General features: G+C 69.4%; 114 protein-coding genes, 1 tRNA gene and 1 other RNA gene (1 of these 116 running past the window's edge). 51 read left to right on the top strand and 65 right to left on the bottom strand.

What is annotated here, in order from left to right; all coding sequences use genetic code 11:
- Positions 1–19: 19 nt before the first annotated feature.
- From ACFO0B_RS06485 to ACFO0B_RS06515, 7 genes are all read right to left on the bottom strand, one after another.
- Positions 20–1813: a VWA domain-containing protein gene (locus ACFO0B_RS06485; protein WP_378611390.1), complete on the bottom strand. Its 1794-nt coding sequence runs from the start codon at positions 1811–1813 to the stop codon at positions 20–22.
- 34 nt (positions 1814–1847) lie between these two features.
- A complete protein-coding gene (locus ACFO0B_RS06490; protein WP_378611391.1) occupies positions 1848–3047 on the bottom strand; it encodes an AAA family ATPase in 1200 nt (399 codons plus the stop codon).
- A 722-nt stretch (positions 3048–3769) separates the two neighbouring features.
- The gene (locus ACFO0B_RS06495; RefSeq protein ID WP_378611392.1) at positions 3770–5563 is read right to left on the bottom strand and encodes a BTAD domain-containing putative transcriptional regulator; all 1794 of its coding nucleotides are present in this window, start codon (positions 5561–5563) and stop codon (positions 3770–3772) included.
- Positions 5564–5565: 2 nt separating this feature from the next.
- Positions 5566–6048 carry a hypothetical protein gene (locus ACFO0B_RS06500; protein ID WP_378611393.1) on the bottom strand — a complete coding sequence of 161 codons (483 nt, stop codon included), beginning with the start codon at positions 6046–6048 and terminating at the stop codon, positions 5566–5568.
- Between the two features lie 374 nt (positions 6049–6422).
- Positions 6423–7559 carry a lipase family protein gene (locus tag ACFO0B_RS06505; RefSeq protein WP_378611394.1) on the bottom strand — a complete coding sequence of 379 codons (1137 nt, stop codon included), beginning with the start codon at positions 7557–7559 and terminating at the stop codon, positions 6423–6425.
- Positions 7556–8791, bottom strand: a complete 1236-nt coding sequence (locus ACFO0B_RS06510) for a cutinase family protein (protein WP_378611395.1) — start codon at positions 8789–8791, stop codon at positions 7556–7558. Before ACFO0B_RS06510 ends, ACFO0B_RS06505 begins: the two co-directional genes overlap by 4 nt.
- Positions 8788–9690, bottom strand: coding sequence for a hypothetical protein (locus tag ACFO0B_RS06515; protein WP_378611396.1), 903 nt, complete (start codon positions 9688–9690; stop codon positions 8788–8790). The genes ACFO0B_RS06510 and ACFO0B_RS06515 overlap by 4 nt, the downstream gene beginning before the upstream one ends.
- 718 nt (positions 9691–10408) lie before the next feature.
- On the opposite strand from ACFO0B_RS06515, the gene ACFO0B_RS06520 reads away from it, so the two are divergent.
- The 4 genes from ACFO0B_RS06520 (at position 10409) to ACFO0B_RS06535 (ending at position 14273) form a co-directional block, all read left to right on the top strand.
- On the top strand, positions 10409–11152 hold the full coding sequence (locus ACFO0B_RS06520) for an MmyB family transcriptional regulator (protein ID WP_378611607.1): 744 nt from the start codon (positions 10409–10411) through the stop codon (positions 11150–11152).
- Between the two features lie 184 nt (positions 11153–11336).
- Positions 11337–12125: an SDR family NAD(P)-dependent oxidoreductase gene (locus ACFO0B_RS06525; protein ID WP_378611397.1), complete on the top strand. Its 789-nt coding sequence runs from the start codon at positions 11337–11339 to the stop codon at positions 12123–12125.
- A gap of 58 nt (positions 12126–12183) precedes the next feature.
- On the top strand, positions 12184–13212 hold the full coding sequence (locus ACFO0B_RS06530; RefSeq protein WP_378611398.1) for a GAF domain-containing protein: 1029 nt from the start codon (positions 12184–12186) through the stop codon (positions 13210–13212).
- 308 nt (positions 13213–13520) lie between these two features.
- Complete coding sequence (locus tag ACFO0B_RS06535; protein ID WP_378611399.1) at positions 13521–14273, top strand: MmyB family transcriptional regulator; 753 nt, start codon at positions 13521–13523, stop codon at positions 14271–14273.
- Between the two features lie 80 nt (positions 14274–14353).
- On the opposite strand, the gene ACFO0B_RS06540 is transcribed toward ACFO0B_RS06535, so the two are convergent.
- The 6 genes from ACFO0B_RS06540 to ACFO0B_RS06565 all read right to left on the bottom strand — a co-directional run bounded on the left by ACFO0B_RS06540 (position 14354) and on the right by ACFO0B_RS06565 (position 19055).
- Entirely contained in the window at positions 14354–14653 is a 300-nt protein-coding gene (locus ACFO0B_RS06540) for a hypothetical protein (RefSeq protein WP_378611400.1), read from the bottom strand.
- A 126-nt stretch (positions 14654–14779) separates the two neighbouring features.
- Positions 14780–15352 (bottom strand): hypothetical protein, encoded by a 573-nt coding sequence (locus tag ACFO0B_RS06545; protein WP_378611401.1) that lies wholly within the window; start codon positions 15350–15352, stop codon positions 14780–14782.
- A gap of 70 nt (positions 15353–15422) precedes the next feature.
- Positions 15423–16283 carry an SAM-dependent methyltransferase gene (locus ACFO0B_RS06550; RefSeq protein WP_378611608.1) on the bottom strand — a complete coding sequence of 287 codons (861 nt, stop codon included), beginning with the start codon at positions 16281–16283 and terminating at the stop codon, positions 15423–15425.
- Positions 16284–16297: 14 nt separating this feature from the next.
- On the bottom strand, positions 16298–16624 hold the full coding sequence (locus ACFO0B_RS06555) for a hypothetical protein (RefSeq protein WP_378611402.1): 327 nt from the start codon (positions 16622–16624) through the stop codon (positions 16298–16300).
- Complete coding sequence (locus tag ACFO0B_RS06560; protein ID WP_378611403.1) at positions 16621–17850, bottom strand: cytochrome P450 family protein; 1230 nt, start codon at positions 17848–17850, stop codon at positions 16621–16623. The genes ACFO0B_RS06555 and ACFO0B_RS06560 overlap by 4 nt, the downstream gene beginning before the upstream one ends.
- Positions 17847–19055, bottom strand: coding sequence for a cytochrome P450 (locus tag ACFO0B_RS06565; protein ID WP_378611404.1), 1209 nt, complete (start codon positions 19053–19055; stop codon positions 17847–17849). Before ACFO0B_RS06565 ends, ACFO0B_RS06560 begins: the two co-directional genes overlap by 4 nt.
- Before the next feature lie 397 nt (positions 19056–19452).
- Between ACFO0B_RS06565 and ACFO0B_RS06570 the strand changes: the two genes are divergently transcribed.
- Entirely contained in the window at positions 19453–20736 is a 1284-nt protein-coding gene (locus ACFO0B_RS06570; RefSeq protein ID WP_378611405.1) for a hypothetical protein, read from the top strand.
- Between the two features lie 8 nt (positions 20737–20744).
- A complete protein-coding gene (locus ACFO0B_RS06575) occupies positions 20745–21245 on the top strand; it encodes an SLOG cluster 4 domain-containing protein (RefSeq protein WP_378611406.1) in 501 nt (166 codons plus the stop codon).
- Between the two features lie 10 nt (positions 21246–21255).
- Here the strand turns inward: ACFO0B_RS06575 and ACFO0B_RS06580 are convergent, their stop codons facing one another.
- Positions 21256–21507 (bottom strand): hypothetical protein, encoded by a 252-nt coding sequence (locus tag ACFO0B_RS06580; RefSeq protein ID WP_378611407.1) that lies wholly within the window; start codon positions 21505–21507, stop codon positions 21256–21258.
- On the opposite strand from ACFO0B_RS06580, the gene ACFO0B_RS06585 reads away from it, so the two are divergent.
- From ACFO0B_RS06585 to ACFO0B_RS06605, 5 genes are read left to right on the top strand one after another with little or no spacing between them, the layout of a single operon-like run.
- A complete protein-coding gene (locus ACFO0B_RS06585; RefSeq protein WP_378611408.1) occupies positions 21506–22360 on the top strand; it encodes an aspartyl/asparaginyl beta-hydroxylase domain-containing protein in 855 nt (284 codons plus the stop codon). The two genes, ACFO0B_RS06580 and ACFO0B_RS06585, sit on opposite strands and share 2 nt — an antisense overlap.
- Entirely contained in the window at positions 22357–23223 is an 867-nt protein-coding gene (locus tag ACFO0B_RS06590) for a nucleotidyltransferase domain-containing protein (protein ID WP_378611409.1), read from the top strand. The genes ACFO0B_RS06585 and ACFO0B_RS06590 overlap by 4 nt, the downstream gene beginning before the upstream one ends.
- The gene (locus tag ACFO0B_RS06595; RefSeq protein ID WP_378611410.1) at positions 23223–23786 is read left to right on the top strand and encodes an SLOG cluster 4 domain-containing protein; all 564 of its coding nucleotides are present in this window, start codon (positions 23223–23225) and stop codon (positions 23784–23786) included. The genes ACFO0B_RS06590 and ACFO0B_RS06595 overlap by 1 nt, the downstream gene beginning before the upstream one ends.
- A complete protein-coding gene (pyrE, locus tag ACFO0B_RS06600; protein ID WP_378611411.1) occupies positions 23783–24340 on the top strand; it encodes an orotate phosphoribosyltransferase in 558 nt (185 codons plus the stop codon). The genes ACFO0B_RS06595 and pyrE overlap by 4 nt, the downstream gene beginning before the upstream one ends.
- Positions 24327–24989: an HAD family hydrolase gene (locus ACFO0B_RS06605; protein WP_378611412.1), complete on the top strand. Its 663-nt coding sequence runs from the start codon at positions 24327–24329 to the stop codon at positions 24987–24989. Before pyrE ends, ACFO0B_RS06605 begins: the two co-directional genes overlap by 14 nt.
- A gap of 17 nt (positions 24990–25006) precedes the next feature.
- On the opposite strand, the gene alaS is transcribed toward ACFO0B_RS06605, so the two are convergent.
- The 3 genes from alaS to ACFO0B_RS06620 form a co-directional block, all read right to left on the bottom strand.
- A complete protein-coding gene (alaS, locus tag ACFO0B_RS06610; protein ID WP_378611413.1) occupies positions 25007–27688 on the bottom strand; it encodes an alanine--tRNA ligase in 2682 nt (893 codons plus the stop codon).
- 246 nt (positions 27689–27934) lie between these two features.
- A complete protein-coding gene (locus tag ACFO0B_RS06615; protein WP_378611609.1) occupies positions 27935–28300 on the bottom strand; it encodes a DUF397 domain-containing protein in 366 nt (121 codons plus the stop codon).
- A gap of 2 nt (positions 28301–28302) precedes the next feature.
- The gene (locus tag ACFO0B_RS06620) at positions 28303–29166 is read right to left on the bottom strand and encodes a helix-turn-helix domain-containing protein (RefSeq protein ID WP_378611414.1); all 864 of its coding nucleotides are present in this window, start codon (positions 29164–29166) and stop codon (positions 28303–28305) included.
- A gap of 239 nt (positions 29167–29405) precedes the next feature.
- Between ACFO0B_RS06620 and ACFO0B_RS06625 the strand changes: the two genes are divergently transcribed.
- The 4 genes from ACFO0B_RS06625 to ACFO0B_RS06640 all read left to right on the top strand — a co-directional run bounded on the left by ACFO0B_RS06625 (position 29406) and on the right by ACFO0B_RS06640 (position 30701).
- Positions 29406–29618 (top strand): hypothetical protein, encoded by a 213-nt coding sequence (locus ACFO0B_RS06625; protein ID WP_378611415.1) that lies wholly within the window; start codon positions 29406–29408, stop codon positions 29616–29618.
- Complete coding sequence (locus ACFO0B_RS06630; RefSeq protein WP_378611416.1) at positions 29615–29773, top strand: hypothetical protein; 159 nt, start codon at positions 29615–29617, stop codon at positions 29771–29773. The genes ACFO0B_RS06625 and ACFO0B_RS06630 overlap by 4 nt, the downstream gene beginning before the upstream one ends.
- Complete coding sequence (locus tag ACFO0B_RS06635; RefSeq protein WP_378611417.1) at positions 29770–30243, top strand: hypothetical protein; 474 nt, start codon at positions 29770–29772, stop codon at positions 30241–30243. The genes ACFO0B_RS06630 and ACFO0B_RS06635 overlap by 4 nt, the downstream gene beginning before the upstream one ends.
- A gap of 188 nt (positions 30244–30431) precedes the next feature.
- Complete coding sequence (locus tag ACFO0B_RS06640; protein WP_378611418.1) at positions 30432–30701, top strand: DUF4254 domain-containing protein; 270 nt, start codon at positions 30432–30434, stop codon at positions 30699–30701.
- A gap of 225 nt (positions 30702–30926) precedes the next feature.
- On the opposite strand, the gene ACFO0B_RS06645 is transcribed toward ACFO0B_RS06640, so the two are convergent.
- On the bottom strand, positions 30927–32243 hold the full coding sequence (locus ACFO0B_RS06645) for an NYN domain-containing protein (RefSeq protein ID WP_378611419.1): 1317 nt from the start codon (positions 32241–32243) through the stop codon (positions 30927–30929).
- A gap of 1101 nt (positions 32244–33344) precedes the next feature.
- Between ACFO0B_RS06645 and ACFO0B_RS06650 the strand changes: the two genes are divergently transcribed.
- The 5 genes from ACFO0B_RS06650 to ACFO0B_RS06670 all read left to right on the top strand — a co-directional run bounded on the left by ACFO0B_RS06650 (position 33345) and on the right by ACFO0B_RS06670 (position 42286).
- A complete protein-coding gene (locus ACFO0B_RS06650) occupies positions 33345–34577 on the top strand; it encodes a cysteine desulfurase family protein (protein ID WP_378611420.1) in 1233 nt (410 codons plus the stop codon).
- Between the two features lie 14 nt (positions 34578–34591).
- Positions 34592–35686 carry a DUF4007 family protein gene (locus ACFO0B_RS06655; RefSeq protein ID WP_378611421.1) on the top strand — a complete coding sequence of 365 codons (1095 nt, stop codon included), beginning with the start codon at positions 34592–34594 and terminating at the stop codon, positions 35684–35686.
- Entirely contained in the window at positions 35683–39234 is a 3552-nt protein-coding gene (locus ACFO0B_RS06660; protein ID WP_378611422.1) for a hypothetical protein, read from the top strand. The genes ACFO0B_RS06655 and ACFO0B_RS06660 overlap by 4 nt, the downstream gene beginning before the upstream one ends.
- Positions 39231–40055 carry a phosphoadenosine phosphosulfate reductase domain-containing protein gene (locus ACFO0B_RS06665; protein WP_378611423.1) on the top strand — a complete coding sequence of 275 codons (825 nt, stop codon included), beginning with the start codon at positions 39231–39233 and terminating at the stop codon, positions 40053–40055. The genes ACFO0B_RS06660 and ACFO0B_RS06665 overlap by 4 nt, the downstream gene beginning before the upstream one ends.
- Positions 40056–40966: 911 nt before the next feature.
- Positions 40967–42286, top strand: coding sequence for a DGQHR domain-containing protein (locus tag ACFO0B_RS06670; RefSeq protein WP_378611424.1), 1320 nt, complete (start codon positions 40967–40969; stop codon positions 42284–42286).
- Positions 42287–42874: 588 nt separating this feature from the next.
- Here ACFO0B_RS06670 and ACFO0B_RS06675 read toward each other — a convergent pair.
- Entirely contained in the window at positions 42875–43084 is a 210-nt protein-coding gene (locus ACFO0B_RS06675; RefSeq protein ID WP_378611425.1) for a hypothetical protein, read from the bottom strand.
- Between the two features lie 47 nt (positions 43085–43131).
- Complete coding sequence (locus ACFO0B_RS06680; protein ID WP_378611426.1) at positions 43132–44385, bottom strand: hypothetical protein; 1254 nt, start codon at positions 44383–44385, stop codon at positions 43132–43134.
- Positions 44386–44783: 398 nt separating this feature from the next.
- Here ACFO0B_RS06680 and ACFO0B_RS06685 point away from each other — a divergent pair, with 398 nt between their 5' ends.
- The 3 genes from ACFO0B_RS06685 (at position 44784) to ACFO0B_RS06695 (ending at position 47344) form a co-directional block, all read left to right on the top strand.
- Positions 44784–44990, top strand: a complete 207-nt coding sequence (locus ACFO0B_RS06685; protein WP_378611427.1) for a DUF6011 domain-containing protein — start codon at positions 44784–44786, stop codon at positions 44988–44990.
- Between the two features lie 58 nt (positions 44991–45048).
- The gene (locus ACFO0B_RS06690) at positions 45049–45399 is read left to right on the top strand and encodes a hypothetical protein (RefSeq protein ID WP_378611428.1); all 351 of its coding nucleotides are present in this window, start codon (positions 45049–45051) and stop codon (positions 45397–45399) included.
- A gap of 1324 nt (positions 45400–46723) precedes the next feature.
- On the top strand, positions 46724–47344 hold the full coding sequence (locus ACFO0B_RS06695) for an antitermination regulator (RefSeq protein ID WP_378611429.1): 621 nt from the start codon (positions 46724–46726) through the stop codon (positions 47342–47344).
- Between the two features lie 23 nt (positions 47345–47367).
- On the opposite strand, the gene ACFO0B_RS06700 is transcribed toward ACFO0B_RS06695, so the two are convergent.
- Both ACFO0B_RS06700 and ACFO0B_RS06705 read right to left on the bottom strand, forming a co-directional pair.
- Positions 47368–47574, bottom strand: coding sequence for a sigma-70 family RNA polymerase sigma factor (locus tag ACFO0B_RS06700; RefSeq protein WP_378611430.1), 207 nt, complete (start codon positions 47572–47574; stop codon positions 47368–47370).
- Positions 47534–48211 carry a sigma-70 family RNA polymerase sigma factor gene (locus ACFO0B_RS06705; protein WP_378611431.1) on the bottom strand — a complete coding sequence of 226 codons (678 nt, stop codon included), beginning with the start codon at positions 48209–48211 and terminating at the stop codon, positions 47534–47536. The genes ACFO0B_RS06700 and ACFO0B_RS06705 overlap by 41 nt, the downstream gene beginning before the upstream one ends.
- A 495-nt stretch (positions 48212–48706) precedes the next feature.
- Between ACFO0B_RS06705 and ACFO0B_RS06710 the strand changes: the two genes are divergently transcribed.
- Positions 48707–49099 carry a hypothetical protein gene (locus ACFO0B_RS06710; protein ID WP_378611432.1) on the top strand — a complete coding sequence of 131 codons (393 nt, stop codon included), beginning with the start codon at positions 48707–48709 and terminating at the stop codon, positions 49097–49099.
- Between the two features lie 366 nt (positions 49100–49465).
- Positions 49466–50191, top strand: a complete 726-nt coding sequence (locus ACFO0B_RS06715; protein WP_378611433.1) for a PhoU domain-containing protein — start codon at positions 49466–49468, stop codon at positions 50189–50191.
- A gap of 559 nt (positions 50192–50750) precedes the next feature.
- Here the strand turns inward: ACFO0B_RS06715 and ACFO0B_RS06720 are convergent.
- From ACFO0B_RS06720 to pgm, 4 genes are all read right to left on the bottom strand, one after another.
- Positions 50751–50823, bottom strand: a tRNA-Ala gene (locus ACFO0B_RS06720).
- 89 nt (positions 50824–50912) lie between these two features.
- Entirely contained in the window at positions 50913–51617 is a 705-nt protein-coding gene (locus tag ACFO0B_RS06725) for a DsbA family protein (protein WP_378611610.1), read from the bottom strand.
- Between the two features lie 60 nt (positions 51618–51677).
- Positions 51678–53018 carry an MFS transporter gene (locus ACFO0B_RS06730; RefSeq protein ID WP_378611434.1) on the bottom strand — a complete coding sequence of 447 codons (1341 nt, stop codon included), beginning with the start codon at positions 53016–53018 and terminating at the stop codon, positions 51678–51680.
- On the bottom strand, positions 53011–54648 hold the full coding sequence (gene pgm / locus ACFO0B_RS06735) for a phosphoglucomutase (alpha-D-glucose-1,6-bisphosphate-dependent) (protein ID WP_378611435.1): 1638 nt from the start codon (positions 54646–54648) through the stop codon (positions 53011–53013). Before pgm ends, ACFO0B_RS06730 begins: the two co-directional genes overlap by 8 nt.
- A 429-nt stretch (positions 54649–55077) precedes the next feature.
- On the opposite strand from pgm, the gene ACFO0B_RS06740 reads away from it, so the two are divergent.
- Positions 55078–56346 carry a lipase family protein gene (locus ACFO0B_RS06740; RefSeq protein ID WP_378611436.1) on the top strand — a complete coding sequence of 423 codons (1269 nt, stop codon included), beginning with the start codon at positions 55078–55080 and terminating at the stop codon, positions 56344–56346.
- Between the two features lie 48 nt (positions 56347–56394).
- Here the strand turns inward: ACFO0B_RS06740 and ACFO0B_RS06745 are convergent, their stop codons facing one another.
- Complete coding sequence (locus ACFO0B_RS06745; protein WP_378611437.1) at positions 56395–57888, bottom strand: MFS transporter; 1494 nt, start codon at positions 57886–57888, stop codon at positions 56395–56397.
- Positions 57889–58012: 124 nt separating this feature from the next.
- Between ACFO0B_RS06745 and ACFO0B_RS06750 the strand changes: the two genes are divergently transcribed.
- The gene (locus ACFO0B_RS06750; protein ID WP_378611438.1) at positions 58013–58696 is read left to right on the top strand and encodes a TetR/AcrR family transcriptional regulator; all 684 of its coding nucleotides are present in this window, start codon (positions 58013–58015) and stop codon (positions 58694–58696) included.
- A gap of 60 nt (positions 58697–58756) precedes the next feature.
- Complete coding sequence (locus ACFO0B_RS06755; RefSeq protein ID WP_378611439.1) at positions 58757–60058, top strand: D-arabinono-1,4-lactone oxidase; 1302 nt, start codon at positions 58757–58759, stop codon at positions 60056–60058.
- Here the strand turns inward: ACFO0B_RS06755 and ACFO0B_RS06760 are convergent.
- The 10 genes from ACFO0B_RS06760 to ACFO0B_RS06805 all read right to left on the bottom strand — a co-directional run bounded on the left by ACFO0B_RS06760 (position 60051) and on the right by ACFO0B_RS06805 (position 64941).
- Positions 60051–60779, bottom strand: a complete 729-nt coding sequence (locus tag ACFO0B_RS06760) for an SIR2 family NAD-dependent protein deacylase (RefSeq protein ID WP_378611440.1) — start codon at positions 60777–60779, stop codon at positions 60051–60053. The two genes, ACFO0B_RS06755 and ACFO0B_RS06760, sit on opposite strands and share 8 nt — an antisense overlap.
- A 10-nt stretch (positions 60780–60789) precedes the next feature.
- A complete protein-coding gene (locus ACFO0B_RS06765; RefSeq protein WP_378611442.1) occupies positions 60790–61350 on the bottom strand; it encodes an alkaline shock response membrane anchor protein AmaP in 561 nt (186 codons plus the stop codon).
- A gap of 5 nt (positions 61351–61355) precedes the next feature.
- Positions 61356–61961: a DUF6286 domain-containing protein gene (locus ACFO0B_RS06770; protein ID WP_378611443.1), complete on the bottom strand. Its 606-nt coding sequence runs from the start codon at positions 61959–61961 to the stop codon at positions 61356–61358.
- Positions 61958–62347, bottom strand: coding sequence for an Asp23/Gls24 family envelope stress response protein (locus ACFO0B_RS06775; protein ID WP_378611444.1), 390 nt, complete (start codon positions 62345–62347; stop codon positions 61958–61960). Before ACFO0B_RS06775 ends, ACFO0B_RS06770 begins: the two co-directional genes overlap by 4 nt.
- Complete coding sequence (locus ACFO0B_RS06780) at positions 62344–62532, bottom strand: hypothetical protein (RefSeq protein ID WP_378611445.1); 189 nt, start codon at positions 62530–62532, stop codon at positions 62344–62346. Before ACFO0B_RS06780 ends, ACFO0B_RS06775 begins: the two co-directional genes overlap by 4 nt.
- A gap of 2 nt (positions 62533–62534) precedes the next feature.
- Positions 62535–62963: an Asp23/Gls24 family envelope stress response protein gene (locus ACFO0B_RS06785; RefSeq protein WP_378611611.1), complete on the bottom strand. Its 429-nt coding sequence runs from the start codon at positions 62961–62963 to the stop codon at positions 62535–62537.
- A gap of 124 nt (positions 62964–63087) precedes the next feature.
- The gene (locus ACFO0B_RS06790) at positions 63088–63408 is read right to left on the bottom strand and encodes a hypothetical protein (protein WP_378611446.1); all 321 of its coding nucleotides are present in this window, start codon (positions 63406–63408) and stop codon (positions 63088–63090) included.
- Positions 63405–63773 (bottom strand): Asp23/Gls24 family envelope stress response protein, encoded by a 369-nt coding sequence (locus tag ACFO0B_RS06795; protein ID WP_378611447.1) that lies wholly within the window; start codon positions 63771–63773, stop codon positions 63405–63407. The genes ACFO0B_RS06790 and ACFO0B_RS06795 overlap by 4 nt, the downstream gene beginning before the upstream one ends.
- Positions 63770–64393, bottom strand: a complete 624-nt coding sequence (locus tag ACFO0B_RS06800) for an anti-sigma factor family protein (RefSeq protein WP_378611448.1) — start codon at positions 64391–64393, stop codon at positions 63770–63772. Before ACFO0B_RS06800 ends, ACFO0B_RS06795 begins: the two co-directional genes overlap by 4 nt.
- Complete coding sequence (locus ACFO0B_RS06805) at positions 64384–64941, bottom strand: RNA polymerase sigma factor (protein ID WP_378611449.1); 558 nt, start codon at positions 64939–64941, stop codon at positions 64384–64386. The genes ACFO0B_RS06800 and ACFO0B_RS06805 overlap by 10 nt, the downstream gene beginning before the upstream one ends.
- Positions 64942–65154: 213 nt before the next feature.
- Between ACFO0B_RS06805 and ACFO0B_RS06810 the strand changes: the two genes are divergently transcribed.
- The 3 genes from ACFO0B_RS06810 to ACFO0B_RS06820 all read left to right on the top strand — a co-directional run bounded on the left by ACFO0B_RS06810 (position 65155) and on the right by ACFO0B_RS06820 (position 67100).
- Positions 65155–66066: an oxygenase MpaB family protein gene (locus ACFO0B_RS06810; protein WP_378611450.1), complete on the top strand. Its 912-nt coding sequence runs from the start codon at positions 65155–65157 to the stop codon at positions 66064–66066.
- A gap of 174 nt (positions 66067–66240) precedes the next feature.
- Positions 66241–66654, top strand: a complete 414-nt coding sequence (locus ACFO0B_RS06815; RefSeq protein ID WP_378611451.1) for an arsenate reductase ArsC — start codon at positions 66241–66243, stop codon at positions 66652–66654.
- 50 nt (positions 66655–66704) lie between these two features.
- Positions 66705–67100, top strand: coding sequence for a VOC family protein (locus tag ACFO0B_RS06820; protein WP_378611452.1), 396 nt, complete (start codon positions 66705–66707; stop codon positions 67098–67100).
- A gap of 103 nt (positions 67101–67203) precedes the next feature.
- On the opposite strand, the gene ACFO0B_RS06825 is transcribed toward ACFO0B_RS06820, so the two are convergent.
- A complete protein-coding gene (locus tag ACFO0B_RS06825) occupies positions 67204–67899 on the bottom strand; it encodes a helix-turn-helix domain-containing protein (RefSeq protein ID WP_378611453.1) in 696 nt (231 codons plus the stop codon).
- A gap of 19 nt (positions 67900–67918) precedes the next feature.
- A complete protein-coding gene (locus ACFO0B_RS06830) occupies positions 67919–68410 on the bottom strand; it encodes a hypothetical protein (RefSeq protein ID WP_378611454.1) in 492 nt (163 codons plus the stop codon).
- Positions 68411–68706: 296 nt separating this feature from the next.
- Here ACFO0B_RS06830 and ACFO0B_RS06835 point away from each other — a divergent pair, with 296 nt between their 5' ends.
- Both ACFO0B_RS06835 and ACFO0B_RS06840 read left to right on the top strand, forming a co-directional pair.
- Positions 68707–69159 carry a PRC-barrel domain-containing protein gene (locus ACFO0B_RS06835; protein ID WP_378611455.1) on the top strand — a complete coding sequence of 151 codons (453 nt, stop codon included), beginning with the start codon at positions 68707–68709 and terminating at the stop codon, positions 69157–69159.
- 5 nt (positions 69160–69164) lie between these two features.
- Positions 69165–69365: a hypothetical protein gene (locus tag ACFO0B_RS06840; protein WP_378611456.1), complete on the top strand. Its 201-nt coding sequence runs from the start codon at positions 69165–69167 to the stop codon at positions 69363–69365.
- On the opposite strand, the gene ACFO0B_RS06845 is transcribed toward ACFO0B_RS06840, so the two are convergent.
- Complete coding sequence (locus ACFO0B_RS06845; protein ID WP_378611457.1) at positions 69362–69790, bottom strand: DUF4254 domain-containing protein; 429 nt, start codon at positions 69788–69790, stop codon at positions 69362–69364. The two genes, ACFO0B_RS06840 and ACFO0B_RS06845, sit on opposite strands and share 4 nt — an antisense overlap.
- Positions 69791–69955: 165 nt before the next feature.
- Positions 69956–71263 (bottom strand): glycosyltransferase 87 family protein, encoded by a 1308-nt coding sequence (locus ACFO0B_RS06850; RefSeq protein WP_378611458.1) that lies wholly within the window; start codon positions 71261–71263, stop codon positions 69956–69958.
- Between the two features lie 168 nt (positions 71264–71431).
- Between ACFO0B_RS06850 and ACFO0B_RS06855 the strand changes: the two genes are divergently transcribed.
- Positions 71432–71983: a TerD family protein gene (locus ACFO0B_RS06855; RefSeq protein WP_378611459.1), complete on the top strand. Its 552-nt coding sequence runs from the start codon at positions 71432–71434 to the stop codon at positions 71981–71983.
- A 4-nt stretch (positions 71984–71987) separates the two neighbouring features.
- Here ACFO0B_RS06855 and ACFO0B_RS06860 read toward each other — a convergent pair whose 3' ends face one another.
- The 6 genes from ACFO0B_RS06860 to ACFO0B_RS06885 form a co-directional block, all read right to left on the bottom strand.
- Positions 71988–72254: a hypothetical protein gene (locus ACFO0B_RS06860; RefSeq protein ID WP_378611460.1), complete on the bottom strand. Its 267-nt coding sequence runs from the start codon at positions 72252–72254 to the stop codon at positions 71988–71990.
- A gap of 400 nt (positions 72255–72654) precedes the next feature.
- Positions 72655–73188, bottom strand: a complete 534-nt coding sequence (locus tag ACFO0B_RS06865; protein ID WP_378611461.1) for a hypothetical protein — start codon at positions 73186–73188, stop codon at positions 72655–72657.
- A gap of 113 nt (positions 73189–73301) precedes the next feature.
- On the bottom strand, positions 73302–73829 hold the full coding sequence (locus ACFO0B_RS06870) for a hypothetical protein (RefSeq protein ID WP_378611462.1): 528 nt from the start codon (positions 73827–73829) through the stop codon (positions 73302–73304).
- A 2-nt stretch (positions 73830–73831) separates the two neighbouring features.
- Complete coding sequence (locus ACFO0B_RS06875) at positions 73832–76261, bottom strand: TPR repeat region-containing protein (protein ID WP_378611463.1); 2430 nt, start codon at positions 76259–76261, stop codon at positions 73832–73834.
- On the bottom strand, positions 76261–76569 hold the full coding sequence (locus ACFO0B_RS06880) for a hypothetical protein (protein ID WP_378611464.1): 309 nt from the start codon (positions 76567–76569) through the stop codon (positions 76261–76263). Before ACFO0B_RS06880 ends, ACFO0B_RS06875 begins: the two co-directional genes overlap by 1 nt.
- Before the next feature lie 100 nt (positions 76570–76669).
- Positions 76670–77704: an alpha/beta hydrolase gene (locus ACFO0B_RS06885; protein ID WP_378611465.1), complete on the bottom strand. Its 1035-nt coding sequence runs from the start codon at positions 77702–77704 to the stop codon at positions 76670–76672.
- A gap of 115 nt (positions 77705–77819) precedes the next feature.
- Here ACFO0B_RS06885 and ACFO0B_RS06890 point away from each other — a divergent pair, with 115 nt between their 5' ends.
- Positions 77820–78848 carry a hypothetical protein gene (locus tag ACFO0B_RS06890; protein WP_378611466.1) on the top strand — a complete coding sequence of 343 codons (1029 nt, stop codon included), beginning with the start codon at positions 77820–77822 and terminating at the stop codon, positions 78846–78848.
- On the opposite strand, the gene ACFO0B_RS06895 is transcribed toward ACFO0B_RS06890, so the two are convergent.
- A complete protein-coding gene (locus ACFO0B_RS06895) occupies positions 78845–79636 on the bottom strand; it encodes an SAM-dependent methyltransferase (RefSeq protein WP_378611467.1) in 792 nt (263 codons plus the stop codon). The genes ACFO0B_RS06890 and ACFO0B_RS06895 overlap by 4 nt on opposite strands.
- Positions 79637–79842: 206 nt before the next feature.
- Between ACFO0B_RS06895 and ACFO0B_RS06900 the strand changes: the two genes are divergently transcribed.
- Complete coding sequence (locus ACFO0B_RS06900) at positions 79843–80523, top strand: DUF899 domain-containing protein (RefSeq protein ID WP_378611468.1); 681 nt, start codon at positions 79843–79845, stop codon at positions 80521–80523.
- Here the strand turns inward: ACFO0B_RS06900 and ACFO0B_RS06905 are convergent, their stop codons facing one another.
- The 11 genes from ACFO0B_RS06905 to prfB form a co-directional block, all read right to left on the bottom strand.
- Positions 80524–81603: a hypothetical protein gene (locus ACFO0B_RS06905; RefSeq protein WP_378611469.1), complete on the bottom strand. Its 1080-nt coding sequence runs from the start codon at positions 81601–81603 to the stop codon at positions 80524–80526.
- Between the two features lie 105 nt (positions 81604–81708).
- Positions 81709–82077: a transfer-messenger RNA gene (gene ssrA / locus ACFO0B_RS06910) on the bottom strand.
- A 47-nt stretch (positions 82078–82124) separates the two neighbouring features.
- Positions 82125–82598: an SsrA-binding protein SmpB gene (gene smpB, locus ACFO0B_RS06915; protein ID WP_378611470.1), complete on the bottom strand. Its 474-nt coding sequence runs from the start codon at positions 82596–82598 to the stop codon at positions 82125–82127.
- Positions 82599–82646: 48 nt separating this feature from the next.
- A complete protein-coding gene (locus ACFO0B_RS06920; RefSeq protein WP_378611471.1) occupies positions 82647–82862 on the bottom strand; it encodes a hypothetical protein in 216 nt (71 codons plus the stop codon).
- Positions 82863–82912: 50 nt separating this feature from the next.
- A complete protein-coding gene (locus tag ACFO0B_RS06925) occupies positions 82913–83968 on the bottom strand; it encodes a metallophosphoesterase (RefSeq protein WP_378611472.1) in 1056 nt (351 codons plus the stop codon).
- Positions 83968–85824 (bottom strand): DNA helicase RecQ, encoded by a 1857-nt coding sequence (recQ, locus tag ACFO0B_RS06930; RefSeq protein WP_378611473.1) that lies wholly within the window; start codon positions 85822–85824, stop codon positions 83968–83970. Before recQ ends, ACFO0B_RS06925 begins: the two co-directional genes overlap by 1 nt.
- A gap of 83 nt (positions 85825–85907) precedes the next feature.
- Positions 85908–86813: a permease-like cell division protein FtsX gene (ftsX, locus tag ACFO0B_RS06935; protein WP_378611474.1), complete on the bottom strand. Its 906-nt coding sequence runs from the start codon at positions 86811–86813 to the stop codon at positions 85908–85910.
- Positions 86813–87502, bottom strand: a complete 690-nt coding sequence (ftsE, locus tag ACFO0B_RS06940; RefSeq protein ID WP_378611475.1) for a cell division ATP-binding protein FtsE — start codon at positions 87500–87502, stop codon at positions 86813–86815. The genes ftsX and ftsE overlap by 1 nt, the downstream gene beginning before the upstream one ends.
- Positions 87503–87547: 45 nt before the next feature.
- The gene (locus tag ACFO0B_RS06945) at positions 87548–87703 is read right to left on the bottom strand and encodes a hypothetical protein (RefSeq protein ID WP_378611476.1); all 156 of its coding nucleotides are present in this window, start codon (positions 87701–87703) and stop codon (positions 87548–87550) included.
- Entirely contained in the window at positions 87690–88556 is an 867-nt protein-coding gene (locus ACFO0B_RS06950) for a mechanosensitive ion channel family protein (RefSeq protein ID WP_378611477.1), read from the bottom strand. Before ACFO0B_RS06950 ends, ACFO0B_RS06945 begins: the two co-directional genes overlap by 14 nt.
- Positions 88557–88671: 115 nt before the next feature.
- Entirely contained in the window at positions 88672–89793 is a 1122-nt protein-coding gene (prfB, locus tag ACFO0B_RS06955) for a peptide chain release factor 2 (protein WP_378611478.1), read from the bottom strand.
- Positions 89794–90159: 366 nt separating this feature from the next.
- On the opposite strand from prfB, the gene ACFO0B_RS06960 reads away from it, so the two are divergent.
- Positions 90160–92487 carry a hypothetical protein gene (locus tag ACFO0B_RS06960; protein WP_378611479.1) on the top strand — a complete coding sequence of 776 codons (2328 nt, stop codon included), beginning with the start codon at positions 90160–90162 and terminating at the stop codon, positions 92485–92487.
- 86 nt (positions 92488–92573) lie between these two features.
- Positions 92574–93089: a DUF6301 family protein gene (locus tag ACFO0B_RS06965; protein WP_378611480.1), complete on the top strand. Its 516-nt coding sequence runs from the start codon at positions 92574–92576 to the stop codon at positions 93087–93089.
- A 15-nt stretch (positions 93090–93104) separates the two neighbouring features.
- Here the strand turns inward: ACFO0B_RS06965 and ACFO0B_RS06970 are convergent, their stop codons facing one another.
- Entirely contained in the window at positions 93105–93311 is a 207-nt protein-coding gene (locus tag ACFO0B_RS06970; RefSeq protein ID WP_378611481.1) for an MmyB family transcriptional regulator, read from the bottom strand.
- A gap of 38 nt (positions 93312–93349) precedes the next feature.
- Positions 93350–93802, bottom strand: coding sequence for a helix-turn-helix domain-containing protein (locus ACFO0B_RS06975; protein WP_378611482.1), 453 nt, complete (start codon positions 93800–93802; stop codon positions 93350–93352).
- A 136-nt stretch (positions 93803–93938) separates the two neighbouring features.
- Here ACFO0B_RS06975 and ACFO0B_RS06980 point away from each other — a divergent pair, with 136 nt between their 5' ends.
- Positions 93939–94532 carry an NADPH-dependent FMN reductase gene (locus tag ACFO0B_RS06980; protein WP_378611612.1) on the top strand — a complete coding sequence of 198 codons (594 nt, stop codon included), beginning with the start codon at positions 93939–93941 and terminating at the stop codon, positions 94530–94532.
- Positions 94533–94613: 81 nt separating this feature from the next.
- Here ACFO0B_RS06980 and ACFO0B_RS06985 read toward each other — a convergent pair whose 3' ends face one another.
- Positions 94614–95504, bottom strand: coding sequence for an alpha/beta fold hydrolase (locus tag ACFO0B_RS06985; RefSeq protein WP_378611483.1), 891 nt, complete (start codon positions 95502–95504; stop codon positions 94614–94616).
- An 89-nt stretch (positions 95505–95593) separates the two neighbouring features.
- On the opposite strand from ACFO0B_RS06985, the gene ACFO0B_RS06990 reads away from it, so the two are divergent.
- The 4 genes from ACFO0B_RS06990 to ACFO0B_RS07005 all read left to right on the top strand — a co-directional run bounded on the left by ACFO0B_RS06990 (position 95594) and on the right by ACFO0B_RS07005 (position 100320).
- On the top strand, positions 95594–96253 hold the full coding sequence (locus ACFO0B_RS06990) for a winged helix-turn-helix transcriptional regulator (RefSeq protein WP_378611484.1): 660 nt from the start codon (positions 95594–95596) through the stop codon (positions 96251–96253).
- 443 nt (positions 96254–96696) lie between these two features.
- Entirely contained in the window at positions 96697–97479 is a 783-nt protein-coding gene (gene hisN, locus ACFO0B_RS06995; RefSeq protein WP_378611485.1) for a histidinol-phosphatase, read from the top strand.
- A gap of 186 nt (positions 97480–97665) precedes the next feature.
- Complete coding sequence (locus ACFO0B_RS07000) at positions 97666–99075, top strand: acyl-CoA dehydrogenase family protein (RefSeq protein ID WP_378611486.1); 1410 nt, start codon at positions 97666–97668, stop codon at positions 99073–99075.
- Between the two features lie 24 nt (positions 99076–99099).
- On the top strand, positions 99100–100320 hold the full coding sequence (locus ACFO0B_RS07005; RefSeq protein ID WP_378611487.1) for an acyl-CoA dehydrogenase family protein: 1221 nt from the start codon (positions 99100–99102) through the stop codon (positions 100318–100320).
- Positions 100321–100399: 79 nt separating this feature from the next.
- On the opposite strand, the gene ACFO0B_RS07010 is transcribed toward ACFO0B_RS07005, so the two are convergent.
- Complete coding sequence (locus ACFO0B_RS07010; protein ID WP_378611488.1) at positions 100400–100825, bottom strand: DUF4189 domain-containing protein; 426 nt, start codon at positions 100823–100825, stop codon at positions 100400–100402.
- A gap of 395 nt (positions 100826–101220) precedes the next feature.
- Between ACFO0B_RS07010 and ACFO0B_RS07015 the strand changes: the two genes are divergently transcribed.
- From ACFO0B_RS07015 to ACFO0B_RS07050, 8 genes are all read left to right on the top strand, one after another.
- Positions 101221–101814, top strand: coding sequence for a DUF4352 domain-containing protein (locus tag ACFO0B_RS07015; RefSeq protein WP_378611489.1), 594 nt, complete (start codon positions 101221–101223; stop codon positions 101812–101814).
- Positions 101815–101854: 40 nt separating this feature from the next.
- Complete coding sequence (locus tag ACFO0B_RS07020) at positions 101855–102499, top strand: hypothetical protein (protein WP_378611490.1); 645 nt, start codon at positions 101855–101857, stop codon at positions 102497–102499.
- Positions 102500–102704: 205 nt separating this feature from the next.
- The gene (locus tag ACFO0B_RS07025) at positions 102705–104330 is read left to right on the top strand and encodes an acyl-CoA synthetase (RefSeq protein WP_378611491.1); all 1626 of its coding nucleotides are present in this window, start codon (positions 102705–102707) and stop codon (positions 104328–104330) included.
- A 230-nt stretch (positions 104331–104560) separates the two neighbouring features.
- Positions 104561–106201, top strand: a complete 1641-nt coding sequence (locus ACFO0B_RS07030) for an acyl-CoA synthetase (protein ID WP_378611492.1) — start codon at positions 104561–104563, stop codon at positions 106199–106201.
- A gap of 50 nt (positions 106202–106251) precedes the next feature.
- Entirely contained in the window at positions 106252–107469 is a 1218-nt protein-coding gene (locus ACFO0B_RS07035; RefSeq protein WP_378611493.1) for a TerD family protein, read from the top strand.
- Positions 107470–107560: 91 nt separating this feature from the next.
- Positions 107561–108139, top strand: a complete 579-nt coding sequence (locus ACFO0B_RS07040; RefSeq protein ID WP_378611494.1) for a hypothetical protein — start codon at positions 107561–107563, stop codon at positions 108137–108139.
- A gap of 129 nt (positions 108140–108268) precedes the next feature.
- Positions 108269–109717 carry a PepSY-associated TM helix domain-containing protein gene (locus ACFO0B_RS07045; RefSeq protein WP_378611495.1) on the top strand — a complete coding sequence of 483 codons (1449 nt, stop codon included), beginning with the start codon at positions 108269–108271 and terminating at the stop codon, positions 109715–109717.
- 241 nt (positions 109718–109958) lie between these two features.
- Entirely contained in the window at positions 109959–110438 is a 480-nt protein-coding gene (locus ACFO0B_RS07050) for an SRPBCC family protein (RefSeq protein WP_378611496.1), read from the top strand.
- Positions 110439–110501: 63 nt separating this feature from the next.
- On the opposite strand, the gene ACFO0B_RS07055 is transcribed toward ACFO0B_RS07050, so the two are convergent.
- Positions 110502–110771, bottom strand: coding sequence for a hypothetical protein (locus ACFO0B_RS07055; protein ID WP_378611497.1), 270 nt, complete (start codon positions 110769–110771; stop codon positions 110502–110504).
- Between the two features lie 12 nt (positions 110772–110783).
- Positions 110784–111932, bottom strand: the 3' portion of a protein-coding gene (locus ACFO0B_RS07060; protein ID WP_378611498.1) for a sodium:solute symporter family protein. It continues 543 nt past the right edge of the window; 1149 of the gene's 1692 nt are visible here — the last part of the coding sequence; its start codon lies off the right edge, out of view — the gene reads right to left on this strand; its stop codon occupies positions 110784–110786.

Below are 111932 nucleotides of genomic sequence, written 5' to 3' on the forward strand. Positions count from 1 at the left end.
CGGGGCACCCGGGGGACGGTCAGGCGGCGCGTACAGCGGTGGCGATGGCGCGGCCGATGGCGGCGGCGGTGGTGGCGGGGTCGGTGACCAGGTGCACGGTGACCCCCTCCAGCGGATCCGGGTCCTCGGCTCCGTGCTGGTGCGGTGCCAGCCACAGCACCGCGCACCCGGCCGCGCGCAGGGCGTCGACGCGGCGCTGGGCGTTGTCGCGTTCGCGGCCGGAGTAGAAGCCGTCGGAGATGATGACCAGCAGACGGGTCGCGCCGGGCCGGGCCAGATCGAGGGCACCGTCGAGGGCATTCACAGCGGTATCGATCACGTGCTGGTAGTCCGGGCAGTCGAAGTCGGTGACCTGGCGCGGGGCGGTGCCGGGGTAGGTGATCGGTTTGACCGAGGCCCCGAAGGTGACGGTCGCGGTGTCGGCGGGCATGGCGGCCAGCTCGGCGGCGTGGGCGATGATCCACGCGGCCGAGGCCACCGGGGCGGCGTAGTCGCCCATCGAACTCGACACGTCGCAGGCGATCCCGACGCGCAACGGCGGCACGTCCACGGTCTTGCGGGTGGTGCGGGTGAACGGCTCGGCGGTCGGGATCGCCCCGGCGGCGCGCTGCGCCTCGCGTGCCAGCGCGCCACGCATCCGCAACCGGCCCGGCGGCAGCGCCGAAGTCGTTCTCACCGTGACCCGTTCGCGGGTGGCGGCGTTGTCGAGAGCGCGGGCCAGCACCCGCGCGGCGGTGCGCTCGTCCGGGCGCGGCGAGCGGGTCCTGCGGCGGCTCGCGGTGCGGCCCCGGCTCGATGCGTCACCGAACACTCTGCGCGCCTGCGCTTTCGCCGCCTTCGCCGCGTGTTCGGCGGCCTCGCGTGCGGCGGCGGCGACCTCGGCCGGGTCGGGGTCGGCCGGGGAGGCGGCCGCAGCGTCGCCGACGTTGGTCACCGTGGCCTCGATCGCGGCTCCCAGCACCGAGCCCGGGTCGGGGTCGATGTGGGGCTCGGGGCCGATGAGGTCGAACCATTGCTGGCCGAGTTCGAGCATGGCGGCGGTGTCGGTGTCGGCGACGGTGTGGGCCTCGCGCCAGATGGCGCGCAGCTTGGCGAGGGTGTCGGTGCCGAGGATGGCCTCGATCGCGGTGGCGGCGGGCGCGCACTCGCCCGGCTCGAGGATGCCGCCGTCTTGGCGTGCCAGGATGAGGGCGGCGTTGCGGGCAGCGTGGTAGGGGGTGGCCGGTATCGCGGCGGCGGCGAGTGCGCCGCCGTTGTCCCCGATCACGATCTCGGTGGTGCAGGCGCGCAACCAGTGCCGGTCATCAGGGCGGCGGCTGATGTGGGCGGCCTCGATCCGGGACTCTTCGAGCAGGTAGGCGGCCTCGACCACCTGTGGGTGCGCCACCAGTGGCGGCTTCCACAGCGAATGTGCGGCGTGGGCGCACTCGTGGACCAGCGCGCCCCACACCGCCGGGTAGCGGTTGCGGTCGCTGTTGCGTTCGGGGTGCGCGTCGGCCGGGTCGATCGGCAGGCGGGTGCCGTCGATCTCGATCACCGCGCGGCTCGGGACGAACACCGCCGGGTTCCCGAACGCCGCGCCGGGGGCGATGGACACGGTCAGGTCGTCACGGTCGGCGATCGGCGCGGCCTCGACAGTCATCGCGGCCGACAGGCTCGCCCATCCGCCGGTCACCGGGACCGACGCCGGGGCGGGCGCGACAGGGGCAGCGGGGGCGGTGGTAGCGGTCGGGGCGGGTGCGGCGGTGCCGGTGCCCGGGGCGGCGGGGGCAGCAGGGGCGGCGGGTGGGGTGGTGATCACGTGGCCGGTCATGGCGGCGGGTGCCTTTCGGTGTGGGGCGGGCGGGTCAGAGGCGGGGGCCGAGGGCGAGGGGGGTGTGGCTGCGGCCGGATACGGTTTTCACCACGGCGGCCACCACGTCGCGGTCCTCTTCCGGCGCGGCTCCTACGAGGTTGGCGAAGGCGGTGCCGTGATCGGTGGCGGCGGCGATCTTGGCGAATGCGAGCAGCTCGCGCAGCTGCGGTGCCCACCCGACCTCGCCCTTGTCCTGGCGGGCGGCCAGCTCGCGGGCGACCTTCACCGCGCGCCGGTCGACCCCGAGCTGGGTGGCGAGGTCGTAGTCGCTGCCCACGGCCACCTGGAAGGCGAACCGGGAGGCCAGTGCATCGGACAGGACCGCCCCGTGCACGCCGGGGTTGTGCCCGGCCACCACGAAGAACCCGGGCTCGGCTTTGACCACCTCGCCGCCGTGGGCTTTGATCACGATCTCGCGGCGGCCGTCCATCGCCGGGTACACCACCGAGAGCACGGTCGGCGGGATGAGGGTCGCGTCGTCGATGAACAGCACCCGGCCCTCGCGCATGGCCCGGACCAGCGGCCCGTGCACGAAAACGAAGGTGCCGTCGGGGTTCTGGGTGTACTCGCCCACCAGATCGGCGACCGTGGTGTCCCCGTCGCCCTGCACGGTCAGCAGGTCGCCGTAGGCGGCCTCGATGAGCGAGGTCTTGCCCGTTCCGGGCGGCCCGTACAGCAGCACCGGCACCTCGGCCGTGCGCATGGTTTGCAGCACCTCGACATCGGCGCGCCCGGCCAGCTTGCGCAGGTGGTAGTCCTGCCCGTTCGGACGGGCCACCGTGTTGCCGGTGCGGACCGGGGCCGCCGGGGTGGCAGGCGCGGCCGGGGTGGTGGTCTTCTTCCGGCGGCGGGCCGGTTTCGCCGCCGCGCCGGGGGCCGAGGCCGCCGGGGCGGGCGGCGTCGCGGGAGCCGGGGTGGTGGCGGCCGGTGCGGCGGCGGTGGCGGTGGCAGCGGTGGCGCGGTAGCGGCGGGGGGCGGCCGAGGTGCGCTCGGCGTGCCCGGCGGCGGTCAGCGCCTCGAGGGCGTTACCGACCGCCCCGGAGGACCGGCCCAGCCCGGTGGCGATTTCGCGGGGGGACTGTACGCGGCCCGGGTCGGCGGCCAGCGCAGCGGCGACCATGCGCCGCAATTCCCCGTTCGGCAGACGACCGGCGGCCGGTGCGGCGGTGGCGGTGGCGGGTGTGGTGGGCATGGCAACTCCTGGAAAATCGGCTCCGAATTCCCGCGCCTATTCGGCACAGGTGCGGCGGGGCCGCCATTCGGATTTTTGCGAATTCCCCGGCGAATTCCGGGAACGGCTCGACGCTAGCTCGACCTCGAACAGCCTCACAACCCCGAAAATGCGCGAATTTCCCGGAATTCTTCCGGACAACAGCGAGTCGCGCTGCGCAACCCGAACCAGGAGCACGCACGCCGATGCCTGCGCACGATCACAGGCCACCCAGGGCAAAAAGCGAAGAAAACACATGAAAACGAGAACGAGAACAAGAACAGAGAGGAACGGGCGAACGGAAAAGCAGGACATAGAGTATGGAGAGCAGCACAGATCGGCAGCCAAGCCCCGGCGACGCATGTCTACACTGCTTTGTGTGTAGACAATCCCGGGTGGCATCCACACGGGAAAATGCACCTCTACCTGCGTATATGCCGCCGCAGAGTGGGGGCATTTGATCGCCCCGCGTATTTCTGCACGTATTTCCCCATGCATCTCGCCACGTATCGGACGGAAAGATTTCACGGCAACTCGCAAAATGCGTCGCCCAGAAACTCGAATCGGCTAAAACCGATATTCCACGAAGGGATTCTTCGTCAGAAGACGATGAAGGAGTGCCGACTGCGGGCGAATTACCGCCCCGAATTCAGCTGGCCCCACAGAATATACTACCCGCCATTTCGTATCCCGGGGTGTGCGGTTCAGTTTCTGCCCGGCCTATCCGGGGTCGAGGTGGAATGGGCTCGGTTTTCTCCTCGGCGGAGGCGTTCGAGGAGTTCTCGGGTTTCCCGGCTCGGGGTTTCGCCGATCTCGCGGAGTTTTCGGGTCATGAGTGTGTAGGTGCGGGCGAGGGCGGCGTATTCGCCGAGGCGTGCGTGCTGGCGCAGGATGTCGCGCCAGACGGTCTCGTTGTAGGGGTCGGTGTCGGCGGTCGTCTCGAGCAGTCCGAGGGTGGCGCGGGGGTCGTCCTCGGCGTCGTGGGTGGCCAGCCAGTCCAGGGCGTTGTGGGCGTCGCGGCGGGCGGATTCGCGCAGTGGTTCGACCCAGGAGCCGGTGAGGTCCTCGGCCAGGTCGCTGGTGGCGATGGCGGTGATGGTCCGGCACGCGGCACTGCGGTCGGTGTCGGTGCCCGCGCGGCGGCGCGCGGCGACAGCGGCGAGGAACTGCCAGTAGTCGACACTCACCGCGGTGCCCGACAGGCGGCAGTGCAGCCGGTCATCGCTCAACACCGCCGTGAGCTGACCGCCGGTGGCGGTCGTGATCGAGGCACGCAGCCGCGAGAGGGCATTGCTCAGCGCGGCCGAGCGCTGCGGGGAGTGCGCGCCCCAGATCAGATCAATCACCCGGGATCGGCTCAGCCCCTCCGGATGCAATGCCAGCAAGGCCACGATCTCGCGGCTGCGCGGCTGCAACTGGCCCGTGACCTCCACCGGTTCACTCGACTCGGGCGCGGCCCAGAACACCCTCGTCGCCCCGAACACGAAAACCGACAGGACGGGCGAGCCGACTCCAGCTGGAACGGGGTCCGGGCGGGCCTCCGGCGCCGCAGCGAGGCCGCCCTCGCCAGGCTGGCCGGCGACCTCGGCTTCGCCCGCGAGGACATCCTCGGGGCCGGGCGGGTCCGCGCTGGGCACCGGTGCTTCCACGACCACGGGCTCCGGCGCGGGCGGGCGCGGTGGCGGCGGGGCGATCGAATAGATCGTCGGCTCGGTGTCGTCACGGCGGCGCCGCTGGTCGTGGCGGGGCGCGAGCGGCGGCGCGGAGCGGGGCGGGCGGTGGGCCGCACGCAGCTGCAGCTGAACGGCGGTGGCGATGCACCGAGCGGACGGGAGCAGCTGCGAGGACCGCCGGGTACGGCGGCCTGTCAGTAGCGCTCGGGAACCGGCGCGGGTGACGGGCAGAGTCCCCACGACCGGGACACCGAGGGCGGTGGCGTAGTCGCGGGTGCCGCCGATGAGCACGACGCCCCGGGGGCAGCCGTAGGGGGTGAGGGCACGGATGCGCGCGAGGGCGGGCCCGGGGTCGACGTGCTCGGCGCGCACGACGAACAGGCACCCGTCGGCGGCCTCGATGACCGGGTGCGAGCCCGGCTCGGGCACACCGCAGTCGGCGAGCACACTCGCCCCGAGACCCCGCCAGTCCACCGCCGGATCGGTGAGCAGTTCCGCGGCCGGGACGGCTCGCACGGGGTCGCGGCCCGGCGGGGCGGCCAGCACCGCCTCACCCCCGGGCAGGAACTGCACGTGCTCGGCCAGCAGCTCCGGGGTGACGTTCTGACCGGGGCCGGTTCGCCGGGCCAGGCTCGCCAGTCCCAGATACGGGTCCGCGCCGACCATCTCGGCGAGCTGACCGCCTGCGGGGTCGGCTTCCACGATCAGCGCGGTCTCCGGGCCGGGCCAGGCGTGGGCGAGCGCGACGGTGGTCGTGGTGGTCCCGGCCCGGGGGCTCAGTCCGGCGACCGCGATCAGCAGGGGCGCCTGCGAGCCCGATCTCATGGCTATCCCCGCTTCTGGAAGTTCGAGATCAGCAGCGCTGGGCCGGTATCGGCGGGGCGGGTGTTGATCAGCTGGAGGTAGTCCACGCGCGTGCGGTCCGGGTGCACCTCGGCAATGTGGACGTTCGCGGTGCCCGGTGCGATCGGATCGATGGCCACGCAGTGCCGGGTACCCGGCGGGATGCTGGCGATGCCCGCGGCGAGAGCGTCGGTGGTGATCCCGGTCTCGGGTGCGAGCAGCGGCATCGCCTTCGAGGCGTCGCGGTCGACGAAATAGGCGGCCTCGAACGCCGCGATTACCCCGGCCAGCGTGGCGGGGTCACCGGCGCGGTCGGTGACCACTTCGCCCGAAAGCCCAGCGCACGGCCCCTGTCCCTGCGCCGGGCTGCTCGGGCTCGGCGGTGCGGCGGTGGACTGGACCTGCTGACCGCCGTCATGGCTGCCGCTCGGCGTGACCACCAGGACCCCGGCCAGTACGGCGATCACCGCCCCCAGAACAGCCCAGGCCCCGCGCGGCAACCGATACCGGCCGATGACCCGCCATCGGGACAACCCGCCGGTGACGGCTGTTCCCGAAGCGTCGGCATCGCGCAACGGAGCGAACCAGACCTCCTGCGACGCGGACGATCGAGCGGGCCCATCGACAGCGGGGCCGGAGCCGTCACCGGCGACAACCTGGAGCTCCGGTCGGGCCCGGGGCAGGTCGACCCACACATCGGCGTCGTCATCGGATGGATCGTCGGGATACCTCGTCATTCATCTCGCCTCCTCGGGAAGCGTTGCCGCATAGGTTGATCGACCGCGCCTGCCCGCACCCCGGGGAAGTAGGGTGCGGGCAAGGTTTCCCCCCGGAGAGGGAGTCAAAGGCGGCTCGCGGGCTCGCCGGGCTCGCGCTCGTCGATCGGCCGGCTGGGCCGGGAAGGCCGGTCGCCGATGTCCTCACCGAGGCGGGCGAGGACATCGCGAGTGGCAGAGGCCGCGGTGGCGCGGTGGTCGTCGTGATACTCCCGCCAGTCCACCTGAGTGCCACGTTGGCGGTAGGCGATCAGCGCACGCCGCCCCGCCTGGGCAGGCACGATGACGTCGTCACTGCCGTGATAGAGGTGCAGCGGCACATGCGGCTTGGTGTGAGCGAGAGTCTCGAGCGCCAGCACCCGCCGCCACCAGTGGTCGTTCCACGGGTCCGGGCGACGGCACCAGTAGGCCAGCGGTTGCGGGAACCGCGCCAGCAGCTCGGCCGCGGTGAGGTGCTGAGCCGCCTCGGCGGCGGCCATCCCGTCCTCGGTAAGCACGTGACGCAGCGACAGCGTGCTGTAGGCGCGGGAGAGCCCCACGAGGGCGGCCAGCCCGAGCCCGGCGCTTACGCCCCGGCTGAAGGCCGGTGCCAGTGCCGCCAGGTCGGAGACCACTGCTCCGGCTGCGATGCCGCGCATGTCGAGTTCCGGCGCGTACCAGGGGTGCAGTTCCCCTGCGGCGGCGACTGCGCGCCCGCCGTCGGCGTAGCCCCACGCGACGAATGGCGCGACCGCCGCGCCCAGGTTGGCGTCGCGGTAGATGGCGCGGGCGAGATCGAGCACGACCCGCCCACCGGCCCGTGCGGCGAGGAACGGGTGCGGTCCCCGGCCGGTGACGCCGAGTCCTTCACCGTCGGGTATCGCCACCACCCAGCCGCGCGCCAAGGCCGCTTCGATGGCGGTGATGTCGGGTTCGGTGCCGACCGCCAGCATCTGCGAGGGCGCGCATACTCCGCCGAGTCCGCGAAAGCCGGGGCAGTAGACCAGGATCGCGGTCCGTCCGGGGTCGGCGACCGCCTCGGGCAGCAGCACGATGCCCGAGGCGGCGAAGGTCTCTGAGCGCGAGGTGGTGCTGGTGTAGATGACCTGCCAGGCTCCGGCGGCGTCAGTGAGTTGGGGTACGAAGACCGGGCGGGTGCGCACCATCGTGCCGGGTTGGTAGCCGTCGAGTTCGGGCGGATCGTAGAAGTCGTCGTTGTTCATGGGTGGCTCCCGGCGAGGTCGTGGGCGAGGGCGATGAGCCAGGCGACGCCGCTGGCGAGTTGCCCGGCGGCGGCGTAGCCGGTGTGGCGGGCGATGGCGTCGGAGTAGCGCAGCCAGACCGCCGGATTGCCGACGTCGGCGTTGTCGGCGAGCAGCTGCCCCCAGGCGCCGGAGAGCTGTCCGGCCAGCTTCGGCAGCTGCACTACCGGATCTGCGCCCACCAGGGCGGTGATCTGAGCCCACCGAACCGAGGCCGCGGCGACCTCCTCCGTGCCCGGAGGCGGGGTGCTGGAATCGGCGGCCGCGGTGAGCCGCGCCGCCAGGCTCGCCTGCGGGGCGTAGTCCACTCCGGCCGGTCCCAGGGTGAAGTCCTGGTTCACCACAGTGGTCCAGGCATCGCCCAGCACGCCGGAGAACACGGCCTGGAGCGAGCCCAGCGCGGTGAGCGGGTCGCGTAGATCGGCCTGGGCGGCGACTCCGGCGGCCAGGCGCAGCAGCGCGGCGTGATCGGGTGCCGAGCAGCTCGGGTCACCCTCGGTGCAGATGTCGGCGACCCGGCCGGTCAGCGCCCCGTAGTCCGAGCCGCCCGCGGCGAGCCCGCCGCCGGAGGCCGGAGCGGTGGTGATCTGCACCGCCGCGACCCCCACCCCGGCGGTGCCGGGGGCCGGGTCGGGGCTCACCTGCCCGGGACGCCCCGGGAAGGTCGCCGTCCCGGGAGCGCGATCCGGGTCCGCGTAGAGCGCGACCCCGGCGATCCGCTCGGGCGCGACCGGGCCTTCCCCGGCACCGACAGCGCGGGCGAACTGCGAGACAATCTGCGCGCCTTGGGAATACCCGACCGCGGCGAGGGCGGTGGACGGGCAGGCGGCGGTAACCTCGGCGGCAGCGGCTCCGAGGCCGGCCAACCCGATGGCGACCGACTCGGCATAGGGGACCGGGCCGCCGCCGGTGCCCAGCGCGCCGCCGAACCCGGCGGGGTAGGCGATGTAGATGCGCTGCACCAGATCCGGGACGGCGGCCACTACCGGGGCGAGCAGTGCGCCGAGCATCCCGGTGTCGGCGGTGGGCGATGCCTGCGGGGAGGACTGGCCGGTGCCTTGGACCCCGAGGACCCACAGCGCCGGGCAGCTCACCCCGCTCGGTGGCGGCTGCGCCGACCCCGAGCCGGGTGCGCACAGCACGCTCGCGCTGGCCGCCAGCACCGTGGCGGTGAGCAATCGGATCCGGCTCACGGCTGCCCTACCCCCGCACCGGCCCCGAAGCCCGCGCCCACCGTGCCACCGGCCAGTGCGCCGACGACGGCGGCGGGTACCCCGGCCACGATCGCGCCCGCGACAGCCCCGGCCGCCGCGCCCAGCGCGGTCCCGGCCACCCCGGAGGTGATGGTGCCGATGACCGGCACGGTCACCACCGTGCCCAGTGCGGCACCGGCGATGCCGCCGATCGTGCCTCCGGCCAGCCCGCCCGCGACCGCGCCCGCCGCTGCTGCCGGGGCACCGGCCAGCGCGCCGCCGATCGCGCCACCGGCACCGGCTCCGGCGATCGTGGCACCGGCGACCCGGTCCGAGCGCCCGGCCGGGAGCCCGACCGAGTCCAGGAAGGTCGCGGCCTGGGCCTCGGCGTTGGCGGCGGTGGTGTTGATCGTGTCGCGGATCTCCGGGGGCAGCCACTCCGGGGACGGGGTCTGCCAGTTGCCGACCCGGATGGTGTCCGGCGGGGGCTCGATCGGCGCGACCGGCGGCACCGGCTCCGGGGAATGCAGCTCGACCACCTGCACCGACGGTGCGGGAGCAGGCGAGGGCGCCGGGCGCGGGGCTGGGCCGTTGCGGACCACGGGCGGCTGCTCGGGGTAGACCACCGCGGGCTCCGGCGGCGGCGGCGGAGGCGGGGCGGGAGCGGTGGTGCCGGGCTGGGCCGGGGCGGTCACCCCGGGCTGATCGGCGATCGGGTCCAGCGTCGCCGCGCTCGCCAGCGGACCGGTCAGCATCAGCGCCACCGGTACCGCGCCGAGCACCAGCAGCCGGCCGCCTCGCAGCGGACGCGCGCCGTGCTCGCCGCGGCCGGTGGCTGGCCGGTAGCCGCGCCCCGGGAGCGCGGAGGCGGGCACGAATTGTTTCCCGTTTTCGGGCATGACAAATAACCCCTCGGACGAAGAAGGAAAGAGAAGAACAGAGTCAGCGATGCGCGAGAGTGCGCACGCCGAATTCGGGGTCGCCCGGCTGCCCGACCACAACCGAGCGACCCACCGCAGAATTCCTCGGATCAGCGCGAGATCGCGCCGCCGATCAGAGGAACGACAGCACCAGGCCGATCACCTGGGAGCCCGCCGCCAGCACATTCGAGACCGCCGACGCGGCGACGTCGATCAGCGACAGAATTCCGTACAGATCCACAGTTCGTTCCTTCCGGAGCAGTTTCAGTTGCTCCACCATCACAACCCCGGCATAGGCTCGAACGCTAGAACAACAAGGGGCACAGAAATGGCCGTCCATTTCTATACCCCAAGGGTCACCGATCCTGAGCAGCGACGATGACGAAAAGGGGTCACGATTTGGACGGTCGAGTCGCCGAGATTTAGCGGCCGGGCGGCACCCGGGAGCCGCGCTGGCAGTCCGCAGCCTCCCAAACACCCCCAGGCGGGGTGCCATTGCCGCCGATCTCAGCCTCTGGTAATAATGGCCGGTTGAGCGTAGGGCGCTCGATGAGACTTCCGGGTTTCCCCGAGATGGAAGGCGAAAGGGGCGAACATGACCGGGACTTCCCGAACCACACCCGATTCTCGGTGTGCCAAGCGACCGGGTTATCACCGCAACAAGGTAGAGGTGGAGGTGCCGAATATCGGCCGCTGGATGCGTCAGCTCCGAATTCATTACGGGTGGACGCGCCTACACGCCGCCCAGCGCCTGCATATGAGCGACGCCACCGTCAAACGGATAGAAATCCGCCAGCTCGAAGTCACGGCGGAGGCTCTGGAGAGCATCGTGGTGGGCTTCGACCTCGACCGGGCGCAGGAGCGGTTCACTCGCGAGCTCGCCCAGGCGCCGGTACCCCTGGCACCACTGGCGGAGTTGCGTGAGCGGGCCGCCGCGCCGGAGTGGCGAACCAGCTTCGCTCACCTGGACGACAGCGGGGTGGCGTGCGCGTTCATCGACCCGCTGTGGAACGTGGTAGCGGCCAACGACCGCTTCGCCGAGGCGTTTCCCGGCCTCGGCGATTTCGACGACAACCTGGCGTTGTGGCACTTCCACCCCGGCAAGAAGGACTCGCCCTCGGTCCGGGCCCTGGTTCATCGAGACGACGAGTCCGCGCATTTCACCAAGGCGCTGCGAGCGGCACTGGGACGTCACCGCGCCGATCCCCGTGCCCACGAGCTGCTGCGTCAGCTGCGCGCTTCGGCCGATTTCAGTGCCCGCTGGAAGAGCACCATCACCGTCGCCTACGGCCGGGGCCCCGGCAATCCGGTCCATCTGCGCGACCAGCGCACCGGCGAGCGCTACACGCTGAGCATCCAGCTCGGCAAGGCCATGTGCGAGGACAACGTCCAGTTCTGCACCGCCCTGCGCGACCCCTACACCGGCCCGTCGTCGGCCTGAGCCGCCGCGCCCTCGCCGAGATCGTTGACGCGCCCGCGCCGCGCTGATGCCGTTACGCCACACCAGGTTCGCTGGCGCAGGTCTGCGTAAGCTCGCGGGCATGGGTGGAGTACGGGGTATCAGGGACAATGCTGTCGCGGCGCTGCGGGGGCGGCGGAATTCACCGAAGTTCTTCGCCGAGTCGGTGGTCGCGATCACCGGTGCCGGAGCCGGGATCGGCAGGGCTCTGGCCCTGGAGCTGAGTCGCCGCGGTGCCCGGCTCTCATTGGCCGATATCGATTGCCAGGCGGTCGAGGACACCCGCGCCTTGTGCACGGGGCCTCACGCACCGACGGTGTCGGTCTTCGATGTCGGGGACCGCGCGCAGGTGCAGGCTTACGCCACCGGCACCGTCGAGCACTTCGGCCGCATCGACGCGGTGATCAACAGCGCCGGTGTGCTGCACGTCGGCTCGGTCGCCGACTCACCGCTCACCGATTTCGACGCCGTGCTGCGCACCAACTTCTTCGGCACCGTGCAGGTCACCAAAGCCTTCCTGGCCCAGTTGCTGAGCCAGGGCACCCCGGGCAGGATCGTGACCTTCTCCTCCGCACTCGGGTTGGTCGCCGCGGCCGGCCACGGTCCCTACACCTCGGCCAAGTTCGCCATCCGCGGCTTCACCGAGGCCCTGGGCGCCGACCTGGCAGGCACCGGAATCGCGGCGGTCGGGGTGTACCCCGGAGGCATCCGCACCTCGATCGCCCGCGCCGCGCTGCTCGCTCCCGGCATCGACCGCGAGGCGACGGTGTCGCGTTTTGAAGGCCACGTGGCCCGCACCGACCCCGATCAGGCCGCCCGCATCATCCTGACCGGAGTCGAACGCGGGTCCGCACGGGTGCTGGTGGGAGCCGATGCCCAATTGGCCGAGATCACAGCACGTCTCGCTGGTGCACGCTACGAGCGGCTCATTAAGCTCGCCGGAAAGCTGTCTTGATCAACAGCGTGCCGGACCGAGGGTAGGCCGCTGATCGAACTCTCCGGGGGGAGGGCCTATGGCCGCGAAATGGCTGCTCATCGAAACGTTCGGGGGACGGCACGAGCCCACGGTGATCGCGCTCGGGCACACCCCCAAGAAGTTCGTTCCGTTGGGCAACATCGTCCGCCACCACGTCACCCTGGCCGAGACCCGGCGAGCGATCACCGAACTGACCATCGAGCAGAGCACGATAGACCGGATCTCCGAGGACGGGTCACGCCGCACCATCGCTGTGCCCCTCACGATATCGGCGCCCCGGTTGCACGGGCTCATGGTCTGGTGCGGCCGTCCAGACGAGGAGGTGCCAGCGCGAGATCTCGCCGGGGCTTGGCTGTTCGACCTCACCGAGGACACCAGCCTGCGCAGCGACGACCTCCTCACCGTCTACGGCATCCCGGCCGACCAGCACGCCGAACAGCGCCAGCAATCGATCGCCGGGGTCTACTCCGCCCCCTTGGTCTCCAACCACCGCGACGAGGGCACCGCCCTGGCCCGCATCGTGCGCGCCGAGGACGGCCAGGAAACCCAATCGCTGTGGACCCTGACCCGCCCCGACGGCCAGCAACGCGCCCTGCACTACTCGTGCCGCCAGATGACCAAACCCGGCCCCGACGGCACTCCGCATCACCTGATACGCGGCATCACCCACGACATCGGCCCCGCCACCGACAACCCCACCGCCCCCTCCTCGGACACCCTTGACCACCGCGTCATGGACCGCATCGCCGCCGACGGCAAGCACCACGCCATCGTCAACCCCGCCACCCTGCGGCTGCTGCGCTGGATCGGCCCGCCACTGCCCCGCCTCGCCTGGCAAGCGCTCCCCGGGCAACCTGCCCCCGCCATACACCCCGACGACATCCCCACCGCCCGAGCCGTCCTCGACGGCTCGCCGCACGGCCAGATCCGGATGCGCGCCCTCGACGGCTCCTGGCTCACCCTCGACATCAGCGCGAAACCGATCGACCTCGACCGCTCCACCACAGCCGCCCTGGTCACACTGCGCCCCACCACCGGCCCCGGCAATCCAGCATCGCCCGCCTGATCGCGGGCCGCTCCGCGCTCCGGAACGGCCCCTCGGTCTCGCCGTGTGCGCACCCGGCTGTGATGGCGCGTCAGGCTTTCCACGATCTGCAATATGGCGGTCGCAATATTGCAGACTGCGGTCCGGGTGACTAAAGTCGGCGGCAAACGCTTCCGCTTCCCGCAAGCGGAGTCCTGTCGGCATCGAATGTCATGCCGCTTGAAGCGTCCCCGGAACACCTCACCTGAATGCTAGTTCTACGTGGGGGGTTCTTCGACGTCGAAAGCGAACCCATGACTCCGTCCCCTTCAACCCCTGCAGACGACCCGATGCCGGACCTCTACCGGTGGCTCACCCTGGTCCGCAAACGCCTCGACCTCTCCCAGGAACCCGCTGCCCACGCCGCCGGGATCAGCTCCTCCTACCTGCGCCACATCGAGCGACAACAGATGCGGCCGACACGCAAAGTCCTTGAAGTTCTCATGGCGGTCTACCAGCTCGACCCGCCCCAGAAGCGCCACACCCAGCAGCTGTGGGAGCCCTCCGCCGAGCTGCTGCCCGCCCAGGAACTCCGCCGCCACCTCGACACCCCCGCGATCCGAGAGCACCTCAATCGGCTCGGCCTCCGGCATGTACCCACGGCGTACCTCGACCCGCTGGCCACCGTGCTGCACGGCAACCCCTCATTCCGCCTCGCCTTCCCCGATCTCGGGGAGGCGGACGACAACCTCCCGCTCTGGCTCTTCTCCCCCACCGGCCGGCGAGTCGTCGCGAACTGGGAATACGAAGCTCGCGAATGCGTCACAGCGATGCGCGCGGCACTCGGGCGATACCGCGACACACCGCAAGCGCGACGACTCCTGGAACACCTGCTGACCGACAACGACTTCGAACGGCTCTGGCAGTCCACCCGCCTGGAAGTCAGCTACAGCCGCCACGCCACGACCACGCTGCGTCCCCTCTACCCCGACAGCACCGCGCCGATGCCGCTCAGTTTCCAGATCACCGAGGTCGCCGATCGTGACGACATCCTCGTCGCGACCGGCATCTACGACCGCGTCCCTTTCGGGATTACCGCCTGACCGGAGGCGTCCTCTCGCCATATCGCCAACCTGGGCAATGCAGGCGCCCCTTCGGTCGGACCGGTACGGACAGCGGCCGGTCAGCAGCGAAACTCACGCCGGGCGACCATGCCCTCTGGGGTGATGACGTCGGCGATCAGCGTGACAGCGTTGTCGATCCCGGCGAGGTGATCGGGGCTGGGGGCGATCACGGTGCTCGCGCCCCGCTCGCGCAGAGTGGTCAGCACCAAGGTGGTGGGCATGTAGGTCCCGGGCTCAAGGACCAGGACCGTCTGCAGTTCGACGTCGAGTCCGCGGGCCAGTGTCGTGATCGTCGCCTCGGCACCCGCACGGTCGCTGCTGACCGTCGTGTAGATGACTCCTATTGCCCTGGTGCTCATCGGGTTTGGCTCCTCTCCTTAACTTCGAGTTCGTCGCAACCATGCGGGATGGTCAGGCACCCACGGCGAACGGTCGGTGCTGTCCGGGCCAGTGGGCAACCGATTCGGGGGATCGCCCTGGGCCCCCTACAGCGCGATGTTGCCGGGGCTACAGAACAGCGGCAGGTAGCCCCCGCCGGGCACGTTTTTCCACGCCAGATACACCCAGATGAGCACGGCACTGCCCACACACCCCGCCACCGTTACGCCTACGGTGCGCCCCCGCCCGGGTGTCGCGGTTCGCGCGGCGATCTTGTGGACAAACAGCCACCACACAGTGGCAAGGGTGGTCATCGCGGGCATATGCGCGCAGAAGATGTAGGCCGCCGCGATCAGGCCGCGAGCTAGCACGCAGGCGGCCCAGGATTGAGCCAGCAGCGATCCACCGGTGCAGGCCGTCGCCACACCCGCCAGCACGGAGACCAGCGCCGAGGTCGAGGTGATGCGAGCCCGGGGCCGGGTGATGTCGGCCCTGCGGGTGGCCCTTCGGTGGTCTCGGAGATGCGGGTAGTCACCGGCCTCGAGCCGGTGAGGGCGGTGTCTGCGTCGTCCGGGTCGGCGGGCCGGGGTGCGATGGCGCGGGGAATCCCAGGTCATCATCCGGGCCCCGCCCCACAACAGCAGGCACACCACGAACACGGTGGTCAGGAAGGTGGTCATCGCGGGACCGCTGCCGGAGCGGGAGCGCACCGCGCTCGTCTCCTCGCCAGCGGGGCGGGCGAGCCGGTGTTCATCGGTGCACCTGCGGTATCCGTCCCACGCCCGCGTAGAGCGAGACTCGCGAGTCGAGGCGGTCCGCCAGCGACGCGACGCCCTCGCCGCGGGGCTGTTCCTCGCCGTTGCCGGGCAGCCAGCGGTGCGCGGGCACGATCCCGGGGTCGAGGAGGTCGAGACCGGTGAAGAACGGCGCGACCTCGTCACGAGTACGCAGGTGGACGTCGATGCCGTGCTCGCGGTAGATCTTCACGACCGCAGCGGTACCGGCCTCGTCGAAATCCCCGGTCGCATGCGACAGCCCCAGACACGAGCCCGGGGGGAGCCCCTGCCGCAGAGCGGCCACGATCTCATAAGCCCGCTCGTCTCCGACGAAGTGCAGCACGGCCATCAACGACACCCCTACCGGCCTGGTCAGGTCCAGGGTGTCGGTCAGCGCGGGAGCGGTCAGGATCGAGGCGGAGTCGGTGAGGTCGGCGTCGACGTAGGCGACGCGCCCCTCCGGGGTGCCTACGAGCAGGGCGCGGGCGTGGGCACCCACGATCGGATCGTTGTCGACGTAGACCACCCGCGCGGCCGGAGTCACCTCCTGGACGATCTGGTGCAGGTGCGGCTCGTGCGGGATGCCGCAGCCGACATCGAGGACCTGATCGATCCCGGCCAGGGCGAGGTGGCGAGCGTAGCGGGCCAGAAAGGCGCGGTTCTCCCGCGCGGCGGTCCTGACGTGGGGGAAGGCGGCGATGACCTGCTCGGCGGCGAGCTTGTCGAGGTCGTAGTGGTCCTTGCCGCCCAGGAAGTAGTTGGACACCCGTGCGGTGTGAGCACGGTTGATACCGAGATCAGGTGGACTGTCCACCGAACCGGAGCTCCTATCCATACCTGAGGTCAGTCTCACGAGCCTGGCCTGGGTCCGGTCGGGGCCGCCCACGCCGGTTGCGGGTAGATCGAGGGCTCCCGTTGCGGTGCGAGGTCTATCGGCTGGGCTGCGGCCAGTACTGTGCGGGCGGCTTCCTTGGCCGGGCAATCGATCACGCTGCAGCGTTGGTGGCGCTGCATCAGCTCGAATGCCTCGTCAACGGTCAGCTGGTGGACCGGGGCGGCGTGGAACGCCGTGGCGGAGACCGGCTCGCGGGCGCGGCGTGGCCACCACAGCAGCCCGGCCAACCCCACGACAGGAGCCGCGATCAGCACCGCGAGCGCGGCCTGCGCGGCGCTCACCGAGCCACCGCCGCCGCGTCCGAGGGCGGGTTCAGCCGCACCGGGATGGCGTTGTGGCCGTTGACGATGAGGCTCGGGCGCCGGGCGAGTGCGGCGGGCTCGCCCGTGGAGGTCATCTGGGGGAACCTCGCGAGCAGGGCCGGCAAGGCGATCTCGGCTTCAAGCCGGGCCAGGGGCTCGCCGAGGCAGTAGTGCGGGCCGTGCCCGAAGGCCAGGTGCGCTTTGTTCTCCCGCCCGGGGTCGAACAGCTCGCCGTCGATGTGGACGCCGGGGTCGCGGCCGACAGCGGCGAGGGAGGCCAGGATGATCTCGCCGCGGCTGATCGTGACCTCGCCGAGGTCGATGTCGGTGGTGGCGAACCGGAAGGGCATGTGGATCAGGGGCGGGTTCAACCGGAGGGTCTCTTCGATGACCTCCGGCCAGTCGTGCTGGCCCATGAACAGGTCGATCCGCAGCTGCGGGTCGGCCAGGACCGCCACGATCGCCTGGTCGAGCAGATGAGCGGTGGTCTCATAGCCCGCGGTCACCAACAGCAGCAGCGTGTCGCCGAGCTCCTGCTCGCTGAGCCGGTCACCGTCGTCGGCGCGGGCGGCGATCAGCGCGGTCGCGACGTCGTCGCCGGGATGGGCGCGTTTGTGCGCGAGGGTCTCGGCCAGCACCGCGTACAGCGAGGCGAAATTGGCGGCTGCCTGCTCCGGGGTGAGCGTGGTGTCGAGAATTGCTGCGGTGTGCTCGCACAGGCGCCGGGCGCGCTCGGCGGCCACGCCGAGCAGCTCGCAGATCACCCGGCTGGGGACCTCGTCGGCGAACTGCGCGCGCAGATCCACGCTCACACCGACCGGGGCCGCCGCGAGCTCATCGAGCAGCTCGGCGACGATCGCGGTGATCCGGGGCCGCAGCTCCTCGATCCGTCGGCGGGTGAATGCCGCCGATACCAAGGTCCGCAACCGCCGGTGCTCGGCCCCGTACGCGGTCAGCATGCTGGACACCGCCACCCACGGATACATCACCCACCCCCGAGTGGCCTCGGAATCGAAATCCGGCCAGTGCCTGCGAGCGTCTTTGGAGACCCGGGGATCGGTCATCACCTGCTTGAGCAGCTCACCGTCGGTGATCGCCCACGCCCGCACGCCGCCGGGCAGCACGACGCGCGCCGCTGAACCGGTAGCGCGCAGTTGTGCGAGTTCGGCGGCGAAATCGACTCCGGTCAAGACCAGTTCGGTCACGAGGTGGCTCCTTCGTTGTCGTTCGGCCTGAGCGGGGGCATCGCCAGCTCGCCGATGTCGGCGGCGGGGAACTGGACCTGGAGTTGGGCTAGGGCGCGGTGGAAGGGGCCGGGCCGCCAGATCGGGGTGTGGCCCGGCGCGAGTTCCAGCTCGGGCAGGGCGTCGAGCAGCTGCTCGATCGCGCGGGCGACGATCACTCCCGCGACGGCCTGTGCGGGGCAGGCGTGCGGTCCGGCACCCCAGGACAGATGCGCCCGATTACCCCACCCATCGGCATTCTGGGCACCGGCGGCGGGGTCGCTGTTGGCGGCGGCCATGCTGATCACCACCGGCTGATCAGCGGGCAGCCACACCCCGCCCAGCTGGCGGGGCTGACGCGGATAGGAGATGCAGAAGTTCGGCAACGGGGTGTCCTTGGCGAGCACCTCCTCGATCGCGTCACGGATCGAGAGCCCGCCGCCCACCAGCCCGGCCGCGAAACGCTCATCGCTGAGCATCATCAGCACCGTGTTCGTGATGAGATTGCAGGTCGGTTCGGTTCCCGGCCCCAGCAGCAGCGCGGTCTGATCGACCACCTCCGCATCGCTCAGCCCGGCCGGGTGCTCGACCAGCCGCGACATCATGTCCAGGCCGGGCCGGGCGCGTTTGCCCTGGGCGACTGAGTACAGCGCCGCCCCGAACCGTGCCCCGGCCTGCCCGTCGCCGTCGAGCATGCGGGCCATCTCCAGCCACACCTGCTCGGCCACCTCGGGTTCTATGCCCAGCAGCTCGCACATCACCCGCACCGTCAGCGGGAAGGCATACTCGGCCCGGATCTCGGCGCTACCCCGCTGGCAGAACCGGTGGATCAGCTTCTCGGCGGCCCGGTCCACCGCCCGCTCCACCGCGTACAGGTCCACTCCCGCCAGCGACGCGGTGATCGCCTCCCGCAGCCGAGCATGGGTGGTGCCCGCGGTTCGTAAGGCGTTCTGGCGCGGGGCCAGCACCGGATACACCTCGCTGTCGCGGCGCGCGGTCTGCTCCCACCGCGAGGGGTCCGCAGGGAAACGCTCCGGATCGTGCAAGACCGCAAGGGCCTCCCGATATCCGACTACCAAGTTCGCCGGTACGTCCGGAGCCAGCCAGACCGGAACCACCGGTCCGAGCCGCTCTCGCATGTGCTGGTAAGCGCTGTGCGGATCGGCAGCGAACTCCTCCGAGAACAATTCGACTCGCAGGGCGCCGGCATCGTCGGGCTCACCGACAGCTACGGGGCGATAGGGGGACGGAACAGGAGATGCAGTATCGAGGTCACCTCGAACGGGACAGGACGAGCGCGGACTGGCCGGGACGGTATTCAATGCGGAGAATCCCCAATGTCGGAATCGGGCCGGGAATCGGCCGAGCGCGGAAACGACGGCGAGCAGTGCACCGGTAGTTGCTGGCCCCCAGCACTCGACCGCCATTCGGATCCGTTGCGACTACCTTCACGAATCACGCTCTGCCACAACAATGTCACCGGCCAGACATTGCTCTGACTTATCTCTGACATCGCGCGCTGAACCATCCCGGCGGCTCGACCGCAGCTTATGGTGGGTCCACCACCGATCGGGAGGATTCCGGATGGCTGCGAGTTCACACCGCACCGTGCTCGAAACCCTGGTCCACCAGCCCGACAAACGCATCGGCTCCCGCAGCGTCGGCGAGTGGTGTGCCTTCTTCAACCACATCGCCCGCACACAGCGCGAGTCCGTCACGCTGAGCGAGCGCCAGCTTCACCGCTGGATGGCAGGCACCACCCGCGATGCCCGCCCGGCAGCTCGCCGCGTCGCCGAGATCGTCTGGCAGCTCGATTTCGACACCCTCGTCTCCGCGCCGACCGAGGCCGAGACTGCACCGGCGCTATCCTCGGTGGAGCACCTCAACCGGGAGATTGCCATGTCCACCGAAGACACCGCTCGCTGGATCAAGAGTGGCGGTGGAGGCGTCGACAGCACCGTGCTCGACCAGCTCCACGCCGACGTGCGCCGCTTCGCTGCCGACCACCTCACCAAGTCCCCGCTGGAGCTGATTCCCGACCTCACTCGGGCCCGGCGCGAGATCTTCGACCTGCTCGACCGCCGCCAACGCCCCCGTTACCTGCCCGACCTCTATCTGATCGCCGGTCAGATATGCGCCCTCCTGGCCCACGCCTGCGCCGATCTCGGCCGCACCTACGACGCGGAAACCCACGCCCGCACAGCCTGGTTCGCCGCCGACTACGCCGAGAACAACCAGCTACGCGCCTACGTGCGCTGGGTACAGGCCAACATCGCCTACTGGGCTGGCGACTACCAGCGCGCTGCGGACTACGCCGACATAGGGCTCGCCGACGAAGACGATCCCTCGACGGTCCTGCGGCTCGCCAGCCAGCTCGCCCGCTCCCGAGCAGCGCATTCCGACAATCGCGCCGCACTACGAGCACTCGATACCGCGATGAGCGCGATCGACCACGTCGAGCCAACCTCCCCCTCCAGCCGGGGTGTGATGTGGTTCGAACCCGGCAAAGCCCTCTACTACGCCGCCGAAACCCACCTCGCCATCGGCGGACGCCACCACAACGAACTCGCGCTGTCTCTCGCCGACTCCGCGCTCGCGACCTTCACACCCGCCAGCCCCGCGGAGTTCTCCGCGGCAGCCGAACTCGACGCCGCGCGAGCACTCCTGGCGATGGGCGACCTCGACGGAGCCGCCGGCCGACTCAGCCGGGTACTCGCCCTGCCGGTCGAACTCCGCACGACCCCGATCATCCAACGGGTCCGATCCACCGCTGCTCAGGTGGCATCGCTAGCGCAGAACTCGCGCAGCACCCACGATCTACCCGAGCGAATCAAGCTCTTCACCACCTACACCGCAGCCCACAGCTAGGAGCACGAGTGCCGCCGATCCAGGTCGCCGTCTGCGGTCCCCGCAACTGCACCGACACCGACACAGACGTCGCGCGGCAGATCGGCCAGCTCCTCGCCGAGGCCGGAGCAACGGTGCTCTGCGGAGGCGGACGCGGAGTCATGGCCGCCGTCGCCGAAGGCGCCTCCACGGCGGGCGGCCTCGTCATCGGCGTGCGCCCCGACGACGACCGCACCGCCACCTGTGCGGGCTTGTCCGCCGTGCTCTACACCAACATGGGCGAAGCACGAAACGCCATCCTGATCTGGTCCGCCGACGCCGTCATCGTCGTAGGCGGATCGTGGGGCACCCTGTCCGAACTCGCACTCGCCAACCGCCGCGGCGAGACTCCGATCGTGAGCATCGGAGGATGGACGATCCACGATGCTGACGGCAACCCCGTCAGCGCAGCGATGTCAGCCGCGACACCACAGGAGGCCGTCGCCCTCGCACTAAACTCCCTAACCAAGTCCACATCCGGCACATCGTGAACCACCTTGTTCACAGCAGATGAAAGTTGCGCAGCGAGCGCACGGCGTTGTCGGCAAGCTCGAAGCCTGGGACCACGAGATCCGAAGTCGCACGCTCCGGGCGGGCGGCGGCACAAGGAATCACAGTCAAATAATTCCGCTCTTCTACCAGGGCTTTTCGGGTAAAGGGATCGTGCAGCGTCTCTGCATTGTGTTGTACTGCACGAGAGGGGATCTCATCGTCTGTCGGGGAGTAGTGGGCGGCTTTGGTTACTGAATCCATGTCTGATCTTGATGGACTCGTGGGGCAGATAGCGTGTCTGGGGCGAGTCGATACCGCCACATTGGAGCGGGTGCGGCACGAGGCGCTGACGGTGCCGGATGATCGTGCGGCGTGGGTGGCCGAGTACGGGGAATTCCAGTCGGGGGGCTGGTCGACGTTGTCGTTGATCAACCGTTCGGGTGACCCTCGCGACGTGCGGATCGAGGATTGTTCTCCACGAGCAACCTCGCTGCTCGAGCAGATGCCAGCTACGCGAGAGTTTCTGTCTTCGTTGGGTTTTCGGTTCATGTGGGTGCGGCTGGCCCGTCTGAGCGCGAACTCGTTTCTGTGGGAGCACCGTGACTACCAGGAACTCGACGGCTCGGCGCGAGTGCGGCTCCATGTCCCGCTGGTGACCAACAGCTCGGCGGTCCTGGTCACCGCAGGCACGCGGGTCCAGCTCCGCGCTGGTCGGATCTGGGTGCTGAGGCCGACGCACGCGCACGGTGCGTGCAATCTTCTCGGCCCGGACCGCTACCACCTGCTGCTGGACTGCTACCTCGATGACCGGCTCGCCGCGGCGGTGCAGGACGCCTGGCTCGATGCCGGTGATAGCGATGCGATGCCTACATCTGGACCCGAGGAACTGACGCGGCGCGTCGAGCAGGCCCTCACCCTCGCCGGGCTGGGCTACCACACCGCTGCCGAGAAACACCTGCTGCGGCTGTTCTACGAGCGCGCCTTGCCGGAGGGCCAGGTCTACGACCTGATCGCGGATCTCTACAGGCGTCTGGACGACCCTGAAGGCGTCCGACGATGGCGAACGAACAAGCGCCTGATGCTCGGTGAACTCGCCGCGAGGACGCTCGCGTGAACCATCCCGGATTACGTCACCTGCTGGAGACCAATCGCCCTGATCAGTTCGCGCTGCTCGAGGCCGCGACCGAGTTGTTCACGCGCAGCGATGCCGTGACCGATCTGCTGGTGCGGGGATCGCTAGCGCGGGGCACCGCGGATCGGCTCTCGGACGTGGACTTCGTGGTGGCCGTCGAGGACGCGCGGTTCCCCGAGTTCGTCTCGGCGCTGAATCCGCTGATCGCGACCGAACTGGGTGGGATCCTGCCCGGCTGGCGGGACACCATCGTGGGCGACATGGGCGGGCTCGGATACGTCTTCCTGCTCGTGTGGGTTGACCACCTCCAGCAGCTCGACCTCTACGCGGTGCCAGCGAGCCGCCTCGCGCGGGTGCGTGAGCAGTCGCTGTGCCAGCCGATCTTCAGCCGCGATCCCGACGCGGCTCGTACGGTCGACGCCGAGACCACTGGATTCGTGACGCGGGAGGCCCGGCGTCCTCCGGATTGCGAGAATCTGCTGATCGAGGCCCTGGTCATCGGCTATCTGATCCGCAAGCGGGTCACGCGGGGCCAGAACTTCATCGCCTACTCCGAGTGGTTCCTGTTCAACACGGCGGTCAAGAACCTGATCAAGACCGCGCTGGCGCCCTCCTCGTCCTACTACGGCTGGTACCAGCTCAACGAGGAGGTCGGCCGGACTCCGCTTGGGCGCGAGTGTCTGCACCATCTGACCGCGCTGGTGACCGCCGCGCCGAGCCCGACGTTGGAATCGGTCACCGAGGGCCTGAACAGGGTGATCGCGGTCGCGGAGAAGGCGATCCCGCAGATCCTGGAAAGCCACCGCGACGCGATCGACGCCTACCGCCGCTACATGGAGCTGTGATGAGCGCAAACATCAGAACTGCAACCTTCTTCGGGGGCGTGGTCCCGAGTTCGGAGACCGAACTTCATCTGGCCTATGGCATCGGCTGCGGCCTGGGCTCGGCGGGATTCGTAGTCCAGCACGGCGGCTACAACGGGTTGATGGAGCAGGCCGCTCGTGGAGCAGCGGAGCGGGGCGGCGAGGTCGTCGCGGTATCGCTGGCGGGCATGGCCTGGGGTGAGTTCAATCCGTACGTCGGCGCGAGCGTGCACCTGGCGACGATGGGCGAACGGCTGCACCGGTTCCTCGACGGTGCCGACGTCGTGATCGCGATGGGCGGCGGTGTCGGCACCCTGCACGAACTGACCGCCGCGCTGTGGTATGCGGGCAACATCCGCCCCGTCCCGGTGTGGCTGTGCGGGCCGACCGCCCTGCGGCTGGCCGCGTTCCTGCGGGCGGAGCGTTGGCTGTTCGAGACCCCGACCAGGCCGCTGTCGTTCCTGACCGAGATCGCCGATCTCCCCACCTTCACCAGCACGCTGACAGCCCTGAACTCCGTCTCGACGGCCCGGAGTGTTCGATGACACCGCCACCAGAGCTGATCACCCGGATCCGCGACACCGCACTACAGCGCGGCGAGTTCATCCTCCCCTCCGGTGAAATCCTCGACGAGTACTTCGACCAGTACGCGCTGGCCGCCTCACCGGTCTTGCTGGCCGAGGTCGCCGCGGCTCTCGCGGAGCTGGTCCCCGCCGAGACCGATGTGCTCGCCGGTGTCGCGCTCGGTGGCATCGCCCTGGCGGTAGCCGTGTCGGCGGCGACCGGAGTCCCGACGGCGTTTGTGCGGGCCGACCCGAAGCCGCATGGGCTCCGGCGGCAGGTCGAGGGTCCGGTCGCGACCGGTGCCCGGGTGGTGGTGATCGATGACGTCGTGCGCACCGGTGGCCAGGTCCGACATGCTGTCGCTGCGCTGCACGGTGCCGGTGCCCGGGTGCCGAGGGCGATCTGTGTCCTGGACCGCCACCTCGGCGGTCGCGACATGCTCCGCGCTACCGGGGTCGAGCTGCGTGCGCTGCTGGATCCCGCCACGCTGATGCAACTGCCCCGGGGAGCAGGAGTCGCAGATGCTCGCGGGTGAGCGGCGCTACGCGGCGCTGTTCGACCTCGACGGTGTGACCATCGACGGCCGGGCGGCGATAGCGGCGGCACTGCGCTCGCTGGCGCTCGCGTGGTCGCCGACCGCGCTGGACGAGACCGTGCTGGGGCGGTGCGCCGCGATGCCGCCGGTGCAGGCGCTGGGCCTGCTGGGGGTGTCCGAGCCTCGGGCGGTGTATGACGGGCATTTCGACGCGGCGCTCTCGGGTGCGACCGGCGAGGGGGTAATCGTGTTTGATGGCGTGGTCGCGGCGATGTCGGCGCTGGCCGCCCACGGTGCTGGAATCGGGATCGTCACCGCCCAGGCGCGCAGCCGGATCGGGTTCTGGGTCCCTCCGGCCGTGGCGGAGCTGGCCGAGGTCGTCGTGGCCTACGAGGACGCCGCTCCCAAGCCCGCGCCGGACGGAGTCCTCGCCGCCTGTGCACACCTCGGGGTTACTCCTGAGCGGGCGTTCTTCCTCGGGGATTCCGCGACCGATATCGAGGCCGGACGCGCGGCGGGAGTCTTCACGATCGGCGCGGGATGGGGGTTCGCCGGAGCCGCGGTGCTGCGCGAGGCCGGTGCGGACCTTGTTCTCGCCGGCCCGGACGAGGTCGGTCCGGAGTTGCTGAAGTACCTCGGGACCGACTGAACCACGTCGCGACCGGATCAGTGGGCGGTCTTCTGTCCGATCGTCTCGCGCACCAGCTTCAGCGCTTCATCGATAGCGAGCGGGTCGGTGCCGCCGCCTTGGGCGATGTCGGGCTTGCCGCCGCCTCCGCCACGGAGCGCTTTCGACGCGAGCCGCACCAGATCCCCGGCTTTCAGACCCCGCTGCTGGCCGCCGTCATTGACGGCGGCAACCACCAAAGGTTTGTCGTTCGACAGGGCGGTCAGCGCCACCACGGCCGCGTCGTTGGACGCGGTGAGGAGCTTGCGGACATCGAGGACCACGCTGCGCAGCTCGTCGGCGGAGGCTGCCTCGGGCAGATGCTCGGCGACCACCGAGACCCCGCCGATCGGAGTGGCGTGTGCGGCGAGATTCCTGGCGAGGTTGTGCAGCAGCTCGCCGCGGAAGCGGGCGAGCTGTTTCTCGGCATCGCGCAGCTGCTTGATCAGGGCCTCGACCCGGTCCCCGATCTCGGGGGTCGGTACCCCGAGAATGTCGCCCACCTTGACCGCGAGCGCGCGTTCCTTGGCGAGGTACCGGTAGGCGTCGATGCCGACGTAGGCTTCCACGCGCCGCAGCCCGGACCCGACCGAGGATTCACCGATCACGGTCAGCGGGCCGACCTGTGAGGAGTGCCCGACGTGGGTGCCGCCGCACAGCTCCCGTGACCATTGGCCGCCGATCTCGACTACGCGGACGTCTTCGTCGTAGGTCTCGCCGAACAGCGCGAGCGCACCGAGTTCGCGGGCCTTGGGCAGTGGCATGTATTCGACCGCGACCGGCAGGTCGCGCCGGATGGCGAGGTTGGCGACCTCTTCGACCTCGGTCCGGGTCTCCGGGGAGAGCCCGCCGGTCCAGGAGAAGTCCAGGCGCAGGTAGCCGGGCTTGTTGTAGGAGCCGCTCTGCAGGGCCGTGGGGCCGAGAACCTGACGCAGGGCGGCGTGCACGATATGGGTACCGGAGTGCGCCTGGCGGGCCCCGAGCCGCCACTCCGGGTCGACCTGAGCCAGCACGACCGCGCCCTCGGCCACCTCGCCGCTGCGGACCTTGACCTGGTGGACCCAGAGCTTGCGCGCGACCTTCTGCACGTCGAGGACTTCGAGGTGGAGACCCGAATCTGCGACGATCGTCCCGGCGTCGCTGTCCTGGCCGCCGGCCTCGGCGTAGAGGGGGGTGCGGTCGAGGACGAGTTCGACGATGTCGCCCTCGGAGGCGGAGCGGACGCGCTTGCCGTCGCGGATGAGGCCGCGCACGGTGGCTTCGGAGGTGAGTTCGCCGTAGCCGGTGAACTCGGTCGGGCCCTGGGCGAGCAGCTCGCGGTAGACGCCGGACTCGCCGTGGCCGCCGGACTTGCGGGCAGCGGCGTCGGCCTTGGCGCGGGCGCGCTGCTGGGCCATCAGGTCCCGGAAGCCCTTCTCGTCCACCGTCAGTCCCGCCTCGGACGCCATCTCCAGGGTCAGGTCGATCGGGAACCCGTAGGTGTCGTGCAGCTGGAAGGCCCTATCGCCGGGCAGGACCCGGGCGTTGGCCTTGCGCAGCTCGGAGGCGGCCATGTCGAAGATCGCGGTACCCGAGCGCAGGGTTTGGGTGAACGCGGCTTCCTCGGCGACGGCGATGCGGTCGATGCGCTTGTGCTCGTCACCCAGCTCGGGGTACATCGGGCTCATTACCTGGACGGTGCGCGCGACCAGCTCGTGCACCACGGGGTCGCCCGCGCCGAGCAGCTTCATCATCCGCACCGCGCGGCGCAGGATGCGGCGCAGGATGTAGCCGCGTCCTTCGTTGGAAGGGGTGACACCGTCACCGATGAGCATGACGCTGGTCAGGATGTGGTCAGCGACCACGCGCAGGCGCACGTCCTCGGCGACTCCGGCGCCGTACTTGGCTCCGCTCAGCTCCGCGGCGAGGTCGAGGATGCGGCGGGTGGTGTCGATATCGAAGATGGTCGGCACGTTCTGGAGCAGCAGGGCCATGCGCTCGAGGCCGAAGCCGGTGTCGATGTTCTTCGACGGCAGATCCCCGACGATCTCGTAGCCCTCCTTGGCCGGACCCTCGCCGCGGATGTTCTGCATGAACACGAGGTTCCAGATTTCGAGGTAACGCTCGTCGTTGGCGACAGGCCCGCCCTCCTGGCCGAAGTCGGGGCCGCGGTCAAAGCAGATCTCCGAGCACGGCCCGCACGGGCCCGGCACGCCCATCGACCAGAAGTTCTCCGACATCCCCAGCCGCTGGATACGGTCCTTGGGCACCCCGACCTCGCGCCGCCAGATGTCCTCGGCCTCGTCGTCATCGAGGTAGACGGTCACCCACAGCTTGTCCTCGGGCAGACCGAGCCCGCCGTCGCTGACCGAGCTGGTCAGGAACTCCCAGGCGTAGGGGATCGCCTTCTCTTTGAAGTAGTCACCGAAGGAGAAGTTGCCGAACATCTGGAAGAACGAGCCGTGGCGGCTGGTCTGGCCGACCTCTTCGATATCCACGGTCCGCACGCACTTCTGCAGGCTGGTAGCCCGCTCGTACGGGGCCGGGGCCTCCCCGAGGAAATACGGCTTGAACGGTGCCATACCCGCGTTGATCAGCAGCAGAGTCGGATCGTCCGCAATCAGCGACGCTGACGGGACGACGGTGTGGCCTCGCTTCTCGAAGAAGCTGAGGGCGCGGCTCCTGATGTCGGCCGAGTACATAGACGCCTTCCAGACTGGTCGAGGGATGTCACAGCCGCCCTGTTCGAGCGAGCCGGATCAAGCATCCATCCTAAGCTGGAGAGGTTCGACAGATTTACCGGGTCGACAGCGCTGACCAGGCTAAGGAGGCGTCGAACACGCTCGCGCGTCATTCGCTGCTCAACGATAGGATCGAAAAGGTCCCGATCTGGACGCTTCGCGGCCGAGACACCCAACGAGGATACGCCTCGGGCGTGTACCCGTAGGTCACACCACCGTGAACTCTCCGTCGATGACGCCCTTGGCGAACGCGTCCATCTCGTCAGGGGTGAAGTTCAGTCGGATCGACCAGTTCTCGAAGGTCGCCGCACCGTCATTGTGCACGGTTACTCGCAAGGCTTCGCCCAGCGTGAAGGAGGTCATGCTGATCATGCGTTGACATAGCTCCGTCCACGCGCCGACCGAAATTCCAATCTGCGGCTGTGTCCGGTCTCGGTTACCTGGGTCACGCCGAAACTTGCTATCGCGGACGAGGACCGCGTCGCCTTCGATCTTGACCTCCACACACGCACCACCGTTGTTGCCGCTGAAAGAGCTTGTCGTCCAGTCGTTCAGGCGGTTCTTGGCGGTCATCGTCACTCCGAATTCCTCAATCTCGTGATGCGGCTGCGGACGGCGGCGGCTGTGTCCTCCGCCGACAGCGCTCTGGCGACGAGCCGGTCCGCGGTCAGTGCATACAAGTCTACGTCGGCACGTTCTTGCAGGTAGAGAGCACCGGTGTGGTACTCGATGTAGGCGATACCGCGAGCATCGGTGAAGTTGAGCAGGATGAACGGGGTCGAGAGGCCGTCGTGATTGCCGGCCGAGGTCGGGATGACTCGCAGGTCCACGTTGGAGCGCGTCATCAGGTCGAGGACGTGCTCGAATTGGCCGAGCATGACCGCCGGGCTGCCGAACGGGCGGTCGAGCACCGACTCCTCGATGACCGCGCTGATCTGGAGCGGCTCATCGGCGTCGGTCACTCGCTGACGGTCGATGCGGGCACGGGCGGTCGGCGCGACGTCCTTGGCCGGAATGTGCAGGCTGTTGCTCACCACGGCGGTGGCATAGTCGAGGGTCTGCACCTGGCCTGGAAAGAAGCTGTTGGCGTACTCGAACTGACGCTGCGCCAGCTTCTCCAGCCCCACGTAGAGCTTGAACCAGTCGGGCCACACCTCGTCGTTGCGAGTGGACAACACGCCGTGGTCGGCGCGGACCGCGAGTGAGACCACCCATTCGACGTCTTCGGCAGGTGCGGCGTAGAGCCGCATGAGCTTGGCAACGTGGTCGGCGCTCTGAGCGGTCTCGCCGCTCTCCATGTAGCTCAGCTTGGCCGAGGTGAACCCGATGTGCTTCGCGGCAGCTTGCTGGGTGACCCTTGCGGTCGACCGTGCGGCTTTGAGCGCGCTGCCGACGAGGAACCGCAGAGCCGACGCATCCGAACGCTCGTCGTCGCGCATTCGATCCTTCCGCCTCCCGCTGATGCCTCTGGTCAAACTATCGCATCGTATCGACAGAAAACCTAGCGTCAAAAGCAATTTTAAGTTTAAATATGCCCTTGACATTGAAGTTGAGGTAGCACTCCTCTATGCAGCTCAGAGGCGGTTGAGACATGCTGATTCGAACTAGCCAGAAGCCACGTGCAGCCGAAGACGGAAGCAGACACTGCGCCCGAGACGTTGGAGACGGCAAGTACGTCGTGAGCTTCCTCCCCGGCCGCACACTGTCGGAGGCGCAAGCCCATGCCGCGATACGAGCGGCCGAAAAACTGGACGCGCTAGGCGGTTCCGCCGCGCTGCTCGGTCTGACGGTTCCGGAGCTGGCCGGTCTGGTGTCGATGGACAGTTCCAGCGAACGGTTGCGGTCCGGCCTCCCGGCCGAACATGCGGCAAGGCCGAGGTGGCTGCGGTGAACGCCGAACAGGCCGGGAGTTCGGTGGCGACGCTCACCGCCTTCGGCGAGGAAACCGGACGTGGTCGCCAGATTGCTTTCGAAGAATCTGCCGAACCGAGGGTTCAGCATGGGGCGGCGGAGCCGGTGCCGGATGCGCGGCTGGCGGTGTCGTGATGTTCGAGCGCTGCCACACCACCAGCGAAGTCGCCGGGATCTATCGGCGGATCGGGTTCACCACGGTCTCGTGCATGTCCGACCGGGTGTCTCTGATCGCGGCCCCCAGCCTGGGAGCGGTGGCGATGCCCCCGACAGTAGGTGCCCGGGTCCGCGATCAGCTGGTGAGCCAGCACCGGTGCAAATCGACGCCGATCCTGACCCATCGAGGACCGGACCGAAGCTGGGTGTTCCTGGTCGGCCCGGCCTGGGGCCGCACAATGACACCGGCCACGATGAACACGCTCGCCACGCAGGGGCTGCGGGTCCTGGTGGCCGGTCAGCGGATCTGGCTACCGATGACCGACCATCCGATCGGCTGGCGCTGGCTCTCTCCACCGATCGACGTCGCGTCGCTACCCGCGCGCACCACCGTGATCGCCGCCGCACGCCAGCACCTGGGCCCGCTCCCCCGATCAGCGAGCAGGTAACCATGTCCTTCCCACCACCACCTACGCCCCCGCAGCTGCTGCCCTCGGCAGAGGAGTTGTGCTCGGCGATCCGCGGGCACCACATCGTCACACATCCGGTGGCCCAGCTCGCCGGTGAGTTCGGCGATCTCTACCAACCAGCACAACCGCACACCCTCGAAGGCTGGCGCCGTAGCCGGGAACTAAGGATGGCCGTCGACCTCTGGGCTTCGGCGCACCTGCCACCGCCGCGCCCCGACGCGAAATTGCGCGCCGAAACCCTCGGCGCGGTCATCGACCGCCTCGCTCGTACCCAGGTCTGCGCCTACCACCTGTTGATGACCGTGGATGACGTGGCAGCTCCGCAGGTGCACGTGGCCTGGCACCGGCTGGCCGAGCTGGTCGATGACTACACCGCGCTCGCCGACGCGCTGGCCCAGCGCGCGGCACGGCTGCCCGCACTCAGAGAAGACCTCTGATGCGCACCGTGCTGCCGGACAAGCCCGACCGCTTGCCGCCTGCCGCGGCTTCCCGCTGCTTGTCGATAGCCCGGTGCCGGACGCGGTAGCTGATCTGGCGCTGCTGCTCCGTCAGCGGGAACAGACCGCCACTTCTGCACTCGCGGGATCGACGCAGAGCGCTCCCCGCTGAGGAACGCCCTCACACAGTCGCGATCATCACCTGCTTCGTCGTTCACGATTTGGTCAGACAAGGCAGGAGCCGTCAGCTGGCCCTTTCGGCCGTTCTTCCTCAGAGGCGCCAGCCTCCGCAGGATGCTTGCGGGTTGCAACAGCAGTCTGCGCTTCGGCGAGCAGGGATCGGCCCTGCTCGGGATTGTCAAAGAGTGTGTCGAGAAGTTGGGGGGTGAACCCGCTTGCGAGAGGCAAGCGGTAGAGGATGAAAGCCAGCCACGCAACATGGCCACGTTGGATCCATTGCTCTTCTGGTGTCCCGGCGAACAAGCCAATGCGCCGCTCCGCACGCGGCGCTACATGGGGGTCGAGTATCCGTAATGCGGGGGAATCGTCGTAGATGAGGCTGTTGACCAAGATGTTGCGTGTTGACTTTTCCATGTCGGGAGCGGCTCGGTCGATCACCGCTTCGAGAGCACTGATCGTGGATGCCTCTCCGCCACGCCAAGCGGCGTAGATACAACGCAACACCGATTCCCGATAATGTTGGTCATGAGGAATACGCACCTGAATCGGCTGCCCAGCAGCGTGCACCACGAGCACATGCCCGGAAGCTGGCTCAGCGTGTTCGCCGGTAACCTTCAGACCGGTAAAATCGGTGTGGTCGCGGCAGCGGACGTAGGCGACAGTTGGCTTTCCGGGGCTGGGGCGGCGCAGGCTGATTTCGAAGGCTCCGAGTGACTCTACCAATACCTTGAGCTTGGTATAGCCGTAGGTCCGGGTGTCGAAGTCGGGCTGTTTCTTCGACAAGTAGTTGCCGACCGCCCCCAGATGCGACCAGCCGTCCTCGTCTGACGATGCTTCGACCGCTACTTTTATCAGCCCGGCTAGGCCGGAGCCCGCTGTCGTTGCAGTACGATGTTTCGAGGCAGAATGCGCGGATTCTGATGTCGGCGTGAGATTTTCGACGTAGACGAACCTATCGCAAGCGGCTACGAACGCGCGCGGCGTCTTCCGTTCGCCCATCCCGAATACGGTCAGCCCGGACTCCCGGAGTCTGGCGGCCAACCGGGTGAAGTCCGAGTCGCTGCTCACCAGACAGAAGCCGTCGAACCGGCCCGAGTACAGCAGGTCCATCGCGTCGATGATCAGGGCGGCATCGGTGGCATTTCGGCCGGTGGTCCAGCCGAACTGCTGCACCGGTTGGATCGACAACCTCAGCAGGTGCGACTTCCAGCCGCTGAGGTTGGTACTGGTCCAGTCACCGTAGGCCCGCTTGACGTGCGCGGTGCCGTACTTCGCGATCTCGGCCAATAATGGCTCAGCTATCACCGGCGATGCGTTGTCGGCATCGATCAGCACGGCCAACCGCAGCGAACTCTCCCCCACGTACGCCCCTTCCCCTCGCGGGTCCGCGAGCACCACTATCTCAGCGCTCCCGCCCCCTTGCCAGCCTTTCACCCACTATGACACCCGCGGAGCCTCGATCTCTATGACGCGAACGCCCTCCTGGGGACCGGGGCGCCCTTGCGCCGACCTCCAGCCGACGCACAGCCACCTGCAATAGATCACCAGTCCAGCTTTAGTGTCGCCCGAAGCTAGTACCGCTCACCGGAATCGCAGTCGGGGCTCTTTTACTCTCACACATAAAGCCCACCCCAGCGAAGCTCACGCCTTCCACCCGATCCAAGAACACGCACTACAACCTTCCCACTTGCCTCGATGAGGCTCATATAAGATTCCGAATATCCGACAAAGAAGGGTGAACAAGTGAACTTCAATGCGCATACCAAATCTCTGATTGTCACCCTCGAACTTTTGAGAGCGACTGCTTGCTGTCGATTTTTCGGGCAGCTCGATGAACTATTTCGAAACTCCCACCCAGACCACGCATCGAAAGCCGAGTCCGCAGCGAAGATCGCGAGAAGTGCATGCTCATAACAGTCGAATGGGCGAGAACACAGAGCATGCCGTTCACCATCGGTCCACAGGATGAGTTCGAAGTCGGCGTTATCGCACCTGGCCAGGAAATTCACCGATGGACTCACAACCGCCCCGATCGCAGCGTCTCCGCACCGATGCCATGCCACCTGGACCAGTACGTCACCGCGCGTGAGCCACGAACCTCATACCGAGCTCAGTGCCGCTCATGCGGACGCGCCTACGAGCTTGCTCTTATAGACGAGAACGACGGTGGCTGGATTGCCGCGTTCACATGCGTCGATATGGAGATCCTGTTATCTCGCAAAGCGAGAAAATTGAGCGGTCGACTTTAGATCAAGACCGAGCGGGGCCGAGCAGTCGGGTTTCAGAGGGACGCATCAGGTGTCTTCTGTGTCTGCGAACTCCTCGCTCTGTCCGATCCGCGCGGCGGGTTCTCGCCGCTTCGGGCTTACGGCCGCCTCGACTCCTGGGTGACCTCGTGGCGCGTTGAGTGGAAGCCGCCAGGAGTGACGGGGTATGGTTTGGAGCCAACGTCGAAGGAGCAAGGTGGACCCGTACCTCACTGTCGACAGACCCCTGGGCGTGACGTACCTGGACTACAACGCTACCGCTCCGTTACGCGCGGAAGCACTGGCAGCGATGGTTCAGGTGCTGGAGACGGTCGGCAATGCCTCTAGTCAACACGCTTACGGCGTGGAAGCTGCCAATCACGTTGCTACAGCCCGTCGCCGAGTCGCTGACTTGCTGGGGTGCTCAGCCGGCGAGCTGATCTTCACCGCAGGCGCTACGGAGGCCAACAACCTCGCTCTCCACGCCACCTACCGAGGACGCCGCATCGTGGTCGGCGCCAGCGAACACCCCGCCATTCTGGAGACCGCCCACGCCTGTGCCCCGGGCAACGTCGTCGTTGCCCCGGTGAGCCGAGATGGTGCCGTCGACACGGTCGCGGCGGCCGCCGCCCTCGCGACCGGTGATGTCGACGTGGTTTCGATCATGGCAGCCAACAACGAGACCGGTGTCCTCTCTGACCTGTCGGCCATCGTCGAACTTGCACATGCTGCGGGAGCCGTCGTGCACACCGACGCCACACAGCTGGTGGGGAAGTTGCCCATTGATCTCGGCGAGCTCGACGTTGATCTGCTGTCGCTCTCGGCGCACAAGTTCGGCGGTCCGCAAGGCGTCGGTGCGCTGTTCGTCAGGCGTTCCTTGCGACTTGCACCGCGACCGCTGCTCCACGGCGGGGGTCACGAGCGCGGTTGGCGAGCTGGCACGGCCAACGTCGCAGGCATCGTCGGAATGGGTGCGGCCGCGCTCGAGGCCAAGGCACGGTGCTCATTGGAGGCCGAGCATTCGCGGCAGCTCCGCGACCGTCTGGAAAAGTCTCTGCTCGCCGCGGTACCGGGCAGCAGCGTCAACGGCTCGACGCGACCTCGCCTTCCCGGCGTGACGAGCATGACCTTCGCAGATACGCCTGCCGATGCGGTTCTTGCCGCTATGCCCACCGTGGCTGCTTCGGACGGAAGCGCGTGTCATTCGGGCGCTCTCGGTCCGAGTCACGTTCTCACGGCCATGGGCTTGAGCAGGACCGAAGCCGAGTCGACCATCCGCTTCTCCCTTGGCTACGCAACGACTGAGGCCGATGTGGATCACGTCATCCAGGCGGTGCCCGCGGCCGTCGCGCACGTGCGAAACGCGTTACGGCCCGTCGTGAAAATGAGTTCGCGCGTGAATGAGTCCCGATCAATCTTGCCCATGTCCAATACCAGTACAGACCGATAGAGGCCCCTCACTCGATGGCTACAACACCCCTGGCGCTGGCAGCTCGGTCGGCTTTCGCTCGGCACGAAACCTTCGCCCCCCGTTTCGGGTGGCTGCATAAGGCGTACCTCCAAGTTTCGGAGAACACCGAGGTGTTCCTGCGCGATGATGCGACAGTCACTCTCGGTGTTGGTAAGAACATGGTCAACGCCATCCGCTATTGGTCAACGGCCTTCAAACTGACAACGGAATACCCCAAGGGCGGTAACTCGAGAGCTTTCGCTGCCGCACCGACATGGCGTGCGAGGTGGCTGCTCGATGAGAACGGAGCAGACCCCTACCTGGAAGACCCGGCGAGTTTGTGGCTTCTGCACTGGTGGTTGCTCTCGCCGGAATGCGCGACACCGGCGTGGTGGATCGCGTTCCATCTGCTTCCCTCGGCGCGATTCACCGAGCCCGAGCTGACCGAACTCATCGAGCGTCACGTCCGTCTTGCAGGCTGGGACGGGGTAGCGCGTGCTTCGGTGGAGAAGGACGTCGACTGCATGACCAAGATGTACGCACCGCGACGGGCGTCAGCGGCGGCGAAGAAGCAGGTGGAAGCCCCGGGTAGCTTCGAGGACATTCTGGACTGTCCGTTCAGGGAACTAGGTCTGCTGGAATCAGTGGATCCCGGGCACAAAGCTCCGCGGACGTGGCGCTTCACCAGCACTACACGCACGTCGCTGCCGCCTGCGGTGGTCGCCTACGCGTGTCTCGACTATGCGGCCGAGATGACCGATTCCTCGGCAGGGTCGATCGCCGTGGCGCGGCTGGCCAACGAGCCGGGCGGTCCCGGCAGAGCCTTCCGCATCCGGGAACCAGAGCTTGTGCAAAGCCTGGAATCGGTCTGCGAACAGAATCCCGGGCTCTCTCTCACCGAGGCGGTCGGCCAGCGGGCACTGGTGTTCCACGACCAGCCTCGCAAGCTGGCGTGGGACGTGCTCGACGGCTACTACGGGGGTGTCCGCGACCGAGCCTGTCCGACCGAGGACGAGTGGAACATCAAATACCCGCAGTTGAACTCGGCCGGTGCTCCCCGCCAGTCGAGCGGAACCGGGGACATCCCGACCCTCGAGGAGGCACTGTGACTCCCACGACCGCGGAGCCCAAGGCTCGCAGGCAGATTAAGCGGCTGCCGAGTGCTCCGTCCGGCGTCACCGTGGTGGGATCGAAACTGCGGTCGACCAACCTGGAGCGAGACGTCTACAGCGACGACCTCTTGCCACCGCTGTACATCGGCGCGCGGATACAGGACGCGCTCGACCGCCTCGTCGGCGCCCTCGAGGATCCCGCCCGAACCAGGGCATGGTCGCTGACCGGCCCCTACGGTACCGGCAAGTCGACGCTTGCCCTGTTGATGTCCACTCTGCTGGATACCGACAGCCCGCGGCGACGCCACGCAGACGACACCGTCGCTGAATACAATCCCACTCTGACGGCGAGGCTCACGGCTGCTCGCGAGCATGCCTCGCCCGATGGTTTTCTGATCACTGTTGCGACGGCTCGCCGTGAACCATTGACGCAGACTCTCCGGCGCGCCCTGGCGCATGCTGTGAATCTGCGGTGGCCTGAAGCGAAGCCGCCCAAGGATGTGAGTGCCGCTCTCAGTGCACTCACCAAGGCAGGCAGTGGCCCCACCGAATTGCTGGCCGCCACCGCTGCCCTGTGCCGCCACAGCCCGGTCCTGCTGATCATCGATGAGTTCGGCAAAACCCTCGAGTATCTCGCCACCACCGATGCCGATCACAGCCTCGACGATCTGTTCCTGTTGCAGGAACTCGCCGAGAAAGGGGCAGGGAAGAAAGGTTTACCGCTCTTCCTGATCACCCTGCAGCATCTTTCGTTCCTCGACTATGCCTCGCGATCTGCCACGCTACAGAAGCGCGAGTGGGCCAAGGTGCAAGGCCGGTTCGAGGACATCACCTTCACCACCCACATCGGCGACGCTCTTCAACTGCTCCGTCGCAGCCTCGACCATTCAGCTGTCTCCACGGCCGGACGCAAACTGCTCGCTGCGCACCAGACAGCCTCGGCGGCCGCCTGGTCCGAGCACGGGCTCGATGGGGTCATCACCCCCGACGAAACCCTGTTCGCTGATCTGTACCCGCTGCATCCGCTCACCGCTGCCGCAGCACCTCTGCTCGCCTCCCAAGTCGGACAGAACGACCGCAGTGTCAGCGGTTTCCTCAGCGGCGACGAACCCAACAGCGTGGCTCGCTTCCTCGCGACCAGCTCGCGCCGCAACGCAACCCACGCGTCCACAATTCAGCTTCCGCAGCTGTACGACTACTTCCTCGCATCGGGACGCACCACAATCCTGGTATCCGCGAACGCGAGCCGCTGGATCGAGATCGACAGCAGGATCAGCGAGGCCCACGGTCTCTCGGACACCGAACTCCGCATCCTGAAGACCGTCGGGCTGCTCAACCTGATCGACTCCTCCGGAGCACTGCGCGCCAGCGCTCACATGGTGCTGTTCGCGTTGACCGACCCCGCCTCCGGCGACAACGACGGCGCCACAGAGGCACTGCACAGCACACTGAAGGATCTACAGGAACGCGGATTCCTGGTCTACCGCGAGTTCAGCGATGAATACCGGGTGTGGCAAGGAACAGACGTCGACCTGCAGTCCCGCATTGATGAAATCTGGGACCGGTGCGACGACCACGCGGTGGTGGGGGTACTCAGGAGGCACCTGCCGGAAGCGATCGTGGCTGGCCGCCACAGCCAACGCACAGGCATGCTCCGGCACTTCGTCACCACCATCAGCGAGCACACGACAGGCTCGGTGGTCGGCCCGGCGCCCGGCGGTTCAGCCGACGGGCTGATGGTGTTCCACCTCGGCGACCATGACGACCTGCCACAAGTGCAGACCTCCCTGCCGGTAGTAGCCGGCATCACCAAGCACGCTCGGGCAGTCCTCGACGCCGGCCGCCACCTGTTCTGTCTGGAGACCCTGCGCGAGGACGCCTCCCTCGACGCGGTCGCCCGCCGAGAAGTCGGCGAACGAATCAGCCAGGCTACGGCCGAGGTCGCGACGATCCTGGCGCAAGCCTTCTCCCCCATCGAGACCGACGCGCAGTGGTTACTGCGCCAAGCCGAGGGCGACGAACTGCTGCAGGCGCGCAGTCTTTCGGGCATCGTCTCCGCCGCGTGCGAGCACGTCTACCCACTGACGCCGCACGTGCGCAACGAGATGCTGGGGCGCCACACCCTGACCAGTCAGGCAGCCAAAGCCCGCCGCGAACTACTCACCGCCATGATCGACCATCCCCATGAGCAATACCTCGGAATCGAAGGGTTCGGACCCGAACGAGCAATGTACAGCGGCGTACTCGAATACATGGGACTACACGCCCTCATCTCCGACGGAACCCAGCATCACAGCCGCGGACTCGTCCCCTACGGATACACCGAACCCGACAGCACCAACCCCGTACACCCCGCCTGGACAACGCTCAGCGACGCCCTCTCGAACGCCACCAAGCAAACGTCCCTCGAAACGATCTCTCAATCCCTCAACGCCGCACCATACGGCGTCAAGGCTGGGGTAGTGCCCGTTCTCGTCATCGCCGCCTTGCTGTTGCGGTCCGAAGACGTGGCACTGTTCGAAGAAGGCAACTACAGGACCCGCCTCACGGCCGACGCCATGGAGCGCATGCTCAAATCGCCCGGACGCTTCACCGTCAAGACCGCCCCCACGAGCAAAGGACAGCGCAAGCTCGTACTCGACTTGCTGTCCGACGTCCTCGGCGCCAGCACGCCGAAGCCCGCTCGGCAGACCCGCAACCCCATGGTGCTCACGATCACCCAGGCCCTACTGAACAGAGTCCGAAGCCTCACCCCTTACGCCCGCCGCACACGGCTGATCAGCACCGACGCACAAGCAGTGCGCACAGCGCTCACAACCTCCGCAGACCCAGTTGATCTCATCTTCGCCACCTTGCCGAGGGCATTGAATCAGCCGGAGATCGGTGCACGCGCAGGTCGCGATGAAAAGTCGGCCCGCGCCTATGTGGAAAAGCTCGCCGCCGCGCTCGATGAAATCACATCGGCCAGCTCGGTCCTACGCGACTCCGCCGTCAGCGCGATAGCAGAAGCATTCAGGTTACCGTCGGGGCTCCCAGCCCTACGGCAGGAGCTGCGCGATCGGGCCCGCGGGTTCGGCAACGCGTCCTTGGAGCCGCAGCTGCGCGGCCTGATCACGATCGCCGCCAACGAAACACTCTCGGACGACGACTGGCTGGACCCACTCATCGTCCGCATCAACGGGGTACCGCTGAGCGAGTGGACCGACAACGACGCTCAGGCATTCAGCCGGCTCACCAAGCAGCTCGCGCTCGCCCTCGACCGCGTCAGCCACCTGTACGAGAACGATGCCGAGCGAGGCATCGACGACGGGTACAAGGCGCAACTGGTCACAGTAACAACCCCCGAAGGCACCGAGTCTCGTACACTTGTTCGAACGTCTGCTGCGGCGCGTGCGGACGCCGCGACGCTGGCGCGCGAGGTGCTAGCGAGGGCCACGACCGAGCTCGGGCCCGACGGAGGGCGGATCTTGCTGGCCGCCCTCACCGAAGAACTGCTGGCCGCCGACTTCACAACCGGACAGCTCGACACGACGGGAGCCCAATGACCGACGAACGCACGACCCGCCACGTTCTCGGGATCTCTGGAGGAAAGGACTCCGCGGCACTCGCTGTCTACCTGCGTGACCGACTGCCCGAGATGGAGTACTTCTTCTGCGACACCGGCGCGGAGCTGCCGGAGACCTACGAGTACCTCAGCAGGCTCGAAGGGGTACTGGGAAAGCCCATCGCCCGGCTAAATGCCTCCCGCGACTTCGACCACTGGATGGAGGTGTACCAAGGCACCTTGCCCAGCCCAAGTATGCGATGGTGCACCAAGAACTTGAAGATCAAACCACTGGAGGAGTGGATCGGCGAGGACCCGGCTGTGTCCTACGTGGCCATCCGCGCCGACGAGAACCGCCTCGGCTACATCAGCACCAAACCAAACATCACCGCCGTGTTCCCGTTCCGTGAAGACGGTATCGACCGCCCCGGCGTCGACCGCATCCTCGACGAGGCCGGCATCGGGCTCCCTGCCTACTACGAGTGGCGCACACGATCCGGATGCTATTTCTGCTTCTTCCAGCGCAAACACGAGTGGGTCGGACTCGCCGACCGGCACCCAGACCTCTTCCAAAAGGCCATCGAGTACGAAGACAAGGTTCGATACCAGGCAACCGCGATGCAGGGCCGCGACTACACCTGGTCCCAGGGAGAATCGCTGAACGAACTCCTCGCCCGCCGCACCGAGATCGAGCAACGCCATCAGGCCGCCATGGATCGCGCCGCACGCAGGATCAAGCCGAACCGCCCTCTGCTCGAGGTGCTGTCCGACGCCCTGGACGAGGACGACGACCAAGCTGGGTGCGCCGTTTGCCACCTCTGAAAGAGTCGGGCTGACCCCGCAGAGTGACCTCACGCCAGCAGCCGCAAGCCGTTGTCGTTGCCGGTTACGCAGCTCCAGGGACAGCCGGATCCCAGACGATCGCCAAGGGGTCGCCCCGATGCGTAGCCGCTACGGTCGCTGAACCGTCGACGACGAGCACGCTGGGCGCGAGGCTCTTTCGCGCGAGGAGACAGGATTTGTCGGGCCCCTCTGGCACACTGGTTGCACTTGCGCACCAGAGCCAGGGGGGTTGTCTCGATGTCCTTTTCCAGCGTGCCCGTGAGAAGGGACCCGCTGAGTCGACTTGTGCGCAGGCACCGCGAGGAAGACAGCCCAGCTCTTCCCATCGAAGTCGGCTTGCTTCGCATGCTGGATGTGGAGAGCTGTCGGCAACTGGATCAGGACCTGCGAGACTTCGCGTCGCCCTGGGAGGTGTACCAGGCGACCGAGGCACTACAACCGAGCCTCCCGGACCTGCCCGGACTGTACCTGTTCGTCTGGAGACCGGAATTCCAGTTCTCGGTCGACAGCCGCCCTTCTCACGGCAGCTTCCCTCAACTCTTATATGTCGGCCAAGCAGGAGCGTCGCGAAGCGATGATGGAAATACAATCCGCCGCCGCTATAAAGAGTACACCCGATACCTTCAGGCCAGCCCAGAAAGCCTTTGGGCTGACACCGAGCCGAAGACTCGCGAACAAAGACTGAGCCGGTATCTACCCCTGCGGCCAATGGAGTTCTGGTGCAGCACTGTAACCGACCGGACTCAGATCAGAGGACTCGAGAAACGGCTGATTCGACTCTGGAATCCGCCACTCAACGACTCTGATCGACCAAAGATTCGGGCACGACTTGGTGCTCCGCGAGCTGCTTGGACATCCTAAAAACCTAGACGCGCCAGAAAGAAGCATACATGCCTTCCAAGACATTTGTGCCAGCCTTCGAAGCGAAGGTCGGAAACTGGACTTACTACTCATGCCTGATGAGCTACGCGGCCGTAGCTCGCGAAATAAACTTCGCCCATGAGCTAGGCGGCAATCAAGATTTGGGAACGATGATCCAACGGGGCGTGGGCGTTCGCACCGCAGAAATCACCGACTACCTGCTGACCAATGAGAACAGGTTCCTGGGCGCAATCATCGTTGCAGCTTGGGGTGGCGCTCCCGAATACTTGCGCGTTGAGATGGAGAAGACTTCCGAAAGTCTTGAAATCCTTTCTGGGATGGACAAGAACTTCGGCGTGTTGACTTTCGATGGCACCCACCAATTCTTCGCCCTCGACGGCCAGCACCGCCTGAAAGCCATTAAGGACGCCGTCAAGAAAGACCCAAATATCGGGCACGAAGACATCAGCGTCATAGTGGTCCCGCATTTCGATAATGAAGAGGGGCGCCGACGGACCCGTCGCCTGTTCACCAACATCAACCGCAATGCAGTGAAAACGACCGCTCAAGAGAACATTGCCCTCGATGAGGACGATGGCTTCGCAATTTTGACTCGTCGCCTCCTTGACGATCACCAGTTCCTCAAACGCAACGGTGTAGTGCAAGTATTCAGCAAGGTCGGAACCGACGGCGAACTCAAGCTGGCAACACGGTCCATAGGCGTCACTGGAACTGCACTGACAACAATCGGAGTGTTGTACGACCTGATTACAGACCTGGGATTCGACCTCGACGAGAGCATGAATAAAGGCTCCCAACGAGCGACGGATGAGATTCTCGATGAAAGTTATGACATCCTCGCTCAGCGAATCGACGAACTCTTGGTGGCGTGCGGGAACATTAGAGCTCGATACGAATCCCACGCGTCACCGAAAGACCTTCGTGCACCGAAGGGCAGAGATGGCGAAGGCCACCCGTTCATGCGCCCTGCGATTCAGATCCAAGTCGTGAAGGCGATTCGCCACATAATGGAGCAGCAGCTCCTTGGGTGGCCCGAGCTCCTTCGGCGCCTCAGTGAATTGGACTGGAAGCTGACATCCGCTCCGTTCTCAGTGGTGTGGCAGGTCACGTCCGATGGGCCAGCGGGTTCTCGGGCTGGCAAAATGATCTCGGCGAAAGACAATAACGAGGCGCTCTTCCAGTTGCTTCTTGCCCACCTGGCTCCGAGCAATAAATCGCAGATAGAACGAGCGATTCGCCTGTACCGCAATCTGAAGAATGACCGATACCCCGTGACAACAGAGGAGCTGACGGAACGAATCTCTGTGGCCACAGACTCAAGCCAATGAAGGACTCCGGGGTCCGCACAAGCGGGCGAAACGCGCTAGGGGCAACCCCGCTGTACGAGACTCAGCTTCGGCGGTAGACCCGTTAGCGCACGGTCACTTCTGTTGCGCGTCCAACCAGCGCGAGTGAGGTTGAGAGTTCCTACGATCTGAGTCCAGCTTTTAGAACCAAGGACAGAGACTAGGGCTGATCATGTCGCGTTAAAAGACTTGCGATGTCCGGTCAATGTCAGCAGTGCTCGTGTAGTCTCGCCCAAGTCCGCCTCCGCGCACGACGGAGGCGGACTTCCAGGCTCAACTTACGGTTTACGGCTCTGAGCCACACCACCGAATCGCGTCCACGACGTGATGCCTCGTCTGGGCCCGGATCGCCGAGCTCGAAGCCGCACTCGGGCGTGGAGAGGGGAGTTGGCGAATGACCTGTTCGCCCGGCGAACCCGCGGCCTGGTGCGAGCGCAAGAGACAGGCTGAGCACCAACTGCCAACTGACCGGGGACTCGCAGCGGCGCACGCCGAGCAGTCGTAGCGCGGGTGCTACGGCCTCGTCTTCTCTCAGTTGCGTTGTTGGACAACGAATTCGGGATGCGACGGCTATCGGCTCGGGCCGGCGGCGGTCCAACCATCATCCTCTTCGATCACCCCGTCGCCGAGAGGCACCGGAGTTTCCTCTCCGGTTCCCCGCTTGGGCTGGGAATCGCGCACGTAGTCCTGCGCGGTGGTGGGTGTGGGACCGTCGATCTGCGGCTGGTCACCACCGCTACCGATCGGCTCGTCGTCCACAGAGTATTGGTTGCCGACCATTGAGTACTCCCTCGGATTGGTCCTCGACCAGGTTGCAGAGTAGGTGATCACCGCGCGGCTACCACATCACCACGCGGGGTCCGCGAGTTGATGCCGAGCGCGAGTTTGTCCGCGTCACCCTGGTTGAAGACGGTGACCTTCTGCTCGCGTGGGTGACTAGGTTGGCGCGCGACGGCCCGCGCGGTTTCATCGGCGACGAGCCCTAAGGGCAGCATGGGATAGGGGAACTCGTGGATACCCGCCCGCAGCACCGCGGCGAACCACCCCGTCAAAGAGAACGGGCGGTCGTAGGCGAGTCCGTCGGCGCTGCTGGCGGCCAGGATGAAGAGGTCGCCGGAGTCTGCAGCCAGGGATTGAGGGATCGCCGCCCCGGCGAAGCAGGTGTCGATCACAACCACGATGGCCTTCGCCCGAGATAGGTTACGGAGACGGCTGATTGTCTGTGTCAAGGGCAGGGCGCTACGCGGGAACCGCTGCATGTCGGTGTCCTGCACCACGAGGTACAGGGCCATCTCGTCATCGAGATAGCCGTGTCCGAGGACGTGCACGATCAGGACATCGTCGACCTCGCGCGCGGCGGCTTCGAGGACTGCAGCCGCCTGAGCGAGAAGAGGATTCGCAAGAATCTCCACGGTTAGCCACGGCGCGCAGCGGCTCAAGCTCTCGCACAGCTCGTCGACGTCATGAACTACACCAGGTAGGCCGGGTACCTCGGGCCCGGCGGCTACACGGGTTCCGCTGGCCAGTGCGGGCACTTGCATCCCACCGGCATCGGCAATGATCAGGTACCTGGACCGCTCCACGTTGGGAAGCCACATCAACTCCGGCGTCCAGGACCGAAGGGTCTGCGGTTGCATCGGCGATTTCGATGCAGGACCACGAGGCGCCACCGGATCGGAGGCGCTGGGTCCGCCCTCGGACGGGTTCGGTGCTGTTGCGGGACCGCTCGGCATCGCCGAGCCGGATGCGACAGGACGGATCTTGGCTCGATGGCGTGCCCTGCACGTAGCCGTCCACCGCGCCTGCCACCACGTCGGCCGCAGGCGAGGATCATCATCGAGGGAGATCCCTACCTCCTCCGCCGCCCGACGGCACGCTGTAACGAAGTGGATGACGACTTCGATCGCGGGCAGCCGTTTACCCCGGGTAGCGTCGCAGGCGGTACTGGGAGCCAGCCGTGAATGGCCGGCTTCCTTGGCCAAGACCGAGAGGCGCCGAAACGATGGCGCGCCACAGTCGCGGCGGAACTCGCTGAGTTCCGCCGCAAACTGCTCAATCGCCTGCTGCTCTTCGGTGCTCATTCGCCCCTGCCCCTAACCGTGACATATAGGCGTATCACAGCGCCCCGACCAGGATCACAGCGACGGCTGCAGCCGTGAGCACCCCCACGCACACGCACATCCGCACAGTGGCACCCCAGCTCTTCATCGCCTGACGGACGGTCTTGCCAATCTCACGCCACATCGTGCCTCCGACCATGGAATCGAACCTCTCAACTTCGATTCCAGCCCCTGCCGTGGCTGTAGTCAGCAGCCTCGGACGCCTCCGGACAGCTCTCGGACGCCCTCGGACACTCTCGGACACTTCCGGTGTGCAGAGGCATCCTGGGGAAGAAGCCTGCAGGATCTTCGCTGTGTGGTGTCGGTGCCGCGTGCGACACTGCACTCGGCAGCACCCGGACAGCAGGAGGAGGGCCGCCGTGAGCGTCAACGAGGGTCCCGTGGTGAAGCTGGTGGTGCACTGCCGCCGGTGCGGTGGCTGGCTGCTCTCTGCTGGCTCCGTCGCCGAGGGGATAGGCCCGACGTGCGCGGTGCACGAGCGCGCCGAGCAGCACGCGGCAGCCGCGCTGACCCTGTTCGACCCGAGCGAGCCCGTCGAGTTAACGCTGTTCGACACCGCCGCCTGACCGCACCCGGCGTGGTGGGGGGTCCGGTGCACACACCGACCGACTTGAGGCGGAACCGATGGACGACCTCGAACAGCGCTACCGCGAACTCGCCGAGAAGATCAAGAAACTTGAGTACGCGCCCGACCCCGACCGCCTGCACGAGCTGGGCGAGGAACACGAGCGGCTCGACAACGACCGCGCGAGCGCCCTGCTCGATCCCGACCAGAGTCGGGCGCTGCGCCCGGCTCGGCGGTTAGAGTCCATCTCGCCGCCGCGCGCGAGCGCGACCGCCAGGAGCGCGCGGCCCGACGAGGCCCGCATCGCCGACGCGCTGCACGACCTCGACTACCCGACCATCACGAGCCCGACGTATAGCGCACTGACCAGGCACCGTGGCTGCTCGCACGACCGCGGCTACAGCCGGTAGCACTCCCGCTCGGCCCGCAGGATTTCCGGTCGGGGCGGGTTCGGCCTTACCCGGAGGAACTTCGATCTTGATGCGCCGGAAATTCCGCGGTACCGGGCGGGTTCAGGCGCGGTGGCGTCCTGCGGTGCGCACGGATGGTGCGGACCCAGCGGGCCCGGCAGCTGGCGAGCATTTCCAACACCGCCTCCTCGTCGGGACGCAGGAGCCAGTGAGGACGACCAGCCTGCAGTCGCGGTGGTCGGCAACCTGGCGGTGCCAGGCGGGGTCGACATCGAGACTGCCGTGGTAGAGGTCGCCGAGCACCGAGCCGGTGACCCTAGCGGTACAGGCGTCGGGATCGAGGGAGGTGGTCAGCCCGGCGTCGCGGGCGCGGGATCGCCGAGGTAGACCGGACTCGCAGGTCCTAGTCACCGGTCCTGACCTGCGATTTCGATGGAGCTAAGGGGACTCGGGCCCCCGCCCCCACGCGCCACGCACCATTTCAAGCACCGGTGACCCGGCTCGGCCTGTCTACAGCCCGTAGTCAGCTTCGATTCGTAGCTGACCACGCGAAAACCGCAGGTCGTCCGCGTTCCCATGTTCGACACGCCCCGCCGAGGGCACGAACCTGCGACAACTACCGTCTGGCATTCCCCGGTTTCCTGGAGGGCTTGGCTTTCGCCGGTGGCCCACTACCTGCTGCCGCAGCAGTTGATGGACCGGCTCCACCGAGTGATACTCGACCGGGGCAATGCCCCGAAGCTGATCGACTTCGATCGGGGGATCGCGACGCCTCCACGACCGGGGTCGGCGAGGGCCGCCGGAGCGGCAGAGAACAGTTGAGCTGCAGACGCCACTCGAATGGTGGCCCTGCACACGGAAGACCGCCTTCTCCGGACAGCCCACAGACCCGCCCAGTCGCCCGCTGATGTTGGAGTCATCGTTCGTAGTCGTGCCAATGAGTGGTCGACCACCGAGTGCGGCGAACCTGAGAGCCCCGCTGCGGATTCACCTCGACGAGAGCTTTCCTGATCTGCGCTCCGTCCAGGTCTCCCATCGGCGGTGCAGGAACTCGGCGATGCCACGGCCCGGCCGGCGGCTCACCCAGTAGGGGATCTCACGCTCGGCCTCGCGGGTTTGACTCCCGCCATACGTCCGGGTCCGCCCGATCGCCCGGAACAAGCCCTCGCCCTGGAACGCGGGGAGGTCAGTGACGTCGGCCTCGCGCGGCGTCCTAAACCAGTGAGGGCGGCGATTATCGTCACGGAGGAATCGAGAAACAAAAGGCTGGTCATCGCCGGTTTCCATCGAGTGGAAACACCCTGGACGACACGATGGAGGAGGCATGGAGATCACCGGGGACATCGACGCCGCCCACCGGGCGCCGAGCAACACCGGACCGCCGCTGGTACTGCAATTCGGTTGCTTCACGCAAACCCCTGGCAGCGGTACCTCGATCCAGACCGATGACTTGTGGTCGATGCTGCTGCGAGACCTGCATCCCGACGATCATGCAGCCCTGAGGGCGGCGCTGGGGCAGGGGCAGGGATTCTGTCTGCGGCTGCGCGGGAACGGCGAGGACGGCCGCGAGCGCACGCTGCTGGTTGTCGCGGCACCGGTGACCGCCGCTCCCGGGCGAGTGGCGGGATTCGACGGCTTCTGGATCGACCTGACTCCGGCGCTGGAGGCCGAACAGAAGGCGGTGCTCGATGACGAGTTGTCCCGGTTCACAACGACCGGCGCGGTCGTCGAGCAAGCGGTGGGGATGCTGCGGCTGGTCTACGGCATCCCCGCGGCCAAAGCACGGGAGATCTTACGCTGGCGTGCCGCCGAAACCGGTTTGCACCTGGTCGAATTCGCGGACCTGCTCTGCACTACCGCCATCGGCATCGCGGTACCGGCGCCGACGCGCACCCGGGTCGACGACGTACTGCTCACCGCGCACCGCCGTATCGACCGCGGCTGAGCCGCCTCTGTGCCGCGCCCGATTCAGGCGACAACGGTGGCGGCCCCCGGCTCGGCGAGGGCTCGTTCGCGCAGGGTGGCCAGGGTGCGGGACAGGATGCGGGAGATGTGCATCTGCGAGCAGCCGACCCGCTGAGCGATCTGGCCCTGGGTCAGGCCCTCGCCGAAGCGCATCACCAACACCCGGCGTTCACGGTGGGGCAACTCCCGCAGCAGCGGCCCGACCGCCACGGCGTCTTCGACCAGCCGGTAGCTGGGCTCCTCGCGGCCGAGGGCGGCGAGCTTCGGGTGGACGCGATCGTCGCCGTCGTCGTCTCCGCGCAGCCCGTCCAGGGACTCGCTGCGGGTAGCCGTTGGCCGCCATCATGGCCTGAGTGACCTCGATGATGTCGACGTCGAGTTCGGCGGCGAGCTCGCGGGCGGTCGGCATCCGCCCGAACCGGCGGCACAGGGCTTCCACCGCCGGGGACAGGCGCTGCTGGAGGTCCTTCACCGGGCGCGGGACCCGCACCGCCCAGGTGCGGTCGCGGAAGTGGCGACGCACCTCGCCCATGATCGTCGGCACGGCGAAGGCGAGGAACGAGCTGCCCTTATCGAGTTCGAAGCGGTCGACCGCCAGCACCACGCCCAGGTAGGCGGCCTGCGTCAGGTCTTCGGCCGCTTCGCCGCGCCCGCTGAACCGGGCGGCGATGTGCTGCCCGAGGGGCATCGCGGCGGTGATGATCTCCTCGCGCAACCGCGCGCGCACCGGATCGGCGGCACCCAGCCCGGACAGGCGGGCGAACGCCGGTTCGAGGTCGTCGTAGGAATCTGTGCCGGAACGGCCGACGCGCGCGGCGGCCGAGGTATTCGTGGAGGATCGGGTCACGGGTGAACCTTCCTGCGCGGTCTCGCACCAGCGACAGTCCCCGCACGCGGGAGTCTGCACGCGCTGGGCGCCGCTGGCGACACGACACCGCCGAGCGTACCCGCCTCGCCGACGTCACGACCCGCAGTCGTCAGCCACTGCCCGGTGGTACCACACGGTCCGGACCGCGTGGTGGTCGTGTATCGGGCGCGGGCCGCCCGAGTCTGGACGCCTGCCGTCCTGGGTGCTCCTGCGGCGGACGGTGGGGACGGCAGCGGAGATGCGCCCACGCGTCGGCGCGGTCCACCGCGACCACGGCAGCGCCACGCAGAACCACGGGAACGGGGTCTCCCGACTCCGGCTGCGCCGGAGACATGGCCCCGCGGCCGACCGAGTCGGCCCGGTTACCCGCCGGACGAGACGGTCGGCAGAACCCGGCCCGTGCGATCTGGGTTTTACCGGCACTTCTGGGTAGCACGGCGCACGGCAGCGATCGGAATGGAACGGATGTGCAATGTGCCCGACTCGACAGTGGCAATGGAGTTCGACGCGCGGCCCGAACAATTGGGGATGGTGCGGGCGCTGACCAGGGTGCTGGCACTACAACTGGAACTGGCGCTCGACGAGGCCGCGGATCTGGAGCTGGCGGTACACGAGGTCGGCACCGCACTGGTCGCGATCGCGGCACCGGGGGCGGTCGTCAGGTGCGAGTACCGGTCACGGGCCACGACGATCGGGGTGCTGGTCAGCTCGACCACCGTCATCGCGCCACGCACCACCGGGCTCGGCTGGCACATCGTGCGCACCTTGGCCAGCAACCTGACGGTCGACTGCGTCCCCGATGACCCACAGCACACGGTCATCGTGGGGTTCAATTGGGCCCGACCGCTCGGCTGGAACCACTTGTGACGCTTCGGCGCAGACGAGGTCGCCCTTGATCGCCGAGGCAGTACGTAGTAGATGCTGCCCGGAGGGGGGTTGGGGATCAAATTACACGCTTTTGCCCAGGTCAACGAGGCATCTGATATGTGGAATGGCAAGCCCCGAAGAAGGCGCGGCAGTTCTGCGCGCTGCCACTCTGACGTGTTGGTCGCGTGCCGTGGCCCCGCTCAGGCCAGGGAGCAATCAAGGGGCACCGGCCACAGAACGGCAAGTCTGCTTTCCGCCACGGCTAGCACGCGTCTACCCAAACTGCACAGGGCGTCGTCCGACCTTCTCTGCTGGTGGATCGCGCTGCTTTGCCCTGCTGGTGCCCGCGGGGTGCTTGAATGGGGCATGAGTTCTCGTTTCCACGCCGACCTCGATGAGTTGATGGCGGTGCTGGAACGGATGTGCCGGTGGAATGAGGCTGCGATCGGTGCCGCTACCGCCGCTGTCCTCGATGTCGACCTTGAACGGGCGAATCAGGCGCTGGAGTCGTGTGCCGAAGCGTGGGCGGGAGCCGAGCGGGCCGAACTCGCCGCAGCGGCTTTGCTGGAGTCCGTTCCGGCTACCACGGGGCTGGAATGTGTGCAGACCGGGTTGCAGATCTCGGTGACGCTGTCACGAATGGCCGGGACATGCGCGGTACTTGCTCAGTTCGCACGAACCCGTTATCCGGTACGGGTCGTGCCCGCGTCGTTGCACCAGTTGGTGCTGGGGATGGGGTCGAGCGCTGTGAGCATGGCCGCGATCACAGTCCATGTGCTGGGTGCCGGTGATTTCGAATCTGCGGCCGAGCTAGACGACCGTGACGATGTCATGGATCGGGCGCACCGCGAACTGCTGGCCTACGCCGCGGACCGGTCCGGCGCCGCAGCGGTCGCGGTGGATCTTCTGCTGCTCGGCCGCTGCTACCGCCGCTTTGCCGAGCACGCCAGGCAGGTCGGGCACCACACGCTATTCATGGTTACCGGGCTGACCGCGGCGGAGGGCTTGAGAGCGTCTCCCCGGGAAACGCGACTCCGGCGCTCTGCGCAGCTTCCGCTGGGCTGGTGCTATCGGGTCGATCGGCGTCGCTGAACAGAGCTTTTGGCCGCTGGCCAGCGGCGTATCCGTGTACCTACCGCTGCACCCGGCGGACGGAGTGCTGACTACGGCAGCTTGGTTCGGCGGGCTGGACCCGGCTATGACCGCGCGTGCTCGGCGCCGAGCCGAGATCGAGGGTGCATGGTGAATACGGGTTCGGCGGTCGCGGTGGAGTTCGACGCGCGGCCGGAGCGGCTGGGCTTGCTGCGGGTAATGACCCAGGCGGTGGGAGTAGGAACGGGGCTGGCGATCACGTCTGCCGCGGATCTGGAGCTGGCAGTGCACGAGATCGGCGCGCCCATCCAGCCATACCACGAGTCCGCCGCAGCAGTCAGATCGAATAATCGCGTGACGACGACCAGACGCATCTTGGCACCCGCGTGCTGCACGCCATGCCGGGCTCCGGCCTACGACAGGGGCGGTGCCCACCGCATGTATTCGACTCGGCAGTCCCGCCGAACAAACCCAGGATCAAAACGGGGGGTAAACGGGGGGCCAGATGGCAAAAACAGGTCAGGCCCGATCAAAGATCGGGCCTGACCTACTATTTTTGTGGAGCTAAGGGGACTCGAACCCCTGACCCCCACACTGCCAGTGTGGTGCGCTACCAGCTGCGCCATAGCCCCGAGATGGTGTACCGCCGGGCTTCCCCGGCTGCCTGAACGAAGTTACACCACCCTCCGCGCGCCCACCAAATCGCTCCCTGACCTGCGAGTCAGCGCGTAAGCTCGACCACCCATTCCGCGTTGTTCACGTCGACGTCGTTCCCGCCGGCGATCACGGTCGGGGTGCCGACCTTGTCGGAGACGGCGCGCAGCGCGTCGAGGTTGGCGGCGGCGGCCGTGCGGGCGGCGTCGGTCTGTGCGCCGGTGGCGACGCACTGGACGGCGGTGTCGGGGGCGCCGGCGGTGCGGGCGATGGTGGCGAGCTCGTCGGCGGTGTGGTCGCTGTCGGCGCTCTCCTCGGGTTGCTCGGCGAGGAAGAGGGCGTCGTGGAAGCGGGCGTAGGCGACGGCCTGGCCGCTCTCGGCGACGCAGCGCAGGGCGCCCGCGGCGCGGGTGGAGTAGTCGCCGGAGGAGCTGCGGGAGTCGAGGAAGTTCACCAGGTGGTAGCGGACGGCCAGGGCGCCTTCGTCGACGCGCTGGGCGATCTCCTGGCCGTAGATGCGCTCGAGGACGCCGCAGGCGGGGCAGATGGGGTCCTCGTAGATGTCGACGGTGGCGCGCGCGTCGGGTTTGCCGAGGCGGATGGCGTTGCCGTCGACGGCGACCTGCACGGTCGCGTCGCGCACGGAGCCGTAGCCGTCGTTGCGGGTGACGGCGTCCTCGCCGTCGGATGACCAGCGGTAGGCGGCGAAGACGATGATGCCGATGATCACGACGGCGAGCGCGCCGAGCGCGTAGGTGGTGTTGCTGGACATCGGGCGCGGGGTGTAGCCGGCGGACGGTTTGCTCACCCCGTCCACTCTGCCGTATCCGGGCTACCGCGTGCCGCCGCGTCCCCCGAGCCCCTCCGATTCCGCGCAGGGTGGATGCGGCGCGCTGACCTCGGTACCGGGCGGCGTGGGCGCGCTGCCGGGCTTCCCGCTCGAATCGCTTCCGTCCTCGGCGGGGCGGGCTGGAGAATCGGCCTCCCGGCGCATGGGCTCGGGAACGAGGAGCCAGAAGACCGCGGCGAGCGCGAGCAACCCGCCGGTGACCCCGAGCCCGAGCCCGTACGACAGCTGCTGCGCGAGGAATCCGACCAGGATCGGCCCGAGCACGGTCCCCAGGTCCGCCGACATCTGGAATCCGGCCAGCACCGGACCCCCACGCGCCTTCGGCCCGATGATGTCGGCAACGGCGGCCTGCTGTGCCGGGCTGAACATCCCCGATCCGATCCCGGCCACGAAGCTCGTGATCAGCAGCAGCGGCACGGTGTCGGCCAACGCGAGCCCGCCGGTGCCGACGGCGCAGATGAACGAGCCGAGCACGAGGAACGGCTTCCGGCCGAACCGATCGGAGAGCCTGCCGCTGGTGAAGAGCACCACGGCATTGCCAGCGGCGAAAACGGTGAGCGTGATCCCCGCCATGGAAGGCTCCTGACCGAGCACCTCGACGACGAGCAGCGGCACCAGCGCCATCCGGACGCCGAACACCGCGGCGCCGTTGCAGAAGTTGGACCAGAGCACAGCGCGGTACTCGGGGCGGCTCCACCCCTCGGCGAAGCTCATGGTGCGCTGCGGTCCGCCGTCGACCGGGTTGATCAGGGTGGACCCGCGCAGCGCGTACCAGACGACGGCGACGGTGATCAGCAGCGCGATCATGTAGAGCACGAAGGGCGCGCGCAGGCCGAAGCCGGCGAAGAGCCCGCCGATCAGCGGGCCGCCGAGCGAGCCGACCAGGAAACTGGTCGAGTACAGCCCGGAGACGCGGCCGCGGGCGCCGGGCGGCGACATCCGGATCACCAGGGCCAGCGAGGAGACGGTGAACATGGTGGAGCCGATGCCGCCGAGCGAGCGCAGCACCAGCAGCTGCCAGTAGGTCTGCGCGAGCGCGCTCGCGCCGGTGGAGAGCGCGACGACGAGCAGCCCGCCGAGGTAGACCGGCCGCTCCCCCAGCCGCTGCACCAGCCGCCCGCTCATCGGCGCGAACAGCAGCCGCATCAGAGCGAAGGCGCTGATGATGGCCGACGCCGCCGCCACCCCGACGCCGAAGCCGCGGGCGAACTGCGGCAGCACCGGGGCGACCAGCCCGAAGCCGATCGCGATCACGAACGAGCCGGCGATCAGTACCCAGATCTCGCCGGGCAGCCGGTCGGGGCCGCGTGCGGCGCTAGTCACCGGCTAGGGCGCGGCCGACCATCTCCTCGGCCGCCGCCTGGACCTGCGCGAGGTGCTCGGCGCCGTGGAAGGACTCGGCGTAGATCTTGTACTTGTCCTCGGTGCCGGATGGGCGGGCGGCGAACCAGGCGTTCTCCGTGCTCACCTTGACGCCGCCGAGCGCGGCGCCGTTGCCCTTGGCGCTGGTCAGCACCTCGGTGACGGGTTCGCCCGCGATCTCTCGCTGCGTGATCATGTCCGGTGTCAACTTCTTCAGCTTGGCTTTCTGTTCCGCGCTGGCCGCGGCGTCGATCCTGGCGTAGGCGGGAGCGCCGTAGCGCCGCTCCAGCTCGACGTAGCGCGCCGACGGGGTGCGGCCGGTGACGGCGGCGATCTCGGCGGCGAGCAGCGCCAGGATGATGCCGTCCTTGTCGGTGGTCCAGACGGTGCCGTCGGTGCGCAGGAAGGAGGCGCCCGCGCTCTCCTCGCCGCCGAAGGCGAGGCTGCCGCTGAACAGCCCGGGCACGAACCACTTGAAGCCGACCGGCACCTCGTAGATGTCGCGGCCGAGCACCCCGACCACCCGGTCGATCATGGACGAGCTCACCGCGGTCTTGCCGATCTTGGAGAGCGCGTCCCAGCCCCTCCGGTTCGCCACCAGGTACTCGATGGCGACGGCGAGGAAGTGGTTCGGGTTCAGCAGCCCGCCGTCGGGGGTGACGATGCCGTGCCGGTCGGCGTCGGCGTCGTTGCCGGTGGAGATGTCGTAGTCGTCCTTGATCGAGACCAGGTTCGCCATGGCGTAGCGGGAGGAGGGGTCCATCCGGATCTTGCCGTCGCTGTCCAGCGGCATGAACCGCCAGGTCGGGTCGACCAGCGGGTTCACCACCTCGAGCTCGAGGTCGTAGCGCTGGCCGATCTCCTCCCAGTAGTCGACGCTCGCGCCCCCCATGGGATCGGCGCCGAGCCGGATGCCAGCGCCGCGGATGGCGTCCAGATTCGAGACCGAGGGCAGGTCCGAGACGTAGTGGTCGAGGTAGTCGTAGCGCTCGGCCGCGGCCAGTGCCTGGGTGAAGGTGGCGCGGCGGACGCCGCTGAGACCGGTGCGGAGCAATTCGTTGGCGCGCTCGGCGATGGCGTCGGTCGCGGTGGTGTCGGCGGGGCCACCGTGCGGCGGGTTGTACTTGAAGCCACCGTCGCGGGGCGGGTTGTGCGAGGGGGTGACCACGATGCCGTCGGCCTGGTGCTTGGGGTTGCCGCGGTTGTGCCGGAGCACGGCGTGGCTCAGCGCGGGGGTCGGGGTGTAGCGGTCGCGGGAATCGATCGCCACCGCGATGTCGTTGCCCGCCAGCACCTCCAGCGCGGTGGTCCAGGCGGGCTCGGAGAGCGCGTGGGTATCCCTGGCCAGGTAGACCGGGCCGGTGATGCCGCGGGTGGCGCGGTACTCGACGATCGCCTGGGTGACGGCGAGGATGTGCGCCTCGTTGAAGGCGGTGTCCAGGCTGGAGCCGCGGTGCCCGGAGGTGCCGAAGACCACCTGCTGCGCGGGCTCCGCCGGATCGGGCACCCGGCTGTAGTAGGCCGTCACCAGGTGCGGGATGTCTTCCAGATCGGCGACGCGGGCCGGGCGGCCCGCTCGATCGTGGGCCATGGTGGTGGCTCCCTTCCGTGTCGGCTGCGCCAGGCTCGTCATCGGGATCACGAGCGCACCCGGCCGTGCGTGGCCGCGTTCGCGGAGGTCATACCCGCGCTCCCTTCCCCGTACCGCCCCCTCGTGTGCGGGCGGCTCCCGATCCGAGCAGTCTACGAAGCGGGGGCGCGGAGCGGAAAAGCGTCGCGCGGCCCCGGCCGCGGGCGCCCCCGGAATCGGCGTCGGAGAGGCACCGCCCGAGCCTATCGCCCGGGTCCGACACAGACCCGGCCCCGAGAACCGCACGGTTGGTTCTACCAGCGAAAACAAGCCTTTCGACGGCTCGATCCCCCGTGTTGACAATCCCCCCGGCGCGCCCGTACGAATGCCTGGAGTCCGGCCGAGAAGTTCACGTTCGATCCGATCTATCCCGAGTCTGGAGAAACAACGATGGCGGTACAGCGGGCAGTCTCCCGAGCGCGGCGCGCGGCAGCGCGCTTCGGCACCCGGCAGCGCGGCCCCGACGGCAGGCGCTTCGGCCGGGCGGGGCTCGTCGGCATCGCCGCGCTCCTGCTCGCGGCAGGCACCGGGCTCGGCGCGGGCCCGGCCGCGGCGGGGCCGATCTACCCGGCCCCCGACCCCGACGCCTTCTACGCCGCACCCGCCGACGTCGCCCGCTTCAACCTCGGTGACGTCATGCGCAGCAGGCAGGTGCCCGCGCCGAACTACCCGGGCGCCACCGCATGGCAGCTGCTCTTCCGCAGCACCGACTCGCAGGGCGGGCCGATCGGCGCGGTGACGACGGTGCTGGTGCCGCCGGGCGGCGGCGCGAACCGGCCGGTCGTGTCGTACCAGCCGTTCGTCAACGCGCTCGGATTGCGCTGCGCCCCTTCGCACGCGCTCTTCGACGGCGGGCTGCGCGAGGGGCCGGTGCTGAACCTGCTGCTCGGCCGCGGCTGGGCGGTCGCGGTGCCGGATCACCTCGGTCCGAACAGCGCCTACGGCGCGGCCCGGCTCGGCGGCCGGATCACCCTGGACGGCCTGCGCGCGGTGCAGCGATTCGCCCCGGCCGGGCTCGGCGCCAGCCCGATGGGGCTGGCCGGCTACTCCGGCGGCGGCATGGCGACCGGGTTCGCGGCGGCGCTGGCGCCGGAGTACGCGCCGGAGCTGCCCCTGGTCGGGGTGGCCGAGGGCGGGGTGCCGATGAATATCGGCAAGCTGGCGCTCGATCTCGGCATGCAGCCGAACCCGCTGTTCGGGCTGGGTTTCGCGGCCGCCATGGGGCTGGAGCGTGAGTACCCGGGGCAGCTGCCGATGGAGCCCATCCTGAAGCCGGTCGGCGCCGATCTGCGCAACCGGATCGCCAACGGCTGCACCGACGAGATCATCGCGGCGGGCGCGAACCGCAGCCTGCCCGACGTCTTCTCCGGCCCGCTCGACGCCGACCCGGACACCGTGCGCATCCTGCACGAGAACAGCCTGGAGATCTTCCCCGGCGTGCCGCGGATCCCCACCTACGTCTGGCACGGCACCAACGACGCCGTCTCGCCGCAGCTGGTGCGCGAGGTCGTCGGCCGCTACTGCGGCTCCGGCGCCAGGGTGCAGCTGGACATGCTGCCCGGCACCGACCACGGCACCGCCATCCCGGAAGGCAGCGCGCGGGCCTTCGACTTCCTGGCCGACCGCTTCGCCGGAGCCCCCGCCCCCGCCAACTGCTGACGACGACGAAAAGCCCGGACCAGGCGGTCCGGGCTTTTCGCGGTGAACTCAGTGCGCGAGAACGGGTTCGCCCTCGGCGGGAGCCGGCACGGTGTTCGGCATCAGGAAGCCGACGATCACCGCGCCCGCCGCGAAGATCGCGGTGGCCCACCAGAAGCTGGTGGTGTAGCTCTCGATCGCAGACTGCGCCACCGCCTCCGGGCTCAGCGTGCGGCCGGTCAGGTAGTCCGACGCCGCCGAGGCCGCGATGGTGCTGAGCAGCGCGGTGCCGATCGAGCCGCCGACCTGCTGGCTGGTGTTGATGGTCGCCGAGGCGACCCCGGCGTCGGTGTGCCCGACGCCCGACGTCGCGCCCTGGAAGGCGACCGACATGGCGCCACCGAGGCCGAGGCCCATGATCACCAGCGCGGGCAGGATGTCGGTGGCGTAACTGGAATCCAGCCCGATCCGGGTGAGCAGCAGCATGCCGAGCGCGGCGATCGCGAAGCCGCCGCTGACCACGACCTTGGGCCCGACCCGGGGCAGCAGCACCGAGGGCGCGGTGGTGGAGGAGACCACCATGCCCGCGACCATCGGCAGGAAGGCGAGGCCGGTGGTGATCGGGGTGTAGCCGAGCGTCAGCTGCAGGTAGTAGGTGAGGAAGAGGAAGATCGCGAACATCCCGATCCCCATCACGAAGACCGTGAGGTAGGAGGCGCCGCGGGTGCGGTCGAGCACGATCCGCAGCGGCAGCAGCGGGTGCGCGACCCGGGTCTGCAGCCGGACGAAGACCGCGAGCAGCGCCGCGCCGCCGAGCAGGAAGCCCAGCGTCAGCGGGTCGGACCAGCCCTCGGACTCGGCGTGCGAGAAGCCGTAGACGATGGCGAAGAGCGCGGCGGTGACGCTCAGCGTGCCGGGCAGATCGAGCCGCGGGCGCTCGGTGGCGACGTGCTTGGCGAGCAGCAGCACCGCGCCGACCAGCGCGACGGCGGCGAAGCCGAGGTTGACGAACATCACCCAGCGCCACGAGGCCCACTCGGTGAGCGCGCCGCCGAGCAGCAGCCCGATGGCGCCGCCGGTACCTGCCACCGCGCCGAAGATGCCGAAGGCGCGGGCCCGCTCGGCGGGCTCGGTGAAGGTGACGGTGAGCAGCGAGAGCGCGGCCGGGGCCAGCAGCGCGCCGAAGACGCCCTGGCCGACGCGCGCGGCGACCAGCATCTCGAAGCTGGTGGCCGCCCCGCCGATGGCGGAGGCGACGGCGAAGCCGATCAGCCCGGTGATGAAGGCGGTGCGCCTGCCGAAGAGGTCGCTGAGCCGGCCGCCGAGCAGCAGGAGGCTGCCGAAGGCGAGTGCGTACCCGGTGATCACCCACTGCCGGTCGCCGTCGCCGAAGCCGAGGTCGGCCTGCGCGGCGGGGAGTGCGATGTTCACGACGGTGGCGTCGAGCACCACCATCAGCTGGGCGATGCCGATGACGGCGAGCACCCACCAGCGGAGGGCGGCGGAGCCGCGCCTGCCGGTCGCCGCGGCGGCCGGGGCCGCGGTCTCGATCGTGGTGGTCATTCTTCTCCCCTGGGGATCGGAGTGGAGCAGCGAATGTGGAGGTAGTGCCTCCACTTACTCGGAGACTATCACCATAACGGAGAGACCGCCTCCACTTAGTCCCGAGCGTTGCTAGACTGGGGTTGTGAGTCCCACCACGTCGACCTCTCCCAGCCATGCCCCCCGCCGCCTCCGCGCCGATGCCGCGCGCAATCAGGAGCGCATCGTCGCGGCCGCGCGCGAGCTCTTCGGCGAGCGCGGGCTGGAGATCTCGCTGGACGACGTGGCCGAGCGCGCGGGCGTCGGGGTCGGCACCGTGTACCGCCGCTTCGCGAGCAAGAAGGAGCTGATCGTCCAGGTCTTCGCCCAACAGATGGACGAATTCGTGGCCGCGGCCGAGAGCGCGGCGCGCAACCCCGACCCGTGGGCGGCGCTGGTCGAGTTCTTCGAGTACGCCTGCGAGCACCTCGCGGGCAGCCGCGGGCTGAGCGAGGTGCTGCTGGAGCTCGACGATCAGATCGAGCGCTTCCGCGACCTGCGCGAGCGGATGCAGACGCCGCTGAACCGCATCGTCGAGCGCGCCCGCGCCACCGGCGACCTGCACCAGGACGTGCAGCCGACCGACCTCTTCGCGCTGGTGCACATGATCGACAGCTTCGCCGAGTTCTGCCGCCCGGTGGCCCCCGAGACCTGGCGCCGCTACATGGCGGTGGTGCTGAACGGCGTGCGCGGCGACGGCACGGCACGGCTCCCGCTCTGCGAATCGGCACTCACCGAGGAGCAGGTGGAGCAGGCCAAGGGCAAGCTCTGCCCGCCACGCCGCCGATAACTTCGGACTATCCTGCGAATTCCTGGCGACTTCCCGCGCCCATCCCCTACAGTTGGACACATGACCAACTCGCCGTGGGTGAACTGGGCAGGCGATCAGCGTTGCCATCCCGCCGTCGTCGCGCATCCACGGGACACCGCCGAGGTCGCCGCGCTGGTCACCGCCGCCGCGGCGCGCGGCCGGAACGTGCGGGTGGCGGGGGCGGGCCACTCCTTCACCGACGCGGTGCTCACCGACGGTGTGCTGCTCGACCTCTCGCGGATGAACCGGGTGCTGCACGTGGACCGGGCGGCCGGGCTGGCCCGGGTGCAGGCGGGCATCACGCTGCACGAGGCAAGCGCCGCGCTGCACACCCACGGTCTCGCCTTCCCCAACCTCGGCGACATCGACGTGCAGACCGTCGCGGGCGCCACCGCCACCGGCACGCACGGCACCGGCTCCCGGCTGCGGAACATCTCCGACGCGTTGCACTCCATCGAGCTGGTGACCGCCGACGGCAGCGTGCTGGAGCTGAACGAGGAGACCGACCCGGACGGCTGGCGCGCGGCCAGGGTGAGCATCGGCGCGCTCGGCGTCGTCACCGCGGTCACGTTGAAGCTGGTGCCCTCCTTCGTGCTCGCCGGGGTGGAGCGGCCGATACCGCTGGAAGACGTACTGGCCGAGCTGGATTCGCACGTCGACGACAACGAGCACTTCGAGTTCTACATGTTCGGCCACAGCGCGCTGACCATGACCAAGCGCAACAACCGGACCGACGCGCCGGAGCGACCGCGCGCCCCCGCGGTCGACTGGCTGGACGGAATCCTGCTCTCCAACCATGTCTTCGACGCACTGTGCCGGGTGGGCAGGCGGCGGCCCGAGCTGGTCCCGCTGATCCAGCGGACCGCGGCGCGGGCGGGCGGGCACCGGCAGAAGGTGGACCGCTCGTACCGGGTCTTCGCCACCCCGCGGCTGGTGCGCTTCACCGAGATGGAGTACGCGCTGCCGCGCGCGCACGGTGCGGCCGCGATCAGGGAGATCAGGGAGATCGCGCGACGGTTCGACACCCCGATGCCGATCGAGGTGCGCTGGGTGGCGCCGGACGACGCCTTCCTCTCCCCGGCAGGCGGCCGGGAGACCTGCTACATCGCCGTGCACCAGTACCGGGGCATGGAGTGGCAGCCGTACTTCCGCGCCTGCGAGGCGGTCTTCGCCCGCTACCGGGGGCGGCCGCACTGGGGAAAGCGGCACTTCCGCACCGCGGAGACGCTGCGCCCGCGCTACCCGGAGTGGGAGCGGTTCGCGGCGGTGCGCCGGAAGCTCGACCCGGACGGCCTCTTCCGCAACGACTACCTGGACCGGGTGCTCGGGCCGGTCAGCTGAGCAGGGATCGGACCAGCGCGGGCACCGCGGTGCCGATCGGCTCCCTGATCACCTCGGCGGCGATCCGGTCGTAGGGGGTCGGCTCGGCGTTGATGATCACCAGCTCGGCGCCGGCGTCAACGGCGACCGAGCAGAGCGAGGCGGCCGGCTCGACCTGCAGCGAGGAGCCGATGGCGAGGAAGAGCTCGCTGCGCTCGGCGATCGCCAGGGCGGCGGCGACGGTGCGCCGGTTCATCTGCTGGCCGAACATGATGGTCGCGGCCTTGAGGACGCCGCCGCAGCGCGGGCAGGGCGGGTCCGGCTCGCCGGCCGCCACCCGCTCCAGCGCCGCCGCCATGGTAGCGGTGTACGGGCACTCGACGCACCCGACGCCGAACATGGTGCCGTGGATCTCCACCACTCGCTCCGGCGACGAGCCCGCCCGCTGGTGCAGCCCGTCCACGTTCTGCGTGACGATGCCGATCTCGCGCCCCGCGTGCTCCAGCTCGGCGAGCGCGCGGTGCGCGGCGTTGGGCTTCGCGTCCCACGCGGGGTTCTCCCGGCGGGCCTGCCAGGAGCGCACCCGGACGCCGGGGTCGGCGAGGTAGGCGTCGTAGGTGGTGAGCAGCTCGGCGCTCGGGTTCGTCGTCCAGACGCCCTGCGGGCCACGGAAATCCGGGATTCCCGAGTCGGTGGAGATGCCGGCCCCGGTCAAGACGCCGATCCGGCGCGCCGCGCTCATGGTTCCCAGCCTATTGCAGGGCGCGCTGCTCGTCGGCGAAGCGCAGTTCCAGGGTGACCGGGATGATCTCGACCTCCAGCGCGGCGCGCAGCCGGGTCACGGCGTGGCCGAGGATGCGGCGGCGCAGCTCGGCGACGTCGGCCGCGGGCGCGGCGGTGACCAGCAGGTGCAGCTGCGGGGTGTCCGGGCCGCCGGAGAGCCAGGCCTGGGCGTTCCGCACGCCCGGGTAGCCCTCGATGTCGGCGGCGACCGGGGCGGCGGCGGTGCCGGAGCGGAGCACGGTCCGGCCGGTGCGGTCGTCGCCGCCGACCTGCCAGCCCACCGACTTCGGCATGCGGAAGGGCTGGGCGAACAGCCAGCGCAGGCACAGCAGGGCGAGCAGCGCGGCGCCCGCGATCACGGCGAGGAAGACCCAGGTGGGCGGGGCCGCCGGGCCGGGTACCAGCGGGGCGCCGGTGTCGACCCAGCTCAGGTGGCCGTAGTGCGCGGCGAGGGCGTAGCCGCCCGCGGCGAGCAGGGCCAGTCCGGCGAGCCCGACCAGCGTTCGATTGGCCGCGGCGGGCCGGTTCATCCGATTCATGCTCCACCTCCGATGTTCGGGCGGGGCCGCTGTCCCCGGCCTGGGGTCGCGGCCGTCCCGCCCACCGGCGAATTCGCCGCCTCCGGCGTCCGCAGCGACGTGCGCACCCGGCGCACCGATCGGGTTCCGATCTCCCGCAGCCGGTTCGACACCCGGTCACACACCGCGTCGGCGGTACCCGCCGACTCGACCCGATCGGTCTGCACCTTGACCTTGACCGATCGGCGGCCCAACCGCACCCCGCCTGCGGTCACCCCATCCACCGTCTCGGCGCTCTCCCGGACGGCGGCGCGCAATCCGCGCCGGGACACCCCGGCGCGCAGCCCCTCCTCGTCGACCAGCGGCACCAGCAGTGCGCGCCCCGGCAAGATCGCCGCGAGCAGCAGCAGCGCTCCGAACGCCACCGCGACGATACCGGTGACCAGCACCGGCGTCTCGCCCCACTCGATCGCGTACAGCTCGGCCGCGACCCGGTCGTAGGAGATGAACTCGCGGGTGTCGGTGAGCCGCTGCACCAGCGAGACGATCACCGCGACCGCCGCGGCGAGCAGCACGAGGGCGAGCAGCACCGCGGGAACGACCCGGCGCGGCCGCCTGGTCACGACACCCGCCCGCCGACGGGGGCCGCGTCACCGACGAGCACCGGCACCAGAATCTCCACCCGGGCCACCCGCAGCCCGGTGAGCTCGCCGACCCGCGCGGTCAGGTGCGCCCGGCAGCCGTCGGTGACCCGGCGGACCGGCTCGGGATACCGAATCGGCACCTCGGCGTCGAGCAGGGCGTGGTCGCCGCGCACAACGGCCTTGACCTGCACCGGCCCGCCGACCCCAGGCACCTCACCGGCCGCCTGCGCGGCGATCCGCCGTACCACGCGCGGCGCCACCGTGGTGACCCCGCGCGCCTCCGGCGCACGGAGGCCGGTGGCGCTCCCCTCCGGCGCGACGCCAGTCCCGGCCGCCGCCCGCGCGACCGGGGCGGCGGCGGTCACCGCCCGCTCCGCCGCTGCGCGGAGCGGACCAGCTCGGCCACGTCGAGGTCGCCGTCGAGCCAGCGCCCGACCAGCAGCCCGAGCGCGCCGAAGAGCAGCACCACCACGAATGCGCCGAACCCGCCGAAGGCGCCGGCGAAGCCGAGCGCGAGCCCGGCGAGCAGCCCGAGTGTCGTCCCGTTCACGGCTACTGCACCCGGCTCGGCGGGGCGGGCGTGTCCTCGTCGTCACCGGGGATGAAGACGTCGTTGACGTTGATGTTGACCTCGACGACCTCGAGCCCGGTCATCTGCTCGATCGCGGTGATCACATTGCGCCGCACCGCCCTGGCGATCTCGGCGATGGCGACGCCGTACTCGACGACGATCTCCACGTCGACCGCGGCCTGGGTCTCGCCGACCTCGACGGAGACGCCCTGGCCGATGCTGGCCGAGGCACCGGGGATGCGGTCGCGCAGCGCGGCGAAGGCCCGGCTGGAGCCGGCGCCGAGCGCGTGCACCCCGCGCACCTCGCGCGCGGCCAGCCCGGCGACCTTCTGCACCACCACGTCGGCGATGGTGGTGGTGCCCTGGTCGGTCACGAGGGCATTGGCCTTGCGGATCGGGTCCTTCTGCATGGTCTCCCCGGCGACGGGCTTGGCCGCGTCGGCGTGGTTCTTCGGTTCGGTGAGCGGTGCGGACATCGTTCCTCCTCTGGTGTTGTCTGGTTCGTACTGTTCGACCCGCGGGGGTGCGGGTTCGTCATGGGGGCGTGATCGGTGTCACCTTCGTGAAGGCCGCGGCGTCCAGCTCGCAGACCACGAGCCGCAGCGCCGCCCCGGCCCACTCGGTGCCGGCCAGCGCCGCCCTGATGCCGTGCTCCGCCGCGGTGAGCAGCGGCGGCAGCGGCAGCGCACGGGCGACGACGCGCACGGTGACCAGGCCGGGCGTCAGCTCGACGCCGTCGCCGCCGAGCCGGGGCAGCCAGGAGGGGCCCGCGGGGCCGAGCGGCTGCGCCGGGCGCAGCCCGGGCACGGCGCGGACGGCGTCGGTCACCGCGCGCACGGGGTCGCTCTCGGTCATGGGCCGACCTCGATGTCGAGGATGCTCACGGTCACCGCGGCGACCCGCTGCCCGGTGTGTTCGGCCAGCACCCTGGCGATCTCGCGCTGCACCGCGATCCCGGCCGCGGCGGCGGGGCGCTCGGTGCAGAGCACCACGTCGACCTCGACGGTGATCCGGCCGTCGGCGTGGTTGCGCACCCTGACCCCGTCCGCGATCGCCGGGTCGGTGCCGCCGAAGCGCTGCCTGCCGGTGCGCACCCAGGTCGAGACCAGGCCGCGCATGCCGGGCTCCAGCCGCAGCACGCCGGGCACCGCGAGCGCGGCGCGCGCCGCCACCGCCGCGAGCACCGCGGGCTCGACCACGAATTCGGTCACCTGGGTCATCGCGGACCGCCGTCGTCCGATTGCCGCGATGCCGCGTCGTCGACGAAGAGATCGACGACCAGCACGTCCAGCCGGTGCACCGAGACCCCGATGTCGCCGTTCAGCGCGGCGCTCACCCGCTGCCTGACCAGTGGGAGCACCCCGGCCACCGGCGTCCCGGCGGCGAGCGCGAAGGCCAGCTCGACCTCGACCGCGGCCCTGCCGTCCGGCTCGGTGCCGACCGGCTTGATCCGGCAGCGCCTGGTCCGCACGCCTGGCACCGAATCGGCGGCGAAGCGCAGCACCGCGGCGACCGCGCGCTCGGAGACCTCGACCCCGCCCGGCTCCGGCGTTGCCAGCGACATGGTCCGGCCGCGGCGCACCTCGGCCCGCACCGCGGACATGATCCGGGCGGTGAGGTCGGGCGGGGCGGGCTCCGGCTCGGCGATCAGCTCCGCGGTGGCTGCGCGCAGCGCGCGCAGGCTCTCCCGCGCGGTGGCGCAGTGCGGGCAGTGCGTCTCGTGCTCGTCGCCGAGCCCGGCCTCGACCGCGTCCAGCCGGTCCCAGACCTGCTCCAGATCGCGGCCGCAGGGCAGCCGGTACCCGGTCGCCTCGTGGTCTGCTGCGGAGTTCACCGCCATGGCTTCATCACCTCGGACAATTGCGCTCGGGCGCGGGCGATCCGGCCGCGCACCGCCGCGGGGCCCGCGCCCACCGCGTCGGCGATCTCCTCGTACGACAACCCCTCCACCTCGCGCAGCAGCCAGCAGGCGCGCTGCTCGGGGGTGAGCGTCTCCAGCGCCGCACGCAGCGCGCCGAGCTGGCTGCTCACCTGAACAGCGTGCTCCGGCCTGGTGTCGGTGCGCGGGGATTCGGCGGTCTCCGGGTCCAGCTCGGTCTGCGGCCGCCTGGCCCGGATGACGTTCAGGCACCGATTGGTGGTCATCCGGTAGAGCCAGCCGACGAAGGCCGTCTCGTCGGCCAGCTGGTCGAGCCGGCGCCAGGCCGTCAGGAAGACCTCCTGGACCACGTCCTCGGCGTCCGCCCGGTCGGCGAGCACCCGCACCGCGAGCCGGAACATCCGCGCCTGGTAGCGCTGCACCAGTTCCTCGTACGCGCGGACGTCACCGTCCCTGGCGCGCCCGACGAGCGTCGCCTCGTCCGGCGCGACGGTCTGCGAACTCGTCACGAAATCCTCCCGTCGTCGTACGTCGGACACGCCGTCGCGGGAATGCGTCACGGAGGATTCGCTGTGTTCTGTGTCACATGATGCTGCGGCGCGGTATTCGTCGCATGTCCGCAAGCGGTCCATCCAAACGTCACGGGATCTCACGTAGACACTGAGAGTGTTAGGCACTTATCATCTCATCTATACGCACTCGGCAGATCAAAGGAGATCGCAATGACCGCCTCCGTCGCCGTCGACGACACCGACAAGCGCGTCCTTCCCCCGCGCCGCGCCATCGAACCGGGGACCCGCATGTGGGACGAGACCGGGCTGGTCACCTTCTCGCTGACCGCGGGCTCGGCCTTCCTGCTGCAGACCATGGAGCCGACCATCTCCGCGGTGGTCGACGAGTACTCCACCTTCCGCACCGACCCGATGGGCCGCGCGCTGCGCAGCGTCTCCTCGGTGATGATGTGGGTCTACGGCGGCGACGAGGCGCTGGCCGAGGCCGATCGGCTGCGCGCACTGCACGCCTCGCTGAACACCACCGACGCGAGCGGCAGGCAGCACAGGGCGCTCTCCAGCGGCCCGTGGGCCTGGGTGCTGCACACCGGCACCTACGCCTTCTGCGCGAACTCGAAGTACTTCGCCCGCACCCCGCTGCGGGACGAGGACAAGGAGGCGTACTACCAGGAGGCGCTGCAACTGCTGCGCAACTTCACGGTGGCGCCGAAGGAGATCCCGGCGACCTTCGCCGAGTTCGAGGAGTTCTTCGCCGCCGCCGTCGAGAACAACCTGGAGGCCACGCAGACCGCGCGCGACTACCTGAAGACCATCCGGAAGGTGGCCCCGCCGAAGGAGCTGCCGCGACCGCTGCACCCGCTGTGGCACACGCTCTTCGCGCCGATCGGAAAGCTGCAGTACTTCTGCACCGTCGGTACCACCCCGGAGCCCGCGCGGCGCAAGCTCGGCCTCACCTGGACCGCCGCCGACGAGCGCAAGCTGAAGCTGATCGGCTGGGTGATCTCACGCGGCACCCCGCTGCTGCCGGAGCGGGTGCGCTACTTCCCGATCGCCTACGAGGCGCGCAAGCTGGAGCGCGACCGGCAGCGGCTGCGCAAGGTGATCGACCTGCGGCCCATCTGATTCGATCCGCGCATCACACTCCGCCCGGCGGTCGCAACTCCGGCCGCCGGGCGTTCGCGTGTCCGGGTATCCCTTACGCTACGACAGCGTTTCGGTATCGACCCGAGAGCCGGACGTGGCACGGACACCACGGCGATCGGACCCGATCGGCCCGAACCCCGGAAAGGCGTTTCCATGGCCCACAGGCCCACAGTGCTGTTCGTCTGCGTGCACAACGCGGGACGGTCGCAGATGGCGGCGGGATTCCTCAGCGCGCTTGCGGGTGATCGGATCGAGGTGCGCTCCGCGGGCAGCGAACCGGCCGAGGCGCTGAACCCGGCGGCGGTGGCCGCCATGGCCGAGGTCGGGATCGATATCGCGCAGCGCACCCCCGCCCAGCTCACCGAGGAGGCCGTCGGCCTCTCCGACGTGGTGGTGACCATGGGCTGCGGCGACGCCTGCCCGTTCTTCCCCGGCATCAGCTACCGGGACTGGGTGCTGCCCGACCCCGCGGGCCAGCCCATCGAGGCGGTCCGGCCGATCCGCGACCACCTGCGCATCCTGGTGGAGAACCTGATCGCCGAGCTGGTGCCCACGCACACCCGCTGACGTCCGATTCGTTCAAGCCGGGCGCGGCCTCCGCTTCGTAGGCTCACGGTATGACTCTTCGACTCGATGCCATCGGCCTGGTGGTGGCCGATATGACCGCCTCGCTCGCCTTCTACCGCGGGCTCGGCCTGGAGTTTCCCGAGGGCGCCGAGCAGGCGCCGCACGCCGAGGCCGAGCTCGGCGGCGGGTTCCGGCTCATGCTCGACACCGAGGAGACGGTGCGCTCCTTCCAGCCCGGCTGGCAGCCGCCCACCGGGGAGGGCCGCATCGGCCTCGCCGTCCGCTGCGCCGACCCGGCCACCGTCGACGCCACCTACGCGGCGCTCGTCGAGGCGGGCGCGCACGGTGAGCTGAAGCCGTTCGACGCGCCGTGGGGCCAGCGCTACGCCTCGATCCAGGACCCGGACGGGAACGGGATAGATCTGTACGCCGCGCTCGACGGCTGACCCCGCCGCGCGGTCGACGGCCCCGCCGGGGCCGCTGTCCACGGCGGCGCCGGGCCGCACTCGACAGCCGATCCGAGGCGGCGCGCCGGGCACGCCACACGGCTCAACGCGCGTCGCGGAGCAGGCCCCCCGGAGTCAGGCCCGTCAACTCGCGGACCTCGCGGGTGAAATGCGCCTGGTCGGCGTAGCCGGCGCCCGCCGCGGCCTCGGCCAGCGGCACCCCGGCGCGGGCGCGCGCCAGCCCGCGCTGCAACCGCAGCACCCGAGCCAGCGTCTTGGGGCCGTAGCCGAAGGCGGCGAGCGAGCGGCGGTGCAGGGTGCGCGCGGTCCAGCCCGCGTGCTCGGCGACGTAGCGCACCGGCCGCCCGGCATCCAGCGCCGCCACCACCCGGCCCAGCGCCGGGTCGGGGGCGGGCCGCTCGGCGGCGCGGCGCAGCACGGCGGCCTCCAGCGCGGCGGGCCGATCCGCGGCCTCGTCCAGCGCGCCGACCAGCGCCCGCACCCGCGCGGACGGCCACAGCTCGGCCAGGTCGACCCGGCGATCCCGCACCTCGGCGGCGGGCACCCCGAGTACCGCGGGCGCGGTACCCGGCGCGAACCGGAAACCGGCGAACTCGGTGCCGCCGGGGTCGGGGTGGTGCGCGGCGGTGTCCGGGCCGGCGACCACGAGCCTGCCCTCGGTCCAGATCAGATCCATGCAGCCGTCCGGCAGCACCGGCAACTCGTCCTCCGCGACCCCCGTGCGCGCCCAGACGACGGCTCCGGCCAGCCGCGCCTGCCGCTCCCGATATCCGGCCATGGCCGCGAGGTTACGCCCACTACCGCGCGGCGGGCGGGGCGGAGGAGCGCGGCACCACCCGCACGAACGGCTGCCCCTCCGGCGGCACCCGGCGCTCCGGGTCGGCGCAGCCGACGGTGAGCTCGGCGTTCGGCGCGGCGGAGAAGGTCCACAGCGTCATCCATTCCTGGCCGCCCGCCTCTTCCTTCTTCTTCACCTCCGACGAGTGCAGGTCCTCGTTCCGCCCGGTGCCGTCGGTGACCGTGCAACGCAACGCGGTGGCGGCGTCACCCCAGGCCGCGGGCACCCGGATCTCCAGCACCGACCCGGGCGGCATGGTGGCGGTGCCGGTCTCGTCGATCGGGACCCGCACGGCGCCCTCCGGCTCGACGATGGGCACCGTCGCGGTCGGCGGCGGGGTCGCGCTGCCGTCGGTCGCGCTCGCCCGGCCGGTCGCCTCGCCATCCTTGACCTCGTCCGAGCAGGCCGCCGGCGCCGCCACCGCGAGCACGAGCACCAGGAGCCGGGTCAAGCGGAACTTCCTCACGGGTCGACCTCCCTGCAGCGTTTCCCACCCTTTCCGCCTCACCATGCCGCAGAAAACCGGCAATCACCGAGCGAATCGCCGGACACCATGTGAAAATCCTTGTGCCGGGGTTGATTACCAGAGCAGGCACCCTTTCGGCGAACTCTCCGCATCCCGGTAGCGAGTCGTTCGGGGTGGCGTCACGCAATCCGAGAAATGTTTGCCAGAATATTGCTCGGGTAGTGAGGCAGTAGCTGATCAGCGTTTTTCCGACCGGACCGCCCGGACACCGAGGAGAAATCGTGAGCGAAGCGACGCTGGAGGCCCTGATCGGGCACACCGTGTACGACCGGGACGGCGAGAAGCTCGGCAAGGTCCGCCGCCTGTACCTGGACAACGCCACCGGCGCCCCCACCTGGATGGCCGTCTCCGCCGGGCTCTTCGCCGGCGACGCGCTCATCCCCCTGACCGGGGCCAGGCACCAGGAGGCCAGTTCCTCGATCCAGGTGACCGTGCTGAAGGGCGCCGTCCGCACCGCCCCGTACCTGGACGAGGACGGCCACATCAGCGGCGACGCCGAGCGCGAGCTGCTCGTGCACTACGGCCTGGAGGAGGGCGGCCCCGCCCCGTCCGAGTACCGACCCCGGCACGCCATGCCGGACGAGCCCGCCATCGCCCCCGGCGACGACGAACCGCTCACCTACGGCGCGCCGGGTCACGAAAAGGTTTCGGAAGAGGACCGCTCGGGTACCTGAGGGTGATGACAGCGATCCGCAACCACACCCGCATCCTGGGGCTGGAACGCGGAACCGCGGTGCTCGCCTTCGTGACCTGTTCCACCTTCGCGTGCGGTATCGCAGCTCTGACCCAGTCCATCCTGACCGGCCTGATCGCGGCGGCCGGTCTGCTGGCCGCACTCGTGCTCACCCTCGGCACCCTGCCTGGCGAGATCTCCCGCTAACCCCACTGCTGGTAGGTGGTCGGCACCCGGCGCACGCCGCGGCCCACCTCCGTGATGAGGTCGTCGTAGGCGTCCGCCAGGTCGGTGACCAGCATGGCCAGCTCGTACCGCTCGTCCTCCGAGTCGGCGGTCGCCGCGTATGCCTGCGCGCAGTACGAGGCCAGCCGGTCGACCACCTCGCCCACCGTCTCGGTGTGCCGCGCGGCCCCGCCGTGCGGCACCGGGACGACCCGGGCGATCCAGCGGTCGATCGCCAGCACCAGGCGGCCGCGATGGCCGTCGATCTCGCCGCTGCCGCCCGCGCCGATCCGCGCCTCGTGCAGCGCGGCGAGCTCACCGGCCGCCTCCAGCATCGGATGGTCCCGATGCGGGAATCCACGGAGCGCGGCGACGAGCGAATCCTTGTCCGGCAGCGCGTGATTCACCACCACCCCCGGCCCGCACGCCGACCGCTACGCTCGTCCGTTCTGCCGGGGACACGCACCCGGGACAACCACACCACGACACAGACGTATACCGGAGTCAGGGCACCACCGCTGGTCCCGAGCCGGACACTGCAACCAACTCGTAGCGAAACGCCCGGTCTGCCACTACGCCCCGGCGGCTGATCGGACGGCGGGATCGGCGGCGATCGGAGCGCGTTGTTCCGGCACCGTGGCGGAGGCGGTCACGCGCCGCCGCCCGGTCACCAGGAAGAGCAGCACCAGCACGACGCCGAGCCACACGTAGGTGTCGCCGACCAGGTGCTGCACCGGGGTCCAGTCGTACTCCCGGTCCTCCCCGCCGGGCAGCCAATTCTGCGGGCCGTAGACGAAGACCGCCGCCGTCACCGCCGTCACCGCGAACCAGCCGAGCGCGCGGCGCCACGGCAGCGTGCAGGCGTAGCAGGCCATGCCGAAGAGCGCGGGCGCGATCCACACCCAGTGGTGCGACCACGAGATCGGCGAGACCAGCAGCGTGAAGACCGCGTTGATCGCCAGCGCCAGCGCCGGGACGTGCGCGGCCCGCCGCATGGCGGCCACCACCAGCGCCAGCAGCACCGCGGCGCAGGCCAGCCAGACCACGGTGAAGCCCGGCTCCGGCACCCGGAGCCGGGAGAGCACCCCCTGGATCGACTGGTTGGTGTGGAACGCCGACCCGCTCAACCCGTCGACATTGCCCATCCCGCCGAACCAGTACTCGAACGACTCCGACGGCAGCACCGCGAAGCCGACCAGCGTCGCCACCGCGCCGGAGATCGCCGCCGTGATCGCCGCCCGGTAGTCGCGGCGGACCAGGAAGTAGAGCACGAAGGCGGCCGGGGTCAGCTTGATCGCGGCGGCGATGCCGACCAGCATGCCGCGCCGCCAGCGCGGCTTCCCGGTCAGGCAGTCGGCGGCGACCAGCGCCATGAGCAGCAGGTTCACCTGGCCGAAGTCGAGCGTCGAGCGGGTCGGCTCCAGTAGCATGGCCAGCGGGGTCGCGGTGGCGGTGGCCAGCAGCGCCAGCTCCAGGGTCGAGCGGTCCGGCCAGAAGCGCCTGGCTACGAGGTAGAGCGTGAGCGTGAGCGCGGCGGTCGAGGTGGCGAAGAAGGCGAAGGCCGCCGCGTCCCACGGCAGCAGCGCGAAGGGGGCGAGCACCAGCGCCGCGAACGGCGGGTAGATGAAGGGCAGGCTGATCCCGAGCGTGGTCCGCGGCAGCTCGCCGTACATGTCACCGCCGCTGCGCAGCGCCTCCACCCCGAGCCGGTAGACCTGCAGGTCGATGAAGCCCCGGGAGATCTCCTCGATCGGCCAGATCGGCTGGGTCAGGCAGAGCACGGCCAGCGCGGTCGTCAGCATCGGCGCGAGCCAGGCGGCACGCCACAGACGGGGGCGCGACCTCGGCACGGCACGGTCGGCGGCGGCGGAACTAGTCATCCGCGGCGACTATACCGACCGGGTTCCGGCTGCCCGACGGGTACCGAGCGGCGCGCGCCCGAATCGTCCGGTTCGCCGTATGCCCCGGTCAATCCCGTTCCGAGCAGGCGCTTTTCACCCCTCCGAACTGCGGTTAGAGTGACGGCGGTATACAGCGAGGAGGGGCGCATGGCACCGGAGGGGAACGACCCGGAGCAGGAGCCCCTGCGATTCGTCGTCATGGGGCTGGGCTGGGATCCCGTCCGCGACGGCGTGTGGTCCGGCGGCTACCGGCCCGAGATCGACCTCAACGCCGCCGCCGTGCTCTACGCGGCCGACCGGCTCACCGACGTCGTCTACCACGAGCAGCTGCTCTCCCAGGACGGCGCCATCCGGTTGCTCGGCGACAACCTCACCGGCCACGGCGAGGGCGACGACGAGGTCATCACCGTCGACCTCACCCGCATCTCGCCGCGAATCACCAGCGCGCTGCTCCTGGTCACCTCGTACTCCGGCCAGGCCTTCGACGTCATCGAGAACGGATTCTGCCGCCTCGTCGACGGGCTGACCCGCCGGGAGATCGCCCGCTTCGCCCTCCCCGCCGGACCGGGCCACACCGGCTTCGTGCTCGGCAGGCTGCACCGCGACGACGGCCACTGGCAGTTCCACGTCATCGGGGCGGCCATCCCGGCCCGGCACCCCGCCGAGGCCGTCCCGCACCTCGAGCAGTTCCTGACCTGACCGGTCAGCGCTCCTCGACCTGCTCCGCGATCTCCTCCAGCCTGGCCTCCGCATTGCTGCCGTCCAGCTGCCCCGCGAACGCCGCCCGCGCCGCCGCGATCAGCGTGCCGTCCACCTCCGGGTACGCCTCCGCGATCCGGATCAGCGCCGCGCTCGTCTGCACGTCCAGCGCCGAGCCGGCGTGCAGCCCGCCGCCCATCGTCACCGACGCCAGTTCGCGCTCGAAATCGGCCCGCAGTTCGTCCGCCCCCGGATGGGTCACCTCGGTCATTGTTTCCTCCTCGTCGCTGCTCTCTGGAGTGTCCAGAACGGGGGGAATCAATCCCGTAGCCCGTAGTCGCGAACCAGGCCGAGGAGGAAACAGCGGCGCGGTGTTCGCCCGGTTCACCGAAACCGTCGGATCGATCCCCGGCACGGCGCGATAGTCCCCACCGGGAACCCGAGGCGTCCCAGGATCTCCGGTCAGCGACAGCGATACGGTCAGCGCTCCGGCCTCGATCCCATAGTCCGACAGCCCGCGCAGGTCACACGTTGCCCGCTCCCCCACGGTTCGATCCGGCTTCGGCCCTGCCTCTCGCACATCCACCGCACTCAGTTCGTCTCGCGCGAAGGTGAGCACTCTGTGCACCGCACGGCCCAATGTCTCCTTGCGCGTTCGGCGCGGCGAGGGATCAATCCCACTGTCCGTATTCCCGGATCAGGGTGAGGAGGAACTCGGCGTAGCGCGGTTCGCTCGGCGGCTCGAGATCAACGCCCCCGGTCGCCGTCCGCAACCCGTCGGTATCGAGCGTCATTGTCGCCCCCCACCCGTCGATCGCCGCCTTCATCGTGGAGGCGCCCGCCGATCGCCGCACCAGCACGGTCGGCGACACACCCGCCACGGGCACACCCCATTCACTGGGACTGAGCGTCACCGTCTCCGCCCCGACGGTGCCCAGATCGACCGTCAGCGCCCGCGCTTGCACACCGCTCGGATGCACCCCACGCAGCTCACAACTCGCCAACCGACCGATCAACCGCCCTTGGTCCGGCCGTGCGACGGAGACGTTCTGTGCACCGAGGTCGACTCGAGCGAACTCCAGTAGCCGGTCGCAGAACCCCGCGACGAGGTTATGCGAGGGCACGGGTTCGCGCCGGTCCGGCTCCCCCTGCTCACATCCTGCGGCCAATACGGCGCACAACGTGAAAAAATTCCGAAAACGCATCTCACTTCTCCGCAGCCGTCTGTCGATCGGAGCACGGGCCTCACTCCGTCGCTGCCGATCGGCGATTCACCTACTCCATTCGACTGTTGCGCAGGTCACCGGCACAAGCAGCGCTATTCCCATCGTCCGTACTCGCGGAGCAGAACGAGAAGGAACTCGGCGTAGCGGGAGTCCGCCGCAGGCCCCAGGTCCGCCGACCCGGCCGGAGTTCGCAGACCCCCGGCGACCAGCGTCAACGACCCGACCCACTCGTCGACGCCCCCGGTCAATGTGACCTGACCGTATTCACGATCGACCGCGACTGCGGGCTCGACCCCCTCGACCAGGTGATCCTGTGCCGGATTCCAATTCCTCCAGATGCCGAGCGTCAGTGTTGCCGCGCGCGTTCGGCCCCCCGCTTCGCTGATTCCGTGTATTTCGCAGGTTCCGCGCGTGCCCAGATCACGAACTGAATCGCCGTTGGACACGATCTCGACGCCTTCGGCACCGATCTCGTTCTCGATGAACCTCAGTACCGACTGGCACAGTTCGCCGACGGTGCGAGGCGACTCCACGGGCGACCGTTCACCATCTCCCCCCGAGCAAGCGACCAGCGCAGAGACAATCATGAGGGCGAACACGGCAAAGCGGCTGCGCTTCATCGCTATTTCCCCTCCGGAGTCCAGTGTCCGTCCACGAACGACTCCAATTCGGCCCGGGTGTCGAAGAACTTGGTCCCCTGCAAGCCGTAGGCGACGGCGTATTCGTCCCGCAACTCCTGCGTACCCATCCGGTTCATGACGCCGGTCGCGGCATCCTGTTGTTCGGTGGTCATCGCGCCCCACGGTTTCGGCGTTCCATCCGCTTGCAGCAGCTCCAGTGGCAACGCCGGCTCGCCCAGTGCTCCCGCACCGAGGATCTGGTCCTTGAGATACCGCTCTTCGGAGTTGCGCAGATCTTCCCAGCCGTTCACTTCGACCGACTGCAAATCCGGCTTCTGGAGAACTGAATCGATCAAGGCCTCAGCGGCCTGCCCCACGATGACCTGACCCGTAGCTTCGCCGAGTGCGCCACCCCGCTTCACCGGCAAAACCTCCTGCACGAGCTCCGCCGCGATCTCCGCTCCCTGCCGCTTGGCATCGTAGGACGATTGCAGATGCTCGTTTCGTTCCAGTGCGTCCTGATCCATCTGGAACAGCACGGCATTATTCATCGCACCGTCGACCCGACCGGCGAGAGTGCCGAGGTAGGGCCCCAATCGAGCATTCAAGTCGGGATTCTCGGCCGCCTTCGACACCATCTCTTGCTGGTTCAGATTGATCGCCGCCTGCAGGCCGGCACGGCCCTCTTCACTCGCGTTGGCAAGCATCAGGAGCCGATCCGCGTCGCTGGCCGCGAGGGTGGCGCGATCTCCCAGCCCAGGTTGCGCGACAACCTCCGAGGAATCGTATCCATTCGGGTTGTTAATATCGCCCACAGCGTTCAGATTGCTCTGCAAAGCCTGGCTCAACGCCGTCGCCAACTCCGGATTCTTAGCGAAGTTCTCGTTGTACTGCCGATAGTCCTCGGTCAGCACGCCGTCCTCCTCCGGCGCGAGGATATTCGGCAACTCGACGAGCGCGGCTCGCGCCCGATCCGCCTGCACCTCGTCGGTGCTGTGCGAATCAGGCCCGATCCAGTCGAGCATCTGCGCGGCGGAGCGGCCGTTGTCCACGTCGCTCCAGTCGTTGCCGAGAACAGCGCCGGCTACCTTCTGCGGGTCGTAATCCTCCGGCATACCGTCGCCGGTCAGTATCCGGTATGCCGACTCCTCGTTGCGCCCGGCGACGTCGAGCAGCTTCGCCGCGGTCGATTCGTACTGGCTGCCCGGATCTCCCAGGTAGGGCACGGTCTTCAGATCGTCCCCCGCCTCGGAGACGAGATAGGCGGATTGCTCGATCATCTCGGTGCCGAGCTCCGTGCCGGGCTGATAGCCGGGATTGGACTGCGACAGCAGATCGGAGAATTCGGCTATCTCGCCGAGCCGGAGTCCTTCCTCCGGCATCCGGGCCGGACGGCCCGAATGCGGCCGCGGCTCGGCGGAGTCATTATCGGATACCGGGAACCGCGTCTCCACCAGATCGCGCACCGAGTCGGGGAGCTTGTCGTACCCACCGGGCGACCGCAGACTGCCGTCGGGGTTGCGGCCGGTGCCGATCTTCTCATTGGAGACGACGAGCAGCCCGTTCGCGAGCGTGTCCCGGCGGGTGGCTGCCAGCTGATTCCCGGCTTCCTCCTGCTTGCGAAGTTGTTCGTTGAGCGCGAGCACCCCGTCCTTTCCCGCCGCCTGGTAGAACTCGCGGTAGTAGTCCTGCACCGACGCGGGAAGCGTGGAAACCTCGCCACCCTCGGCAAGTACCTGCCGCTCGGCATCGGTCAGCACACCTTGCGGCAATTGCCCGGCGATCCGGTCGAGTGCTGCCTGATCGATCGTGCCGTTCGGCCGCACCGCCTCGGCGACGGCCCGTCCGTCCTCCGCCCCGATCCGGCCCGCCTCGCTGTAATCGCCGACCGCGGCTTCGACTCCGGAGCCGAGCTGGTCACCGCGGACCCGGATCTCCTGAGACCCCGTCGTGATCGCCTTCGTCGCGTCATCGGCCGCTGCTTCCAAACTGCGGACCGCCGACTCTATGAGCCCGCGGTGATGTTCGATGCGCTCGTCGACCAGCCGGCGCTGCTCGTCATCGAGATCGCCGACGTTCGCCGCGGCCAGCACCGCCCAGTCATCGGTCACCAGCAGCGCGACCGAGTCGGTTTCCGCGTCGGTCACGCGGTTGAGCAGCGCCTGCCGTTCATTCGACAACCGCGCGTCGGCCGCGCGCAGGAATGCCGCCACGTCGAGTACTTCGATGGTGAGCTTGCGCCCCTGATCGTGCTCCTCGACGAAGCGGTCCGAGGCCGCGTCCTTGGCCTTGCCCGTCCAGGTGACATCGGAGAAATGTGTGAGCATCCGGGTCAGCTCGCCCTCGTATCGCTCAGCCGAGCGTTCGAGTTCGCCCGCCCACTCCGTGAGTGTCCCGAGCTGCCACCGCTGCACTTCCGGCCGGGTCGGCATCAGCGCTCACTCGACGCACGGAAATCCATGCTGTTCAGCCGGTCCGTGAACTCGGTTTCCGTGGTGTGGATGCTCGCCGAACATTGCCGGACGATCGTCTCCAGCTGGTGCAGCCGCTGGGCCATACGTAGCCAGGCGCCCTCGATGAACTCACCGGATTGAACGCACGCCTGCCCGACCGTGCAGCCGGGCAATGCATTCGGAATCCTGTCGGCACTCGTCCGGACATCGATCTTGTCGATCTCGGCCGATACGGTCCCCACCGTGTCGGCCAGCCGGTTCAGTTGCAGTATGTCTGCGGTCAGCATGCTCATCCCCCTCGGAAGCATCCCACCCGGACCGTTCACCGTGCGGGCAGGGGAATTTTGTCACATCTGCCGGAAACGGAACGAACGCGGTCTGGTTCGCCTAGAGGGACTTCAGCCAGTCGATGACGGCCCGCTGGTGCTCCACCGTATTGGTCGCCAGATTCACCGAATGCCCGCTTCCTGGCAGCACGAACGCGCGCAGCCGGGCGGCGGGCGCGAAGTACGGCGCCTCGGAGGCGAGCAACGTGGCGGTGTCGGTGCAGGCCGCGAACCCCTGCCCGCAGGAGAGCCGATCGAGCGACCCGTTCACCACCATGACCGGGACGTCGATGGCATTGGACATGGGCGGCAACGTCGAGCTGAGCCCATCCGGGTACTCGGTGAGCGAGAACACCTCCTTGGTCCGCTCGTCCTCGGCGAGCACCGCGGGATCGGTGGTCTCCGGCCCGTAGAAGGCGGCGGCGCGAGTGCCGGGCCGGGTGGTGAGGTACCCGTCGTCGAGGTTCCGCCCGGCGAAGGCCGGATCGCCCGAGGCCGGGTGGTACGAGGAGATCACGCCCACGACCTGCGACACCTCGAGCGTGTGCGAGTAGCCGGTGAGCAGCACCCCGTCCACATCGTGGTGCCGCGTCGCCTCCAGCACCGCGATCCCGGAGCTCAGCGAGTGCCCCGCCGTGACCACCTTGCCGTACGGCCGGGCACCGTCCAGCCCGCGCCGCGCCGACTGCACGATGTCGTGCAGCGCGTTCGCGCTGGCAGTGGCGGAGAGCGTGCCACTCGGCGGCCGCGTGCTCGTACCGTTGCCGAGCCGATCCACGATCAGCGTCGCGTAGCCCGCCCGGTTCAGCGCCCGCCGGAAGTTGTAGGTCTCCGGCCGATAGCCGAAGTCCCAGTACCCGTGGTTGTAATTGGACCCCGCCATCATCACCACGACGGTCTCCGCCCCGACCGGCGTACAGAGCGTCGCCCCGAGCTGCCCCTGCGGCACCGCGAAAGATAGCGCGAGACAGGCCGAATCCGGCTGCGCCTGCGCACTATTCGGGACGAGCACCGGCACCAGTGCCGCCACCGCGAGCAGCGCGCGAGCGGCCCACCTCCGCCCGGAAATGCCTGTGGTACTGCTGATCCCCGTCATCGTGGTGGACGGTAGCCCCGCCCAGGGCACCGCGCAAGGGCGGCAATGATGCTGCAACCCATCATGTTCCGCCGTGCTATGACTTAGCCTGATCCGCGAGCGGAAGGATCGGGTGATGCAGAACGAGGCCGTCAGGGCCGTACATTTCGTCGGGAGTTTTCCGGCAGCAACGCCGGAAGAAGCCATGCGCGCCATGCTTTCCGCCGAGGTGCTGCACACCCTCCCCACCGGCGAGACGCACCGCTACGAGTACTACATCCAGCCCGTGATCGAGGACCTGGTGCGCCAGGGCGCGCTGGAGGTCAAGCGTCAAGGCACCTGGCAGTCGAGCAGGCAGCGCACGATCCACCGCCCGGCCCGCGGCACCCGGCTCACCGCCGACCGGATGGACCTCGGCTACCTGCGCGAGGCCGAGTCGGTACTGCCGCTCTTCCACGAGCTCCGCGGTGACCGTGAGTTCGCCCTGCAGATCGGCATGCCCACCGATTTCACCCTCGCCTTCATCGCCGTCGGCCCCGGCGGGCTGCGCGCGAACCGGGCCGCCTTCACCGCCGCGACCGTGCGGGAGATCACCGCCATCCGTGAACTCGCAGGCGACGACGTGGTGATCCAGCTGGAGGCGACCGCCGAGCTGGTGCTCGCGGCCCGGCTGCAACCGGCGCACCGCCGCGCCGACGCGGTGCTCGGGCTGAGCCGCGGGATCGCCGCGCTGGCCGCCGCGGCGCCCGATGGCACCCGCTTCGGCGTCCACCTGTGCCTCGGCAGCCTGCACAATCGGGCGCGGGCGCGGCTGCACGACACCCGGCCGCTGGTCGATCTGGCCAACGCCGTGGTGCGGCACTGGCCGGACGGCCGTCCGCTGGAGTTCGTGCACGGCCCGCTCGCCGCGGGCGACATCCCGCCGCCCACCGGCGCGGCGTTCTACGGCCCACTGCGCGACCTCGTGCCCGGCCCCCGCTTCCACGCCGGCTTCGTGCACGACACGCCGTCGGCGGCCGAGCAGGAGGAGACGCTGCACACCGTCGAACGCGCCCTCGGCCGCAGGGTCGACGGCGTCGCCTCGGCCTGCGGGCTCGGCCGGGTGCCGCGCGACATGGCGGATCGGCTGGTGACCAGGGCGGTCGCGCTCGCCGCCGCGCCCTAACCGACCCTGGCGATCCCGCCGAGCAGGATCAGTTTGGTCTCCGGCAGATCGTCGCCGAGCCACTCCTGGATCGGCACCACCCCGGGCTCCAGCAGCTCGTACCCCTCGAACAAAGCCCGCACCTGCTCCACCGAGCGGTACGCGACCTGGGCCGGGCTGCCCTCGGTGTCGTTCTCCGAGCGCTCCCGGAACTCCGCGCTGCTCTCCGTCGCGCCGTGCGTGAAGACGACGTAGCTGCCCGGCGCGAGCACCGCCCGCAACCTGCGCAGGATCTCCGCCGGGTACTCGTCGTCCATCACGAAGTGCAGCACCCCGACCAGCGACACCCCGACCGGCCGGTCGAAGTCGAGCAGTTGCCGCGCGCGCACCCGCGCCACGATGTCGTCCACATCGCGGACGTCGCCGAGCAGGGCGGTCACGCCGTCGATACCGGTCAGGATGGCATTGCTGTGCACGAGCACGACCGGGTCGTTGTCGACCGCGACCACCGGGATCCGCTCGCCGTACCCGCGCACCGTCTCGTGCACGTTCGGCGAGGTCGGCAGCCCGGAGCCGAGGTCGAGGAACTGCCGCACCCCGGCCTCGGCCGCGTGCCGCACCCCGCCGAGCAGGAACTGCCTGCTGAACCAGGCCAGCGTGCGGGTATCCGGCGCGACCGCGAGCATGCGGTGCGCCACCCGCTGATCGACCTCGTAGTTGTCCTTGCCGCCGAGCAGGTAGTCGAAGACGCGCGCCGAATTCGGCCGCGATGGATCGACCCCGGCCGGTGTGCGCTCGTGCTCCGCCATCGCGCAGCCCCTTCCCGTTTCGGGCCGATGGTAACAACACGGACTTTCCCCGTGTTCCGGGGCGACGAACCTGTCCCGCAAAGGTTTTCGATGCAAACGCGGCGGTTTGTCGCATTGCAAGGGCGTTTGCACGCGCACCGATGAATTCGTCGTGCCCGTCCCGTCTAGATCCGAAGGACCGTTTTTCACCGACCAGTGAGGACACCATGAGCACGAACGCACTCCCGCCCGTCGTCGACACCGCGACCTGGCAGCGCGAACTCGCCGAGCTCCGGATCCGGGAAAAGGCCGCGACCAGGGAACTCGACGCCATCGCCGCGCAGCGCAGGCGGCTGCCGATGGTCGAACTGCCGGAGTACACGCTGGAGGGCGCGGACGGCCCGCTGCGGCTGGCCGACGTCTTCGAGGGCAAGTCCCAGCTCATCGTCTACAGCCACATGTGGTTCCCCGGCAAGGAATGGCAGTGCCCCGGCTGCACCGGGCTCACCTCCCAATACACCCGGCTGGAATTCCTGGACAATTACGACGCCCGATTCGTGATCGTCACCCAGGGCCCGATCGACGAGGCGCTCGCCTACAAACGCAAGGTCGGCAACAAGATGACCTGGTATTCGACCGCGAACAGCCCGTTCGGCAGCGATATCGGCGCCCCGCCGGACGCCGGCTTCGCGGTCAATGTCTTCCTGCGCGACGGCGACACCGTCTACCGCACCTGGCACACCGACGGCCGCGGCACCGAGCAGCTCAGCCACACCTTCCCGCTCATCGACCTACTGCCCTACGGGCGCCAGGAGGAGTGGCAGGACTCGCCCGCGGGCTGGCCGCAGTCGCCCACCTATTCCAAGTGGAGCGATTCGAAGGAGATCGCGGCGGCCTACGGGAACTAGCTACAGCAGCGGCGAGCTCTGCTTGTCGCCCTCGGCCCGCACCGCCTCCTCGAACCCGGAATCGTGCTCCTCGCGGTAGAGCAGCCAGCAGCCGCGGATGCCGTCGAGCAGATCCTCCAGCAGGTCGACGGCGGGCCGGGACGGGTCGAGGCGGCAGATCCGGAACTCGTCGGTGAGCGCGGCGAGCCCGTCCTCGTCGAGTTCGTCACCGCGCATCCGCCGCTCGATCGCCTCGGCGGCCTCGACGATCCGGGCCGGATTCCGCACCCGGCCCTCCGCGGCGGCGAGCGCGTCGGCGATCAGGTCGACCACCACCTCGGTGGGGCTCTCACCCGCGCACAGCCGCTCCAGCACCAGCGTCGGCGTCTCCACCTGCAGCGCCTCCAGATTGTCGGCCTCGGCGACCACGTGCACCGGGTGCACGCTCGCCGCCTCCGCCGTGACCTGCGCGGCCAGGTGCAGCCAGCGCGCCGCCGCCACCGCCGCGGCCGCCGGGTCGATATCGGTGAACAGGTCGATCGAGCCGAGCGGGTCGGCGCGCAGCAGCGCGTCCGCCGCGAACACCTGCACCGGCGAGATATCCGCCCGCGAGAGCTCCACCGCCTGCCGCGCCCGCCCGGACAGATCGCCCAGCTCCGCCGCCTCGATCGCCGCCTGCTCGGTCCGCACCTCCGCCGCGAGCAGCTCGATCAGCTCCGCATCCCCGATCAGGTGCGCCACCCGCCCGATCCGATGCGCGGCCTCCTCCACGACGCTGTACGACACGGCCATCAACCCGTCGTCATCCGGCAGATTCGGCCCCCGCACCGCCCCCTCGACCTCCGCGAACCGATTCCGCTCCTCGGCCCGATGCCACGCCACACTGTTCGGCACCTCGGAATCGCCCGCCGCCGACGCGGGATGGGTATAGGTGCGCCACTGGAACTCGGACAATTTGGTCAGCGCCGCCGCCAGGACCAGCGCCACCTCGGGCTCCACCGTCTTCGGCAGGGTGGCGATGGTCTCGGCGGTGTCTCCCCTGCCGGTCCCCCAGCTCGCTATCAGTGCGCCCGACTTCGGCTCGTATGCGTACCGCGTCACGCTGTCATTTCTACCCGTGTTGCGCTCTGAAGGGCGAGGCGGCGCAGCGGTCTGTCGGCGCGACGCGCAGACGACGAAGGCCCGGTCCTCGCGGACCGGGCCTTGCTGTGGAGCTGCCGGGAATCGAACCCGGGTCCTCCGTCGTGTCTTCAGGGCTTCTCCGTGTGCAGTCCGCTGTATCTCTACTCGGATCTCCCGGTCTCGCGGACAAGCCGGGATGACGATCCCAGTCGCTGTTTGCTCTCCCGTACGACTCCGCGACCGAGCCGGACGGTAAGCCCTCTAGCTGATGCCGGCACCGGAGCCGAGGGCATGCCCTGGGCCGACAGAGACGCTATCGCTTAGGCAGCGAGGGCGTACTCGCGCTGATTGGAATCGGCGCTTAATTGGTTGCAACGACGCTTACGGTGGTCTCTTGCCTGCACCGACACGCTTCCCCTGAATCAACGTACGCAGTCGAAACCGTTCAGCCCCGTACGTGCCCGCGATCTGCGGGCTAGTCATCTTAACACTCTACGTGGTCAGCGCATTCCCTTTATCCGTCTGCCGAGGATGCGGGTCACTTCCCGCTCGGCGTCGCGTTTGGCCAGGTCCTGGCGCTTGTCGTAGTCCTGCTTGCCGCGGGCCAGCGCCAGCTCGACCTTCACCTTGCCGTCGGAGAAGTACATGGAGAGCGGGACCAGGGTCTGGTTGCCCTCGCGGGACTTGCCGACCAGGTGCTCGATCTCCTTCTTGTGCAGCAGCAGCTTGCGGACCCGGCGCGGCGAGTGGTTGGTCCAGGTGCCGTGGCTGAACTCGGGGATGTGCAGCCCGCGCAGCCAGACCTCGCCGTTGTCGACCGTGGCGAAGGCGTCGACCAGCGAGGCCTTGCCCTCGCGCAGGCTCTTGACCTCGGTGCCGACGAGCGCGATCCCGGCCTCGTAGACATCGAGGATCGAGTAGTTGTGCCGCGCCTTGCGGTTGGTCGCGATGACCTTGCGCCCCTGTTCCTTCATGACGTCAACCTTAAAGGCGCGGCGCAACGCGTTTGTTCCCGGTGGAGTTCAGCGCAGCATGATGTAGGTGGTCAGCAGGGCCGCGAAGGCGAGCACCAGCAGCACGGTGGAGAGCCGCGGCCGGCCGAGCCGGGGCGGCGGGGGCCGCCGGGTGCCGAGCCACGTCGTCTCGACCGGGTCGTGCGCGCGCGGGGGGCGCGGGCCCGCGTCGGCGCCGCCGCCTCCGGCCCCGATGAGCTCGGGCGCATCATCATCGTCCGCCATGCGAGCACGGTAACCGGCGCGGGCGCGCCGCGCCGGGTGTTCGCGGCGTGTCAGGCCAGCGCACCGCGGAATTCGGACGCAGCGGCGCCGGAGCCGGGATCCACTGTGACGACCTCCAATTCGATACCGCCGCGGCGGAACTCCGCGACCATGAAGCCGAGCTGGTGCCTGGTGTCGAAGCGGGCCGGGTGGGTGCCGGTCCCCGCGGTCTGCGAGCCGGTCGCGGTCTTGGCGGCGGCGCCGCTGACCAGCTGGACGGTGCCGCGTGTCCCGGGCCCCGGCTCGAGCACCTGGAGGGTGTGGTCGTGGCCGGAGAAGAGCAGCTGACAGCGGCCGAGGACGTGCTCGTCCAGGAAGCGGCGCACGTGCACGCCGTTCACCGGCTCGACGGTGAGCCCCTCGTAGCGGCCGGCGTCGCCGTGCGGGCCGTTGCTCCAGAACGGCTGGTGGGTGCAGGCGACCTTCCACCGCGCGGGCGATTCGGCGAGCGCGCGGTCCAGCCAGGCGGCCTGCTCGGCCATGAAGACGCCGGTGCCGGACCAGTACGGGTCGAGCGGTGGCAGGTAGGCGGCGGCCGGGTTGATGTCGAGCACGAAGAACTCGACGACGGGGTTCTGCTCCGGCACCCGCACCGAGTAGTACCGGCTCGGCATCCACCAGCGGGCGGAGAGCGCGTGGTAGGCGACCTCGTCGTTGCCGCGCAGCAGCCAGCCGCCGTCGCCGGGCAGGGCGGAGCTGTTGTCGTGGTTGCCGAGCACCATCAGCCAGGGGAAGTCGAGGCCGTGATTGGGGTTCTCGAACTTGTCGGCGAACTGCACGTCGCCGGGGCCGTCCGGACCGTGCTCGTAGATGTTGTCGCCGAGGCCGAGCGCGAGGCCGAAGGGGGCGCGGGCGTGCGCGGCGCGGGCCGCGTCGGCCACCGCCCACTGGGTCGCGGTGCCGGTGCCCGCGTCACCGGTGACCAGGACGCGCACCGTGTCACCGGAGGGGAACGGGTGCTTGGCCACCTCGGGCGTGACAGCCTGCGCCGGGGTGAGCCCGAGCAGCGGCACGCCGGCGACCGTGATCGCGGTGGCCGCGAGGAAACCGCGTCTGTCCAGTGCCATCAGCTCTCCTCGGCGAGCGCGGCGAGCACCTGCTCGCCGTACTTGGCCAGTTTGTTGTCGCCGACGCCGCCGACGGCGCCGAGCTCGCTCAGGCTGCCCGGCTTGCGGGCGGCGATCTCGCGCAGGGTGGCGTCGTGGAAGACGACGTAGGCGGGGACGCCCTGTTCCTTGGCGGTGCTCGCGCGCCACTGCCGCAGCCGCTCGAAGACCGGGACGTCGGCGGCGGGCAGCTCGGCGACGGCGGCCTTGGCGCCGCGGCTCGACCGCGACGGCCGCGGAGCCCGCTCCGGCTCCCGGCGCATCGGCACCCGGCGGCCCTCGAAGAGCACCTCGTTGCCCGCCTCGGTGATCGAGAGCACCCCGTAGTCGCCGTGCACCGCGAGCAGCCCCTGCGCCAGCAGCTGCCGGACGACACCGCGCCACTCGGTGTCGCGCAGGTCGGTGCCGATGCCGAAGACGCTGAGCTCGTGGTGGTCGTACTGCAGCACCTTGGGGTTCTGCTTGCCGAGCAGGATGTCGATGATGTGCCCGGCGCCGTAGGACTGGCCGCGCTCGCGCTTCAGCCGCAGCACCGCGGAGAGCAGCTTCTGCGCGGCGACGGTGCCGTCCCAGGTCTCGGGCGGGGTCAGGCAGGTGTCGCAGTTGCCGCAGGCCTCGCCGGGCTGGCCGAAGTAGGCGAGCAGGCGGGTGCGGCGGCAGCTCACCGTCTCGCAGAGCGCGAGCATGGCGTCCAGGTGCAGCTGCAGCTGCCTGCGGTGCGCGGCGTCGCCCTCGGAGCCCTCGATCAGTTTGCGCTGCTGCACCACGTCGCTCAGGCCGTAGACCATCCAGGCGGTGGACGGCAGGCCGTCGCGCCCGGCGCGGCCGGTCTCCTGGTAGTACCCCTCCACCGATTTGGGCAGGTCGAGGTGGGCGACGAAGCGCACGTCCGGTTTGTCGATGCCCATGCCGAAGGCGATGGTCGCGACCACGATCAGCCCGTCCTCGCGCAGGAAGCGGGACTGGTTCGCGGCGCGGGTCCGCTGGTCGAGCCCGGCGTGGTAGGGCACCGCCGCGATGCCGTTCTCGTTCAGCATGGCGGCGGTCTTGTCGACCGAGTTGCGGGAGAGGCAGTAGACGATGCCCGCGTCACCCGGGTGCTCGGCTGTGATGAAGTCGAGCAGCTGTTTGTCCGGGCGGTTCTTGGGCTCGATCCGGTACTGGATGTTGGGGCGGTCGAAGCCGGCGACGAAGCGGCGGGCGGTGCCGAGGTCGAGCCGCTCGACGATCTCCTCGCGGGTCTTCTCGGTGGCGGTGGCGGTGAGCGCGATGCGCGGCACGTCCGGCCAGCGCTGGTGCAGCACCGAGAGTTCCAGGTAGTCGGGGCGGAAGTCGTGACCCCACTGGGAGACGCAGTGCGCCTCGTCGATGGCGAAGAGCGCGATCTTGCCACGGTCGAGCAGCCTGCCGGTGGACTCCAGCCGCAGCCGCTCCGGCGCCAGGTAGAGCAGGTCGAGCTCGCCGGCGGCGTAGCGCCGCTCGACCTCCCGGCGCTCGTCCTGGTTCTGCGAGGAGTTGAGGAAGCCGGCCTGCACGCCGAGCGCGGCCAGCGCGTCCACCTGGTCCTGCATCAGCGCGATCAGCGGCGAGACCACGACGCCGGTGCCCGGCCGCACCAGCGCGGGCACCTGGTAGCAGAGCGACTTGCCGCCGCCGGTGGGCATCAGGACGAGCGCATCGCCACCGTCGACCAGGTGCGAGACGATGGCGTGCTGCTCGCCGCGGAACGACGCGTAACCGAAGACGCGGCGTAGTACTTCGTGCGCGGCGTCATCGGTACCGAGGTCGAGTTGGGCGGTCGCAGCGGGTGAATCCACGCGGCCATCCTACGAGTGCGCGGCGACGGCGCACAGCCGCGCAGGACCGCCTGTGGACAACTCCGCGGCTGGGGACGAACCGCTCACTCCCGGACGTAGTAGCGCAGCGTCGCATACGCCGTGATGGCGGCGAAGACGATGCCGACCGGCGCGATCACCAGCGCCGTCGTGGCGATGTCCTCGCCGGTGATCCGCGGGAACACCTTGCTGTCGAAGAGGTCGCCGAGCGCGCTGTCGATCACCAGCGGCCGCGCCAGCGCGAGGCCGATCACCGCGAGCAGCGAGCCGGCCAGCGCGGCGACCACCGCCTCCAGCAAAAACGGCAGCTGGGTGTACCAGCGGGTGGCGCCGACCAGCCGCATGATGCCGACCTCGGTGCGCCGGGTGAAGGCCGCGATCTGCACCATGTTGGCGATCAGCATGATGGCCGCGATGGCCTGCAGCACCGCGAGCCCGAAGGCGGCGTTGCGCAGCCCGTCGAAGAGGCTGACCAGCCGGTCGACGATGTCCTTGTCGTTGCGCACGGTGCCGACCCCGGGCCGGAGGCCGTACTCCTCCAGGATCGCCGGATAGTTGGAGGCGTCGGTCATCTTCACCCGCAGCGAGGCGGGCAGCGGGGTCTCGCTCACGTACTGGGCCAGCTCGGGCTGGTCCTTGAAGGTCTTCTCCTTGGCCTCGCGCACCGCGTCGTCCCGGTTCAGGAACTGCACCGAGACCACGCCCGGTGTCGCCTTGAGGTCGGCCGCGAGGCCGCTGCAGAGCGGCTGCGAGCAGTCCGGGTCGGTGGCCGAGATCTCCTCGGTGAGGTAGAGCCGCACCTCCAGCCGGTCCAGGAAGTACTGCTCGGTCTTGTCCGCGATGCGCACCGCGAGCAGCCCGCCGCCGAGCATGGTGAGCGAGACCGCCGTGGTCAGGATCATCGCGATGGTCATGGTGATGTTGCGGCGCAGCCCCTCGGAGACCTCGCCGAACAGGAAACTCAGCCGCATCAGCGATCAACTCCGTAGACGCCGATCGCGTCGTCGCGGACCAGCCTGCCGTTGTCGAGTTCGACCACGCGCCTGCGCATGGCGTCCACGATGTTGTTGTCGTGCGTCGCCATCACCACGGTGGTGCCGATCCGGTTGATCCGCTCCAGCAGGTACATGATGTCGGCGCTGGTGTCCGGGTCCAGGTTGCCGGTGGGCTCGTCGGCGAGCAGCACCAGCGGCCGGTTGACGAAGGCGCGCGCGATGGCGACGCGCTGCTGCTCGCCGCCGGAGAGCTCCGACGGCAGCCGGTCGGCCTTGCCGCCGAGCCCGACCATCTCCAGCACCTCGGGGACCGTGCGCTCGATGAACTCGCGCCGCTTGCCGATCACCTCGAGTGCGAAGGCGACGTTCTGCTGCACCGTCTTCTGCTGCAGCAGCCGGAAGTCCTGGAACACGCAGCCGATGCGCTGCCGCAGCTTCGGCACCTTCCGCCCCGGTAACCGGTCCACCCGGAAGTCGGCCACCCGGATCTCGCCGGATGTCGGCGACTGCTCCTTGAGGAGCAGCTGCATGAAGGTCGACTTGCCGGAGCCGGAGGGGCCGATCACGAAGACGAACTCACCCTTGCCGATCTCGACGGTGACGTTGTCCAGCGCGGGCCGCGTCGACGTCTTGTACGACTTGGTGACGTTGCGCATGGTGATCACGGGGAGCCAGTGTAACCAGCGTGCCTGCCGGATCCGCGCACGCCGCTACGGCGTGGGAAGCGGGACACTGTCGACCACCGAGACCAGCGACGGCCACTGCGGGCCCGAGGTCGAGGGCTCCGCCGGCTTGACGAACAGATACAGGACGAACGTGGACACCCAGGCGGTGACCAGGATCGCCGTGGACTTACGTGGTCTCACTGATACCTTCCCGGCGCAGCGCCGCGGCGACCCGGACCCGCAGCTCGCGACCGACTTCGAATTGTTTGCCCGGCAGCGTGCGCGCCACCATGCGGATGTTCATCTGATCGCGGGTGAGATCCTCGACGCCCATCACCGACGGCTCGTCGAGCAGCAGCGGCTGCAGCTTGCTGTCCTGGTAGGCCCGGGTGCCGACCTCGTGCAGGATCTCGTTGACGCGGGTGATGTCGGCGCTCGCCGCCACCGGGACGTCGATCGCGGCCCGCGCCCAGTCCTTGGACAGGTTGGTGACCTTCACGATCTGCCCGTTCGGCACCGTGATCACCTCGCCGTCCGCGTTGCGCAGCGTGGTGATCCGGAGCGTGACGTCCTCGACCGTGCCCTCGGCCTGCTCGGCCGAGCCGGTGACCGAGATGCTCACCACGTCGCCGAAGCCGTACTGCCGCTCGGTGATCAGGAAGAACCCGGCCAGGATGTCCTGCACGATCCGCTGCGCGCCGAAGCCGAGCGCGGCGCCGAGCACCGCGGCGGGCGCGACCAGCCCGCTGACCGCGAAGCCGAGCCGCCCGAGCACCTCCATGCCGACCAGCACGTAGGCGACGGTGAGCACCACCCAGGTGACCACCTGGGCCAGCGCGTGCCGGTGCTTGGCCGCCTCGGACCGCACCAGCGCGTCACTGCTGCGGAACTGCGCGTCGATCTTGCGGGTGACCCGATCCCGGATGTAGGTGGCGAACCGGCTGAACAGCATCGCCCCGAGGAGCAGCAGCACGATCTCCAGCCCGCTGGAGCGTAGCCAGGCGGTGGTGTTCGCCGCGGGCGCCAGTGCCAGGGCCGTATCGAGCCCGTTCACCGCCACCACCTCCGAGATCCACCGCTGTCCGGAACACGCACGCCGACCACATTACAACGATTCGGCCACGATCCAGACCTCGGCGGGGAAAAGCCGAAAAAGGTTGCGCGGCAGGCTACCCGGACTGCTGCGCGTCCGACATGCGCCAGCGGATGCCGGATTCGATGAAGGCGTCGATCTCGCCGTCGAGCACCGCGCTCGGGTTGTTCACCTCGTAGCTGGTGCGCAGGTCCTTGACCATCTGGTAGGGGTGCAACACGTAGGAGCGCATCTGGTTGCCCCAGGACGCGCCCTCGTTGGTCTTGAGCGCATCCATCTCGGCGCGCTCCTCCTGCCGCTTGCGCTCGAGCAGCTTGGCCTGCAGCACGCGCATGGCCGAGATCTTGTTCTGCAGCTGCGACTTCTCGTTCTGGCAGGTCACCACGATGCCGGTGGGGATGTGCGTGAGCCGCACCGCCGAGTCGGTGGTGTTGACGCTCTGCCCGCCGGGGCCGGAGGAGCGGTACACATCCACCCGGATGTCACCCTCGGGGATCTCGATGTGGTCGGTGGTCTCCACCACCGGGAGCACCTCGACCTCGGCGAACGAGGTCTGCCTGCGGCCCTGGTTGTCGAACGGGCTGATCCGCACCAGCCGGTGCGTGCCCATCTCCACCGAGAGCGTGCCGTAGGCGTACGGCGCCTTCACCGCGAAGGTGGCGCTCTTGATCCCCGCCTCTTCCGCGTAGGAGGTGTCGTAGACCTCGACGCCGTACTTGTGCCGGTCCGCCCAGCGGATGTACATGCGCATGAGCATCTCGGCCCAGTCGGCGGCGTCGACGCCACCCGCGCCGGAGCGGATATTGACCAGCGCGTCGCGCTTGTCGTACTCGCCGGAGAGCAGGGTGCGCACCTCCATCGCCTCGATGTCGGCGTGCAGCGCGGTGCGCTCGGCGTCGGCGTCGGCGAGCGCGGCGGTCTGCGCCTCGCCCTCTTCCTCCTCGGCCAGCTCGTAGAGAACAGGCAGATCCTCCAGCCGCTGCCGCAGCTCGGAGACGCGGCGCAGCTCGGTCTGCGCGTGCGAGAGCTCGCTCGTCACCTGCTGGGCGTGGTCCTGGTCGTTCCACAGGTCCGGATCGGACGCCTGGTGCTCGAGTTCATCGATGCGGCGGCGCAGCTCCTCGACGTCGAGCACCGACTCCACCGTCTTGAGGGTGGAGTCGAGTTCGGCCAGATCTGCGGAGACGTCGGGATGCACGGTGGTCAAGGTTACCGGGAGGTGGATCGGAGCCCGGCAGCGTGGTCCCGGTGTCGAGCGCGGAGCAGGATTCGCTCGGGGTTGTCGTTGACAGCTGGGCCGGCCATCGGTGACACTTGGCACAGCGCGACAGGTCTGCCCGCACCTCGAGATGCCGGCCTCCGATCCGCGCGAATCCCCTTTCGACGTGAACCGACGGCCTGCCCGGCTCCCGGCGGGTGACCTGTCGCTGCTTCTCCCGCCCGCCGAGGCAACCCCCGGCCGGACAATTCCCCTCCCGGACGGGTCTCCACCCGTACCGCGATCCCCCTCCAAGGGGCCGTTCCATTCGGAACGGCCCCTTTTCGTGTCAGCGAGGTATCTGCCGTGGCCATCCAAGACCCCGATCCCGGTCGTCGTCTCGACGGGAAACGCGAAAACCACACTGCCTTCGACCCCTACCAGGTCATCGGCGTCGGACCGGACGGCAAACCACTCCCCACCGACACCCCGGCCCAAGGCGCAGCCAACCCCTTCGACCCCACCGGCGTACTCGGAATCCCCGCCGACCCCCGCCCATCGGGCACCCCAGGCACCAGCAACACCACCACCCCCCGCGCCGAATCCACCACCACCTACCCGCAAACCGGCAACCCCGGCGCCACCTACAAGGTCCCCCGAGACCTCGAATCGCTGCTGCTCCCCGCAACGACCGACGGCCATCCCGGCACCCCGGCCACACCACCCCCCGGCATCGACTTCGCAGGCCAGCTCCTGCTCGAATACGCACCGCCGGGAAGTCGATTCGAAGGACGAACCAGCCACAACGAGAACGGAACCTCGGTCACCGACTGGAACCTGATCGTCCCCGGCGAAGAACCTACCTACTGGTCCAGAACACAGCACGTCCCCCTCGCCGACGGCAAGAGCATCGACCTCACCTACAGCCCCGACGGCACCCCCATTCTCGGTGCACCGGGCCAGGGACAACCCGCCGCCAAGGTCCGGCTCGCCGGCACCGACGGCGAGCCACCCCGCTGGGCAGTCCTCAACGACAAGGGTGAATACCTGTTCACCATCGACGGGGCAGGCATTATCCACCACCCCGGCCCCGACGGGCAGATGCTCGGAATGGGAACGGGCATGGCGGGCGGCGCGGCGGCGGGCGTCCTCGCCCTGACCGCAGGTGTCGAAGCCGCCGGAACCGGCGCCGCGGCCGGGGCACCACTCGGCCCGGCCGGCGCGGTGGTCGGCGCCGGGCTCACCCTTGCCGTCGCGGCAGGACTGACCTACCTGATGTACGAGCAGGGCATGGTCCCCGGGACCGCCGAATTCGACAAACGCGGCACCACTCCGATCGACCCACGATCCATCCCCGAGATCGCCCCGCCACCACGCAGCACCCCGGCACACCCCGGACAGGAACCGACGACCGGCATCCAACCCGAACTCCGCGGCCCCGGAACCACAACGACGCGACCGGCGCCGGCCGACGACCCTGGCACCGTGACGACGCCGATCGAATTCCCGAGCGCGATACCGGGGCAACGCGGAGTCCCGGTACCCGGAACATACTGGCGAGGCAACGCGCTCGTCTGGGCTCCTGGAAACGAGGCAGGAGCGCCTGCGGGAACCTTCGCACCGCAGGGCAAAGGCGGGATCAGCCTGACGGCGACCCTGTTCGAACTGAAGACATGGCAACTTCTCGACGGCGAGATCAAGGAAGAATTTCAGGGCCCGGTCGTAGCGGCGATCGCGGTGGTCAAAGGCGCGGAACTCTTTCGCGCCCTGCCGCTGCTCGCTATCCAGGCGCTTGCGCCCAGCGCCGACATCGGCAAGCTGACATCGGTCGACAGGGGCAAGAGAGAGGAGGAGCTGGAGGCCCTCGAGGAGGAGGGGGTGAACCGAGACGCTGTCGCAGACGCCCTCAATGCGTGGTGGGCTGCGAAGGGACCGGAGGACCGAGCCAAGGAGCTGCTCGGCGAGGCAGGCGCGATCGCTGTGCTGAAGTCCGATGGCTGGACGGTGAACGCGCGGCCCAAGGGGCCGTACACCCACGATATCGTCGCGGTGAGGGACGGCGAGGTGATCGTCGTCGAAAGCAAGGGCGGCGTTCCGGGCAGAAAGCCGCGACCGGGCGATGCCTCTGTCCCCGACGGCCCTGGCAGCCCGACGATGATCCGAGCGCAACAGATGACCGATCCCTACCTGTGGGCAAAGCTGAAACAAGATGCCGCGGCCGACCCCGAGTTCAAACAGTGGCTGATCGACAACAGCGTCTGGGATGCGGTGCAGAACGAGGACCCGAACAGGGTCGGCATCGCCTCGCCAAGGTCGACACCGACGGCAATATCGTCTTCTACGGATCGACTCAGAATCCCGCCGACGGCTGGGACCAGGGCGACACCGTCGTCGGAAAGACCACCGGCAATCCGAAGGGCACGCCGGAGGAGAAGCGCAACCCCGGCCCGACCGTGTTCGGGATCGCGCAGCCGATCGCACCCCTCGACCCATCGGCATGGATGGCAGGGCTGGTGCGGGCCGGACTGGAAGACCTGTCGGCGCTCGCCCGGCTCACGCTGCCGCCGCTGCAGCTCCCCACCTTCACGGCGGCGCGCCGCCGCGCGCCGCACGATCAATCCCTCACCATCACCATCACACCGCAGGCCGCACCCGTCGACGTCGTCGCACCGGCCGAGGCCCTCCGCTGCCTGACGTACTCGTGACGCCGATCCCCCGTCCGCCGATGTGCGACAGTTCATCTGCCCCTCGACCCCGTCTCGCAGAAAGGCTGCACCGCCATGCACGCCGATATCGATCGCGCCATCCGAGCTGTGCGCGCAGCGCGCGACTTCGCCTGGTCATGGACCGTCGCGGACCTCCCTGTCTTCGCCACGGCGGTGGGGTGGACGCTGGTCGACTTCGACAGGGAGTATCCGCGGTTCATCACAGATCTCGCGGTGAACCGGCCCGACACCCCGGTGAGTATCGCCGTGCCGCCCTCCCCGTTTCCGCCCGGCCAGCTGAACCGGATCGGCTTCAACGTCACCGATGTCGTCCTCGACGATCCCGAGGTGAAGACCGCCGTCGACGAGGCATTCGACGAGCTCGTACACCAGCTGTTCCAGACCGTGCGGCAGCGCCCCACACACTCGTGGACGACGCCGACGCGCGGCCTGTACTGGGAATTTCCCCACCTTGTTCTCGAGGTGACGGCAAGTAGCCGGAAGGTCGGGGTGAGCCTGATCAATCCCGCCTACCTCCGGTGGAACGAGGAGATCGCGGAGATTGCCAGGCAGGAGGAAGAAGACGACTGACCGTCTCGGCAGGGGTCAGTACGAGACCGCCCGCAACTCGCCGCGGTGGCGACCTGCGAGCTCGGCCAGGGCGGCGGCGGTGGCGTCGTCCGCCGGTAGGTGAACGAGCAGCTGCTGGTCGTCGTCGGCGGGGATATCGAGGGTTTCGTACAGCAGGCGCAGCCGACCGGCCTCCGGGTGCTCGATCCGGGTGGTCCCGGTCGCGGCGGGCAGGCTGGGCACGGTGCAGCGCGGTGGGTGAACTCCGCGCCCGCGACGATCTACAGTTCGTCGGCCAGGCCCGTCGGGGCCATGGGGCGGCGGTAGCCGGCGGTGTGGGCGAGGACGGCGCCGAGGCGGTTGACGACTACGGCGGCGGCCGGTTCCAGGTGGTCGAGGATGGCGCGGACCGAGGGGCGGACGGTGCGGGCGGGGGTCGCGTCGCCCATGCAGGTGAAGCCGGGGTCGCTTGCCTTGGTGAGGCGGTGCAGGTGGATGCGCTCGCTGCGCGTCAGCAGGAGAACACCCGCAATGGCGGCGAGCACCGAGGGCGATGGGTGGCGGTCACGACCTTGTTCGAGGCGGACTATGTATTCGACGCTGACTCCGGCGAGGGTTGCGACTTCCGCCCGGCTCAGGCCGGGCGTGCGGCGCCGCGGGCCCGCGGGCAGCCCGACGCGGGCGGGGGTGACCGCCTCGCGGCGGCCGCGCAGGAAGCGGCCGAGCTCGTTCATTCCTCGACGGCACGGCGCGGGAAGTCCCCGAGGGTGGCCGTGGGACTACCACCCTCACGGCGGTCTCCCCCGGCACACCGAACCGGCCGAGGCTCGGAGGTGACCGAACTTCCGAGGAGGAACACCTCTGAGCACCCTGCGTCTCGCCGTCGTCATCGGCAACGTCCGCGACGGCCGCTTCGGCCCGACCGTCGCACGCTGGTTCACCGAGATCGCCGCGAAGGACGGCAGATTCACCGTCGACGTGATCGACCTGGCCGACCACGAACTCCCGGTCGGACTCCCCGCCGTCTCACCGCGACTGGACCCGGACCCCGAACGCCCCGAGGGAATGCACGGCCTCACCGAAGCGCTCACCGCGGCCGACGCCTTCGTCGTCGTCACCCCGGACTACAACCGCAGCTACCCGGCCGCGCTGAAGGCCGCCATCGATTGGCACTTCACGCAGTGGGAGTACAAGGCGATCGGCTTCGTCGGATACAGCGGGGCGTCCGGCGGCCTGCTCGGCCATCGAGCACCTGCGGCAGGTCTGCACCGACTGAACGCGCACACCGTCCGCGACTATGTCTCGTTCCCCCGCTACTACCTGCTCTTCGACGAGAGCGGCTCGTTGCGCGAGCCGGAGGAGCCCGCCGCGGCGGCGGGGGAACTGCTGGACCAGGTGCACTGGTGGGCGAGTGCATCGGCAGCGGGCCGACAGGATCGGTCGCGGCAGGCCGCGACGATCTGAGGGTGAATCACGGCGGCCGATCGAAGCCGTCGACCACAGTCGTCCGCTGCTCGAGCGAAGCCGCTGCCTACCCTGACGATCTCACCGGAAGAAGGCCGACACCCGCTCGACCAGCCACCCCGGCTGCTCCTCGGAGACGAAGTGGCCGCAGTCCGGTATCCGCTCCAGCCGCATGTTGCCCGCGTGGTCGCCGAAGCAGGCGGGCACGCCGTCGGAGAGCGGATCGTCGCCCCCGTTGAGGTGCAGGATCGGAACGGTCGTGCGCATAGTGCGGGAGTGCCGCAGGAAGTGTGGAACCTCGCGGACCAGCACCGCGCGGTTGAATGCCACCGTCGCCGCTCGCGCGGCCGGCCTCCGCATCCGCTCGGCGTAGATCTCGGCCTCGCGCTCGTCGAACGCCCCACGATGCCGCCATGCCCGCAGACTGCGCCGCACCATCCGCTCCTGCAGCGCCGCCGACCCGCCGGCGGCGGCAAGCAGGTAGATGTGCCACGGCCGCAGAAAGACCGGCAAGCTGGGCCGCTGGCCCGTCCACGGGTGCACCCCCGCGATCGCGACGAAGCGGTCCACCCGCCCGGGCCGGTCCAGCACCGTGCGGTAGCCGACCACCAGTCCCCAGTCCCGGCCGACGATCCGCACCTGCCCGAGCCCGAGGTGGTCGAGCAGATCCCGCAGATCGAGCGCCATCCGGTCGAAGTCGTACCCGGTGCCGTCGCCCTCCGACCAGCCGAGCCCGCGCAGGTCGGGGCAGATGACCCGGTAGTGCCGGGACAGCGGGCCGATCAGGTGCCGCCACTCCCACCAGTGCTGCGGCCACCCGTGCAGCAGGATCACCGGCTCCCCGCTGCCCGCTTCGGCCCAGTGCATGCGCAGTCCGTCGATCACGGCGAACCGATGCCGGACCTCGGCGTCGATATCGGCCGACAGAGCCTGCAGTGCAGGGATTTCGGCATCGCTCTTCGATGTGGTCATGCCGCCCTCCGCTCGTTGCGGTTACGTGCACTCGACCGTAGCATAAGTTTTCAAAGTACAAGCTTCTTTTTCAAGAGCAGGAGGTGGGCGTGACGCGGCGCTCCTACAACCAGTACTGCGGGCTTTCCCGCACCCTCGATCTCGTCGGCGAGCGGTGGACGCTGCTGATCGTGCGCGAGCTGATGTCGGGGGCCAAGCGCTACTCCGATCTCGCGAGCGCACTGGATGGGATCGGCACCAGCGTGCTGGCGGCCCGGATGCGACAGCTCGACCAGGACGGCCTCGTCACCCGCGCTCGGCTGCCGCCGCCCGCCGCCGCTCAGGTCTACGAACTGTCATCCGCCGGAAGGGAACTCGCGGCCGCGATGGTGCCGCTCGCGCTGTGGGGCCTGGCGCACCGGCTCGACGAGCCGCGCCACCCGCACGAGACCTACCGGGCCGAGTGGGCCCTGGTCTTCCTCGCCGCCACCCTCGACCCGGCGGCGCTCACCGGCCTGCGGCTGGTGATCCAGTTCCACATCGACGGCTCGTCGGCGCACCTGACCCTCGACGACGGCACGGCAGCCGTGACTCCCGGCGCCGCGGGCCGCGCGGACGCGACCGTCACGACCGATCTGCGCACGCTGGCGGAGCTCGTGACCCGGCCGATCGACCGCGCCGCGCTCGCCGATCGGGTCCGGCTGACAGGTCCGCCGGAGGTGCTGGCGACCGTCCTGGACCTGCTGCCCGCCACCGTGCTCCCCGCCTGAGCCGAGCACGGGCGTCACGCCCCCGGTTCGGCCCGACCACCGAGCCGCAGCGCGGCGAAGCCGAGCACCACCAGTGCGGCGAGCGCGAGCGGGGCCGGCAGGACCGGTGGCGCGGGGCATCCGAGCGCGATCACCGCGAGTGCTGCGGTCGCTGTGCACGGCCACTACCAGACGCGCGTGGCGAGTGCGGCGGTGCGCGTCCTCGTCGGGCCCGAACCGCTGCCGTGGTTCGAGCGGTACACCCGGAGCGCGGAAGAGCGGCGTCCGGCCGCCACGGCAGGCACGCCACCCCGCTGATCGAGTCGATCCCTCCCCTCGGCGGGTAGCAGGCGATCACCACCCGCGCCCGGAGGATTCGGCCCAGCACCGCGCAGGGAACCGCGCTGCTACCGGCCCGGACGCTCACCGGCCGCGGCATCGGCTGAACTCGATAGGGTCGACGCGTGGCTGCCTACACCGACGACCTCACCCTCGCGCTCACCCTGGCGGACGCCGCCGACACCATCACCGCCGCCCGCTTCGGCGCACTCGACCTGCGGGTCGACGCCAAGCCTGACCTCACCCCGGTCTCCGACGCCGACCTCGCGGTGGAGCAGGAACTGCGCAGGCTGCTGACCGAGCGGCGCCCGGCCGACGCGGTGCTCGGCGAGGAGTTCGGCGGCGAGGCCGAGTTCGACGGCAGGCAGTGGGTGATCGACCCGATCGACGGCACCAAGAACTTCGTGCGCGGCGTCCCGGTGTGGGCCACGCTCATCGCGCTGCTCGAGAACGGGGTGCCGGTCGTCGGCGCGGTCAGCGCGCCCGCGCTGGCCCGCAGGTGGTGGGCGGCCGATGGCTCCGGCGCCTGGACCCGATTCCACGACGAAGCCCCGCAGCCGATCACGGTGTCGAAGGTGAGCGGGCTGGCGGATGCCAGCCTGGCCTTCTCCAGCCTGTCGGGCTGGCGCGAGCGCGGGCTGCGGGAGAACTTCCTGGCACTCACCGACGACGTCTGGCGGGTCCGCGGCTACGGCGACTTCTTCGGATATTGCCTGGTCGCGGAGGGCGCGGTGGACGTCGCCACCGAGCCGGAGGTGTCGCTGTGGGACCTGGCCCCGCTGGACATCCTGATCCGCGAGGCGGGCGGCCGCTTCACCGCGCTCGACGGCAGCCCCGGCCCGCACGGGGGCGACGCGGTGGCGAGCAACGGCCTGCTGCACGACACGGTGCTCCGGCGACTCACCTGATACTCACCGTTTGATCGAAACGGACCCCTCGACGCCTGCGATGGCGCGCTCACGGCGGCCCGGCGGACACTGGCGCCCGGCCCCGGTCAGAAGGCTCTCGACGCGCTTCTTACTCTGGAGTAAGGTAGTCTTACTCAGGAGTAAGATAGCTGGGACCAGATCTCACCCCCACCCTCGAGAAAACAGGTGATGATGAGCACGCGAGACAGCGCGACGAAGCGACGTCCGGAGTCCGGCCGGAGCGAGGACTCCGCCGTCGGCCTGCACCAGCCCAAGCGGGACTGGATGGGCGCGGCCATGCGGGTGATGACCACCATCACCGGCTCGGAGCTCGCCGAGAAGTACAACCTGCGCAAGCCGCTGGAGCGGGCCACCTACGAGGGGACCAGGACCGGTTTCCGCACCCTCGGCGCCGCGACCCGCGCCTTCGGCAAGGTGGCGGGCAACGGCGCGCCGAAGCGGCTGCCGGACAACGAGTCCAAGGCCAAGGGGTACTTCGACCTCTCCCCCACCGACGACCAGAAGATGATCGTCGACACGGTCAAGGAGTTCGCCGCCGAGATCCTGCGCCCGGCCGCTCACGACGCCGACCACGCCGCCGCCGCGCCGAAGGACCTGCTGGAGCGCGCCGCCGAGCTCGGCATCACCCTGATCAACGTCCCCGAGGAGCTCGACGGCGCGGCCAGCGAGCGCGGCGCGGTCACCAACGCGCTGGTCGCGGAGGCGCTGGCGCACGGCGACATGGGGCTGGCGCTGCCGATCCTGGCGCCGAGCGGGGTCGCGGTCGCGCTCTCGCAGTGGGGCACCGACGCGCAGCAGAAGACCTACCTGCCCGCCTACACCGGCGAGAACGTGCCGCAGTCCTCGGTCGTGATCTCCGAGCCGCGCGCGCTCTTCGACCCCTTCGCGCTGCAGACCAAGGCGGTCCGCTCGCCGAGCGGCTACCGGCTGACCGGAGTGAAGAGCCTGGTCCCTGCCGCGGCGGAGGCCGAGCTGTTCGTGATCGCCGCCGAGTTGGACGGACGCCCGGCGCTCTTCCTGGTGGAGTCGGACAGCAAGGGGCTGGTCGTCGAGGCCGATCCCAGCATGGGGCTGCGCGCCGGCGGCCTCGGCAGGCTGATCCTGGACGACGTCGCGGTGAGCACCGAGGCGATCCTGGGCGACGGCGACGCCGCGACCCGCGCCGCCGAGTACGCCGACGCGGTGCGGCTGGCCCGGCTGGGCTGGGCCTCGCTGGCGGCGGGCACCGGCCGCGCCGTGCTCGACTACGTCATTCCGTACGTGAACGAGCGCGAGGCGTTCGGCGAGCCGGTCTCGCACCGGCAGGCGGTGGCCTTCATGGTCGCCGACATCGCGATCGAGCTGGACGGGCTGCGGCTGGTCACGCTGCGCGGCGCCTCCCGTGCCGAGCAGGGGCTCTCCTTCGGCCGCGAGGCCGCGCTGGCCCGCAAGCTGGCCTCGGACAAGGGCATGCGGATCGGCCTGGACGGCGTGCAGCTGCTCGGCGGCCACGGCTTCACCAAGGAACACCCGGTCGAGCGCTGGTACCGCGATCTGCGGGCAATCGGCGTGGCCGAGGGCGTCGTCCTCATCTGACTTTTTCTCCAGGAGAGCTGAACAATGATCAACCTCGAACTGCCGAAGAAGCTGCGGGCAAGCGCGAACCAGGCGCACCAGGTGGCCGCGCACATCTTCCGCCCCATCTCGCGCAAGTACGACCTCGCCGAGCACGAGTACCCGGTCGAGCTGGACACCATGGCCGCCATGGTGGAGGGGCTCAACGACTCCGGCACGCAGAAGATCGGCGGCGCCGCCGGCGGCCGCTCGGACGAGAACGGCCACGCCACCGAGCTGCTCGGCAACACCAACGGTGGCAACATGTCCGCCCTGCTCAACGCGCTGGAGACCTCCTGGGGTGATGTCGGGCTCATGCTCTCGATCCCCTACCAGGGGCTCGGCAACGCCGCAATCGCCGCGGTCGCCACCGACGACCAGCTGGCCCGGTTCGGCAAGGTGTGGGCCTCGATGGCGATCACCGAGCCGTCCTTCGGCTCGGACTCGGCCGCCGTCACCACCACCGCCGTGCTCGACGGCGACGAGTGGGTGCTGAACGGCGAGAAGATCTTCGTCACCGCCGGTGAGCGCTCCACCCACATCGTGGTGTGGGCGACGGTGGACAAGTCGCTCGGCCGCGCGGCGATCAAGTCGTTCGTCGTGCCGCGGGACGCCCCCGGCCTCTCCGTGGCCCGGCTGGAGCACAAGCTCGGCATCAAGGCCTCCGACACCGCCGTGCTGCTGCTGCAGGACTGCCGGATCCCGGCGGACAACATCCTCGGCAGCCCGGAAGTCAATGTGGAGAAGGGCTTCGCGGGGGTCATGCAGACCTTCGACAACACCCGTCCACTGGTCGCCGCCATGGCCATCGGCGTGGCGCGGGCCGCGCTGGAGGAGCTGCGCGGCATCCTCGCCGACGCCGGCGTCGAGATCGACTACGACGCCCCGGCCAACAACCAGCACGCCGCCGCCGCCGAGTTCCTGCGGATGGAGGCCGATTACGAGGCCGCCTACCTGCTCGCGCTGCGCGCCGCCTGGATGGCCGACAACAAGAAGCCGAACTCGCTGGAAGCCTCGATGTCGAAGGCCAAGGCGGGGCGCACCGGCACCGACGTCACGCTCAAGGCGGTCGAGCTGGCCGGTGCGATCGGCTACTCGGAGCGGCTGCTGCTGGAGAAGTGGGGCCGGGACAGCAAGATCCTGGACATCTTCGAGGGCACGCAGCAGATCCAGCAGCTGATCGTGGCGCGGCGGGTGCTCGGGTTGAGCAGCACCCAGCTGAAGTAGCTCGACGAAATCGGCCCGGACCAGCAGTGGTCCGGGCCGATTCGCGTGCAGGGCCGGGACCCCCGATCCCGGCGCGCACTCAGCGGGCGTTGCCGGTGCAGACCACCTCGACGATGCGGGCGCCGCTCAGCTGGGCGGAGCCGGTGTTGGCGAGCACCGCCGTCGGGGTGATCCGCGAGATCAGCTCGTAGGCGGCGCGCTCGGCCGCGGCCCGGTTCGGGCCGGACTCCGCCGCGTAGCCGTCGTCGCTGGCGACCAGCGCGCCGCAGCCGTTCGCCCAGGAAGCCAGGATCTTGCAGTCGGCTTCGCCGCAGTTGTCCAGCGCCCCCTTCTTGGCCTCGTCGAAGCTCGCCAGGTCGGCGCTGACCCCGTAGTACAGCGTGCTGTTGCTCACCGCGATCGCCGCGTGCTGACCGGCGGCGTTCGCCGTACCCGCGCCGAACACGCTCCCCACCGCAAGGGCGCCCGCCGCCACGGCGAAGCCGACCTTACCCATAACCCTCATCGATCCATCCCTCTGTCGAACATGCTCCTGGTCCGGAACCTGGTCATCATTCACGGTTCCGGCAATTCCGTCCAAACGAGACGAATCAGGGTCCTGTCCGCGTGGAATCACGGTCGTGTGAACGGAATACGGCGCGGCCGCGGACTCGCGGTACCGCCGGCGCTCGCTATCGTCGCCGACCCGCCCGTCGCCGCGGCGCCTACATGAGGCTGCCCGGCGCCGCCGTCGAACTGGACGCGCGACCGGGAATCGACCACTCGGGCATCGTCAATGCCGGTTTGCCAGCCGTGCTGGCAAATATTCAGACAGTATTCGATGGAGCGATATCAGCTCCCTATCGTCCCAACGTAGACCCCACTATTCCCTTCTCGCGCGTGATGACGCACACTCTCAGGATGCAGGGGAACACCGTGAGCCGCGGATTGCCGTGGCATCGGCGATCAGGGGGCAACCACACCGCGGGGGCGGCGCGGCCGATCAGCGAGGAGCTGCCACCCGGCTTCACGACGCCGCCGCCGGGCTTCCGGGCCCGTCCGGCCCGCTCCGGCGCGCTCGCGGTGCCGCTCGCGATCATCGGCGCAATCCTGCTGCTCTGGGGCGGGGCCTTCACCGTCGCCAGGATGGCCACCGACCCGGCCCCGCTGCCGACCGCCGAGGTGCGGGACGCGGCGCTGGCCTTCCAGGTCACCGAGATCGAGCCGCCGGTGAAATCGCTCGGCCCGGCCACCGCGAACGGCGAGTACCGCGTGCTCACCGTCGTGGTGCGGAACACCGACGACCGGCCGCGCTCCTGCGCGGGCTGCGACCAGACGCTCGTCGACGACCTGGGCCGGGAATTCCCCGCCGCCGCGATCCCGAGTTCCGCGGTGCCGCCCGGAGACACCGTTACGGTGAAGGTCGCCTTCGACGTCCCGGTCGGCACCGTTCCCGCGGTGCTGGAGGTGCACGGCTCGCAGTCGTCCGCCGGGGCGAAGGTCGATCTGCGCTAGACCAACCAGCGTTACCACGACTCTTCGAGGAGAACTGGGTATGCATCGAGTGGGTTCACTGCGTCGTCTCTCTCTCGCCGTCGCCGCGCTCGCGGCAGGCGCATTCGCGCTCGCGGGGCCGGCGGCCTCCGCGCCGGAGTCGACGCCGGTGATCGATCCGATCGCCGCCGCGCAGCAGCTGCGCACGGTGGCGGCGGGCAATCCGGAGGCCGTCGCGGCGCTCGACCGGCTGCTCACCGACACCGCGGCGATCGCGAAGGCCGGGGAGGTGGCGGCGCCGGCGCAGCCGTTCCAGGTGCCCGCGCAGTCCGATATCGGCCGCGGCGACGGCGGCAGCCTCTACGGCAACGGCCTCGCCTTCGGGTACGACGGCTTCCGCTTCGCCTTCTTCGGCGGTCCCGGCACCATCGCGCCGAACCAGAACGACGCCAGGCTCGAGGTGATCTGGCTCAACCTGGCCACCGGCGAGAGCGGCACCAACCAGCTGATCGAGCACCAGGACATCCCGGTGGACACCACCATCCGCACCGCCAGGCTGAGCATCGGCGCAGGCCCGGTCGTCGCCGCCATCTACGGCTCGCTCTGGCACCGCTGGCCGATGCCGGTGAGCGCGGAGCACCCGGACGGATTCGCCTACCAGCGCGGCACCGTCACCATGCCGAGCTTCGGAGCGGTGTACAACTGACCCGACGTGGCCGCCGCCCCCGCTGCTCAGGCTCGGGGGCGGCGCCGTCTACCTGGGGTTACGCGCGAGTAGGTATCGGCGGTCCGGTTTGTCGGCTTTCCCTGTGATCTGCCGCACTCGCACTGCTACGGTATGCGTTCGTAGAAGTCCGGTGGGTTCGCGCTTCGGGCACGAGGGCGAACCCCGCTTGTGGAGGTGTTCGCCCATGAAGTTGGCCCATGCGCTCGAGGTCGTGAAGGCGCTGGGGGTGCTGCGGCAGAACGGGGTCAGCAATCCCAAGGCGCCGGTGGAGACGCTGCGCACCATGCGGGAGTCGCAGATCTACGGTCCGCAGGCAACCCTGGTCCGGCACTCCGCCCGGATCGCGCCCGACCAGGTCGCGCTGGTCGACGAGCGCGGCGAGCTCACCTACCGGGAGCTGGACGATCAGTCCACCGCGGTCGCCCGCGGCCTGGAGGCGGCGGGCATCACCCCGGGCACCGTGATCGCGGTGCTGGCCCGCGACCACCGCGGCCTGCTGCTCTCGATGATCGCGGCGGGCAAGCTCGGCGTCCGGATCGCGCTGATGAACACCGGTTTCGCCAAGCCGCAGTTCGCCGAGGTGTGCGAGCGCGAGAAGGTCAAGGCGGTGCTGCACGACAGCGAGTTCCTCGGCCTGCTCGACGCGCTGCCCCCGGAGCTGCCGCGCTACCTGACCTGGGTGGACGAGGGCACCGAGCTGCCCGCCGGCGCGCAGACCCTGGACGACCTGGTCGCCGCGAACTCCGCCGAGCCGCTGCCCGCGCCCCCGCGTCCGGGTGGCTTCATCATCCTGACCAGCGGCACCACCGGGCTGCCGAAGGGCGCGCCGCGCACCAAGGTCTCGCCGCTGGCGACCGCGCAGATCGTGGACCGGCTGCCGTTCGTGCAGCGCGGCACCATGGTGATCGTCTCGCCGATCTTCCACAGCACCGGCCTCGCCACCTGGCTGGTCGGCACCGCGCTGTCGAACAAGATCGTCATGCGGCGCCGCTTCGACGCCGAGGGCACGCTGAAGGCGATCTCGGACAACAAGGCGAACATGCTGGTCGCGGTGCCGACCATGCTGCACCGCATGGCCGAGCTGCCCGCCGATGTGCGCGCGAAGTACGACCTCTCCTCGCTCACCGGCATCGTGCTTGCCGGCTCCGCGCTCTCGCCGGAGCTGTGCGTGAAGGCCACCGAGGTGTTCGGCCCGGTGCTCTACAACCTGTACGGCTCCACCGAGTGCGCCGTGGCCACCGTCGCCCAGCCGGACGAGCTTGCCATCGCGCCGGGCACCGTCGGCCGCCCGCCGATCACCTGCGAGGTGCGGCTCTACGACGAGGACGACAAGCAGGTGAGCGCGACGAACACCACCGCGCGCATCTTCATCCGCAGCGGCGCGCCGTTCGAGGGCTACACCGACGGCAGGCACAAGCAGATCATCGACGGCTTCATGTCCAGCGGCGATGTCGGGCACTTCGACGAGCACGGCCTGCTCATGGTCGACGGCCGCGACGATGACATGATCGTCTCCGGCGGCGAGAACGTCTTCCCGCAGGAGGTGGAGAACCTGCTGCTGGAGCGGCCGGACATCTTCGACGTCGCGGTGGTCGGCGTGGACGACGTGGAGTTCGGCAAGCGGCTGCGCGCCTTCGTCGTCCCGGAGCCGGGGCAGAACCCGGACGCCGAGGAGATCAAGGCGTATGTGAAGAACAACCTCGCGAGGTACAAGGTGCCGCGCGAGGTGGTCTTCCTGGACGACCTGCCGCGCAACCCCACCGGCAAGCTGCTGCGCCGCGTCCTGGTGGAGTACGACGTCAACGCCTGAGCCTTTTCCGCCGCCCGGCGCGTCCCCCGGATGCCCGGGCGGCGGCTCCAGGTTCACTTCTTCCGCCGCCTGACCTTCGTCACCTGCGGATACACCGCGGACAGCGGGACGAGACGTGCGACACGGCCGATACCGGCCGCTGCTATTGTCTGGCTAGCACTGGATCTCGAAGCCGCGGTTCCCGCCACCTCCCGCTCGCCGGCGGCCGGGCCGCGCGGAAGGCGTAGCAGATGGCACTCCCGGCCCCGATCCGCAAGGCGAGCGATCTCGCTCTCGGCGTCAACGTCATGCTCAAGCGGCGGCTCTTCAATCCGCTGCGGCTCGACCACGCCGCCCGCTCGGCGATCAACGTGCTCAAATTCGGGCCGTTCGCCGGAGTCGTCATGCACGCCGCGCAGACCAGGCCGGACGCCGCCGCCATCGTGGACGAGCTCGGCGAGATCACCTTCGGCGAGCTGGACCGGCGCGCCAACGCGCTGGCCCGCGGCTTCACCGAGAACGGCATCGGCCCCGGCGACGTGGTCGCCGTGCTGGCCCGCGATCACCGCGGCATGGTGCTCAGCCTGCTCGCCGCGGGCAAGCTCGGCGTACGCGCGGTGCTGATGAACACCGGCTTCGCCAAGCCGCAGTTCGCCGACGTGGCCGAGCGCGAGAAGGTCAAGGCGGTGCTGCACGACAGCGAGTTCCTCGATCTGATGAGCGCCATCCCTTCCGGCATCCCGCACGTGCTGACCTGGGTGGACGAGAAGGACGGCGCTGATCCGGCGATCCCGACCCTGGATTCGCTGATCGCGGGCCGCGACACCACGCCGCTGCCCGCGCCGGAGAAGCCGGGCGGCATGGTCATCCTGACCAGCGGCACCACCGGCACGCCGAAGGGCGCCCCGCGCGACCGGGTGAGCCCCTTCGCCTCCGCGCAGTTCATCGACCGGGTGCCGCTGCCGCGCAACGGCACGATGCTGATGGCGGCGCCGATCTTCCACGGCACCGGGCTCTCCCAGTTCACCCTCGGGCTCGCGCTCGGCAACCGGGTGGTCTTCCAGCAGCGCCGCTTCAGCCCGGAGGGCACGCTCGCCAATATCCAGGAGTACAAGGCCGACTCGCTGGTCGTGGTGCCGACCATGCTGCAGCGCATGCTCGACCTCGGCGACGAGGTGCTGGCGAAGTACGACGTCAGCAGCCTGAAGGTGATCTTCGCGGCAGGCTCGGCGATCGCCCCGGACGTGGTGACCCGCGCGCTCGACCACTTCAACGACAGCCTCTACAACCTGTACGGCTCCACCGAGTGCGCGGTCATGACCGTGGCCACCCCGGCCGACCTGCGCAAGGCGCCGACCACCGCGGGCAAGGCCCCGGTCGGGATCCGGATCGTGCTGCTGGACGAGAACCGGAAGCCGATCACCGAGCCCGATGTCACCGGGACCATCTTCGTCGACAACGGCTTCGCCTTCACCGGGTACACCGACGGGCGCACCAAGGAGATCGTCGACGGGATGATGAACAGCGGCGACGTCGGGCACGTCGACGCCGACGGGCTGCTCTTCATCGACGGCCGCGACGACGACATGATCGTCTCCGGCGGCGAGAACGTCTTCCCGCTCGAGGTGGAGAACCTGATCGCCGGCCGCGAGGACGTCTTCGAGGCGGCGGTGGTCGGGGTGGACGACCGGGAGTACGGGAAGCGGCTGCGCGCCTTCGTGGTGCCCGGGCCGGGGTCGAGCCGGGATCCGCAGGAGATCAAGGAGTACGTCAAGGCGAATCTGGCGCGGTACAAGGTGCCGCGCGAGGTGGTCTTCCTGGACGAGCTGCCGCGCAACGCCACCGGGAAGCTGCTGCGCAAGCCGCTCGCCGAGATGGACGTGGAGGGCTGATCCCCTAGGCTCGGAACCGTACGAATCGGACGAGTGACGAGGGGTCCGCAGTGAACTCGAGCCCGGGTGGTGCCCTGCCGAAGGGCGGCAATGTGCCGCTCGGCGGTGGGCAGGTGCGGATCACGGTGGCGCCGAACGGTATCGACGTCTCGGTGCTGTGCGTCGGGGCGGACGGGAAGGTCGGCGGGGATGCCGACTTCGTGTTCTACAACCAGCCGGAGTCGCCGGACGGGGCGGTGCGGTTGGCCGGTGGGGCGATCAGCGTCGACCTCGGGCGGGTCGCCGCGCGGGTCGAGCGGCTCGTCGTCGCCGCCTCCGTCGACACCGGGACCGTCGCCGCGGTTCCGCTCGCGGTGCAGGTGACCGATGGGGGTGCGGCGCACGATCTGGTCGTCGGAGGGTTGAGTACCGAGACCACGGTGGTGCTCGGGGAGATCTATCGGCGCGGTGGGGCGTGGAAGCTGCGCAATGTCGGGCAGGGGTACGCGTCCGGGTTGGCCGGGTTGGCGACGGATTACGGAATCACCGTCGACGATCCCGGACCGGCCGCCGCCGCGCCGCCGCCGCCCAGCGGTTTCGCCGCACCGCCGCCGGGTGGTCCGGGCGGGTTCCCGCCGCCGCCCGGGGCGGGCAGCCCGGGCCCGAACCTGATCAAGCGCTCGATCACGCTCGAGAAGAACTCGGCGCCGGTACTGCTGCGGAAGGCACCGGTGGTGCGGCTGCGGGTGGCGTGGACGTCGGGCACCGACTACGAGGCGTACGCGCTGGTGGTGCTGACCGACGGCACCGTGGTGCACGTCGCCACCTTCGACGCCCAGGGCATCCCGGCGAACCCGCAGTTCAAGGATCTGGTGCGGCACCTGGGCGACCGCGGGCGCGGTGACGTGAACCGCGGCGGCGGGAGCACCGAGGAGATCATCGAGGTGCGGTTCGCGCCGGAGATCGCGGCGGTGGTGCCGGTGGCGTACTCGGCGATCAACAACGGCACCGGCTCCTTCCACAAGTACCGGGTGACGCTCGCCATCGACAGCGGCGGCGAGGAGGAGGTCACCATCCCGGCCGACCAGGCGAAGAAGTCGAGCTGGATCTTCACCTGCGTCCCAGGCATCGTCTACAACCGGCCGGACGGCGTGCTGGTCGAGCGGCTGGAGCTGTACAGCAGGCGGATGTCGGAGCACCGCCCCAAGGCGATCCTGCACCCGGACGGCCGGGTCGAGGTCAGGATGGACAAGGGCCCGCTCAACACCTTCAAACGCGACAACACCTGAGCCCAGCACCGGATTCGCTGCCGCGCATGGTTTCCCCTCCGGTAGGGCCCGATGGGGCGGGCGGGCCCGCGCACCCGGGTAAAATCGGCCCGTGCTGTGCCGGTCCGGCCGCGGGAACGCGGGTGCTCCCGCCGCGGTCGCGCGGGTGCGCGGCGCGGCGGCGGGAGCGCTGTCCGCGTGCCTGTCGGTGGCGGCGCACGGGTGGGCCGCTGCCCGCGCCGGGGTCGGGCTCGAGGTGCCCGGCTCCACCGCGCTCGTCCTGCTGTTCGCGGCCGCCGCGGTCACCGGGGCACTGATCGCAGGCGCGCCCGCACTGCGGGAGAGCGCCGCCGCCCTGGTCGCCGCGCTCGGCGTGGCCCAGGTACTCGGGCATGCCGGGCTCGGGTTCGAGTCCGGGCATCTGCACGGCGGCGATCTCCAGCTGACGCCCGCCATGCTCGCCGCGCACGCGGCCGCCGTCCTGGTCGCCGCGCTGCTCGTGCACGGGACGGGCGCCGCCTGCCGCGCCGCCCTCGGCGCCCTGGCGCGAGCGCTGCCGTCGCGCGCCCCCGCCCCACCGGTCGCGGACCGGGTTCTGCTGCCGATCGCGCACCGCGATCGGGTCGTGCTGCGCGTCTTCGCGCGGCAGGGGCTGAGCAGCCGCGGCCCACCGCTGGGTTTCGTCCACTAGACACCCTTCTCGCCGCCGGTCGAAGCACCGGCGAGCGCCGTCGCGCCCCGCCGGGGCACCTGGCGTCCTGCCGTGCCCGCGCCGCCGATGCGAGAAGAGCCGACAGCCCTTCGACGAAACGAAACCTCCATGAGCGTCACCGATGTCAGCCCACCCGACACCTCCCCCGACGACGTCCCCACCCCCACACCCCGTCGTACCCTGCAACCCCTCGCCCTGCGCCTGCACTTCTACGCGGGCCTCTTCGTCGCCCCGTTCATCCTGATCGCCGCCGTGACCGGCGCCCTCTACGCCATCTCCCCCACCCTGGAGGCCCTCACCGCCAAAGATCTTCTGCGCGTCCCGGTCGGGCAGACCGAGGCCCCGCTCGCCGAGCAGGTGCGCAACGGCGTCGCAGTCCGCCCCGACCTCACGCTGGTCGCGGTGGCCCCCGCCCCCACCCCCGGCGACACCACCCGGGTGCTCTTCGCCGACCCCACCCTCGGCGAATCCGAACGCCGCGCGGTGTTCGTGAACCCGTACACCGCCGAGCCGGTCGGCGACGAGGTGGTCTACGGCAGCTCCGGCGCGCTCCCGCTGCGCACCTGGATCTCCCAGCTGCACCGCCACCTGCACCTGGGCGAGCCGGGCCGGCTCTACAGCGAGCTGGCCGCCTCCTGGCTGTGGGTGATCGTGCCGGCCGGGCTGGTCCTGTGGATCCGCCGGGTGCGGGCACGGCGGGCCCGTAACTCCGCGGCCTGGCTGCTCGCCCCCGACTCCGCGCAGCGCGGCCGGAACCGCCAGCTCACCTGGCACGGTGCGCTCGGCACCTGGGTGCTGCCGATGGCGTTGATCCTCTCCGCCACCGGCATGACCTGGTCCACCTACGCGGGCGCGAACATCGACGAGCTGCGCGCCCAGCTGAGCTGGACCACCCCGGCGGTCAGCGGCACGCTCCCCGGCGCCGAACCCGCGCACGCCCCCGGCGGCGACCACCACCCCGCCGGCCACGCCACCGCCCCCGCGGTGGACCCGGCCACCAGGATCACGGAGCTGGACGCCGTGCTCGCGGCCGCCCGCGCCGACGGCGTCACCCAGCCGGCCGAGATCTCCGTGCCGAGCGCGGCGGGGCAGGCGTTCACCGTGAAGGAGCGCCGGATCCCAGGCACCTACAGCGCCGACGCGGTCGCGGTGGACGGCGCCACCGGGCAGGTCACCGACCGGCTCCCGTACGCGGAGTGGCCGCTCATGGCCAAGCTCGCCAACTGGGGCATCCAGTTCCACATGGGGCTGATGTTCGGGCTGGTCAACCAGCTGCTGTTGCTGGTGAGCATGGTCGGGTTGAGCACGGTGATCCTGCTCGGTTACCGCATGTGGTGGCGTCGGCGCCCGGCGCGCGCGACCGGTCGGCCCCTCGGCGGCAGGGCGCCGCGCCGCGGTGCGCTGCGCTCGACCCCGCTGCCGCTCGCGGTGGCCGCGGTGGCGGCCGCGCTGCTGGTCGGCTGGTTCGTCCCGCTGTTCGGGCTGAGCCTGCTCGGCTTCCTCGCGATCGACGTCCTGCTCGGGCAGTTCAACCGCGCCCCGGCCGGAACCGACTGACCCACAGCAGGCTTCGCCGGCCATTTGCCACCGGCTGGGGCGGCACCGTCCCACCGCCGCCTCAGCACGGCAGATCGCGCCCAGTGCCGCGATAACCGCTGAACCACCTCGTACCGAGCCGCGGTACCGGTTGTTTGTACCAGGAGACCCCGGGTAGCCGATGAGTGTCCCGGTCGTCCAGCAGGACGACACACCAGCCCCGTTCCCCGGAGTGATCCCGGAGTGGGAAAGGAGTTACCCCATGAGCACGATGACCGCGGCAGTCGACGTCGAGGTTCCGATCCGGACCGCGTACAACCAGTGGACCCAGTTCGAGTCCTTCCCGCACTTCATGGAGGGTGTCGAGGAGATCAGGCAGCTCGACGACAAGCACACGCACTGGCGGATCAAGGTCGGCCCGGTGACCAAGGAGTTCGACGCCACGATCACCGAGCAGCACCCCGACGAGCGGGTGGCCTGGAAGTCGGACAGCGGCCCCGAGCACGCGGGCGTGATCACCTTCCACCGCCTGGACGACACCCACACCAGGGTCACCGCCCAGATCGATGTCGACCCGGACGGCTTCCTGGAGCAGGTGGCCGACAAGACCGGTGTGCTGAAGCACCGGATCAACGGCGATCTCGATCGCTTCAAGGCGTTCATCGAGAAGCAGGGGCACGAGACCGGCGCCTGGCGCGGCGACGTCCCCCGCCCGGATCAGCAGGCGCCCGGCGTCATCTGATCCGACCCGGACATTGCGAGGGCCCCGGCCGCGGATTCGCGGCCGGGGCCCTCGCCGTGTGCGCTACTCGGCGGGCGTGATCTTCTCCGGGTCGAGCGGCGCCTCCGGGTCGGCGGCCGGCTTCGCCGCGGCGACATGCACCGGGCGCAGCAGCACCCAGGCGATGAAGGCGAGCCCGACGGCGAGGATGCCGATCCCGGCCCACAGATTGATGTTCCAGCCGCCGGTCTTGGCCTGCTCGGCGGCGGTGTTGTTGACCAGCCCGGTGACGAGCAGGACCACGCCGTAGATGCTCAGTAGCGAGCCGACGATGGTGCGAATGTCGAAAAGCATCGCAGAAGCTCCTTATCCGACGAAAATGTTCAGCGCGATGACCAGCACCAGCGCGATACCGGCGAGCAGCACCGGCCGCTGGTACCAGGGCAGCGAGTCCGCGTCCGGGTCGGTGCGCATCTCCTTCGGCGTCTCGGAGTACACCAGCCCGGCCAGCTCGGCGGCCGGCTTCGGCGCGGTGAACTGGGTGACCACCACGCTCACCACGATGTCGACCACGAACGCCGTTCCCGCGGCCACGAAGCTCGCGCCCTGCCCGGAGAGCGAGGTCACCTCGAACTCGTTGAGCAGGAAGACGAAGATCGCCGAGGCGGTGCCGGCGACCAGCCCGGCCCAGCCCGCGGCCGGGGTCATCCGCTTCCAGAACATGCCGAGGATGAAGGTGGCGAAGAGCGGCGCGTTGAAGAAGCTGAACAGCGTCTGCAGGTAGTCCATGATGTTGGCGAAGTTGCCCGCGATGAACGCGGTGAAGATCGCGGCCACCGTGGCGCCGATCGTCGCGAGCCTGCCGATCCTGAGGTAGTAGCCGTCCGGCCGGTCCTTCTTCACGTACTGCTGCCACAGGTCGTAGCTGAACACCGTGTTGAACGCGGAGATGTTCGCGGCCATGCCCGCCATGAACGCGGCGAGCAGCCCGGCCAGGCCGACGCCGAGCAGCCCGTTCGGCAGCACGTCCTTCATCAGGTACAGCAGCGCCTGGTTGTACGAGGTGTCCCCGGTGAAGTCCGGGTTCGCCGCCCGCTGCGCCTTGTACTCGGCCATCTCCGGCACCAGCACCGCGCTGATCATGCCGGGGATCACGACGATCAGCGGGATGAACATCTTCGGGTAGGCGCCGATGATCGGGGTGCGCCGCGCCGCCGAGATGGAGTGCGTGGCCAGGGCCCGCTGCACCTCGACGAAGTTCGTCGTCCAGTAGCCGAAGGAGAGCACGAAACCGAGGCCGAAGACGATGCCGAGGATCGAGAGGAAGTTGTTGCTGAACCCGCTCAGCTCGTTGCCCGGCCAGGACTCCAGCTGCGCGGCGCCGCCGGGCGAGTCGATGATCCGCTCCTTCAGCCCGCTCCAGCCGCCCGCCTTGTGCAGCCCGACCAGGGTGAGCGGCAGCAGCGCCGCCACGATCACGAAGAACTGCAGCACCTCGTTGTAGATGGCGGCCGA

Origin of the sequence: Nocardia jiangsuensis, assembly GCF_042650385.1 — a bacterium.
Lineage (GTDB): Bacteria > Actinomycetota > Actinomycetes > Mycobacteriales > Mycobacteriaceae > Nocardia > Nocardia jiangsuensis.

What these genes read in the sequence shown, in the direction of transcription:
- ACFO0B_RS06485 (WP_378611390.1), bottom strand. Translation starts at nt 1,813, where the DNA reads ATGACCGGCCACGTGATCACCACCCCACCCGCCGCCCCTGCTGCCCCC.
- ACFO0B_RS06490 (WP_378611391.1), bottom strand. Translation starts at nt 3,047, where the DNA reads ATGCCCACCACACCCGCCACCGCCACCGCCGCACCGGCCGCCGGTCGT.
- ACFO0B_RS06495 (WP_378611392.1), bottom strand. Translation starts at nt 5,563, where the DNA reads ATGAGATCGGGCTCGCAGGCGCCCCTGCTGATCGCGGTCGCCGGACTG.
- ACFO0B_RS06505 (WP_378611394.1), bottom strand. Translation starts at nt 7,559, where the DNA reads ATGAACAACGACGACTTCTACGATCCGCCCGAACTCGACGGCTACCAA.
- ACFO0B_RS06515 (WP_378611396.1), bottom strand. Translation starts at nt 9,690, where the DNA reads ATGCCCGAAAACGGGAAACAATTCGTGCCCGCCTCCGCGCTCCCGGGG.
- ACFO0B_RS06520 (WP_378611607.1), top strand. Translation starts at nt 10,409, where the DNA reads ATGCGTCAGCTCCGAATTCATTACGGGTGGACGCGCCTACACGCCGCC.
- ACFO0B_RS06530 (WP_378611398.1), top strand. Translation starts at nt 12,184, where the DNA reads ATGGCCGCGAAATGGCTGCTCATCGAAACGTTCGGGGGACGGCACGAG.
- ACFO0B_RS06535 (WP_378611399.1), top strand. Translation starts at nt 13,521, where the DNA reads ATGCCGGACCTCTACCGGTGGCTCACCCTGGTCCGCAAACGCCTCGAC.
- ACFO0B_RS06540 (WP_378611400.1), bottom strand. Translation starts at nt 14,653, where the DNA reads ATGAGCACCAGGGCAATAGGAGTCATCTACACGACGGTCAGCAGCGAC.
- ACFO0B_RS06545 (WP_378611401.1), bottom strand. Translation starts at nt 15,352, where the DNA reads ATGACCACCTTCCTGACCACCGTGTTCGTGGTGTGCCTGCTGTTGTGG.
- ACFO0B_RS06550 (WP_378611608.1), bottom strand. Translation starts at nt 16,283, where the DNA reads ATGGATAGGAGCTCCGGTTCGGTGGACAGTCCACCTGATCTCGGTATC.
- ACFO0B_RS06570 (WP_378611405.1), top strand. Translation starts at nt 19,453, where the DNA reads ATGGCTGCGAGTTCACACCGCACCGTGCTCGAAACCCTGGTCCACCAG.
- ACFO0B_RS06585 (WP_378611408.1), top strand. Translation starts at nt 21,506, where the DNA reads ATGTCTGATCTTGATGGACTCGTGGGGCAGATAGCGTGTCTGGGGCGA.
- ACFO0B_RS06580 (WP_378611407.1), bottom strand. Translation starts at nt 21,507, where the DNA reads ATGGATTCAGTAACCAAAGCCGCCCACTACTCCCCGACAGACGATGAG.
- ACFO0B_RS06595 (WP_378611410.1), top strand. Translation starts at nt 23,223, where the DNA reads ATGAGCGCAAACATCAGAACTGCAACCTTCTTCGGGGGCGTGGTCCCG.
- pyrE (WP_378611411.1), top strand. Translation starts at nt 23,783, where the DNA reads ATGACACCGCCACCAGAGCTGATCACCCGGATCCGCGACACCGCACTA.
- ACFO0B_RS06605 (WP_378611412.1), top strand. Translation starts at nt 24,327, where the DNA reads ATGCTCGCGGGTGAGCGGCGCTACGCGGCGCTGTTCGACCTCGACGGT.
- alaS (WP_378611413.1), bottom strand. Translation starts at nt 27,688, where the DNA reads ATGTACTCGGCCGACATCAGGAGCCGCGCCCTCAGCTTCTTCGAGAAG.
- ACFO0B_RS06615 (WP_378611609.1), bottom strand. Translation starts at nt 28,300, where the DNA reads ATGACCGCCAAGAACCGCCTGAACGACTGGACGACAAGCTCTTTCAGC.
- ACFO0B_RS06620 (WP_378611414.1), bottom strand. Translation starts at nt 29,166, where the DNA reads ATGCGCGACGACGAGCGTTCGGATGCGTCGGCTCTGCGGTTCCTCGTC.
- ACFO0B_RS06640 (WP_378611418.1), top strand. Translation starts at nt 30,432, where the DNA reads ATGGCCGTCGACCTCTGGGCTTCGGCGCACCTGCCACCGCCGCGCCCC.
- ACFO0B_RS06655 (WP_378611421.1), top strand. Translation starts at nt 34,592, where the DNA reads ATGGCTACAACACCCCTGGCGCTGGCAGCTCGGTCGGCTTTCGCTCGG.
- ACFO0B_RS06665 (WP_378611423.1), top strand. Translation starts at nt 39,231, where the DNA reads ATGACCGACGAACGCACGACCCGCCACGTTCTCGGGATCTCTGGAGGA.
- ACFO0B_RS06670 (WP_378611424.1), top strand. Translation starts at nt 40,967, where the DNA reads ATGCCTTCCAAGACATTTGTGCCAGCCTTCGAAGCGAAGGTCGGAAAC.
- ACFO0B_RS06675 (WP_378611425.1), bottom strand. Translation starts at nt 43,084, where the DNA reads ATGGTCGGCAACCAATACTCTGTGGACGACGAGCCGATCGGTAGCGGT.
- ACFO0B_RS06680 (WP_378611426.1), bottom strand. Translation starts at nt 44,385, where the DNA reads ATGAGCACCGAAGAGCAGCAGGCGATTGAGCAGTTTGCGGCGGAACTC.
- ACFO0B_RS06690 (WP_378611428.1), top strand. Translation starts at nt 45,049, where the DNA reads ATGGACGACCTCGAACAGCGCTACCGCGAACTCGCCGAGAAGATCAAG.
- ACFO0B_RS06695 (WP_378611429.1), top strand. Translation starts at nt 46,724, where the DNA reads ATGGAGATCACCGGGGACATCGACGCCGCCCACCGGGCGCCGAGCAAC.
- ACFO0B_RS06715 (WP_378611433.1), top strand. Translation starts at nt 49,466, where the DNA reads ATGAGTTCTCGTTTCCACGCCGACCTCGATGAGTTGATGGCGGTGCTG.
- ACFO0B_RS06725 (WP_378611610.1), bottom strand. Translation starts at nt 51,617, where the DNA reads ATGTCCAGCAACACCACCTACGCGCTCGGCGCGCTCGCCGTCGTGATC.
- pgm (WP_378611435.1), bottom strand. Translation starts at nt 54,648, where the DNA reads ATGGCCCACGATCGAGCGGGCCGCCCGGCCCGCGTCGCCGATCTGGAA.
- ACFO0B_RS06740 (WP_378611436.1), top strand. Translation starts at nt 55,078, where the DNA reads ATGGCGGTACAGCGGGCAGTCTCCCGAGCGCGGCGCGCGGCAGCGCGC.
- ACFO0B_RS06745 (WP_378611437.1), bottom strand. Translation starts at nt 57,888, where the DNA reads ATGACCACCACGATCGAGACCGCGGCCCCGGCCGCCGCGGCGACCGGC.
- ACFO0B_RS06755 (WP_378611439.1), top strand. Translation starts at nt 58,757, where the DNA reads ATGACCAACTCGCCGTGGGTGAACTGGGCAGGCGATCAGCGTTGCCAT.
- ACFO0B_RS06760 (WP_378611440.1), bottom strand. Translation starts at nt 60,779, where the DNA reads ATGAGCGCGGCGCGCCGGATCGGCGTCTTGACCGGGGCCGGCATCTCC.
- ACFO0B_RS06765 (WP_378611442.1), bottom strand. Translation starts at nt 61,350, where the DNA reads ATGAACCGGCCCGCCGCGGCCAATCGAACGCTGGTCGGGCTCGCCGGA.
- ACFO0B_RS06785 (WP_378611611.1), bottom strand. Translation starts at nt 62,963, where the DNA reads ATGCAGAAGGACCCGATCCGCAAGGCCAATGCCCTCGTGACCGACCAG.
- ACFO0B_RS06790 (WP_378611446.1), bottom strand. Translation starts at nt 63,408, where the DNA reads ATGACCGAGAGCGACCCCGTGCGCGCGGTGACCGACGCCGTCCGCGCC.
- ACFO0B_RS06795 (WP_378611447.1), bottom strand. Translation starts at nt 63,773, where the DNA reads ATGACCCAGGTGACCGAATTCGTGGTCGAGCCCGCGGTGCTCGCGGCG.
- ACFO0B_RS06800 (WP_378611448.1), bottom strand. Translation starts at nt 64,393, where the DNA reads ATGGCGGTGAACTCCGCAGCAGACCACGAGGCGACCGGGTACCGGCTG.
- ACFO0B_RS06810 (WP_378611450.1), top strand. Translation starts at nt 65,155, where the DNA reads ATGACCGCCTCCGTCGCCGTCGACGACACCGACAAGCGCGTCCTTCCC.
- ACFO0B_RS06815 (WP_378611451.1), top strand. Translation starts at nt 66,241, where the DNA reads ATGGCCCACAGGCCCACAGTGCTGTTCGTCTGCGTGCACAACGCGGGA.
- ACFO0B_RS06820 (WP_378611452.1), top strand. Translation starts at nt 66,705, where the DNA reads ATGACTCTTCGACTCGATGCCATCGGCCTGGTGGTGGCCGATATGACC.
- ACFO0B_RS06825 (WP_378611453.1), bottom strand. Translation starts at nt 67,899, where the DNA reads ATGGCCGGATATCGGGAGCGGCAGGCGCGGCTGGCCGGAGCCGTCGTC.
- ACFO0B_RS06840 (WP_378611456.1), top strand. Translation starts at nt 69,165, where the DNA reads ATGACAGCGATCCGCAACCACACCCGCATCCTGGGGCTGGAACGCGGA.
- ACFO0B_RS06850 (WP_378611458.1), bottom strand. Translation starts at nt 71,263, where the DNA reads ATGACTAGTTCCGCCGCCGCCGACCGTGCCGTGCCGAGGTCGCGCCCC.
- ACFO0B_RS06855 (WP_378611459.1), top strand. Translation starts at nt 71,432, where the DNA reads ATGGCACCGGAGGGGAACGACCCGGAGCAGGAGCCCCTGCGATTCGTC.
- ACFO0B_RS06860 (WP_378611460.1), bottom strand. Translation starts at nt 72,254, where the DNA reads ATGACCGAGGTGACCCATCCGGGGGCGGACGAACTGCGGGCCGATTTC.
- ACFO0B_RS06865 (WP_378611461.1), bottom strand. Translation starts at nt 73,188, where the DNA reads ATGCGTTTTCGGAATTTTTTCACGTTGTGCGCCGTATTGGCCGCAGGA.
- ACFO0B_RS06870 (WP_378611462.1), bottom strand. Translation starts at nt 73,829, where the DNA reads ATGAAGCGCAGCCGCTTTGCCGTGTTCGCCCTCATGATTGTCTCTGCG.
- ACFO0B_RS06875 (WP_378611463.1), bottom strand. Translation starts at nt 76,261, where the DNA reads ATGCCGACCCGGCCGGAAGTGCAGCGGTGGCAGCTCGGGACACTCACG.
- ACFO0B_RS06880 (WP_378611464.1), bottom strand. Translation starts at nt 76,569, where the DNA reads ATGCTGACCGCAGACATACTGCAACTGAACCGGCTGGCCGACACGGTG.
- ACFO0B_RS06885 (WP_378611465.1), bottom strand. Translation starts at nt 77,704, where the DNA reads ATGACGGGGATCAGCAGTACCACAGGCATTTCCGGGCGGAGGTGGGCC.
- ACFO0B_RS06890 (WP_378611466.1), top strand. Translation starts at nt 77,820, where the DNA reads ATGCAGAACGAGGCCGTCAGGGCCGTACATTTCGTCGGGAGTTTTCCG.
- ACFO0B_RS06895 (WP_378611467.1), bottom strand. Translation starts at nt 79,636, where the DNA reads ATGGCGGAGCACGAGCGCACACCGGCCGGGGTCGATCCATCGCGGCCG.
- ACFO0B_RS06900 (WP_378611468.1), top strand. Translation starts at nt 79,843, where the DNA reads ATGAGCACGAACGCACTCCCGCCCGTCGTCGACACCGCGACCTGGCAG.
- smpB (WP_378611470.1), bottom strand. Translation starts at nt 82,598, where the DNA reads ATGAAGGAACAGGGGCGCAAGGTCATCGCGACCAACCGCAAGGCGCGG.
- ACFO0B_RS06920 (WP_378611471.1), bottom strand. Translation starts at nt 82,862, where the DNA reads ATGGCGGACGATGATGATGCGCCCGAGCTCATCGGGGCCGGAGGCGGC.
- ACFO0B_RS06925 (WP_378611472.1), bottom strand. Translation starts at nt 83,968, where the DNA reads ATGGCACTGGACAGACGCGGTTTCCTCGCGGCCACCGCGATCACGGTC.
- ftsX (WP_378611474.1), bottom strand. Translation starts at nt 86,813, where the DNA reads ATGCGGCTGAGTTTCCTGTTCGGCGAGGTCTCCGAGGGGCTGCGCCGC.
- ACFO0B_RS06965 (WP_378611480.1), top strand. Translation starts at nt 92,574, where the DNA reads ATGCACGCCGATATCGATCGCGCCATCCGAGCTGTGCGCGCAGCGCGC.
- ACFO0B_RS06975 (WP_378611482.1), bottom strand. Translation starts at nt 93,802, where the DNA reads ATGAACGAGCTCGGCCGCTTCCTGCGCGGCCGCCGCGAGGCGGTCACC.
- ACFO0B_RS06985 (WP_378611483.1), bottom strand. Translation starts at nt 95,504, where the DNA reads ATGACCACATCGAAGAGCGATGCCGAAATCCCTGCACTGCAGGCTCTG.
- ACFO0B_RS07005 (WP_378611487.1), top strand. Translation starts at nt 99,100, where the DNA reads ATGATCAACCTCGAACTGCCGAAGAAGCTGCGGGCAAGCGCGAACCAG.
- ACFO0B_RS07010 (WP_378611488.1), bottom strand. Translation starts at nt 100,825, where the DNA reads ATGAGGGTTATGGGTAAGGTCGGCTTCGCCGTGGCGGCGGGCGCCCTT.
- ACFO0B_RS07015 (WP_378611489.1), top strand. Translation starts at nt 101,221, where the DNA reads ATGCAGGGGAACACCGTGAGCCGCGGATTGCCGTGGCATCGGCGATCA.
- ACFO0B_RS07020 (WP_378611490.1), top strand. Translation starts at nt 101,855, where the DNA reads ATGCATCGAGTGGGTTCACTGCGTCGTCTCTCTCTCGCCGTCGCCGCG.
- ACFO0B_RS07025 (WP_378611491.1), top strand. Translation starts at nt 102,705, where the DNA reads ATGAAGTTGGCCCATGCGCTCGAGGTCGTGAAGGCGCTGGGGGTGCTG.
- ACFO0B_RS07030 (WP_378611492.1), top strand. Translation starts at nt 104,561, where the DNA reads ATGGCACTCCCGGCCCCGATCCGCAAGGCGAGCGATCTCGCTCTCGGC.
- ACFO0B_RS07045 (WP_378611495.1), top strand. Translation starts at nt 108,269, where the DNA reads ATGAGCGTCACCGATGTCAGCCCACCCGACACCTCCCCCGACGACGTC.
- ACFO0B_RS07050 (WP_378611496.1), top strand. Translation starts at nt 109,959, where the DNA reads ATGAGCACGATGACCGCGGCAGTCGACGTCGAGGTTCCGATCCGGACC.
- ACFO0B_RS07055 (WP_378611497.1), bottom strand. Translation starts at nt 110,771, where the DNA reads ATGCTTTTCGACATTCGCACCATCGTCGGCTCGCTACTGAGCATCTAC.